Source organism: Enterococcus sp. 7E2_DIV0204 (assembly GCF_002140855.1).
In the GTDB taxonomy this organism is placed as follows: Bacteria; Bacillota; Bacilli; order Lactobacillales; family Enterococcaceae; genus Enterococcus_L; species Enterococcus_L lemimoniae.
Genome location: NZ_NGKY01000001.1, coordinates 2,523,918 through 2,639,260 on the forward strand (window position 1 = coordinate 2,523,918; position 115,343 = coordinate 2,639,260).

Annotated in this window: 107 protein-coding genes; 92 read left to right on the top strand and 15 right to left on the bottom strand. The window is 36.0% G+C overall.

Annotation, left to right across the window (positions count from 1 at the left end):
- Window positions 1-203: 203 nt before the first annotated feature.
- From A5819_RS11750 to A5819_RS19850, 17 genes are all read left to right on the top strand, one after another.
- Window positions 204-392, top strand: a complete 189-nt coding sequence (locus A5819_RS11750) for a hypothetical protein (RefSeq protein WP_139843299.1) — start codon at window positions 204-206, stop codon at window positions 390-392.
- Window positions 393-607: 215 nt separating this feature from the next.
- A complete protein-coding gene (locus tag A5819_RS11755) occupies window positions 608-1,126 on the top strand; it encodes an aromatic acid exporter family protein (protein WP_086278968.1) in 519 nt (172 codons plus the stop codon).
- A 199-nt stretch (window positions 1,127-1,325) separates the two neighbouring features.
- Window positions 1,326-1,868 carry a helix-turn-helix domain-containing protein gene (locus A5819_RS11760; RefSeq protein ID WP_086278969.1) on the top strand — a complete coding sequence of 181 codons (543 nt, stop codon included), beginning with the start codon at window positions 1,326-1,328 and terminating at the stop codon, window positions 1,866-1,868.
- Between the two features lie 374 nt (window positions 1,869-2,242).
- Window positions 2,243-3,328, top strand: a complete 1,086-nt coding sequence (locus A5819_RS11765; RefSeq protein ID WP_086278970.1) for an ABC transporter ATP-binding protein — start codon at window positions 2,243-2,245, stop codon at window positions 3,326-3,328.
- A 12-nt stretch (window positions 3,329-3,340) separates the two neighbouring features.
- The gene (locus A5819_RS11770; RefSeq protein ID WP_086278971.1) at window positions 3,341-4,150 is read left to right on the top strand and encodes an ABC transporter permease; all 810 of its coding nucleotides are present in this window, start codon (window positions 3,341-3,343) and stop codon (window positions 4,148-4,150) included.
- Entirely contained in the window at window positions 4,147-4,983 is an 837-nt protein-coding gene (locus A5819_RS11775) for an ABC transporter permease (RefSeq protein WP_086278972.1), read from the top strand. Before A5819_RS11770 ends, A5819_RS11775 begins: the two co-directional genes overlap by 4 nt.
- Window positions 4,980-6,053, top strand: coding sequence for an ABC transporter substrate-binding protein (locus A5819_RS11780; RefSeq protein WP_086278973.1), 1,074 nt, complete (start codon window positions 4,980-4,982; stop codon window positions 6,051-6,053). Before A5819_RS11775 ends, A5819_RS11780 begins: the two co-directional genes overlap by 4 nt.
- Before the next feature lie 357 nt (window positions 6,054-6,410).
- The gene (locus tag A5819_RS11785) at window positions 6,411-6,596 is read left to right on the top strand and encodes a hypothetical protein (protein WP_086278974.1); all 186 of its coding nucleotides are present in this window, start codon (window positions 6,411-6,413) and stop codon (window positions 6,594-6,596) included.
- 1 nt (window position 6,597) lies between these two features.
- Window positions 6,598-6,792 (top strand): hypothetical protein, encoded by a 195-nt coding sequence (locus tag A5819_RS19510; RefSeq protein WP_086278975.1) that lies wholly within the window; start codon window positions 6,598-6,600, stop codon window positions 6,790-6,792.
- Window positions 6,793-7,079: 287 nt separating this feature from the next.
- Window positions 7,080-7,622 carry a helix-turn-helix domain-containing protein gene (locus A5819_RS11795; protein ID WP_086278976.1) on the top strand — a complete coding sequence of 181 codons (543 nt, stop codon included), beginning with the start codon at window positions 7,080-7,082 and terminating at the stop codon, window positions 7,620-7,622.
- 630 nt (window positions 7,623-8,252) lie between these two features.
- The gene (locus A5819_RS11805; RefSeq protein ID WP_086278978.1) at window positions 8,253-8,567 is read left to right on the top strand and encodes a hypothetical protein; all 315 of its coding nucleotides are present in this window, start codon (window positions 8,253-8,255) and stop codon (window positions 8,565-8,567) included.
- A 455-nt stretch (window positions 8,568-9,022) separates the two neighbouring features.
- Window positions 9,023-10,261, top strand: a complete 1,239-nt coding sequence (locus A5819_RS11810) for a protein kinase family protein (protein ID WP_086278979.1) — start codon at window positions 9,023-9,025, stop codon at window positions 10,259-10,261.
- A gap of 174 nt (window positions 10,262-10,435) precedes the next feature.
- Window positions 10,436-10,588 (top strand): hypothetical protein, encoded by a 153-nt coding sequence (locus A5819_RS19295; RefSeq protein WP_176271418.1) that lies wholly within the window; start codon window positions 10,436-10,438, stop codon window positions 10,586-10,588.
- 333 nt (window positions 10,589-10,921) lie between these two features.
- Entirely contained in the window at window positions 10,922-11,071 is a 150-nt protein-coding gene (locus A5819_RS11815; RefSeq protein ID WP_086278980.1) for a DUF3789 domain-containing protein, read from the top strand.
- A 34-nt stretch (window positions 11,072-11,105) separates the two neighbouring features.
- Window positions 11,106-11,288, top strand: a complete 183-nt coding sequence (locus A5819_RS11820; protein WP_254907264.1) for a DUF3173 family protein — start codon at window positions 11,106-11,108, stop codon at window positions 11,286-11,288.
- A 48-nt stretch (window positions 11,289-11,336) separates the two neighbouring features.
- The gene (locus A5819_RS19845) at window positions 11,337-11,861 is read left to right on the top strand and encodes an Arm DNA-binding domain-containing protein (RefSeq protein WP_254907265.1); all 525 of its coding nucleotides are present in this window, start codon (window positions 11,337-11,339) and stop codon (window positions 11,859-11,861) included.
- A gap of 71 nt (window positions 11,862-11,932) precedes the next feature.
- Complete coding sequence (locus A5819_RS19850) at window positions 11,933-12,487, top strand: site-specific integrase (RefSeq protein WP_254907311.1); 555 nt, start codon at window positions 11,933-11,935, stop codon at window positions 12,485-12,487.
- 228 nt (window positions 12,488-12,715) lie between these two features.
- Here the strand turns inward: A5819_RS19850 and A5819_RS11830 are convergent, their stop codons facing one another.
- Entirely contained in the window at window positions 12,716-13,876 is a 1,161-nt protein-coding gene (locus A5819_RS11830) for a hydroxymethylglutaryl-CoA synthase (RefSeq protein WP_086278982.1), read from the bottom strand.
- Between the two features lie 185 nt (window positions 13,877-14,061).
- Between A5819_RS11830 and A5819_RS11835 the strand changes: the two genes are divergently transcribed.
- Together A5819_RS11835 and A5819_RS11840 are read left to right on the top strand one after the other, a co-directional pair.
- Complete coding sequence (locus tag A5819_RS11835; protein ID WP_086278983.1) at window positions 14,062-16,503, top strand: hydroxymethylglutaryl-CoA reductase, degradative; 2,442 nt, start codon at window positions 14,062-14,064, stop codon at window positions 16,501-16,503.
- A 422-nt stretch (window positions 16,504-16,925) separates the two neighbouring features.
- A complete protein-coding gene (locus A5819_RS11840) occupies window positions 16,926-18,254 on the top strand; it encodes a glucosaminidase domain-containing protein (protein ID WP_086278984.1) in 1,329 nt (442 codons plus the stop codon).
- 374 nt (window positions 18,255-18,628) lie between these two features.
- On the opposite strand, the gene A5819_RS11850 is transcribed toward A5819_RS11840, so the two are convergent.
- The 4 genes from A5819_RS11850 to A5819_RS11865 form a co-directional block, all read right to left on the bottom strand.
- Window positions 18,629-20,344 carry an ABC transporter permease/substrate binding protein gene (locus A5819_RS11850; RefSeq protein WP_086278986.1) on the bottom strand — a complete coding sequence of 572 codons (1,716 nt, stop codon included), beginning with the start codon at window positions 20,342-20,344 and terminating at the stop codon, window positions 18,629-18,631.
- Complete coding sequence (locus tag A5819_RS11855; protein ID WP_176271419.1) at window positions 20,337-21,527, bottom strand: glycine betaine/L-proline ABC transporter ATP-binding protein; 1,191 nt, start codon at window positions 21,525-21,527, stop codon at window positions 20,337-20,339. The genes A5819_RS11850 and A5819_RS11855 overlap by 8 nt, the downstream gene beginning before the upstream one ends.
- Before the next feature lie 330 nt (window positions 21,528-21,857).
- On the bottom strand, window positions 21,858-22,493 hold the full coding sequence (locus A5819_RS11860) for a TrkA C-terminal domain-containing protein (RefSeq protein WP_086278988.1): 636 nt from the start codon (window positions 22,491-22,493) through the stop codon (window positions 21,858-21,860).
- Window positions 22,494-22,509: 16 nt separating this feature from the next.
- Window positions 22,510-24,453, bottom strand: a complete 1,944-nt coding sequence (locus A5819_RS11865; RefSeq protein ID WP_086278989.1) for an ABC-F family ATP-binding cassette domain-containing protein — start codon at window positions 24,451-24,453, stop codon at window positions 22,510-22,512.
- 216 nt (window positions 24,454-24,669) lie between these two features.
- Here A5819_RS11865 and A5819_RS11870 point away from each other — a divergent pair, with 216 nt between their 5' ends.
- Window positions 24,670-25,335 (top strand): redox-sensing transcriptional repressor Rex, encoded by a 666-nt coding sequence (locus A5819_RS11870; RefSeq protein WP_086278990.1) that lies wholly within the window; start codon window positions 24,670-24,672, stop codon window positions 25,333-25,335.
- Between the two features lie 67 nt (window positions 25,336-25,402).
- Here the strand turns inward: A5819_RS11870 and A5819_RS11875 are convergent, their stop codons facing one another.
- Both A5819_RS11875 and A5819_RS11880 read right to left on the bottom strand, forming a co-directional pair.
- On the bottom strand, window positions 25,403-26,071 hold the full coding sequence (locus tag A5819_RS11875; RefSeq protein WP_176271466.1) for a CPBP family intramembrane glutamic endopeptidase: 669 nt from the start codon (window positions 26,069-26,071) through the stop codon (window positions 25,403-25,405).
- A gap of 75 nt (window positions 26,072-26,146) precedes the next feature.
- Window positions 26,147-26,329: a hypothetical protein gene (locus A5819_RS11880; RefSeq protein ID WP_086279683.1), complete on the bottom strand. Its 183-nt coding sequence runs from the start codon at window positions 26,327-26,329 to the stop codon at window positions 26,147-26,149.
- 249 nt (window positions 26,330-26,578) lie between these two features.
- On the opposite strand from A5819_RS11880, the gene groES reads away from it, so the two are divergent.
- A complete protein-coding gene (gene groES / locus A5819_RS11885; protein WP_086278992.1) occupies window positions 26,579-26,863 on the top strand; it encodes a co-chaperone GroES in 285 nt (94 codons plus the stop codon).
- 61 nt (window positions 26,864-26,924) lie between these two features.
- A complete protein-coding gene (groL, locus tag A5819_RS11890) occupies window positions 26,925-28,553 on the top strand; it encodes a chaperonin GroEL (protein ID WP_086278993.1) in 1,629 nt (542 codons plus the stop codon).
- A 63-nt stretch (window positions 28,554-28,616) separates the two neighbouring features.
- Here the strand turns inward: groL and A5819_RS11895 are convergent, their stop codons facing one another.
- Entirely contained in the window at window positions 28,617-29,360 is a 744-nt protein-coding gene (locus tag A5819_RS11895; protein WP_086278994.1) for a TraX family protein, read from the bottom strand.
- 711 nt (window positions 29,361-30,071) lie between these two features.
- On the opposite strand from A5819_RS11895, the gene A5819_RS11900 reads away from it, so the two are divergent.
- The 19 genes from A5819_RS11900 to A5819_RS11990 all read left to right on the top strand — a co-directional run bounded on the left by A5819_RS11900 (window position 30,072) and on the right by A5819_RS11990 (window position 52,962).
- A complete protein-coding gene (locus A5819_RS11900; protein ID WP_254907266.1) occupies window positions 30,072-31,136 on the top strand; it encodes a site-specific integrase in 1,065 nt (354 codons plus the stop codon).
- A 408-nt stretch (window positions 31,137-31,544) separates the two neighbouring features.
- Window positions 31,545-32,267, top strand: a complete 723-nt coding sequence (locus tag A5819_RS11905) for a winged helix-turn-helix domain-containing protein (protein WP_086278996.1) — start codon at window positions 31,545-31,547, stop codon at window positions 32,265-32,267.
- A 242-nt stretch (window positions 32,268-32,509) separates the two neighbouring features.
- Entirely contained in the window at window positions 32,510-33,841 is a 1,332-nt protein-coding gene (locus A5819_RS11910; protein ID WP_086278997.1) for a pectate lyase-like adhesive domain-containing protein, read from the top strand.
- A 138-nt stretch (window positions 33,842-33,979) separates the two neighbouring features.
- Window positions 33,980-37,051 (top strand): hypothetical protein, encoded by a 3,072-nt coding sequence (locus A5819_RS11915; RefSeq protein ID WP_086278998.1) that lies wholly within the window; start codon window positions 33,980-33,982, stop codon window positions 37,049-37,051.
- A gap of 19 nt (window positions 37,052-37,070) precedes the next feature.
- Window positions 37,071-37,415: an LPXTG cell wall anchor domain-containing protein gene (locus A5819_RS11920; protein ID WP_086278999.1), complete on the top strand. Its 345-nt coding sequence runs from the start codon at window positions 37,071-37,073 to the stop codon at window positions 37,413-37,415.
- A 4-nt stretch (window positions 37,416-37,419) separates the two neighbouring features.
- Window positions 37,420-38,223, top strand: a complete 804-nt coding sequence (locus A5819_RS11925; protein WP_086279000.1) for a WxL domain-containing protein — start codon at window positions 37,420-37,422, stop codon at window positions 38,221-38,223.
- Between the two features lie 30 nt (window positions 38,224-38,253).
- Window positions 38,254-39,066 (top strand): WxL domain-containing protein, encoded by an 813-nt coding sequence (locus A5819_RS11930; protein ID WP_086279001.1) that lies wholly within the window; start codon window positions 38,254-38,256, stop codon window positions 39,064-39,066.
- Between the two features lie 100 nt (window positions 39,067-39,166).
- Window positions 39,167-40,219 (top strand): DUF916 and DUF3324 domain-containing protein, encoded by a 1,053-nt coding sequence (locus A5819_RS11935; protein ID WP_086279002.1) that lies wholly within the window; start codon window positions 39,167-39,169, stop codon window positions 40,217-40,219.
- Window positions 40,220-40,240: 21 nt separating this feature from the next.
- Window positions 40,241-40,909, top strand: a complete 669-nt coding sequence (locus A5819_RS11940) for a hypothetical protein (RefSeq protein WP_086279003.1) — start codon at window positions 40,241-40,243, stop codon at window positions 40,907-40,909.
- A gap of 26 nt (window positions 40,910-40,935) precedes the next feature.
- Window positions 40,936-41,676 carry a signal peptidase I gene (gene lepB / locus A5819_RS11945; RefSeq protein ID WP_086279004.1) on the top strand — a complete coding sequence of 247 codons (741 nt, stop codon included), beginning with the start codon at window positions 40,936-40,938 and terminating at the stop codon, window positions 41,674-41,676.
- A gap of 22 nt (window positions 41,677-41,698) precedes the next feature.
- Window positions 41,699-42,373, top strand: coding sequence for a signal peptidase I (lepB, locus tag A5819_RS11950; RefSeq protein ID WP_086279005.1), 675 nt, complete (start codon window positions 41,699-41,701; stop codon window positions 42,371-42,373).
- 73 nt (window positions 42,374-42,446) lie between these two features.
- Window positions 42,447-45,041: a YfhO family protein gene (locus A5819_RS11955; RefSeq protein ID WP_086279006.1), complete on the top strand. Its 2,595-nt coding sequence runs from the start codon at window positions 42,447-42,449 to the stop codon at window positions 45,039-45,041.
- The gene (locus tag A5819_RS11960) at window positions 45,038-46,009 is read left to right on the top strand and encodes a DUF5067 domain-containing protein (RefSeq protein ID WP_086279007.1); all 972 of its coding nucleotides are present in this window, start codon (window positions 45,038-45,040) and stop codon (window positions 46,007-46,009) included. The genes A5819_RS11955 and A5819_RS11960 overlap by 4 nt, the downstream gene beginning before the upstream one ends.
- Complete coding sequence (locus tag A5819_RS11965) at window positions 46,009-46,746, top strand: hypothetical protein (protein ID WP_086279008.1); 738 nt, start codon at window positions 46,009-46,011, stop codon at window positions 46,744-46,746. Before A5819_RS11960 ends, A5819_RS11965 begins: the two co-directional genes overlap by 1 nt.
- Before the next feature lie 22 nt (window positions 46,747-46,768).
- Window positions 46,769-48,448: a hypothetical protein gene (locus A5819_RS11970; RefSeq protein ID WP_086279009.1), complete on the top strand. Its 1,680-nt coding sequence runs from the start codon at window positions 46,769-46,771 to the stop codon at window positions 48,446-48,448.
- Window positions 48,449-48,472: 24 nt separating this feature from the next.
- A complete protein-coding gene (locus A5819_RS11975) occupies window positions 48,473-49,504 on the top strand; it encodes a glycosyltransferase family 2 protein (RefSeq protein ID WP_086279010.1) in 1,032 nt (343 codons plus the stop codon).
- Window positions 49,504-50,574, top strand: a complete 1,071-nt coding sequence (locus A5819_RS11980; protein WP_086279011.1) for an acyltransferase — start codon at window positions 49,504-49,506, stop codon at window positions 50,572-50,574. Before A5819_RS11975 ends, A5819_RS11980 begins: the two co-directional genes overlap by 1 nt.
- Window positions 50,575-50,792: 218 nt before the next feature.
- Window positions 50,793-51,644 carry an HAD family hydrolase gene (locus tag A5819_RS11985; protein ID WP_086279012.1) on the top strand — a complete coding sequence of 284 codons (852 nt, stop codon included), beginning with the start codon at window positions 50,793-50,795 and terminating at the stop codon, window positions 51,642-51,644.
- Window positions 51,645-51,753: 109 nt separating this feature from the next.
- Window positions 51,754-52,962, top strand: coding sequence for a hypothetical protein (locus A5819_RS11990; RefSeq protein ID WP_086279013.1), 1,209 nt, complete (start codon window positions 51,754-51,756; stop codon window positions 52,960-52,962).
- Window positions 52,963-53,092: 130 nt separating this feature from the next.
- On the opposite strand, the gene A5819_RS11995 is transcribed toward A5819_RS11990, so the two are convergent.
- Entirely contained in the window at window positions 53,093-53,851 is a 759-nt protein-coding gene (locus A5819_RS11995) for a MerR family transcriptional regulator (protein ID WP_086279014.1), read from the bottom strand.
- 156 nt (window positions 53,852-54,007) lie between these two features.
- On the opposite strand from A5819_RS11995, the gene A5819_RS12000 reads away from it, so the two are divergent.
- The 26 genes from A5819_RS12000 to A5819_RS12125 all read left to right on the top strand — a co-directional run bounded on the left by A5819_RS12000 (window position 54,008) and on the right by A5819_RS12125 (window position 79,664).
- A complete protein-coding gene (locus A5819_RS12000) occupies window positions 54,008-54,364 on the top strand; it encodes a DUF1827 family protein (protein ID WP_086279015.1) in 357 nt (118 codons plus the stop codon).
- A gap of 222 nt (window positions 54,365-54,586) precedes the next feature.
- Entirely contained in the window at window positions 54,587-54,997 is a 411-nt protein-coding gene (locus A5819_RS12005; protein WP_086279016.1) for a GtrA family protein, read from the top strand.
- Between the two features lie 82 nt (window positions 54,998-55,079).
- The gene (locus A5819_RS12010; protein WP_086279017.1) at window positions 55,080-56,552 is read left to right on the top strand and encodes a nicotinate phosphoribosyltransferase; all 1,473 of its coding nucleotides are present in this window, start codon (window positions 55,080-55,082) and stop codon (window positions 56,550-56,552) included.
- A gap of 141 nt (window positions 56,553-56,693) precedes the next feature.
- Window positions 56,694-57,521 carry an ammonia-dependent NAD(+) synthetase gene (gene nadE / locus A5819_RS12015; protein ID WP_086279018.1) on the top strand — a complete coding sequence of 276 codons (828 nt, stop codon included), beginning with the start codon at window positions 56,694-56,696 and terminating at the stop codon, window positions 57,519-57,521.
- Window positions 57,522-58,010: 489 nt separating this feature from the next.
- Window positions 58,011-60,479, top strand: coding sequence for an HAD-IC family P-type ATPase (locus tag A5819_RS12020; RefSeq protein ID WP_086279019.1), 2,469 nt, complete (start codon window positions 58,011-58,013; stop codon window positions 60,477-60,479).
- Between the two features lie 178 nt (window positions 60,480-60,657).
- Window positions 60,658-62,448, top strand: coding sequence for a heavy metal translocating P-type ATPase (locus A5819_RS12025; protein WP_086279020.1), 1,791 nt, complete (start codon window positions 60,658-60,660; stop codon window positions 62,446-62,448).
- A gap of 156 nt (window positions 62,449-62,604) precedes the next feature.
- The gene (locus A5819_RS12030) at window positions 62,605-62,877 is read left to right on the top strand and encodes a (4Fe-4S)-binding protein (protein ID WP_086279021.1); all 273 of its coding nucleotides are present in this window, start codon (window positions 62,605-62,607) and stop codon (window positions 62,875-62,877) included.
- A gap of 2 nt (window positions 62,878-62,879) precedes the next feature.
- The gene (locus tag A5819_RS12035; protein ID WP_086279022.1) at window positions 62,880-63,155 is read left to right on the top strand and encodes a GNAT family N-acetyltransferase; all 276 of its coding nucleotides are present in this window, start codon (window positions 62,880-62,882) and stop codon (window positions 63,153-63,155) included.
- 131 nt (window positions 63,156-63,286) lie between these two features.
- Window positions 63,287-63,523: a preprotein translocase subunit SecG gene (secG, locus tag A5819_RS12040; RefSeq protein ID WP_010765524.1), complete on the top strand. Its 237-nt coding sequence runs from the start codon at window positions 63,287-63,289 to the stop codon at window positions 63,521-63,523.
- Window positions 63,524-63,668: 145 nt separating this feature from the next.
- Window positions 63,669-64,433 (top strand): carboxylesterase, encoded by a 765-nt coding sequence (locus A5819_RS12045; RefSeq protein ID WP_086279023.1) that lies wholly within the window; start codon window positions 63,669-63,671, stop codon window positions 64,431-64,433.
- A complete protein-coding gene (gene rnr, locus A5819_RS12050; protein WP_086279024.1) occupies window positions 64,430-66,778 on the top strand; it encodes a ribonuclease R in 2,349 nt (782 codons plus the stop codon). Before A5819_RS12045 ends, rnr begins: the two co-directional genes overlap by 4 nt.
- Before the next feature lie 17 nt (window positions 66,779-66,795).
- On the top strand, window positions 66,796-67,260 hold the full coding sequence (gene smpB / locus A5819_RS12055; protein WP_086279025.1) for an SsrA-binding protein SmpB: 465 nt from the start codon (window positions 66,796-66,798) through the stop codon (window positions 67,258-67,260).
- 339 nt (window positions 67,261-67,599) lie between these two features.
- The gene (gene atpB / locus A5819_RS12060) at window positions 67,600-68,316 is read left to right on the top strand and encodes a F0F1 ATP synthase subunit A (protein WP_086279026.1); all 717 of its coding nucleotides are present in this window, start codon (window positions 67,600-67,602) and stop codon (window positions 68,314-68,316) included.
- 41 nt (window positions 68,317-68,357) lie between these two features.
- Window positions 68,358-68,579, top strand: a complete 222-nt coding sequence (gene atpE, locus A5819_RS12065) for a F0F1 ATP synthase subunit C (RefSeq protein ID WP_069654656.1) — start codon at window positions 68,358-68,360, stop codon at window positions 68,577-68,579.
- Between the two features lie 322 nt (window positions 68,580-68,901).
- The gene (gene atpF / locus A5819_RS12070) at window positions 68,902-69,429 is read left to right on the top strand and encodes a F0F1 ATP synthase subunit B (RefSeq protein WP_086279027.1); all 528 of its coding nucleotides are present in this window, start codon (window positions 68,902-68,904) and stop codon (window positions 69,427-69,429) included.
- Window positions 69,416-69,958, top strand: coding sequence for an ATP synthase F1 subunit delta (gene atpH / locus A5819_RS12075; protein WP_086279028.1), 543 nt, complete (start codon window positions 69,416-69,418; stop codon window positions 69,956-69,958). The genes atpF and atpH overlap by 14 nt, the downstream gene beginning before the upstream one ends.
- Window positions 69,959-69,986: 28 nt before the next feature.
- Window positions 69,987-71,543 carry a F0F1 ATP synthase subunit alpha gene (atpA, locus tag A5819_RS12080; RefSeq protein ID WP_086279029.1) on the top strand — a complete coding sequence of 519 codons (1,557 nt, stop codon included), beginning with the start codon at window positions 69,987-69,989 and terminating at the stop codon, window positions 71,541-71,543.
- Window positions 71,544-71,558: 15 nt separating this feature from the next.
- Complete coding sequence (locus tag A5819_RS12085; RefSeq protein WP_086279030.1) at window positions 71,559-72,479, top strand: F0F1 ATP synthase subunit gamma; 921 nt, start codon at window positions 71,559-71,561, stop codon at window positions 72,477-72,479.
- 374 nt (window positions 72,480-72,853) lie between these two features.
- On the top strand, window positions 72,854-74,260 hold the full coding sequence (atpD, locus tag A5819_RS12090; protein WP_086279031.1) for a F0F1 ATP synthase subunit beta: 1,407 nt from the start codon (window positions 72,854-72,856) through the stop codon (window positions 74,258-74,260).
- Window positions 74,261-74,277: 17 nt separating this feature from the next.
- On the top strand, window positions 74,278-74,697 hold the full coding sequence (locus A5819_RS12095; RefSeq protein WP_010772960.1) for a F0F1 ATP synthase subunit epsilon: 420 nt from the start codon (window positions 74,278-74,280) through the stop codon (window positions 74,695-74,697).
- A 397-nt stretch (window positions 74,698-75,094) separates the two neighbouring features.
- Entirely contained in the window at window positions 75,095-75,331 is a 237-nt protein-coding gene (locus A5819_RS12100) for a DUF1146 family protein (protein WP_086279032.1), read from the top strand.
- Between the two features lie 106 nt (window positions 75,332-75,437).
- Entirely contained in the window at window positions 75,438-76,736 is a 1,299-nt protein-coding gene (gene murA / locus A5819_RS12105; RefSeq protein WP_086279033.1) for a UDP-N-acetylglucosamine 1-carboxyvinyltransferase, read from the top strand.
- 14 nt (window positions 76,737-76,750) lie between these two features.
- A complete protein-coding gene (locus tag A5819_RS12110) occupies window positions 76,751-76,927 on the top strand; it encodes a DNA-directed RNA polymerase subunit beta (RefSeq protein WP_086279034.1) in 177 nt (58 codons plus the stop codon).
- Between the two features lie 395 nt (window positions 76,928-77,322).
- Window positions 77,323-77,973: a 3D domain-containing protein gene (locus A5819_RS12115; protein ID WP_086279035.1), complete on the top strand. Its 651-nt coding sequence runs from the start codon at window positions 77,323-77,325 to the stop codon at window positions 77,971-77,973.
- A gap of 157 nt (window positions 77,974-78,130) precedes the next feature.
- Window positions 78,131-78,493, top strand: coding sequence for a PTS glucitol/sorbitol transporter subunit IIA (locus A5819_RS12120; protein WP_086279036.1), 363 nt, complete (start codon window positions 78,131-78,133; stop codon window positions 78,491-78,493).
- A gap of 4 nt (window positions 78,494-78,497) precedes the next feature.
- Complete coding sequence (locus A5819_RS12125) at window positions 78,498-79,664, top strand: AI-2E family transporter (RefSeq protein ID WP_086279037.1); 1,167 nt, start codon at window positions 78,498-78,500, stop codon at window positions 79,662-79,664.
- Between the two features lie 46 nt (window positions 79,665-79,710).
- Here the strand turns inward: A5819_RS12125 and A5819_RS12130 are convergent, their stop codons facing one another.
- Window positions 79,711-80,331: an FMN-dependent NADH-azoreductase gene (locus A5819_RS12130; RefSeq protein WP_086279038.1), complete on the bottom strand. Its 621-nt coding sequence runs from the start codon at window positions 80,329-80,331 to the stop codon at window positions 79,711-79,713.
- A 199-nt stretch (window positions 80,332-80,530) separates the two neighbouring features.
- The gene (locus A5819_RS12135) at window positions 80,531-80,824 is read right to left on the bottom strand and encodes a rhodanese-like domain-containing protein (RefSeq protein WP_086279039.1); all 294 of its coding nucleotides are present in this window, start codon (window positions 80,822-80,824) and stop codon (window positions 80,531-80,533) included.
- A 235-nt stretch (window positions 80,825-81,059) separates the two neighbouring features.
- On the opposite strand from A5819_RS12135, the gene licT reads away from it, so the two are divergent.
- The 3 genes from licT to A5819_RS12150 all read left to right on the top strand — a co-directional run bounded on the left by licT (window position 81,060) and on the right by A5819_RS12150 (window position 85,516).
- Entirely contained in the window at window positions 81,060-81,902 is an 843-nt protein-coding gene (gene licT / locus A5819_RS12140; protein WP_086279040.1) for a BglG family transcription antiterminator LicT, read from the top strand.
- Window positions 81,903-82,086: 184 nt separating this feature from the next.
- On the top strand, window positions 82,087-83,976 hold the full coding sequence (locus A5819_RS12145) for a beta-glucoside-specific PTS transporter subunit IIABC (protein WP_086279041.1): 1,890 nt from the start codon (window positions 82,087-82,089) through the stop codon (window positions 83,974-83,976).
- A gap of 91 nt (window positions 83,977-84,067) precedes the next feature.
- Window positions 84,068-85,516, top strand: coding sequence for a glycoside hydrolase family 1 protein (locus A5819_RS12150; protein ID WP_086279042.1), 1,449 nt, complete (start codon window positions 84,068-84,070; stop codon window positions 85,514-85,516).
- Window positions 85,517-85,578: 62 nt separating this feature from the next.
- Here A5819_RS12150 and A5819_RS12155 read toward each other — a convergent pair whose 3' ends face one another.
- The gene (locus A5819_RS12155) at window positions 85,579-86,487 is read right to left on the bottom strand and encodes a helix-turn-helix domain-containing protein (RefSeq protein WP_086279043.1); all 909 of its coding nucleotides are present in this window, start codon (window positions 86,485-86,487) and stop codon (window positions 85,579-85,581) included.
- Window positions 86,488-87,174: 687 nt separating this feature from the next.
- Between A5819_RS12155 and A5819_RS12160 the strand changes: the two genes are divergently transcribed.
- The 8 genes from A5819_RS12160 to manA all read left to right on the top strand — a co-directional run bounded on the left by A5819_RS12160 (window position 87,175) and on the right by manA (window position 95,152).
- Window positions 87,175-87,762: a guanylate kinase gene (locus A5819_RS12160; protein ID WP_086279044.1), complete on the top strand. Its 588-nt coding sequence runs from the start codon at window positions 87,175-87,177 to the stop codon at window positions 87,760-87,762.
- A 157-nt stretch (window positions 87,763-87,919) separates the two neighbouring features.
- Window positions 87,920-88,567 carry a TetR/AcrR family transcriptional regulator gene (locus A5819_RS12165; RefSeq protein ID WP_086279045.1) on the top strand — a complete coding sequence of 216 codons (648 nt, stop codon included), beginning with the start codon at window positions 87,920-87,922 and terminating at the stop codon, window positions 88,565-88,567.
- A gap of 241 nt (window positions 88,568-88,808) precedes the next feature.
- Window positions 88,809-89,969, top strand: coding sequence for an efflux RND transporter periplasmic adaptor subunit (locus A5819_RS12170; protein ID WP_086279046.1), 1,161 nt, complete (start codon window positions 88,809-88,811; stop codon window positions 89,967-89,969).
- 11 nt (window positions 89,970-89,980) lie between these two features.
- Window positions 89,981-90,691 (top strand): ABC transporter ATP-binding protein, encoded by a 711-nt coding sequence (locus A5819_RS12175; RefSeq protein ID WP_086279047.1) that lies wholly within the window; start codon window positions 89,981-89,983, stop codon window positions 90,689-90,691.
- On the top strand, window positions 90,688-91,923 hold the full coding sequence (locus A5819_RS12180) for an ABC transporter permease (RefSeq protein WP_086279048.1): 1,236 nt from the start codon (window positions 90,688-90,690) through the stop codon (window positions 91,921-91,923). The genes A5819_RS12175 and A5819_RS12180 overlap by 4 nt, the downstream gene beginning before the upstream one ends.
- Before the next feature lie 299 nt (window positions 91,924-92,222).
- The gene (locus A5819_RS12185) at window positions 92,223-93,059 is read left to right on the top strand and encodes a VOC family protein (RefSeq protein ID WP_086279049.1); all 837 of its coding nucleotides are present in this window, start codon (window positions 92,223-92,225) and stop codon (window positions 93,057-93,059) included.
- A 38-nt stretch (window positions 93,060-93,097) separates the two neighbouring features.
- Complete coding sequence (locus A5819_RS12190; RefSeq protein ID WP_086279684.1) at window positions 93,098-94,135, top strand: serine hydrolase; 1,038 nt, start codon at window positions 93,098-93,100, stop codon at window positions 94,133-94,135.
- Window positions 94,136-94,177: 42 nt separating this feature from the next.
- Window positions 94,178-95,152, top strand: a complete 975-nt coding sequence (gene manA / locus A5819_RS12195; RefSeq protein WP_086279050.1) for a mannose-6-phosphate isomerase, class I — start codon at window positions 94,178-94,180, stop codon at window positions 95,150-95,152.
- 48 nt (window positions 95,153-95,200) lie between these two features.
- Here manA and A5819_RS12200 read toward each other — a convergent pair whose 3' ends face one another.
- The 3 genes from A5819_RS12200 to A5819_RS12210 all read right to left on the bottom strand — a co-directional run bounded on the left by A5819_RS12200 (window position 95,201) and on the right by A5819_RS12210 (window position 98,126).
- Window positions 95,201-95,896 carry a type 1 glutamine amidotransferase gene (locus A5819_RS12200; RefSeq protein ID WP_086279051.1) on the bottom strand — a complete coding sequence of 232 codons (696 nt, stop codon included), beginning with the start codon at window positions 95,894-95,896 and terminating at the stop codon, window positions 95,201-95,203.
- A 71-nt stretch (window positions 95,897-95,967) separates the two neighbouring features.
- A complete protein-coding gene (locus tag A5819_RS12205; RefSeq protein WP_086279052.1) occupies window positions 95,968-97,302 on the bottom strand; it encodes a Mur ligase family protein in 1,335 nt (444 codons plus the stop codon).
- A gap of 185 nt (window positions 97,303-97,487) precedes the next feature.
- Window positions 97,488-98,126, bottom strand: coding sequence for a transcriptional regulator (locus A5819_RS12210; protein ID WP_086279053.1), 639 nt, complete (start codon window positions 98,124-98,126; stop codon window positions 97,488-97,490).
- A gap of 435 nt (window positions 98,127-98,561) precedes the next feature.
- Between A5819_RS12210 and ssnA the strand changes: the two genes are divergently transcribed.
- The 14 genes from ssnA (at window position 98,562) to A5819_RS12280 (ending at window position 115,328) form a co-directional block, all read left to right on the top strand.
- Window positions 98,562-99,896: a putative aminohydrolase SsnA gene (ssnA, locus tag A5819_RS12215; protein ID WP_086279054.1), complete on the top strand. Its 1,335-nt coding sequence runs from the start codon at window positions 98,562-98,564 to the stop codon at window positions 99,894-99,896.
- Window positions 99,897-99,934: 38 nt separating this feature from the next.
- The gene (ygfK, locus tag A5819_RS12220) at window positions 99,935-102,940 is read left to right on the top strand and encodes a putative selenate reductase subunit YgfK (RefSeq protein ID WP_086279055.1); all 3,006 of its coding nucleotides are present in this window, start codon (window positions 99,935-99,937) and stop codon (window positions 102,938-102,940) included.
- Window positions 102,941-102,989: 49 nt separating this feature from the next.
- Window positions 102,990-104,372 (top strand): dihydropyrimidinase, encoded by a 1,383-nt coding sequence (hydA, locus tag A5819_RS12225; protein ID WP_086279056.1) that lies wholly within the window; start codon window positions 102,990-102,992, stop codon window positions 104,370-104,372.
- Window positions 104,373-104,425: 53 nt separating this feature from the next.
- On the top strand, window positions 104,426-105,619 hold the full coding sequence (gene dpaL / locus A5819_RS12230) for a diaminopropionate ammonia-lyase (RefSeq protein ID WP_086279057.1): 1,194 nt from the start codon (window positions 104,426-104,428) through the stop codon (window positions 105,617-105,619).
- Between the two features lie 5 nt (window positions 105,620-105,624).
- Entirely contained in the window at window positions 105,625-106,941 is a 1,317-nt protein-coding gene (locus A5819_RS12235) for a YgeY family selenium metabolism-linked hydrolase (RefSeq protein WP_086279058.1), read from the top strand.
- 117 nt (window positions 106,942-107,058) lie between these two features.
- A complete protein-coding gene (ygeW, locus tag A5819_RS12240; RefSeq protein WP_086279059.1) occupies window positions 107,059-108,252 on the top strand; it encodes a knotted carbamoyltransferase YgeW in 1,194 nt (397 codons plus the stop codon).
- A 317-nt stretch (window positions 108,253-108,569) separates the two neighbouring features.
- A complete protein-coding gene (arcC, locus tag A5819_RS12245; RefSeq protein ID WP_086279060.1) occupies window positions 108,570-109,508 on the top strand; it encodes a carbamate kinase in 939 nt (312 codons plus the stop codon).
- A gap of 34 nt (window positions 109,509-109,542) precedes the next feature.
- Window positions 109,543-109,923: a RidA family protein gene (locus tag A5819_RS12250; protein WP_086279061.1), complete on the top strand. Its 381-nt coding sequence runs from the start codon at window positions 109,543-109,545 to the stop codon at window positions 109,921-109,923.
- Between the two features lie 100 nt (window positions 109,924-110,023).
- Window positions 110,024-111,343: a nucleobase:cation symporter-2 family protein gene (locus tag A5819_RS12255; RefSeq protein ID WP_086279062.1), complete on the top strand. Its 1,320-nt coding sequence runs from the start codon at window positions 110,024-110,026 to the stop codon at window positions 111,341-111,343.
- Window positions 111,344-111,450: 107 nt separating this feature from the next.
- Window positions 111,451-112,038, top strand: coding sequence for a nucleoside-triphosphatase (locus A5819_RS12260; RefSeq protein ID WP_086279063.1), 588 nt, complete (start codon window positions 111,451-111,453; stop codon window positions 112,036-112,038).
- Window positions 112,039-112,089: 51 nt separating this feature from the next.
- Entirely contained in the window at window positions 112,090-112,476 is a 387-nt protein-coding gene (locus tag A5819_RS12265) for a winged helix-turn-helix domain-containing protein (RefSeq protein ID WP_086279064.1), read from the top strand.
- Window positions 112,473-113,492 carry a xanthine dehydrogenase accessory protein XdhC gene (gene xdhC / locus A5819_RS12270; protein ID WP_086279065.1) on the top strand — a complete coding sequence of 340 codons (1,020 nt, stop codon included), beginning with the start codon at window positions 112,473-112,475 and terminating at the stop codon, window positions 113,490-113,492. Before A5819_RS12265 ends, xdhC begins: the two co-directional genes overlap by 4 nt.
- Before the next feature lie 24 nt (window positions 113,493-113,516).
- Window positions 113,517-114,548, top strand: coding sequence for an iron ABC transporter permease (locus A5819_RS12275; RefSeq protein WP_086279066.1), 1,032 nt, complete (start codon window positions 113,517-113,519; stop codon window positions 114,546-114,548).
- A gap of 12 nt (window positions 114,549-114,560) precedes the next feature.
- The gene (locus A5819_RS12280; RefSeq protein WP_086279067.1) at window positions 114,561-115,328 is read left to right on the top strand and encodes an ABC transporter ATP-binding protein; all 768 of its coding nucleotides are present in this window, start codon (window positions 114,561-114,563) and stop codon (window positions 115,326-115,328) included.
- Window positions 115,329-115,343: the final 15 nt, after the last annotated feature.

Below are 115,343 nucleotides of genomic sequence, written 5' to 3' on the forward strand. Positions count from 1 at the left end.
TCTTGATTGAACCAGATATTAAAAAGAATTTTCCAAAACTAACTATTACGCGAAAAGAATATTTATATTATAAGACAAAAGGCTACAATCAAAAGAAAATTGCAGCTCTTTTTAGTACATCGCCAACAACGTTAAGAATGTGGCGGAAAATGAACGACTTGTAAAACCAACTAATAGGAGAGTTATGATATGGAAAAAAATATTTGTACAGAATGCGGAATGGTTTTATGGGGACTAGCTCTGAAAAACTGACAAAACAAGAAGTCGAAGAGTCTGAAGCCTTGTTTTTAGGTGTTTTTAATACGTCTGAGGAACAAGAACAGGTGATTAATACGTTTATTGCTACACATCCGGGTATACCTGTTATGAATAAGGTTGATTACACTAAATAAAAAATGATTCCTAGTAGAACTTGTTTATCTGATCGTAATGATTTAAACAGATAGTTCATAAAATAATGTGAGAACTCTTTTGGATTTTAGGATGATACTTAAGCCGAAATAGGGTAAAATGAGAAAGAATAGTCTTTACTTAGTTGAATTGGTCAACTAAAGTAAGGCATTGAGAGCCCTCATTCTATGATCAAGTTTGAAAGGAATTTAGTTTGTTGAAATTTAAGATCGGTATGCGAACATTTAAAACAGGGTTAAGTGTCTTTTGTTGTATTTTAGTCAGTATTTTGTTAAAACGAGAAACCTATGTAGTTGCTGCAATCACAACCGTCTTCACTTTGAGAGAAGATATGGAAAATACCTTGAGATACGGCAAGCATCGTATTATTGGGAATGTAATGGGTGCAATCATGTCTATCGCAGTGATTGCAATATTTAATTGGCTGGGGAGGACAGAATTAGTACAGCTGATTTTTATTCCAGTAATTATTACACTGATGATTGCATTACTGGCTAGCTTAGGGTATCACGAAGGAACAGTTGGAGCGTGTGCAACACTGTTGACGATCGTTTTTATGATCCCAGCTAATCAATCATATGGTTATGCATTTGCAAGAGTTGTTGATAGCTTCATCGGTATGGGGATTGCGTTGTTGGTGAATTACGTAATTCCATGCAAAGTTGGTAAAAAAAGATTTATAAGAACTAGTAAGAGTGAAGAAGTGTCTGATTAACAGACACTTTTTTATTTTGTTAAAATAATCCAATCAGTGTTAACATAAAAGAATAAGATGATGCTAAAAAATGAAATTTTTTTATTAAAATTAGTTGCTATTTTTTGAAAAATTCGTATACTAGAAAAAGTAAAATTAAACTTGTAGTTTAGTATTAGCAAACTTATAGAGAGTTAAAAAATAGAAAAGGGGTGGGACAATGGAGATTGGTGAGAAGCTCCGTAATTTACGAGTGCAGAAAAACTTAACACAAGAAGAATTAGGTGAGCGAACTGATTTAACGAAAGGCTATATTTCTCAGTTAGAACGTGATTTAAGTTCGCCCTCGATGGAAACGTTCTTTAATATTCTCGAAGTTTTAGGGATCACACCAGAACAATTTTTTAGTGAACGAACCTTGGCACAAAAAATTGTTTATAGAAATGAAGATAGTACACTTTATTACGATGAAGAAAATGGTTATGAATTGAAGTGGCTGATTCCCGAATCGAATGAAAAAGAAATGGAGCCAGTTTTATTGACTTTTGATAAGAATGGTGAATATAAAACATTTGAACCTTCTTTATCTGAGACATTTATCTATGTGATCGACGGTTCTGTTTCTTTGATCTTAGGTGAAACGACTTATTCTGCTAAAAAAGGGGAAGCCATGTATTATCAAGCGACAGAACCACATCAGTTAATCAATCATTCAAAAGGAAAAAGTCGCGTATTGATTGTGGCTACGGAATCTTATTTATAGTATCTGGCTTTAAGGGCTAGCTTTTCGGGAAAAAGATAAAATCTGATTGTGGCATAAAGTGCACCCTCCCATTTTCCTATTTTTCTGTCGGAGCTAAACATTTTTACCATGCATTATCTAGCTTCAAGAGCTAGCCTTTCGGGAAAAAGATAAAAAATAAATGAGGTAAAAAGCACCTCAGTTATTTTTTCCTATTTTCCTGTCAAGGCTAAACGAGCTCTTTTAGCTTTTAAATTTATCTAGCTACGCGGACTACTCTCTCGGAAAAAAGATAAATTATAAATGAGGCAAAGAACACCTCAGTTATAATTTCCTGTTTTTCAGTCGAGACTAAATGAGCCCGCTTCACTTTTATTAATAGGAGGCATTAACGAGTGAAAAAAAATATTATTACGTTTGAAAATGTTGTGAAAGAATATGATGATGAAAAAGTATTAAAAAATGTTAGTTTTGAGATTGAACAAGGGAAATTTTATACTCTTTTAGGGCCTTCTGGTTGTGGGAAAACCACGATTTTACGTATTTTAGCAGGTTTTGTCGATGCTACTGAGGGGGATATTTATTTTGATGGGCAACGAATCAATGATATTCCAGCAAATAAACGTCAGGTCAATACGGTTTTTCAAGATTATGCTTTGTTTCCCCATATGAATGTCTTTGATAATGTAGCATTCGGTTTGAAAATCAAAAAGATACCCAAGAAAGAAATTGAAAAAAAAGTCAAAGATGCGTTACGGATGGTGCAATTGCCTGGTTATGAGGTCCGTGAAATCAGTGAAATGTCAGGTGGTCAGCGTCAACGCGTAGCCATCGCACGTGCCATTGTCAATGAGCCAAAGGTTTTATTATTAGATGAACCATTGTCGGCTTTAGATTTAAAATTACGGACAGATATGCAATATGAACTTCGTGATTTACAACAACGTTTAGGTATTACCTTTATTTTTGTGACTCACGATCAAGAAGAAGCTTTGGCTATGAGTGATGAGATCTTTGTGATGAACAAAGGGCATATTGTGCAAAGTGGAACGCCTGTCGATATTTATGATGAGCCGATCAATCATTTTGTGGCTGATTTTGTAGGAGAAAGTAATATTGTTAACGGTACGATGATTGAAGATAATCTCGTTGAATTTGTCGGCAAACGCTTTGAATGTGTAGATGGCGGTATGCGTCAAAATGAAGCTGTTGAAATCGTATTACGTCCAGAAGACTTAACGATTACTACAGCGGATAAAGGTAAACTAGTTGTGACAGTTGATACACAGTTGTTTCGTGGCGTTCATTATGAGATTATTTGTCACGATGAAGACCATAATGAGTGGATGGTTCATTCAACTAGGAAAGCCACAGAAGGTGCCAAGGTTGGACTCTTTTTTGAACCAGAAGATATTCACGTAATGCGCTTCAATGAATCTGAGGAAGAATTTGATGCTCGTTTAGAAAGCTACGAAGAATAGGGGGGAAGAATAATGAAAACAATGCGTCGGATTTATTCAATTCCTTATATGATGTGGCTATTATTATTTGTGATTGCTCCGGTTTTGATGATCATTTACCAATCTTTTTTTGATATGAATGGACACTTCACTTTGGGAAATTATCAAACTTACTTTACTTCTGGAACCTACTTGAGTATGACACTAAATTCTGTTTGGTATGCTTTTTTGATTACATTATTTACGTTGTTGATCAGCTATCCTACAGCCTATTTTTTGACTAAGTTAAAACATAAACAATTATGGTTGATGTTAGTAATTTTACCAACTTGGGTCAATTTGTTACTAAAAGCCTATGCGTTTATCGGGATTTTTAGCATTCATGGGAATATTAATCAGTTTCTAAGCTTTATTGGAATTGGAGCGCATCAGATTTTATTTACCGATTTTAGTTTTTTGTTTGTCGCGACATATATTGAAATACCCTTTATGATTTTGCCGATTTTCAATGCTTTGGAAGAGCTGAATCCTTCCTTGATCAGTGCTAGTCGTGATTTAGGAGCGAATAGTATTGAGACGTTTCAGCGGGTGATTTTTCCTCTATCTTTGAATGGCGTGAAAAGTGGGGTTCAAGCTGTTTTTATTCCGTCACTTTCATTATTCATGCTAACTCGTTTGATTGGCGGAAATCGAGTGATCACACTTGGAACAGCGATTGAAGAGCACTTTATGGTCACACAAAATTGGGGCATGGGCTCAACAATTGGTGTGATTTTGATCGTAGCTATGTTCGTCGTAATGCTATTAACGGGTGAGAAGAAGAAAAAGGGGCGAGTGAAATGACAAAGAAAAAATTTAAATGGTCCTATCTTTATCTGATCATCGTTTTTGCTTTATTATATGCACCAATTTTTTACCTGATTTTCTATTCATTCAATGATACAGATACGATGAATACCTTTACTGGATTTACACTTGATAACTATACAGCCGTTTTTGAAGATACTCGTTTGTTGATCATTGTGCTGAATACATTCTTATTGGCCTTCTTATCAGCTCTGCTAGCAACGATGATCGGTACGTTCGGTGCAATGGCTATCTATTATACGAAGAAAAGAAAAACGAGAACAACACTAATGAGCTTTAATAATATTTTACTTGTTTCACCAGATGTTATTATTGGTGCTAGTTTTTTGATTTTTTTCACAGCAGTTGGATTTATTAGCTTAGGCTTTACTAGTGTTTTATTATCTCATATCGCTTTTAGTATCCCAATCGTTGTGTTGATGGTTTTGCCGAAACTTCAAGAGATGAACGATTCTATGGTCGATGCAGCTCGCGATTTAGGTGCAAATAACTTTCAGGTGATCAAAAATATTATCTTACCATTTTTAGCGCCAGGTATCATCGCTGGCTATTTTATGGCGTTTACCTACTCACTTGATGATTTTGCCGTGACCTTTTTCGTTACAGGAAATGGCTTCTCCACATTATCAGTTGAAATTTATTCTAGAGCAAGACAAGGAATTAGTTTGGAAATCAATGCTTTGAGTGCATTGGTATTTATCTTCTCGATGATTTTAGTGATTGGTTACTATTTTATCAGCCAAGATAATACATCAAAACGAATCAAAAAACTGCGTCGAGAACAAAGTGAGGTGGCAAACCTTAAATGAAAAAACTACAATCTTTGTTTATTGGTATTTTAGTGATTATATTGATTTTATTTTTAGGTGTACAGCAACTTGAAAAAGCAAGTGGCATGGCTGGTGCTGATACATTGACGATTTATAATTGGGGCGATTATATTGATCCTGATTTGTTGCGTAAATTTGAAAAAGAGTCAGGATACAAGGTCAATTATGAAACATTCGATTCAAATGAAGCCATGTTCACCAAGATCCAGCAAGGTGGGACCGCTTATGATATTACGATTCCTTCAGAATATATGATTCAAAAAATGATGAAAGAAAAAATGTTATTACCAATTGATCATAAGAAGCTGGAAGGCTTAGAAAATATCGACGAACGCTTTTTGAATTTAGATTTTGATCCGCAAAATAAATACTCGATTCCTTATTTCTGGGGGACGTTAGGCATCATCTATAATGACAAATTCATTGGTAAAGATGAGATCAAGCACTGGGATGATTTATGGAAACCAGAATTAAAAGATAATGTGATGCTGATTGATGGTGCACGAGAAGTATTAGGATTATCATTGAATAGCTTGGGCTATTCTTTGAACAGCAAGAACAATCAAGAGTTAAGAGCTGCAACGGATAAACTAAATAAATTGACCACAAATGTAAAAGCGATCGTAGCGGATGAAATCAAAATGTATATGATCAATGAAGAAAGCGCAGTAGCTGTGACGTTTTCAGGTGAAGCTGCTGAAATGCTTGCGAGCAATGAACATCTGCATTATGTCATTCCAGCAGAAGGATCAAATTTGTGGTTTGACAATATTGTGATTCCTAAAACTGCTAAAAACATTAAAGGCTCATATGATTTTATCAACTTTATGCTACGACCTGAAAATGCAGCTCAAAATGCTGAGTACATTGGTTATTCTACACCTAATAAAATAGCTGAAAAACTATTGCCAGAAGAAATCTCTAGCGATGAACAATTTTATCCTAATGATGAAGTTATCAAACATCTGGAGGTTTATGAGGACCTAGGGGCAAAATATTTGGGGATTTATAATGACTTGTTTTTGGAGTTTAAGATGTATCGCAAATAGTGGCAAAACTCAGTAAAAACGACGAAAAATAAACGGTTTAGGGGCATTGATGACGGTCGTTTTTACTGTCAGTTTTCCAATTTTCTACCAAAAACGTATTTTCCTTCCATTTTTTAGTGTTATTTAATTTTTTCTACCAGAGTTTTCTACTAGAGAATTCGTTATTTTGATTTGAACTTAATATCTTGAAAATGATTTATACTGTAGGTGTACTATTAGTAGATTGATCCATTTTGGTGTTATTTATTATGTTCGCTTACTATTCAAATTTGGTAATATGAGAAGAAAATGATTCTGAAAACAAGAAGCCCTCCCATTTTAAAGAACAATTAGTTAATAAAACTTAGGGAAAGAAAAATGAATAAAACACTGCAAACCGCAGCTACAATCTTTAGTCTTACGACAATTGTAGCTACTTTTTTAATGACCCCAGTCACGGCACTTGCTGCAACAATGACAGATGAACCAGGGACGAATTATACGACAACTTGGAATTCGCGACTTTTTAATGGCTTACATTGGACGGAAAAATATATGATTTAAGATGGGGACTCAAAAAAATGGGATTCGTGATCAGAGTGAAGACCTAAACGAAGAGATTCATTTTGAAGAACTATCACGTCAATTAGAATCATTAATAGAACAAGTAAAAGATTTTGAAGATAAGATAGTAATAGATAATTTAAAGAACCTATTAGCTACTAAAAGAATAAATGGTTATTTCGGAAACTATTTGTAAAAATCTTTTTCTAAGTAATACCTAATATTTTTAATCAGCAAATTAATCCGCTCAAGCAAGCAACAGCTGACGCTGTACGAAGTGAAAAGCGGCGAGCTGGAAGCTTGCTTTTGTGGCGCTCTTGCGCGCCACAAAAAAAGAAACCCCCAATATCTAACTAGGGGGTAGTAAATAACAGTTTATAAGTAAATAATTCCTGAAAAGCTTGATTTATCAAGTTTTATCTTAGAAATGAAAGTGTGAAGTAGCGCATCAATACTTCACACTTTTTTATTTTGGAGGATGATGTGCGATTTGAAGAGCTATTGAGAGAAAAAAGACTTGGCTATGGAATTTCTCAATGCGAACTGTCTCTTGTTAGTGGCTATTCAAGAGAATACATCAGCAAAATTGAACATGGGAAGGACCAGCCTTCTGAAAAAGCTATTGAGAAACTACTCAATACACTTGAACAACTAAATCCAAATAAAGAGCTTGAACTTATTTTTGATTATGTTCGTCTTCGTTTTGATACTCACGATGTCAAACATGTGATTGAAGATATTCTAAAAATAAAAATGAAGTACAGGCTTTACGAAGATTTCGCGTTTTACGGCTACATTGCAAAATACGTATTCAGCAATATTCAAATAATGATCTCTACAGAAGAAGATGAAAAAGGAACACTCATCGAACTAAAAGGTCAGGGCTGTAGAGAATTTGAAAGCTTACTGATTGCTCAAGGGCGAAGTTGGTTCGATTTCTTTATGCAGTGCGAAAAAGAGAAAGTTATCTATAAGCGAATCGATTTAGCAATAAACGATAAAATTGGAATCTTATCAATACCCTAGGGGATATATTTGATAATTATGATAACTATCTTAAGTTTCATTCACCAGACGATGATAAATGAGAGAACAAAATACTATCAAAAATCTGACAAAGTAAGACATGAAAGAAATGGTATTAAGTTCATTTACGATGAAAACCTACTACAAGGTTTGGGTTATTCAGAAGATGAAAAACAGATGATTTTCTACAAATTAACAACTACGAAGCATTGGAAAAAAACAAGATTACGAAAATTTAGAAGAATACATTGATGATGAAGATTTAGCTGTAGCTATAAAAAAACTTATTTAAATAAAATGTCTATGATAGTCAATCAGATTTTCTAGAAATAATAACGCTTTTCGGTAATTTTGCGACCTTTCAATCTAGTTGAAATAATCCTTGACATTGAGTATAGTCCAGCATTTATACTCACAAATAGAACCAAAAGAGTTGCCAAATTGGGGTGAAGAGAAACTACTACTTTCTATCGATTAATTTGGGTGGCTTTTTTGTCGGCGTTGTAAGCTTGTTGCTATTGCTAGTAGGGATATTGTCAGTAGTCTATGCTGTTTATGAACTTCCTTTGAAATATTGAGACAATCGGTTAGATGAGAATATGGATAAAAAAGATGGAAAGAGGGGATATCATGAGTATAGCATCATTTTCTTTATTTTTAACAGGAACATTCTTTTTAGTAGCCGGCATTCAATTTATAAGAGGTAAATGGTTATTCCTTTTGGCTGGAAATAATTTTGGGCAAGCGACTAATAAAGAAGCCACACGCGCAGGAAGAATTGTGGGATTAATATTTTTACTAACGTTTCTTTTGTGTATCACTATAATGTTTTCAATTATCTATGATTTTCGCTTAACGTTTCTTCCTGTTATTATGGGCATTGTATTGCTCTATTCTTATGTTGTGATAATTCGATATATAGTACATTGGATAAAAAATGGTTAGAATACAGCTTATCGATAAATTTAGGTAGCTTTTTACCAGCTTTGTAAGCTTGTTGTTACTGCTAGTAGGGATATTGTTAGTAGTGTATGCAATTTACGCATCTGTTTATAAAATTCCTTTGAAATATTAAGTGAAACCATACAGTATTGGATAAGTTTTTGAGTCATAGAGCGAAGATTCTATGACTTTTCTATTTTGAAGATTACTTGATGGTATCAGTAATTAGTGTGAGTCAGTTGGTCAGAATACTAAAGAGTTAGCAAAATCTTTCAGCTTTTATATGGTTTATATTTTTCGTGAGTCTTTTTTTAAGACATTCATTAAATTTCTAAACTTCCACATATTTTCAATATAGATAACCGCTCTCTTTTTTTTCTGTTAAAATATTATGAGAGGTTCATCAAATATGAAGATGATAAATCTGGTTAATAAATATTGAAGGATGTGTACTTAGAATGGAAATAATTCAGACTGATTTTAGTAATATGACACAATTGGATGAAAAACTGAAAGAAATTGTTCCAACTTACCTATTAGAATCCAAAGATGACTATAGAGAATATAAATCATATAAGCATTTTGCTCCCGAATCATTGGGGATGCTCTTAGCTGATTTACATCATCGATTCAACAATTACTTTAACAATCTAAATCAGAAAGTTTCTCCATCAAAAAAAAAGAATCCTGGAACTATACTTATAAAGAAAAAAGTAGTTCAAAAGATACTTACCTTAAGCAACGATCTTAACATGTTGGAAAGGATTCTAAAAAAATATGGAATATCTATTCAGGTAGACTCAGGTTACTTGAGTAGACTTCAAATAATCATAAAGGGATTTAAAAATCCTCAAACGAATAATATGATGTCAAAAGACTATACTAAAATGGATATTCGATTCGATTGTATCTTTAATCTATACAAAAATAAAACTCAAATGGAAATTGAAATTAAAGGGAACAGAAGGAAAATAGAAAAGCCCAAAGTAATTGGAAGAGGTTCATATGCAACCATCCTCAAATATAAAGATATTGATTACCAACACTTTTTCGTGATAAAACAGGCAAATAAAAATTTAACAGATTCAGAAATGGAAAGATTTAAAAAAGAGTACGAATGTATGAAAAGTCTAAACTCTCCACATATTGGAGAAGTTTATGATTTTGATAATGAAAAAAATCAGTATGTAATGGAGTATATTGACAAAACATTATACGACTATATCATTAAGAATAATGATTCGATGAAAAAAGAGGAAAGATACGAACTTGTCAGACAACTATTTTGTGCTTTTGAATACATCCATTCAAAAGCTTTGTTTCATAGAGATATTTCATATTCTAATATCATGGTAAAACTATTTGACGATAAATCAGTTTTACTAAAAGTAACTGATTTCGGCTATGTAAAAGAAAAAAATAGTAATCTAACAAGGAGGAGCACAAATTTTATAGGTAGTCTAAACGATAGCGACCTATTGGTTTATGGTTACGATAATTATAATGTACAGCATGAGATTTTTGCATTGACACGAGTAATACATTTTATAATGACTGGCAAACAAAATACCACCTATCGAAAAAGTGATGAGATTCAGAAATTTATCAGTTTAGGTATGGACTCAGATAAGAAAAATATTCGTGCTAAAAGTTTGGAGGAATTAAAAGAATCATTTTATGAAATGGAATGGTTTTAAATAATTTGCAACCTTGAAAATATCAAATGTGAAGTAAGTTCAATATAGCATAAGAGAGGTCATTCATGAGAATGTTCCTCTTTTTTTGACTGCTCTTGTAGAACTAACTAGAGAAGTTAGGCAATTTAAATTAAGCAATTGGTCATCAAAAAATAATAGTTGGAGTGACTTTCAATGAACTTGATTTTAAAATATGAACAAGGCTACATATCCTTTTCCGAATTGGAGAGTGTTTTATGGGATTTTGGTCAAAACGCAACTATACCAATAAACAATCCTCTTGCTGCCGAAACGACATCAATTTTTTTCCTCAATGTTAATAATTAGGTTTCATTTTTTTCCCCCGATGGATGGTTATTTAGTGTAAAGGTAAAAAAAGACTTTAAGGAAAAACTTTAGAGCAGCGTTCTTTGAAAATTGAATATAAACTGCTAAGTACGTTTAATTTCAAGTAGAGCCAAGTAAGTCTTTCGCCAAGAAGTTTTTTGAAACTAAGAGATAAATAAGATGTGATAAGATGTGTTGCTAACATGTTTGCTATGACTCTTGAAATGATAATGATACTTCTGTAAAGCTCGGCATAAAAAGCGGGGAGGTGGAAATCCTATGATCTCAAAAAGCATGAGATGCTTAGCAGTAAAATGAATCAGGAGGAATAAAATGAATATTTTAAGTGGACTACTATTGTTTTTTCTAGGTGGATTTATTGGAGTTGCTACCATGTGCATTGTGCAAGTCGGCAATAAAAAAGATTATATGGTGCCTGATCAAGAGGAACAAATTAACGAAAAAAAAGTAAACCATTTTTAATCAGGAAAAAAATATAGAAAAAAATTTCGAAGTGATGATTAGTTCAGATGATTTGGTTAAGTTGGGCTTTAAACCATATCAAGCTAAAAAAATAATAAAAGAAAGCAAAGAACATTTAGCTAATATCGACGGGATAGAATTGTACTATAATCGGCAGATAAAAATTGTACCAGCTAGAATTGTGGAACAATTATTTGGCATACAAGTTTTAAAGTAGATGGTATAATGAGTATATCATCATCTCCTAAACTTGATAGGTGATAATATGGTTAAAATCAAAAATATTTATCAAGATAAACAAACCAAAAAATGGTATTTTCGTGCGCATTTAGGTACGGATGAGGATGGTAGAAAAATTCAAAAAACAAAGAGAGGGTTTGAATCTCAACGAGAGGCAAAAAAAGTTTATGACAAATATTTGCTTACTCATGGGTTTAATGAATCTCTGTCAAATCAAATAAGTTCTGCAAATCAAATGACCTTTGAAGAGTTTTATCGTGTTTGGTTTGTTAGCTGGTACGAGAAACAAGTCAAGCCTCAAACCTATGAAAATGCTCAATTTATTTTCGAGAAGAAGATGAGGTACTTTTATCATATGAAAATCAAAGATATAAGTAGTCAAGATATCGAAGATTGGATGTATGAGTTAAGTCAAACTGCTACTCGTAGTTCGAAAAAACAAGAAAAAATTACAACTCTTTCAAAAAATTATATTAATCGGATATTAGGTCATCTAAAAATTATTTTGGCTAGGGCGGTTAATGAAGGGCTTATTGAGAGAAATCCTTAGATGATGTAGCTTCCTTACCCAAAGAGAATACAAAAGTAGATTTTTGGGAAATCGATGAATTTCAGAAAGTGATGGAAGTTATACCAGAAACTTCTTTGGAAAATCATCATAGAAAAATAGTTTTTGAAATGCTCTTTTATACGGGTCTGCGTATTGGTGAACTGGAAGCATTAACTTGGAAACATGTTGATTTAAAAAAGAATCAGATAACGATTGAAAAAACTTTGATTTATAAAACAAAAAATGATTGGTACCTTTCAACACCTAAGACAAAGACAGCGTATCGAACTATTGGTATTGGAAAGAAGTTATCTGAGAAGTTGAATAAATGGAAAGAATTACAAGGTAGAATAGGTAATTTTGAATTTGTTTGTCAGTTAGATGAGACTTTCACATCACCCTATTGTTTTTCTAATTGGCTAAAGGGGTATGCTGAAAAAGCTGGAGTCAGAAAGATCAAACTTCACTCTTTAAGACACTCTCATGTCGCTATGTTAGTTGAGCAAAATATTCAGCCACTTGTTATTAAAGAAAGGCTAGGACATTCAAATATCCAAATTACTATAGGAACTTACGGACATTTATATGCAAAATCGGATGAGCAGATAGTAAATGTTTTAAATTAGTTAGTTTCTTGATGTGTTATTTAAGAGAAAAAGCTTGATTTGTTAACGCTGCGAGTTTTCCAAAGTTCTTCCGATCAATTTAAGAATATTGTTAAATCAACGTTTATTACCCTTTATTTCCAATTTAAGATGTATCGGAAATAGCAAACCAAATGGAAATATAATAAAACTATTTTAGACCAAACTAAATAACTGAGCCGTAACTTATATAGCTACGGCTCAGTTATTTTATTTATCTGTACGATAATAACGAATATGATTCTCCGCTTTTTCAATCGAATAAGGGACAGAATCTGCAAAAGAGACAGATTGGCCGTCATTCGGTAAACTTACGCTAAAGACGTTTTCATAGTCTTCTATAGAAAGCTGCTTGCGATTATCAAGAAGCTCTTGATGTTCTACGCTGTGTAACTGATTTTGATACCCTTCTACTAAATAACCAGAGAAAAATTCACTGACAGCACCAGATCCATAACTGAATAAACCAATTTTTGAACCTGCTTCTAAGGAAGAACTATTTTCTAATAAAGAAATCAACCCTAAATATAATGAACCAGTATATAAGTTACCAACTCGTCGACTATAAGTAATACTTTCTTCATATTGAGCCATAAGTCGTTCGAGTGTTTTTTCATCAGTTTCTTCAGCAATGCTCAATAGAGCTTTTTTTCCTATTTTTGTATAAGGAATATGGAAGCAAAGAGCAGCATAATCTTCTAAAGCCAACCCAGTTTGCTGTTTATGCTGCGCCCAAACGGTAGCAAAAGATTGAAGATAGGTTTCATTAGATAAAGGACCATCTACCAAAGGAAACTCTTCATAAACAGGTCGCCAGAAATCATAAATATCATTTGTAAAAAATACACTATCATCTTCTAAGACTAACACACGAGGATCTTTACTGATTAAAAGTGCAACAGCACCAGCTCCTTGTGTTGGTTCACCATCTGAATGTAAACCATAGCGAGATAAATCAGAGGCAACCACTAAAACTTTACGCTCTGGATGACTTCGTATATAATCTGTTGCCATTTTTATTGCTGCTGTAGCCCCGTAGCAAGCTTCTTTTATCTCAAATGAGCGAGCAAAAGGCTGGATATCTAATAAATGGTGAATGATTACAGCCGCAGCTTTTGAAGAATCATAACCAGATTCTGTTCCAACAATCACCATGTCGATTTGTTCTTTATCAGCTTGGCTTAAAATTGCGGCCGCTGCATTTGCTCCAAAGGTAATAATATCTTGACTAACAGGATTAACCGCCATTTGGTCTTGCCCAATACCAACATGAAACTTCATAGGATCTGTGTCTCTGGCATTTGCAAGGTCAGTCATATCAAGATATAAATTCGGAACATAAAAAGATAACTTATCAATACCAATATTCATAAAAATCTACTTCCCTTCAAATTTAAAAAAGCTCCAATTATAAGGTACCATATTTCCGCAGAAAAGTAGTCAAAAAAAAGCCATAGTTTAAGAATGGTTAAAGAATTTTTAATTTTCTACTATTTAATAAAAGTAATTGCTTTTGATAGAATAAAAATGCTATATTCTCATGAGGGGGTGCTTTTTTGAAAGAAGTTGTTATTATTGACGCTGCACGTACACCGATTGGAAAGTATAAAGGCAGTTTAAGTTCTGTTTCGGCAGTAGAGTTAGGCAAAACAGTAGTCAAACAAATTATAGATAGAAATGAAATCAATACCAAAGATATTAAACAAGTTATTTTTGGAAATGTACTGCAAGCAGGTTTAGGACAAAATCCAGCTAGGCAAATCGCTTTAGGTGCAGGATTATCAGAAACAATACCAGCCATGACAATCAATGAAGTGTGTGGTTCAGGTATGAAAGCCGTTATTTTAGCGGAACAATTGATCCAATTAGGAAAAGCTGAGGTTGTTGTTGCAGGCGGAGTAGAAAGTATGACGCAAGCACCAAAAATAAAAAAATATCTTGCTGAAACAAATACATATGACACATCAACTTCTAGTATGTGGAACGATGGTCTTAAGGATGCATTTACACAAGAACCAATGGGTGCTACCGCTGAAAAGGTCGCAAAACAATTTAAGATTAGTCGAGTGGTGCAAGATGAATTTGCATTGAAATCACATCTTAAAGCAGCAAAAGCTCAAAAAGAAGGTTTATTCGCTCAAGAAATACTACCTATAAGATTGGAATCAGGTGAGGTCATTGATGAGGACGAAGGAATTTCTTCAGAGATAACATTGGATCATTTAGAGAAATTAAAACCAGCATTTGAAGAAAATGGTACGGTAACCGCAGGTAATTCTTCAACAATCAACGATGGTGCAGCTGTCTTGATTTTAGCTTCAAAAAGCTATGCTATTGAGCAGGGCTTGCCTTATTTAGCGACGATCAAAGATTGCACCGAGATTGGGATTGACCCGTCTATCATGGGTGTTTCTCCAGTAAAAGCGGTTGGTCAATTATTAGAGAATAATCAATTGAAGGTCAGTGATATTGATCTATTCGAAATCAATGAGGCTTTTGCAGCTACATCGATCGCTGTGACCAACGAGCTAGGGTTACCAGAGGATAAAGTCAATACTAAAGGTGGGGGGATCGCTTTGGGGCATCCTATCGGCGCTTCTGGTGCACGGGTCATTACGACACTAGCTCATAGTTTAAAAGCTGAAGGCAAGCAATATGGGATCGCTTCACTTTGTGTAGGTGGAGGGCTTGGCTTAGCCCTATTGATTGAATGTCAAACAGAGACAGATACACAGCGGAAATTTTATCAGTTATCTCGTGAGGAAAGACTACAAAAACTAGAAGATGGTGGAACAATTGATCGAGAGAGCAAAAATGAGCTATTATATGATGTTTCGCTACCAGCGGATATCGCTAATAACTTGATTGAAAATCAAATTAGCGAAATCAGTATACCGCTTGGAGTAGCTCAAAACTTCGTGGTCAATGATGCTGAATTCGTTATTCCGATGGCAACTGAAGAACCTTCTGTGATTGCAGCGGCTAGCAATGGCGCGAGGATAGTAAAAATGGCAGGTGGTTTTAGAGCATCGGTCAGCCAACGTTTAATGCGAGGACAGATCGTTTTTTATGATGTTGAGGATGAAAATGAGTTGCGTCGGCTGATTGAAAGCAGAGAATCTGAGATTTTTGAAGCGGCACGTCAAAGTTATCCTTCAATCATTAAGCGAGGAGGAGGCTTGGAAAAAATGTCGATCCGCTGCTTACCAGCCTCTCAATTCCTATCACTTGATTTATTCATTGATGTCAAGGATGCTATGGGGGCCAATATTGTCAATACGATTCTAGAAGCGGTGGCGAATCGTTTGCAACAAGCGCTTCCTAACGAGAAAGTTTTATTCAGTATTTTAAGTAACTATTCAACAGAGTCATTGGTAACGGCAACTTGTGAGATTCCTTTTTCTCTTTTGAACAAAGGCGAAATCAGCGGGAAATTAGTAGCAGAGAAAATCGTTCAGGCTTCTGAACTAGCAAAAGTCGATCCTTATCGAGCTGCAACGCACAATAAGGGCATTATGAATGGTATTGATGCAGTTGTTTTAGCAACAGGAAACGATACTAGAGCAATTGCAGCTGCTTGTCATGCGTATGCGGTGAAAGAGGGCCAATATCGTGGATTGAGCTGTTGGAGCATGAAAGAAGAGACGCTGGTTGGGACTCTGACTGTTCCGTTAGCCATTGCAACGGTGGGTGGGGCAACGAATGTGTTGCCTAAAGCTAAAATTGCTTTAGAAATATTGAAAGTTGATTCGGCAATTTTGTTAATGGAAGTTATAGCCGCCTTGGGGCTTGCCCAAAATTTAGCTGCTCTCAAAGCATTAGTAACAGAAGGGATTCAAAAAGGACATATGTCAATGCAAAGCCGTTCACTTGCTTTAACTGTTGGAGCTATTGGGGATGAAGTAGGGAAAGTAACAGCTTTATTAGAAAATCAAAAGCCGTTAAATCAGGAAATAGCTAGAGCGATTTTAAAAAAAGTTAGATTGGCTGAAAAGTAATAAAATAAGCGTTATGTTACTATTGCTACTTATTTTTAACAAAATCGCTCTCTTTTTGACTGAAACGTGAATTTTTTTCGAAACTTTCCAATCTTTTGAGTCAAGTGCAAGATTTTCCAACATACTTATGGTAAAATAAACTCAACTTATAGAAGGTTAAATGCGGTTTTTAGAGGAAAAGGGTAGGTGAAGCTATGGAGAAACATCATAAGAAGTGCAAGAACAATCGGAAGTTCATGATATTCTCACACTCAGAATGCTTTACTATCTTAAAAAGCTACAGTTAGATTTAGCACTTTAAAATCACGACAAGGTCGCCTGACTGCTTTAAAATCAGGCAGTTCTATGGCGAAAACCTAAAAAATGAGTGATGGATTCTAAAATAATTGAATCTTTAATACATGTGAGAGGAACTAAAATGAATGAAAAGAAAACTATTATCACTCCAGATGATTTGTGTATTGCTCAGTGTTAATTTAATCCCTGTGATTAGCCATGCAGATGAATTAACTCAGTCGGAATCGGAGTCAAACGTTATTGAAGAAAGTCCAACCGAAACAACTGATACTTCTTCAACAGAAGTAACGCCGCCCACAACCGATTCATCAACTTCAGAAACGGAAACTGGGACGACTGAAACAACAACGGATACGACAACAGAATCTTCAGAAACGATCCAACCTCCTGCAAACAGTCATGATGAAGTACCTGTAACACCGCAGCCAGGTGTACCGGTTGGAACAGCACCTGCAGAAACGGCACCGGTAGAAGTACCACAACCAGCGCCTGTTTATGATGCAGCTGCACAATTGAATCAAGACATCAAAGTCTTGAAAAACGAACCAACTGAAACATTTATTCGCCGTATCGGTGAAAAAGCGCGTGCTGTTGGACAAAAAAATGATCTCTACGCATCTGTCATGATTGCCCAAGCTATTTTGGAGACAGGTTCTGGTAACAGTGATTTAAGTCAACAACCATATCATAATCTTTTCGGAATCAAAGGGGAGTACAAAGGAGAAAAAGTTGTCTTTTCTACACAGGAAGATGACGGATCTGGTAATTGGTACTCAATCGATGCATCTTTTAAAAAATACCCTAGCTATAAAGAGTCTTTTGAAGACTATGCTAAGTTGATGAAAGAAGGCATTGATTCAAATAAAGAAATCTATTCAGGAACATGGAAAGCCAATGCAGTTAGTTATCGTGAAGCAACGAAATCTTTAACAGGTGTTTATGCTACTGATACTAGCTACGATCAAAAGTTGAATGCCTTTATCGAAGAATATGATTTGACTGAATACGATAAGGAAAAACCATCTACATCAACTAGTGGTATTATCGTAACGGATAGTCATCCAGATAGTGATTTTAAAGAATACACTGGAGAAACTTATTCTGGTTCAGAAGCGTATGCAGCAGGTAATTGTACGCAATATGTTTATAATCGTATCATTCAATTAGATGGTTATGTTGAAACAACTATGGGTAATGGGATGGACTGGGGTGCAACAGGAAAAGCCAATGGTTATGAAGTAACAAACAAACCAAAAGCTGGTACCGCAGTTAGCTTCCAACCTACAGTTGCTGGAGCAGATGGAACATATGGACATGTGGCATTTGTAGAGCATGTCTATGAAGATGGTTCAATCCTAATTTCAGAAATGAATGTAGCTGGTTTAGGAATGGTTTCATTTAGAGTGATTGACAAAGACACTGCCAATACACTAGCATATGTAACACCTAAATAAAAAATAGACCAATGATCCTGCCGAACGTAATACGTTTGATAGGATCATTGGTTTTTCTTATAAGAAAATAGTTTTTAGGTTTTCTTAAGTATTCTATAGAAAACCTAAATGATTTAGACATAGTTTCTTCAAATCTTCTGGTTATTATAGATACATACCCAATAACAAACCCAAACAAAACACTTTTTCATTTTTACTCCTCAAGTAAAAAAGAACTCCTTTCCGCTCGGTCACCCAGCCGAGCGGTATTTGCTGTGAATCACTACGACAGGCTTCGCCAGAGTAGATGATGAACAGTACTTGTCGACCAAAGGGAGAGAAGTTCCCAAAATAAAAAAAGAACTGACCACAATTATCATGGTCAGTTCTTTTTTTTATTTTTTCCACTCAGCTACTTCTTTTGCATGACTGTCGATCCAGTCTCTGGCAGCTTGAGTTGGTTCAGTTCCGTTATTGATTTCCAACATGACAGATTCCATATCTTCTTTTGTCCAGTGGAAATTTTTCAATACATTATAAGCTTCAGGATTTTCTTTCTCTAATCCTTTTCGGGCCATTGTGTGAATGGCTTCTTCTTTACCCATAGTCCCTTTTGGATCCTCTAAATATTTAAGGTCATATTTAGCAAACATCCAATGAGGAGACCAACCAGTGATGACAATTTCTTCTTTATTTTTGATTGCTTGACCAAGAGCAACTGTCATCGCACCAGAAGAAGAGGTTTCAACTGACCAATCAGATAAGTTACTATAAGCTTTTTGTGTTTTTTCAGCGGCAGCAACAACACCTGCACCAGGTTCGATCCCAGTTATTTTTTTACCTGCTTGATCTTTTAGGTCTTCGATCGAATTAACATCCATATATTGTGGAACAACGATACCAAGCTTCGCACCTTTTAGATTTTCACCTAAGTCATCCACTTTATCTTTATACTGCTTGTATTGCTCACCATGTGTGCCAGGAAGCCATGCGGCAACCATCGCATCTGTTTCACCTTTTGAAATTGATTCCCACATAATTGCATTGTCTAGCGGTGTTAAAGACACGTTATAGCCAATATCTTTTAACACTTCACCAACCACATGCGTGGAGGCAACTTCTGTATCCCATTCAACATAAGAAAGGGATATATTTTTTTCTTCGTTTTTAGCAGAAGAGAAAAGAGTTGAGCCGCCAATCAAAGCGATAACGGCTACAGCAGCAATCGCAACGCCACTGATTTTTTGTTTTTTAGAAAGTTTTGATTTTGTTGGAGCTGATTTTTTCTTATTTAAATTTTGTGTAAAACGATCAATGATGATGGCTAGAATAACTAAGGCAACACCATTCACAAAACCATTACCGACTTGAGCACGTTGTAAGGCTGATAAAACGCCACGACCAAGACCAGGGGCCCCGATCATTGATGCGATAACTACCATGGAAAGAGCTAGCATGGTGGTTTGATTGACACCGGCCATGATGGTATTTTTAGCTAGAGGTAATTCAAGCTTGAATAATTTTTGCCAACCAGTACTCCCAAATGAATCAGAAGCTTCTACTAACTCTTTTGGCACTTGGCGAATACCGAGATTAGTAAAACGAACGGTAGGTGGTAAAGCAAAAATCACTGAGGCAAATACCCCAGGAACCATACCGATTCCGAAAAAGGCTACGGCAGGGATCAAATAAACAAATCCAGGCATCGTCTGCATAAAATCTAAAATAGGGGTAATAATGCTTTGTGCTTTATTACTTTTGGCCATTAAAATTCCTAATGGCACGCCGATAACGATTGAAACCACGCTAGATAGTAAAACTAATGTCACGGTACTCATTAAATCATTCCACAAATTTTGGTTATAAATGAAAAGTAACCCAATCAATGTAAATAGACTTAACCCAATTTTTTTATTTGAAATAAAGAATGCAATAGCAGTCAAAATAATGATAAATAGTAATGGTGGAATCGCGACTAATAGGGATGTGATACCATCCATTAGGCTTTGACCCGTTGTTTGGAAGAAACTGAAAACACCAGAAAAAGTATTCGTCATCCATTCTGTGATCGTTTCGACCCAATCTGCTACTGGTAATTGATAATTATTCATTAATGTTCACCTCTGTTTCTGCTAGTGCTTCAAGAACACTGCCTCGAATGACAACACCAAGCAATTTATTGTTGTCTGTAACGGCAACTGGCGTAGGTGAATCATAGATAATCGGGAAAATATCGTTGACAAGCATATCTTTATCAATAGAAGTGATATCTGTATCCACATAGTCCGTTAGTGGTTTACCGGCTTTGCGAGCTTCTAAAGCGTGCTCTGCACGAACAACTCCTTTTAACTGACGTTTCTTATCAACAGCTAAAAGCATACTGACTTCTTCTTGTCGCATACGAGTCAATGCAACCGTTGGACCGTCGATTTCAATATTTGTTGTTAATGCTGGAACCATAATATTTTGTGCGGTTAAGACTTTCGAACGATCCACATCTTCAACGAAGGTACGAACGTAATCATTGGCAGGATTAGTTAGGATTTCTTCACCAGTTCCAATTTGCATGATTTGACCGTCTTTCATTAGAGCAATTCGATCACCAATACGCAAAGCTTCATTTAGATCGTGTGTGATAAAGATAATGGTCTTCTTCACGTTTTCTTGTAGATCAACTAATTCGTCTTGCATTTCTCGACGAATCAACGGATCAAGGGCAGAAAAGGCCTCGTCCATTAGCAGGATCTCAGGATCGTTGGCTAAAGCTCTAGCTAAACCAACCCGTTGTTGCATACCACCAGATAATTGATTTGGGAATTGATCTTTAAAGGCTAATAGACTTGAGTTTTCTAACGCTTGCTCAGCTTTAGCAGTTCGTTCCTCTTTAGGGACACCACGAACTTCTAATCCATATTCGGTGTTTTCTAAAATCGTACGATGAGGAAAAAGACCAAAGTTTTGGAATACCATACTCATTTTATTACGACGAACTTCTCGTAAGCCTTCTTTATCCAATTTTGAGATATCTTGATTATCAATAAAAATATTCCCAGAAGTTGGCTCTATCAGACGGTTCAAAAGACGAATCAACGTAGACTTCCCACTACCTGAAAGTCCCATGATTACGAAGATTTCCCCTTCTTCTACTTCAAAATTTACATCGTAAACCCCGACAGTAGCACCAGTCTTCTTCAAGATCTCGGTCTTATCCTTGTTTTCTTTGATCATATCCAGTGCTTGCTTTGATCTTTTACCGAATATTTTTGTTAAATGCGATACTTTTACTTTGGGCAAAACAAAATTCCTCCTTATTTTAAAAGCTGAGCAGGCTCGTCCAGCTCTGACAGGAAAATAGGAAAATCAGAATGTGGCGTTATTTGCTACAATCGGATTTTATCTTTTTCCCGAAGAGCTAGCCTGCGAAGCTAGATAACACTAAAAGTGCAATACACTCTTGCTTTTTGCTTTTACAGAATAATGTAAAGAAAATCAATTTCTTTTCTGTAAAAAAGTGACCATTCTAGATTAACATCGGCTAGTCACTTTGTCAAATTGCTTGTTTTAGAAATAAGAAGAAAGAAAAAAGAGCTATCAATCCACAAATGGGGTTGATAACTCTTTAAATTATGAATTTGGATAGAAAAAATTCTGCACCCGTTGCAACGTTGATTCATGACCGACAAAATAAATTGTATCACCAGAAGTAAGCTTGGCATAGGGGCCAGGGGAGACTAGCAGTTCGTCTCCGTGCTTGATTGCAATCAGAGTAGCAGAGGTACTTTGCCATAAATTCAATTCGCTGATCGTCATTTCAAGATGCACTGCATCATCCGTTAGTGTAAAGGTGACTGGATTCAACGGGTTGAATGAGTCAAAACGTTTCGTTTGACCAACAAGTTTATCCAATATTTCTGAAAAGTAGCTTAATTCTTCTTTTTGTTTTTTGACACTGCTGATCAGGTCTTCTTTTAAGTCATGGATCGATTGGACATCCTGGTATTGATCGACGAAAAGCTTGGCTTTTTCAATTGAATGAACATAAAAGCCGCTGCCATGCTTGGCTTGGACAATTTCTAAATCAACCAACACACTGATTGCCTTTCGTGCTGTTTCAGGAGACACGCTATATTTATTTGCTAAAGTAGAGCGTGCATGGATTTTATCACCAACTGAAAAAGTTTGATCTGCAATTTTTGAGGCTACATCAACAGCAATTTGTTGATACTTAGGTTGTGTTACATTCATACGTTTTGACGTCATGATTGTCCACCTTTCGTCAATTATTTTCTTCTAACTCTTCAAGCTCTAAACTAAGATTTTCCCACTCCGTCAACAATTGTTCTTGTTGAGTGCGCTGGGCTTCTAATGACTCGTTTAAAGCCATAAGTTGCATGTGGTCATCGACGAGCTTTGGATCACTCATCGTTTGTTCGATTTCTGCAATCGTCGTATCCAAAGTAGCTAAATTTTCTTCGATTTGCGTGATTTTGCGACTTAAATTACGTACTATTTTTTGTTGTTCTTTATTTTGATAGAAATCATTTTTTGGTTTTACGATTTCAGTTTGTTTTACGGAAGATTGTTCAGCTAGTATGGCAGCCAATTCTTCTTCTTCCTTTTTCTTTTCTAAATAGTAATCGTAATCACCTAAATAAAGCTTACTGCCAGTTTCAGAAAGTTCAATTACTTTGGTGGCAATTCGATTAATAAAATAGCGGTCATGGGAGACAAATAAAAGCGTGCCTTCATAATCAATCAAGGCATTTTCTAAGACTTCTTTATTATCAATGTCTAAATGGTTGGTTGGTTCATCAAGAATTAAAAAGTTTTCTTTATCCATCGAAAGTTTAGCTAATGCAACACGGGCTTTTTCACCGCCGCTTAGCAGAGGAATTGTTTTTTCAACATCATTTCCACTAAATAAAAAGCTACCTAAAATATTACGAATGTCTTTCTCTGGAGTAGTAGGATGTTCATCCCACAGCTCTGCTAAAACTGTTTTAGTGCCATGCAAGTTGGCTTGTTCTTGGTCATAATAGCCAATTTGTACATTGGTTCCAAGCATTGCGTTACCTTTAATGAAGGGAATTTTTCCGATTATCGATTTAAGCAATGTTGATTTTCCAATTCCGTTAGGACCGACCAGAGCAATGGCTTCTTGTCGCCGGATATCTAATGAAACAGGTTCAGATAAGATACGAGCGTCATACCCAATAGCAGCATCTTCTACTTGTAAAACGACATTTCCAGAAACTTTCTCAATTCCAAAAAGAAAATTTGCTGATTTTTCATCTCCTTGAGGGCGGTCTAGGCGTTCCATTTTCTCTAGCGTCTTGCGACGGCTTTGTGCTCGTTTGGTCGTGGAAGCTCTAACTAAATTACGGGCGACAAAATCCTCGAGCTTATTGATTTCAGTTTGTTGTTTTTCGTATGCTTTCCATTCACTGGTCAGCTGCTCAGCTTTTAATTCTAAATATTTTGAATAATTTCCTTTGTAATAACGCATTTTATGGCGACTGATCTCATAGACCTCGTTAACAACTTTATCCAAAAAGTAGCGGTCATGTGAAACAATCAAAAGAGCACCAGAATAATTCGGTAAATAGTTCTCCAACCAAGAAAGAGTGTCGATATCTAAATGGTTGGTTGGTTCATCGAGGATCAAGATATCAGGTTTTTGCAATAACATTCGAGCTAAAGCCAAACGAGTTTTTTGTCCCCCAGATAACGTACTGATATTTTTTGAATAAAATTCTTCTTTAAAGCCAAAGCCATGCAAGACCGAACGAATCTCGTTCTCATAACCATAGCCATTTTTTTCTGAAAACTCGTGCTGTAAGCGATCATATTCTTTCATAACCGATTCATAATTTGATGCATCCGGTAACAGTTCACTAATGATCAATTCAAGTTCACGCATTCGTTTTTCCATTGTGATGACTTCAGCAAAAGCTTCAAGCATTTCATCCCACACGGTTTTATTAGAATCAAGTCCTGTATCTTGGGCCAAATAGCCTAAACTAGCTGTTTTATTTTTAGCAATCGTGCCGGCATCAGGTGCATCGATTCCAGCGATGATTTTTAAAAGAGTAGATTTACCAGCACCATTGCGGCCAACTAAGGCAATCCGGCTGTTTGTACTGATCTCCATTTGTATGTTATCAAACAAAGTATCCGCACCGAAATAACGGGCGATTTGATTTGCTTGGAGTAAAATCATAGGGTAACCTCATTTCTATTTCAATGCCTTTAGTGTAGCATAAATTGATTCAAAATAGCACCCATCCAACAGCTTGAGAAAAAAATTATCAGAACAATTTTAAGAAAGTTTGAAAAATGTTTCTTTTTCTGAGCTGTAAGATTGCTTTTTATCTGGAACAACTGCTATTATGAGAGGTGGATATTTGTCTATATTTAGAGTATTGGAGGTACGATTGTGAAAGACCAAATTATTCCAAAAGCAACGGCAAGACGCCTTCCCCTATATTATCGTTATTTGAGAATTCTGCATGATGCAGGAAAAAATAAAGTATCATCTACTGAGTTAAGCGAAGCGGTTCAAGTAGATAGCGCAACGATTCGACGTGATTTTTCTTATTTCGGCGAATTAGGTAAGCGCGGCTATGGTTATGATGTAGAAAATTTGATGAATTTCTTTGCAAAGACACTGAATGATGATGAATTAACGAATGTCGCTTTGATTGGTGTAGGTAACTTAGGTAGTGCCTTACTAAAATATAAATTCCATCAAAGCAACAGTATTCGTGTAAGTTGTGCCTTTGATGTCAACGATGAGATTGTAGGAAGAATTGTTGATGGTATTCCGGTTTATCCAATGACGGATATGATGGAACAAATTCGAGTACAGCAAATCGAAGTGGCTATTTTAACTTTACCTGCTAGAAAAGCGCAAGAAGTTGTTAGCCAATTAGCAGATGCTGGAGTAAAAGGGATCTTGAATTTTACGGCAGCTCGATTAGTAGCACCTCCAGACGTGTTGATCCAAAATGTGGATTTGACGAATGAATTACAAACGTTGATTTATTTCTTGCATCACGACAGTGAATTAGTCGACACAGAAATCGAAAACGAAAAAGAGTAATAAAAATCCCATATGATTGCACTTCTTAAAATGCAATCATATGGGATTTATTTGTTTAGACTATTCTCTATTTTGGTAATTCGATATTGGCATAGTGCATCACTAGTTGGGCAATCACAACGAGTGTGTTCATTCCACAATGCGCAATGATCGAGGTCCAAATTTTTCCGGTCATTTTATAAAGTAGTGCGAAAAAGAAGCCCATGAAAAAATAAACAAAAAAATGACCGTCTTGATGAATCACTGAAAATAATGAGGAGCTTATAATAGCTGAAATCCAAAAACCGGTATAACTTTCTGTCAAACCAATCAAAGAACGGCGGAAAACAAATTCTTCCATAATCGGTCCGCCAATCGTAGTTGCTAAGATAAATAGTGGATTAGCTAAAATAACAGCAATGATATTTTGGGTATTTTGGGAGCTAGGTTGAACGCCAGTAATTGCTGTTTCAATACCAAAAACAATGGCTTGAATGATCATAGCCATAAAGATTCCACTAAAGCCAAGCAACAGAACAAAAACAGGTGATGTGAGTTTAGCATTTTGCTCAACTTGAGTGATAGCAGTTTTTTTATTGTTGAAATAAAGCCAGATCATCAAAACAGCACCGAGGATATAAGTAAATGTTGTGCCTCCAATGACAATGTCAGGTGAAAATGGTCTAAAAATAAATGGAGAGAAAAAGACAAGTCCATAGAGTAGGATTGTTGTAATGCTTAATTTTTTTATAGACATAGTTGTTGACATAAAAGCAGAGAACTCCTTTCAAAATTGTTAGCATAAAGAAAAGTATAATACAAACAGTTTGGGTTACTTCTTATGCTTATTACGATAGCCTAATAATAGAAAGATAAATACGAAGAAGAATGCTGCTTCCCACAAAGTCGTTGTCCAATCAAATCGTCTGGTCACACCAAAAAAGAAATTGCCGACATTTGCAATGATCAAATAAAGTCCTGTAGCTATCAAAGCACCTGTGATTCGTTGTTTCATTTCCATCGCCTCTCTTTCTATAAGTATTTTACCATGAAATGATTCAGAGGAAAGAAATAATCGAACCCAAATGGAAAAATACTTTGTCGTCTATTAAATTTAGAAATAGAAATAAGGAAAGAATTATTTTATAAAATTAGTCAAAAGACTTGCAAAGTGAAGGGGAAATGAGTATTATAAATAGTGTGAGTTAGCACTCGATAACTAAGAGTGCTAACATAGAAAAAATTTTTTATGGAGGGATTTATTGTGTTAAAACCATTAAGCGATCGCGTCGTTATTGAAGTCGCGAAAGAAGAAGAAAAAACAGTAGGCGGTATCGTACTAGCATCAGCAGCTCAAGAAAAGCCGCAAACAGGAAAAGTTATCGCAGTAGGTGAAGGCCGTGTACTAGAAAACGGAACAAAAGTTCCTGCTGCTGTTGAAGAAGGCGACACAGTAATGTTTGAAAAATACTCTGGTACAGAAGTTAAATATGAAGGTAATGAATACTTGATCGTTTCTGGAAAAGATATTATTGCGATCGTTGAATAGATCGTTTAAAACAGAGACAAAACCATTTAAATAAAAAATACTATTTTGAGGTGAAGGAATTATGGCAAAAGAAATTAAATTCGCAGAAGATGCACGCGCAGCAATGCTTCGTGGTGTAGATATTTTAGCTGATACAGTAAAAGTAACATTAGGCCCTAAAGGCCGCAACGTTGTTTTAGAAAAATCTTTTGGTTCACCACTGATTACAAATGATGGTGTGACAATTGCCAAAGAAATCGAATTAGAAGATCACTTTGAAAACATGGGTGCTAAACTAGTTTCTGAAGTTGCTTCTAAAACCAATGATATCGCTGGAGATGGAACAACAACGGCTACTGTTTTGACACAAGCAATTGTACGAGAAGGCTTGAAAAACGTTACTGCAGGGGCTAATCCATTAGGCATTCGCCGTGGGATCGAATTAGCAACAAAAACTGCGGTTGAAGAATTACACAATATTTCAACTGTTGTTGATTCAAAAGAGGCTATCGCTCAAGTAGCGGCTGTTTCTTCTGGTGATGAACGTGTTGGCCAATTGATTGCGGATGCAATGGAAAAAGTTGGCAATGACGGTGTGATTACGATCGAAGAATCAAAAGGGATCGAAACTGAATTAGACGTAGTTGAAGGAATGCAATTTGACCGTGGTTACTTATCGCAATATATGGTAACAGATAATGATAAAATGGAAGCAGTTTTAGAAAATCCATATATCTTGATTACGGACAAAAAAATCTCGAATATTCAAGATATTTTACCTTTGTTAGAACAAATTTTACAACAAAGCCGTCCATTATTGATCATCGCTGATGACGTAGATGGTGAAGCATTACCAACATTAGTGTTAAACAAAATCCGTGGAACATTTAATGTTGTAGCTGTAAAAGCTCCTGGATTTGGAGATCGTCGTAAAGCAATGCTTGAAGATATTGCAATGTTAACAGGTGCTACAGTTATCACAGACGATTTAGGTCTTGAATTAAAAGACACAACTATTGATAACCTTGGGAATGCAAGCAAAGTGGTTGTAGATAAAGACAATACAACAATCGTTGAAGGTGCTGGCGAAAAAGCTGGTATTGATGCTCGTATCCAATTAATCAAAAACCAAATTGCAGAAACAACTTCTGATTTTGACCGTGAAAAACTACAAGAACGTTTAGCTAAATTAGCAGGCGGTGTAGCAGTAGTCAAAGTTGGTGCTGCAACAGAAACAGAATTAAAAGAATTGAAATTACGAATTGAAGATGCGTTGAATGCAACACGTGCAGCCGTTGAAGAAGGTATGGTTTCCGGTGGTGGAACAGCCTTAGTCAATGTTATTGGTAAAGTAACTGCATTAGATGTTGAAGGCGATGTAGCAACTGGTGTGAAAATCGTAGTTCGTGCACTAGAGGAACCAATTCGTCAAATCGCTGAAAATGCTGGCTATGAAGGCTCAGTAATTGTTGATAAATTGAAAAATATCGATTTAGGTATTGGCTTCAATGCTGCAACAGGCGAGTGGGTAAACATGGTAGAAGCAGGAATCGTTGACCCAACCAAAGTAACTCGTTCAGCATTGCAAAACGCTGCATCTGTTTCAGCTTTACTGTTAACTACAGAAGCGGTAGTTGCAGATAAACCTGAACCAGCAGGGGCAAGCATGCCTCCAATGGATCCATCAATGGGTATGGGCGGCATGATGTAATACGAATAAAAAAACAAGCTGACATTTTTAGATGTCGGCTTGTTTTTTTACAATGATTTTCTGTTAAATCAGGTAAGGTATGACCAAAAATTGTTGAATTGCAAAAAGAACGAGTAAATGAACGGGATAAAACCAATAAAAAAAATATTTCCATTGTTTACCACGTTGCCCATTGTAAAAATAAATTGGTATAAAAGCAAACAACCCAAACCAACTATTTTGTAAAAGAACCAATCCGCCTAAAATACACTTCAACAATGAAGAACGCCTAAATAGATACAAAATAGTGATGAGTAAAATACCGATCCAGCCACCATAATCCGTTTGTAACCATTCTGCTAAAAAAATTCCACTGGTGATAATTATCAGAGAGAAAAAACTATTTTTGACGGAAGTGAAAGAAAACTTGTCTAAACCCATGATCACCACTAAACCAATCACCAATGTAAAAAACACATTTTGGCTTTCCAAATTAACAAACTGATGCGAAAAAGCTAAGTCATAAGGAATCTCTGAAATCACTGCAAAAAGAAACAAGCGCATCAAGTAGTTTTTAGGATTTGAGGTATGAACAAATCCTTCAATTAATAAAAAGCAAAACAGTGGAAAAGCAAGTCGTCCAATCAAGATGAATAGCGGGAAAATAGTTTGACTCATTGCAAACAGTTGGTTCGATTCAGTCATATAGGGAAGTGCTCCGTTTATAAGGGGCTGAAAACGAATGATTTTTGCGGTATGATCAAGAAACATGGCAATGATCGCAATCCACTTTAACTGACTCCCTGAAAAAAACAGTTTTGGATTCAATAACTCACTCCTCTTAAATAGAATAGTTGATTCCATTATTTTACCATAGATAGCCTCGCTCTATTAGAAAAAATTAGTTCTACTGTTATTTATAATAGATGAATTTATGTGGGATAAGATTTTTTTGTTGTAAAAGAAGACGCTAGAATACCCACAATAATAGCCATAAAATCTTCATTTTATGCTTTTGAACAAATAGACCATACAAAAAACAGTTAAGACAGATTGTCCTTAATCTATCTCAACTGTTTTTATTCGAATATATATAAATTTGATATAAAAAAAAGTTTATTTTGATAAAAAGGTGAAATATAGAAGATATATTGTTATAATGAGATTGTGTTCTGGAAGTTGAATTTCTTTCTTGAATGTAACAGGTATAAGAAAATAATGAATCTAATTAATAGACAAATGTATTTCAATTTCAACTACTAATTCATTCTATCTCAAAAGTGAAGAGCAATAAAAAAATGAGAATTGTTATTTTTTGTTTTTGGTTACAAATAGAAAATAAATGAATTTGCTATTGAATTTTCATATTAATATTGTTTTCTGTTCAGTCAATACTAGTTGTTTGTACATTAAAAAATAGATTTATATTTTTAAGCCGTCAAATAAGCCGTCAATTTTTTTGTGAAAGGGTGTCAAGTTTTGAGTAGAAAAGGTGAGAATATTTATAAAAGAAAGGATGGTCGCTGGGAAGGGCGTTATATGAAGGCAAGAAATGAACATGGCAAAATCATTTATGGCTACATTTACGGAAAACGCTATGCGCATGTGAAAAAAAAGCTCGCCGAATTGAAAGTTCAATACTCTTTTTCGCATAATAATCTTAACTTATATCAAGGAACGGTTCAAGAGTGGTTGAATTATTGGTTGGATGGATTAATGCGAAAAAAGATCAAACTTTCTACATATTCCAGCTATCGCTTACGTATTGATAAATACATTAATCCATTTTTAGGCAGAAAACAGCTGATTCAAGTAAAAAGCCGAGAAATAGAGGAATTTGTCAATTATCTGACAAATTTGAATTTATCCTCTGCCACAGTGCATTCTATTGTAACTGTACTTAAAAGTGCAATGAATAAAGCATTTTTAGAAAATTATATTCTTTCAAATCCATGTAATAACTTATCGCTATCAACAGTGGCAATGTCTGAAATATCAGCACTTAGTTTAAAAGATCAAGAAAAAATCGAACAGATTGCACTAAACGAAAAAGCCTGTTCTGCGGTTATTTTAGCACTGTATACTGGGTTAAGAATTGGTGAAATCAGTGGATTGAAGTGGTCTGATATTGATTTCGAAAAAGATATTATTCATATCAAAAGAACACTCTATAGAATATCTAATACCGTGAATAATAGAAAAACAGAAATCATTATGGCAGAGCCAAAAACAAAAAGTTCTAAACGGTCGATTCCCTTGGCAAAAAATTTAAAAAACTATTTGTTAGATAAACGAAAAATCGATACTTCTGAATATGTGATTTCTTGTAAAGGAAGTTATGCAGAACCGCGAGTAATCAGTTATAGATTTAAAAAAAGCATGAAACAAGCAGGGATTCGCTCTATTCATTTTCATGTGTTACGTCATACCTTCGCTACTCGATGTGTAGAGCAGGGGATTGATATTGCTACACTGAGTAAATTATTGGGGCATGCTTCAATAAAATTAACTTTAGACACCTACACAGATTCACTGTGGGAAAATAGAAAAGCAGCAGTTTCTGTCATAGATCATAAACTTGGCAGTAGAATAATCGTCTCCTAAAAAAGAGGTTGGGTTAGAAGCGTTTACTCGGACAAAATAGCCTGAGATATAACTTTTCAAGTTATATCTCAGGCTATTTTTTTATTTTAAAATGGCGCGGAAATTTTATCCAATTGATTTTTAAAGCCGTCAAAAAATGGTCAACCTCACTAGCAAACGCCGTTATACAGAGGAAAAATGACCTTTTTCTTATACCTGTTACATTCAAGAAAAAGCCAAATAAATTATCTTTCTTCAAAGATAAACCGTAATCGGCTATTCATTAAGCTCATAATAAATAGCCATGTAACCATTATAAGGGCAAAACCATAATTTCTAAACTCTAAAGCACTGAAATGAGTGAAAGCTTAGACTAACCAAACAAAATAAACCAAACTCTTAGAAAATGATGATAAGGAGGGCATCAATATGTATCGGATCGGTTGCATCTCACACAACAGTGAAATTAGCAAAGAATGTAATGAAATGTTCAAATCACTTCAATGTACTATTCAAATGATCAAGAAAGAAAAAGTAGAACATTTACTTGAAAGTGACAATAACACGTTGAATTTAATGGACACTTTAATTATTGACGACTCTGAGACGAGTAATATTAACTGGACGTGTGAATTAATCATGAATGTACGAGAACAAACAACCTTACCACTTTGGATTTTATCCTCCTCAGAAACCAACAATAGAACAAATCGAATTGTTTATTTACAATTGGGGGCCGATGGAATCATTGAACAAAATCAAGGACTAGATGAATCTATATTAATGATGAGAAATTTACTGAAACGTGTCAAACAACGAGAGCACCAATTAGAAGTACCTAAAATAGGAGTACAGGAACAAAACGTTGACTTTAAGTTAATACCACAAAATCTAAGTGTTTGCTTAGAAGAAGGGAAAGAAGTCAATTTAACAAAATTAGAGTTTCTTACAATAGAATATTTACTTAAACACGCACGTAAAACGATGACATATGAAGAAATCTATAAAAACGTCTGGAACGATACTTATAGAAATCGAAAATATCGGGTTTCTAACTTAGTTTTTCATTTGAGAAAAAAAATTGAGTTGGACATTGAAAAACCACAGTATATTAAGACGATTCGCTCAAAAGGCTACATGCTAAATATCTAATAACGAAAGAGAGAAAAGACTGAGAATCGGCTGATGGAAAACATGCTCAGTAAAAATAAAAACCACTTAATTTTTAAAAAATGGGAGGAAAAGACATGCTTGAACATTTGATTTCAGTCAAAAAGATAATTTGCGAAACTGGTTAGAAATAACGAGTGAAGAAAATAATTGCTCGTTTTTCTGGAAAGGAGGGGGAGTAAAAAAAGTTTCGACAATAACACACATTTTAGGAGGGAAAAGAATTGAAAAAAACACAAATGTTAAAAAGAAGTATGCTAACACTAGCTGCAACTGTTGCACTAGGAGCAGTAGTATTGTCAGCACCAACACCATTTACAGGAGAATCAGTTGTTGCTTATGCAGCGGAAGAAACAGCTGAAGTATCAACGATCGAAGAATTTGATGCAGCGTTGAAAAATCCAGTAATTACTGTAATCAATGTTAATCAAAGTATCCAATTCAAGAAAAACATTACAAACATTCCAAACCGTGATTTAACGATCAATGGTAATGCAGATAAAGGTGTAGTGATCAACTCAGCACACAACTCTATCTATGGTAAACAAAATACTAAAGGTAAAAATACGATTTCAATCAAAAATGTCAATATCGTAGGTGCTGATGGCGATGGACGTTTCTTCACTGGTGGTTCTGGTAATGGCCCTTCAAGTTATGGTTGGGATGTCTTTGCAGAGAATGTAACATATCAAGGTGCACGTTTTGTACATTTAAGTGAAGGTAAATTAACATTTGCTGGCACAAATAACATCAATACTCGTGCTGAAAATGCTTGGGTGCATGATTTAGAATTTATGCCTGGAACAGTTTATAACGGAATTGCAGCAAATAAAGATCATGGTCAATTCTCAGCATTTTACTTTAATGGTGCCTTGATCAAAGGGAAAGCAACTGGTGAAGCAATTATCGGTGATAATGCAAAAATCAATGTAAAAATTGGCCCACAAAGTGATGTTAACTATTACTATCCAGTATTTTACGATAAAGTACAAAAAGTTGATGTAGGTGAAAATGCTTCACTTGATGTTGACGCAGCAGGAGTTGCTTTCCAATTTATCCCACGTGCGGATTATGTAAATAAAGTACCGACATTTAATCTGGCAACTGGCAGCTCAGTTCATTTGAACGGCCGCGGTGGCGGTAACTATGCAACTATGAAACTTCAATATTATGGATCAGAAATAAATGTTGCAAACGATGCTGAGTTAGTTGTCACTGGTAACAGTACAAAAGCTGTTGTTGAAAGTGAATATAAAGGCGCTGTAATTAATTTGGATGCACCACGTAATTTTGAACTTACAAACAAAAAACCAAATTCAAAATTATTCTATGCTACCAATACAACGATTAATGCTACTGATGTAAGTGAAATTTCAACATGGTCTCAAACTGGCGGTAACTATGAGCATGCCCCTATCTATTTAGATGGTGGAAACTTCTCAGTCAACTTCGGTAAAATCTGTAACAGCAAAACATTATCAACAACTGGAGATATTTCACCGAATTTCAAACTTGAAAATTATGGAAAACTTTCTCTAGTAGGAGGAATTTTATAATCAATTGTAATTACGTTGTTATAAAATAAACACTTTGAATGGTTTGAGTTTCAGAATGAATTTCTGGAACTCAAACTAAAAATGATGAATTTGATGATGAACTGAGTCAGTAATCTTTTATATAAGGGAGGTGAAACAATGAAAAAAATTAGATTATCCATATTTATGTCTATATTGTTCTGCGTTGGTTATTTCATATTTTATGGTCATCAAAACAAGATCCAAGCGGCACCTCCTTCAGGTTACTCAGATATTCTGACAGCACCAGGGGTAAATATTGTTCCAGGGGCAAATTCAGCTATTTCTGAAATCGATGGAGATTATGGTTCGATGTTTAAATTAACACAATATACATCTTATGAACCATTCGGAGAGGCTGAAACAATCGAATATGATTCTCATCTATCGAAGTCTTATCGCTTTCATAATGATACTGTGGCAAGCGAAAAGGGAGTTTGGATCAGAAATGCTGGGATGTACAATGGGCGAAGCGTAGATTTGAAATTAGTTATTGATCAGATGGATTTTGCAGATAAGGGTAGCGGGAATAGTCCATACTTCAATTTTGTTGCGGTTGACTTTTCTGATATTAACTCCACAGTAAATACGATCATTCCAAACACTAAAACTTGGGGTGAGGCATTTTTATTCTTAGGAAGTACTACAAGAAGTGCATCGAAAATCAATGATACGTATACGTTTGAGGACAATGCTTCCTATCACTACGAGTTTTATGATAGTGAAACAAAAAAACAGCTGAATTATAAAGGAACATGGAATTTTAACAATATCAATATAGCTAAGGCCGTAACCACGCCTTTCAATAATGATTTTGATAAAATGTTTGTTTTGGATTCTACATGGATCGGTTATAAGGATGCTAGCAAACCAAATTATCTTGAACTTTTTGGTAACGGAACTACAGTTAATGCACCAGCCAGTAGATTAACGCAACTTTTTGAAAGCCAGTCTTTTGCTACATCCATGGAGAAAAGATACAGTAACGGAAATGGTGGTACTGCTCTAGGTGCGATGGGGATTATGTATAGTACAGAGTCTCTTGCCAGAATAGCACCAGCTAAACCAATTATTTTTGCTGAAAAAAATAGTGCTGTTCATACAGAAGCTGACTATGGCAGAATCAAATATTCAATTTTACAAACGGTTGCTGATAACAAGCTTGAAAATAGAAATACGACTTTTTCAATCGAAACAATGGTTCCAAGTCAATATGATATTGATTTAAGTAAAGTAAGAGTGTATGAGTTTGGAACGGGAGAAACTGTCGAAAAGACAGGTCAATTTACTATCGCCATAGATCCAATGAATTCCAGCAGAGTTATTCTGACTGCAAAAGATCCGACAACGAATGAATTTAACGGCTCTGTTTTAGAGATAAAAGTAGAAGCCAAACAGAACGCTACATTCAAATTTAATAAAGTTGATCACAATTACCAGGTTGGCGGAAAAGATGATGCTCATATGATTTATGAGTTGGGTGGAACGACAACGACCACTCATTATACTTATCTGAATCGTTTTTCTGGTGATCTAAATGCTGAAGTCGTTGTACAAGATGATCAAACGAAGGCAAAAGTTCTCTACGAAGGTGTTCCTTATGGCGTTGCCAAAACGGATGTGAAAATCCCGATGGGGGGAAGTATTGCTACAGCATATCCAAATGCTAAAGACTTACTTACTTCATATGATGTTGATACAGGAAACGAAATCGATCGTCCGGTTACAGTTTCATACGTTGGAACGCCACCAGATATTAGTGCTAAACAACCTGGGGATATTGTAGATGTACCATTGATCATGACTTCTGCCAAAGGTGTTGAAACACCAATTACAGTAAAGATTGAGATAACTCAAACTATATTTGATTTAGACATCGAACATTTAGATGCAGAAACAGGCGCGGTAATCGCAACAACGAGTCCGTTGCCAAGTGGTGAAGCAGATGAGGAATATCTGGCTACATCAAAAGCAATTTCAGGTTATATTCCTACGGCTGTATTAGTAGATGGAGTGGATAAGACACCAGCGCAGTTAACCGATCCGTTAACAGTGACGGCTAAATTCGTAACGAATAAAAAAGTCACATTTAAATATACCAAGCTAAGAACACCCGTGGTCAATGCAAAGTTTGCTGTTAATCCAACCACTGTCCCCTTAGGTGGACAAACTGAGTATACAGCAACGATTCAAAATACTGCTCAAGCACCTACGAAATGGCGTAACGTTTTTTATCAAGTTGACACACCTTTTCCTGATAAAATCGCACCTGATCCAACAAGTGTGACAGTTAATGGTATGCCAATAGCAGCAGATAAAGTTGAATTTAATCCTATAACAAGAGCGTTTAAAATCAATCTTGGTGATTTGGATCAAAATCAGGTAATCATCAAATATAAAGTTGAAATTGCTGCAGATGCAACTTTGCAAACGTTAAAACAAACCTATACAGTATCCGGAGATGAGGCAGCGAAAACATCAAATGAAACTTCGCTAGCTATTATCGCTGGTGAAAGCCAGTTAAATGTTCTTTATAGGAAAAAAGATGAAACTAATAATGATGTGAAAATGGATCCAGATCGTGATGCAATCACTACTCAAAAAGATGGTACAGCATTTGATATCACACCTGAAACGTTTGATGGGTATGTCTTAGATAAAATCATTGTTGATGGTCAAGCATTACCAGAACCATTACCAACATCTGTCAAAGGGAAATACGGAGAAATTTCAACGATTGAATTCCATTACAAGGGAACATTATTAATCACATCGGCACCGTCTTTACTTGATTTTGAGATGAATGAAGCCAGTGCAAAAGAACTTCGAGTTGAAAGTGCCAAAACCGATAAGGATTTAGTTGTTACAGATACACGCGCAACAAAACAAAGATGGTATTTATATGCCAAAGTAACGGAAGATTTTAAAACAACTGACGGCTCGAATAAAACACTCTCAGGAATTTTACGCTATAACGATGGTGGAACAACTGAAAAAAGTTTTCCAGTAGATCAGAATCAATTATTGACGTCACCTGATAACTATTCAGATACGAAATATAACATTAGCCAAACTTGGACAGCTAAAGGAAAAGGCTTCAAAGTTGAAGTTCCAGGAGACTATGTCAAACAGTTAGGCGAATATCGAGCAAAAATTGTTTATACATTAAGTGAAGTGCCAAATCTTCCTTAAAGCGAAGGAGAGAGTGTCAATGATAAAGAAAGCAAAAAATTTGTATATTGGCCTAATGTTACTCGCTTTAACGGGAGGAATCTTGGGTATATTCGCTACTTCTGTATACGGAGAAGAAGCTGCAGTGCAAACAAATGGTGAGATTGTTTTTTCTGCTGAAAGTAGTGATTCAAGTTCTAGCACAACTCCTTCAGAATCAACAATTTCTAGCAGTGAACTGATTAAAAAGCCAACTGGCAAATATCCTTCAACAGGCGAACTTGTTATGAAGAGTTTGACGATTAGTGGAATAGCTTTAGCTGCTTTAGTAGTCATCTTTTATCTTGTTAAAAGAAAAAAAGATGCGAGTGAAAAGGAGGGATAAGCAATTGAAGAAAAAAACATTTCTTGCCGTTATTCTTCTTGGATCCCTTCTGTTTACACTTAGCAATACGAAGACTTCTTATGCTAAAGACGCTTCATTATCTGGGGATGCAGAAGTTGAGCTAAAAGGGTATAAAGAAGAAAATTCAATTATCCGAGATCCAGAAAATCCAAAAGTAGAAGTTGATCCTGGTGAAACACCACAAACTGAAGGAGACTTAAGGATTGATTTTGCTCCAAAACTGAATTTTAGTACAGTAATGATATCAGATGAAAATACTGTTTTTCCTGTAAATGCACAACTATTTCATGGTGATACTTCTGCTCGTGGAAATTTTGTGCAAGTATCAGACTATCGAGACGATTCAGATGGCTGGACGTTGCAAGTCAGACAGGAGAATCAATTTAAGCATACCACTAAATTGGGGGCAGAATTGAAAGGTGCAGTGATATCATTTGATCAAACGTGGGTCAATTCTTCAAGAGAGCTGACCAAAGCACCGACTGTATCAAAAGAAGTTATTCGTATGAGCAATGTAGGTGAAACGTATAACCTAGCTGTTGCACAAGCGGGCAAAGGGGCAGGAACTTGGAGTATTGTGTTTGGAGCATCACAAGAAAATCATAATGAACGTCCAAATACATTGGAAATAAGAAAAGACGGTTCAGGTAAAGAAATAATAGATCCGATCTTTAAAAAACCTGTGTACACAAACCGAGCAGTTACGCTCTCTGTGCCAGGGGCGACTGAGAAAGAAGCAGGCGCTTATTCAACGGTGCTAACTTGGGTATTAGCTGAGTTACCATAAATAGAACAAAAAAATTAGGAGGAAACACAAATGAAATTAACACACAAATTATGTGGTGCAGCGTTATTAGCTGTACTAGGTGTAGCAATAGCAGCACCAGGCGCAACAAAAGCAGCACCAGATCATTCAAAAGCAGGCGAAGGTGAAATCCAATTCACTAAAGCTACTTATGGTTCATATGATTCTACAGGTGGGGTAGTACCACCAGATACAAGTTCTCAATCAACAACTGATACTGACCCTACTAAATTATTAGATGGTGAATTCGTTGTTCAAGGGATGTCAAAATTAGTCTTTAACGAACAACAAGCAACAACAGGTGCTATCAAGTCTTGGGCAAAACCAACAACTGCCAATAAAGTAGGAGCTGATGACCACGTTGCAAGACGAGCAAACTGGGTTCAATTTAAAGATGATCGTCTTGTAGATGATCGTACGTATGAATTGTCAGCTACACTTGTTGATTCAGATGGCAAAGGCGCATTTAAATTTGAAGATACTGCAAATAGCAAAACAAGAAGTATTAAGGGAGCAACAATTGACTACAAAAATACAAGATTAGAAGCTCATAAAGATAACCTTGCACTTGCACCAAGTACAAGTGGTCTACAACCAACACTTCATTTAGCTGAAAATACGAAAGCTAAATTGCTTACAGTTAACGAAAACAACACTGGTAAAGGTCGTGGAAAATACGCTGTTTACTTTGGTGATGTAATCAATCCAGCAAATTCTGATAAAGAATCAATCGAATTGAGCATTCCAGCGAACCAAGCTGATGATATCCGTGATGGTAAATACGTAGCAACAATTCTTTGGACACTTTCAGAAACACCAATGTAATACGAAGGCTACTATAATTTAACAAGTAGTAGATTAAAAGATTCACCGGTGGTTTGCCGGTGAATTCTTTCATGATGGAAGAGAGAGGACAACGAAGTACATGAAAAAACGAATTTTATTAAGTCTCTTTTTATGTTTATACATAGTTTCACTTTTTGGTTTTTCAAGAGATGCATATGCTGAATTGCAATTTGCATATGAAACTGTGCTACCTGAAAATCAAAAAGGGGAAGGGCGTTATTTTGACTTACGTATGACACCTGGGCAGGAACAAACGGTCCAAGTAATGTTAACGAATCGTGCAGATCAAGAACAAACGATTCAAGTTTCCTTAAATGGGGTAAAAACTAATTCAAATGGTGTTTTAGAATATGGACCAAGTGCATTGAAAAATGACCCATCTTTAAAACATGACTTTAAAGACATTGTTAAAGGGCCGTCAGAAGTAACCTTGGCTCCAAATGAAACAAAGCCCTTAGAGCTAACCATCACGATGCCAGCAACAAGCTATGATGGAAAAATCGTTGGTGGAATTTATTTGAAATCCAAACCAACAAAAGAAGAGGAAGAAGCAAATAAAAAAGCAAAAGGTGTAGTCAATGAGTATGCATTTTTAGTTGCAATGGTTTTGCAGGAAACAGATGAGAAAGTAACAAATGATTTAAAATTAAACAAAGTTTATGCAGGATTGTCAAACTATCGAAACAGTGTATTTGTCAATTTTTCAAATATAAAACCAGAATTTTTAAATAACATGACAGTAGAAATGGAAGTAATGGCAAAAGATTCAGATGCTGTTTTATATGATACAAAAAAAGCTGATATGAAGATGGCCCCAAATTCTATGATTGAATTTCCTTTAGAAATGAATGGAGATAAGATGGTCGCAGGGGATTATAAGGCCCATATATTGGTTACAAGTGGTGACCAAAAATGGGAATGGACAGAAAACTTTAAAATTACCAATGAAGAAGCTGATAAATATAATGCTCAAGATGTCTCTTTAATTCAGGAACCAGGAATTAATTGGAAACTAGTGGCTTTGATTGGTGCGGGTATTTTTCTGGCATTCTTAGCAATCTTCTTTATCGTTCGAGCGGTAAATAAGAATAAGAAGAAAAAGAAAGGAAATAAGAAGAGAAAGAAAAAATAAGCTTAAGGAGGTTATCGTAATATGAGTCTATTAGACTGGTTTTTCATTGGACAACTTTCCTTTGCGACGCTTAGTTTTTTGTTTATCTTTTTTTTCTTTTTCTATTCTTTATCGATTCGAAAAGAACTGAAGAAAGCAAAGTGGCAAAAACGACCTAAAAACAAAGCGAAACGAAAACGTTGGATAAAAGAGCGAAAGCAATTGGAAAAACGTCGGAAACAATTTGATCGAAATATTTTTATTTTTTTACTGTTCGTGATTATAGCGTCTGGAAGTGCTTTTTATTCTCGATATTATCAGATGACCCATTTAACAGCTGAAGATGCAAAAGGAGTTGTTCAAGGTTATTTTATGTCGGAAGATATCGAAAAAAAGTTGGAGACAATGAGAGATGGCGGAAGTATTGAAAAGGAATATCAAGCATATCTGGAAATTAGTTCTTTAATAGTAACCTATAGCAATCGATCTGTTTCTGACGGACTATCGGAAGAAGGAAAGCGATTATTGACCCGTTATAACGTGAGTATGAAAAACTTAGGGATGAATCTCCATAGTCTATCAGAACAACAATTAGAAAATAAAGAAACGATTGATGGCTATTTAAAAGATATTCAAAAAATGAAGCAGCAGCAAAAAGAAGTCTTCAAGTATTTTAGAGTGAATGAATCAGCATTAAAAAGAAAAGGGTAAGGGAACTGATTGCTGAGGGAAACAACATGAAACAGACAAAAAAAACTAAAGTTAGACGACAGTCGCTAAAAGCAACTCCTAACAGGGAATTAAGTCAACCAAAAAAAAGCAAAAAGAATGTAGTCGATCAAAAGAAAAGAAAAAGTAAAAAGTCGAATGAACCTACGAAGAAGTCTTCTTCTAGAAAGAAAAGACCCACAAAAAAATATATTGATCGTAAAAGAGAAGAGCAAAAGCAACTAGTAAAAGAATTAGTTGTGAGTTTATCCCTTTTATTAGGATTGATAGTTGTAGTACAGTCATTGCTTTTTTCTTTTCCATCGGTTGAGGGCTATGGAATGACCCCGTTGTTAAACGATGGTGAACGGGTGATTGTCAGAAAAACGAAGGAAATTAAACGGTTTGATTTAGTTTATATCAGGGAACCAGGAACCAAAAGAACGATGATCCGTAGAGTGATTGGTTTACCTGAAGAAGAAATAGCCTATCAAAACGATCAACTATTGGTTGATCAAAAGCCAATTGTAGAACGCTTTTTGAAGAAAGAACTAAATGAAGCAAAGGTGGAGCAACGATTATTGACGGATAACTTCAGTTTGAGAACTGTTACAGATGAAAGCCGTTTGCCCAAAGATAGCTACTTTGTTTTGGGAGATAATCGTCATTATGCTGCAGATAGCCGTAATTATGGCTGGGTTGAGAAGAAAGATATTTTAGGGGTTGTAAAAGTAAGAATATCACCGATGCATCAAATAACATCATTTTAAGGAAGAGATAGGAGGAATGGATATGGTAAAAGGACCTCATTTCTCAAAGAAAAGAAAACAACGGCAAACGACTTTAAGTCCAAATAAGCGAAGAGAACAACGACTAAATTTACCAAAAAAACAAAGTGAAAATAATACGCTGGAGCATAGAAGAAGTTGGCTAAAAGAAGGCTTTTGGTTTTTTGCACTTATACTAGTTATTGTTTTTTTAGTTGTATTTAAAACCCATCGTGTTTCAGGGAAATCAATGGCACCAACTTTTGAAAATAATGATCGAATTATTGTACAAAAGAACACATCCCCAAAAAGATATGAGATCGTGACATTTGATCCTGAGATTCCAAATGACCCAAGCTATGTCAAACGAATAATAGGACTTCCAGGGGACCAAATTTGGACAGAATCAAATGCGGTTTATATTCGTCCATCTAATGCTGCACCGTGGCAACAAGATGAAGTTCCCAAATTTATTATCAGCATGTTGCCGGATAGCACGCTTAAAGTATTGGTTCATGAGGAGGTAGCTTTAAAGCTAGCGGGGCTTTCCACAATCCCAAAAGGGAACTATTTTGTATTAGGAGACAATCGCGCTGAGTCCAAAGATAGTAGAGCCCTTGGATTAATTGAAGAAAAACAGATTGAAGGCGTAGTAGTATTTCGCTACTTTCCATTCAACAAAATGGGATTAGTGCACTGATAAAGTATGAAAAATAATAGCCACAAAGCGATACCGCACCACAGTTAATTTGTACATAGGAGGAAGAAATGGTATGAAACTAAAAATATGGCTTAAAAGAAAAGGTTGGGCATTTCTTTTAAGTGTACTCATTCCCATCGTAATAATGGCAGTAGTCTACTTAATGATGGGCATTTATCCTACTAGTCAAAGAACAGTCTTAGCGAGTGATGCGTTATCTCAAACATCTAATTTTTTTGCAAGTTTTAATAATACATTACATGGAAAACAAAGCTTTTTTTATACATGGTATGGTTCTTTAGGATTGAATTACTGGTCATTTATGGCTTATTACATAAACGGCATTTTTAGTTTTGTTGTTGCGTTTTTTGATAATCAACATATTCCTGATGCACTGTATTTGATTTTGTTACTCAAATTCGGAGCCATTGGCGGTACATTTTGGATCATGAGTGATCGTTTATTTAAATTGCCGCAAATTGCAAAAATAATGTTAAGTGTTAGTTTTGCTTTGTGCGGATTTAGTATTGCCTATTCGCCGCAACAAATGTGGTTGGATGGATTAATCTATTTACCTTTGGTTATTTTAGGGATTCATTATTTAATGGATGAACGAAAATCGGCGCTATTATTTATTAGTTACTTATTACTATTTTTATCCAACTTTTATATGGCATTTATGGTTGGCGTATTTTCATTTTTATATGTGTTTTGTCGATTTTTAACAGAACCTAAGCGATTTAAAGCAAGCTTGGTTCCTTACTTGATAACGTCGCTACTTGCAGGTGGTACATCGATGGTCACGATTTTGCCAACTTTATTAGACTTGAAAAATAATGGTGAGAGATTAACACCTATCTATAGCTTTCTAACAAGAGGGATGGATATCTGGGATATTCCAGCAAAAACCATGGTAGGGTCCTACGATACTAGTAAATATGGGAGTGCACCTTTTATTTATTTTGGGATGCTAGGGTTGATTTTTTGTCTTTTCTATTTTATAAGTCGAAAAATCGCGCTTAAAAATAAGCTGATCTATGGGAGTTTGTTTCTTCTATTGATTGCAAGTGTTTATATTGAGCCGATGAATCTTTTTTGGCATGGAATGCATTCTCCTTATATGTTTTTATTTCGTTTTAGTTTCTTGTTTTCTTTTTTAGGGCTTTTATTGGCCGGCTTTGGATTGGAACAGGTAACCAAGGATGACTTCAATCGTTTGGTTAATGTTGTGTTGGGCTTGATTTTTCTATATGTTTTGATCAGTTTTGTAGCAAATCGTAAAAGATATGAGTATTTGGATCAGAAAACGTTACTCGCTACATTGACTGTTGCCTTGCTCTATGTGCTATTAGGCGTTCTGATTCAAAAGTGGCCGAAACGTTTGGTATTGATCGGATGTCTATTTTCTTTTGTTTTTATTGGAGAACAGTTGATTAATGCACAAAGCATTGTAAAAGGAATTGCAGGAGAATGGAATTATCCAGATCGTAGAGCTTATGATGATCATTTTTCTGATATCAATACATTGATCGAGACAACCAAAAATGAGAACACTAGTCTATACCGGGTAGGAAATGTTGATGCAACATCTCGAAATGAAAGTTTTATTCATGGATATAGCGGTGTTACAATGTTTTCTTCTATTCGAAATCGTCACTCTTCTCAGTATCTAGATCAGTTAGGCTTTCGTTCAGCGGGAACTAATTTGACGATTCAATATGAAAATAATACGTTGATTATGGATGCCTTATTAGGAATAAAATACAATTTAGCAAAAGAAGATTTAAGAAAATATGGCTATAAAGCGATAAAAACAGCAGGAGATTATACCTTGTATGAAAATCAGTTTGCAATGCCTCTAGGTATATTAACAGACAAGGGGATTTATAAGAAAAATGCTGTAAAAAATCAAACAGAACTAATGCAATACCTATCTGGGGACGAATCAAATATTTTTTCTTTTGCTGAAGTTGAGACAGTGAAAGAAAACAATGTCAAAGTAGAAGAACAAGAAGGTGGCGTTTATTATTCAAGAACCGCGAATACCAATCGTGAGTTGACCTATTCAATTGATGTTCCGGCGCGTTCCCAAGCCTATTTAAGTCTATATGGTAAAGGAACAGAAGTGGATATTATTACGAAAGTGAATGGGATACAGCGTCATGGGAGTCTGGATTCCAGCGGTCAGTATTATGATTTAGGCTATTATAAAGAAGCCAAAACGGTTGAAGTACAGGTTGTATTCACTGGTGAAAATGTTGTACAACTGGTTAAACCCAAAGCGATGTTTTTAAATAGTGATCGTTTTGAGAATATGATGAAAACAATCAAAAAAAATGGTGTTTCGTTCGAAACTAGCGGTCGAACTTCAGAAGCAGAAGTAGAGTTGTCCAAAGATCAGGTGGTTTTGACAACTATTCCATTCGACAAAGGCTGGAGAGCTTATATTGATGGCAAAAGAGTTGAGATTCCCACATTTAAAGATGCTTTCTTAGCGCTGCCAGTTCCCAAAGGAAAACATACCGTAAAATTAGTATTTTTACCTGAAGGTTTTAGAATCGGTCTTTCATTATTTATTAGTTGTATTCTACTTTTTATAGTGTACAACTGGTGGCTAAGGAAGAAAATGAAACAACAGATCTATATACAGAAGGAGAAAGAGGAATGAAAAAAGCAATCAGGTATTTCCCAATTTTCGTTTTTAGTTTATTCATAATCAGTGGTTGTTCGGCAAAATTATCGGATAAAAAACAATACTTTGAAGCAGATGGAATTCAATATCAATTTCAATTGCCGAGTACTTGGGAAGTTACCAAAGATTATAAAGCAACTTATAATAAGTCCGCTGTTTTTGGAGCGAAGGATAAAAAGAGTAATTCTACTTTATTTGTTTTAGCTTCCCGTAAAGAGAATGTTGATTTAGCTGATTTTGGTGAACGAACGCGTAAAGAACTGGCAAAGCTATATAACTATAAAGCGAAAGATATATATATGAAAGAAACCAAAGTTGGCAAGTATAAAGCCTATAAATATACACTAAATACTACGTTTGACAAACGTTCTACTTGGTTACATCTCTATTATATTGAGACAGAACATGGCTTGGTTCATTTTGATTTTTATTCTGCTGATGATGGTCAACATGAGAAACGTGTTGATATCATTGATTCTTCCGCATACTCCATCAAAGAAAAAGAAGATCAAGGTCCTGTTGAAGATGAAGATGAAATTTTATTTGATTCAAGTGCATTAAACGTAAAAGTGACAGGTGTAATGGATTTATCTGGAGAGAATGATACTTTAGTTTATGCGATTCGTTATATGGTTACGAACAAAGGGAAACAAGATGATATCACACCAAAGAAATGGCAAGAGTTGATTAAAGTAACTCAAAATGATCAAGAGCTACAAGAAGGAACCGTTAAAAAAGATGATCAAGTAGTGGATATCACGAAGCTATTAGAACAACAAAATCAAACGATTCCCAGTGGGAAAAGTCTTGAGGCGGTTGTCATATATACGTTGAAAGACAAGACAAAGGATATAGTACTTACACCTTCTAAAGAGGTCTTTACAGATGCTGAACCTGTCCATTTAACGCTTGCAAATGTTAGTGGAAAGGAAGGCGGGAAATAATGCAAAAAAAGCGTACTTTATTTTTGTGTGCAACAATGATTTTATTACTTATAATAAGTGCCTGCTCAGCAAATAAAAAGACAACTTCGATAGAACATGAACAACTACTTTGGCACGATACTAGAGAAAAGCCTTTTGGTCGATTTGATTATCCCAACATCAGCAAAGAAGAAGGACTCTCTTTGTTGAAAGACAAGTTTAAAGTAAAAGTACCAGATATGATAGCCCAAGCAGAGGCATTGATGGAAAAAGAAGTGGCAACAGATGGAGTGAAACCTGGTGATTCCGAATATACTCTTTATGCTGAAGGGGATGAATTAAGAATTCAAGGCTATTATCCATTTTCTAAAGAGAGTCAGCTAGAAACAGTTGCTGCAGTAGAATTTACGTATTTGTTTAGGCGGGAAGAAAAAGATGTTCGACTAAGAACTCAGAGTTTTTCTATTGTGAATGTTGGAGAAAAAGAAGCATTTACCAAAGAAAAATTTCATACTCTGTTAGAAGAAACGGCTAAAATAATTGATTTGCCTAAAACGATATCAGATCGTTCAATTGAAAATTTTGGCAAAACATATCAAGAATTAGATAGTCGCCCAGCAGCACAACGAGTAAAAGTTTATAGTAATGATGAGGAAATGACAGAAAAAAAACGAATCACACAGTCTATAGTGGCTGAATTCAGTCAAAAGAAAGAATTGAAAGGACTTCAAGTTGCGATTGTGGATCGTACGGAATAAACGAATAAAAGGGAGAAACTAAATGGCGGTCATTGTATTATATTCAGTTATGATAGGGTTTATTGGAGTTGGAGCTGATTTTCTTCGGCGCGTATGGATACTAGGGGAACAAAATAAAAAGAACAAGCAGTTTGTACAAATGATTTTCTTTTTATTCGTTATAGGAGTAATTACCCGTTTTATTAATATCAATCAATTGCCTGGCCTCCAAATCGATGAAGCGATGTCAGGATATGATACCTGGGCTTTAGCCAATTATGGGACAGACAGTGCCTTGAATTCGTGGCCAATTTACTTGATGGGGTACGGGACAGGACCGTCTGCATTTTATACTTATTTATCTTTACCATTTGTAAAACTATTAGGATTATCTCTTGTTAGTACTCGTTTAGCAATGGCTTGTCTTTCTTCTTTTACGATTTTGACAGTATTATGGACCCTATTAAGACTGAAACTATCAGAAACGTTAACTGTATCGATTTTCTTTATGCTAATCATTAACCCATGGCATATGTTGATTAGTCGGTTTGGTTTGGATGCAAATGTAGCGCCACATTTGTTATTAATTGCTGTTTGTCTAGTTTTAGTTGGTATGAATGAAGTAGAAAACAAGCAGATGTTTTTTTATAGTCTAGGGATTTGGTTGATTGGTTTAACTTCATATGCCTATTTAGCAACGTGGTTTTTCTTACCTTTATTTTTACTTTTTCTTTTAGGCTATTTCCTAAAAAAAAATCTATTAAATAGACGGCAAGTGATGGTATTAATGACCATTTTAATCGTTACGATTATCCCTATTGGGATTTTTGCATATATCCAGTATGTGCGGCATGAAACTCTTACTATTTTCGGTATAACATTTGCAAAAATGATCGGTAGTCAGAGTGAAGGGCAGACCATTTTATTTCAAAAAGATATTTGGAGCGCATTTTTAGGTAATCTTCAACGAATTTTGGGTTTTCTTTTAAGTGGTAGAGATGGCTTGATCTTTAGTTCAATACATGGGTTTGGTTTTATGTACAACTTGGCGGGGTTACTGTTGGCTAGTTTAGGTTGGATCCACATGCGGCAGGAGAAAAGTCCGTTGAGTCAATTAACGATGGGCTGGTTTGTATGTAGCATTCCTTTATTGCTAATTATCGTTCCTGTTGTCCATCATTGGAATGTCATTATGTTTCCTTTAATTATTATGATGGGATATGGACTTGCCAGTTTAGGGGCATTAGAAAATAAGACAGTTTTCAAAAGTACATTTGTCTTTTTCTCAATATTATTTGTTGCCTATGTTTACACCTATAATGTTGTCTATAAAGAAGAACAGCAAGATAGCACGTATATGGCACCGATCACATTAGAAGAGATGCTTGTGGTTGGAAATGAAAAAAATTTAGAAAAAATATATATTGAGCGAACTAGCTTGAAACAGTTGCAAGACTTAACCTTTATCTTCATCCGTTTTTATGATCCTATCTCACCAGAGAGTTATCAGGCTAGCCGTGATACGCCATATGATAAAAATAGTAATCTGACCTATCGTTATTATGGAAAGTATATTTTTTTAGATGAAAATGAGGCTACAAAAAAGGATGAAACAAGCGTTGGTTATCTGTATCACAAAGAAACTGATTTATCGAAAAAAACATTTTTAAAGGATTTTTCAGTGAATGAAAATGCTGATTTCATCCTTTTTTATAAAGAATAGTTAACAAGTCAGGAGGAAATCTAAATGAAGCGAATTACTGTGATCATTCCATTTTTGAATGAAGAATCTGTTTTAGAAAAACTGTACGAACGACTCATTTTATTAGCGGATGATTGTTCTACGTATCGTTTTGATTTCCTCTTTGTAAATGATGGCAGTAATGATCAAAGCTTAGCAATTGTATTAGGGCTAAGAAAAAAGGATGACAGAGTCACCCTGCTTGATCTTTCAAGAAATTATGGGAAAGAAATTGCGATGTTGGCTGGTTTCGATCATGCTAAAGGAGACGCAGTGGTTGTAATTGATTCTGATTTACAGCAGCCACCAGAATTAATTAAAGAAATGATTATTTGGTGGGAAAAAGGCTACGAAGATGTATATGCGGTCAGAAAAGAACGAAAAGGGGAACATTTTTTTAAAAAATGGACTTCTGCTTGTTACTATAAAATTTTACAAAAAGCGAGTAAGACAAACATTTATCCGAATGCAGGTGATTTTCGTTTGCTAGATCGAAAAGCTGTAGAGGCGCTAAAAACGATTCGGGAACATGAACGCTATACTAAAGGGTTGTATGGCTGGATCGGATTTAAGAAAAAGGAACTCTATTATGATGCTGATGAACGAGCTGGAGGAACGACAAAATGGCGTTTTTCAGCTTTGTTTAATCTTGCGATGAATGGAGTCACCTCTTACACAACATTGCCATTGAAAATCACAACGGTTATCGGAGGGATCGTTTCATTCGCAGAATTTATATATATGCTGATCGTTTTAGTTCAAACACTTCTTTTAGGAGCAGATGTTTCAGGGTATCCTTCATTAATGATCGGTATTTTATTTCTTGGAGGACTTCAATTGATTTCGCTTGGCATTATTGGAGAATATTTAGGTCGAGTGTTTAATGAAACGAAAAAACGACCATTGTATTTTATTGACACGTATTATGATACCCAAAGTTCGGAGACATCTAAACTAAGTGAACAAAAACTAGAGGGAAACCCTATTTTTTCATTGATAGAAGAAAATAAGAGAATCAGAAAGGAGCATCGTCATTAGTGAAAAGGCATTTAGGCATTGAATTATTACGAATGGTATCTATGTTTATGATTTTGATTCTACATATTTTAGGAAATGGCGGAATTTTGAATAATGTACAGATTGGTAGTTTCAACTATTATCTTTTTTGGGCAGTAGAGATTATATGCTTTGTCGCTGTAAACTGTTTTGCTTTAGTAACGGGTTACTTTATGAGTAAAGGAAAGTGGCGAATTGGACGATTTATTCAGTTGTGGGTTGAAGTACTTTTTTATTCAGTTATGATAAGTCTCGTTACTTATTTTATTTTAGGCGAGATTGTTCCACTATCGATGTATACTGATTCATTATTTCCTTTATTCAAAAAAAACTATTGGTTTTTCTCGGCATATGCAGGTTTATTTTTGTTCATGCCGTTACTAAATAAAGCCATAAATAAACTTACAAAAAAAGAAATGCTTTACGGTGTATCCGTCATCGTGCTTTTTGGTTCAGCATCTATTCTATTTAAAGCGGATCCGTTTAATTTGGCTGAAGGGTATAGTATGATTTGGCTGATTTTTATGTATTTTATTGGTGCATTTATTCGTTTACATGTGGATATTGACTCTATTAACAAGAAGAAAATCCTTTACTATTACTTAGGCATAAATAGTGTATCGTTAGGGCTGATTGCGATTAAAACAATGGTAGGAAGTTTGGAAGAGTCCAGAGATACTGTTTGGTTTATCCATTACGTGTCGCCGCTTATTATAGCAAGTTCTATTTTATTCTTTATTTTATTTTTAAAAGCGCCAATCAAAAATAAACAACGTTCTTTTGTGATTGAAAAAGTCGTACCTTATTCTTTTGCTGTTTATCTTATTCACACGCATCCAATCATTTTTTATTTTATCTTAAAAGATCGTTTCATTTTTTTAGTAAATGAGCCGACTATTATGGCGATGATTCAAGTGTTGATATTCGCAAGTTTGATTTATTTGAGTTGTCTTTTGATTGATTTTATTCGATCGCTGTTATTTCAATTATTACGAGTTTCAAATTTAACAGATAAAATTGGAGAAAAGTTGCATCAGTTGATTGGTTTATAACTCTAGGAGTTATACTCCAATCATTTTTTGTTTATAGTTGGCAGATAAATTGAATAGGAGCAGTAACATCGAGAAGTTTATTATGCTATACTCAAATGTACGAATTGAATTTTTCCGATTACACCAATTCTTGAATAAAGGGCGAGTGAATAAGCGGAAATGAAGCGTTCAAAATAATAATAGAGTGGCATTAAAGCTAAAAAGGAGTTTAACAACCAATGAACATAGTATTTTGTGATATAGACGGAACATTTCAAGATCTTGGTGGCGAGGTACCTCAAGTCAATTATGATGCAATTTATGCCCTGCAAAAGCAAGGGGATCATTTTGTGTTTATCAGTGGACGAGGGTATGCACAGTTGACTGAATTGATGGATCAGTTAGATAGTGAATGTGATGTTATCTTTAGCAATGGCGGCGGCTACAAATTAGTTGGCGAACCAGTGCAGTATAATCACTGTTTATCAATGGCTGAGTGTGAAAGAGTGATAGCTACTTTAGAAGAGCGCAATATTTTTTATCATATTCACACGAACGAAGGAATCATTTTAAAAGCAGTTGAAAAATACGAGACAAATATTTTGGCTTTAAGAAAAAAACTTGAACCGATTGGCGCTATGGGAAAACAAATCATGGACTTCAAAGAAAGCTTTTTCAAAGAGCAGTGTCAGCACGTTGACGATCCATACCGTTATCTGACTGAACATCCTGAATTAAAAGTGATGAAAATTGAATTGATGGAAGCCAGTGATCAAGAACACGAACTTTTACGTGACGTGTTAAGTAGTGATAGCGCAGAAGTCTTCTCTTCATTTATTCAGTGTCTGGAAATCGTTGATCCAAAAAGTAGCAAAGGCAATGCAATCAATGAGTTTATGAAAAAATATCCAGGAGCTCGCAGTTATGGTATTGGCGATGGTGAAAATGATTTGGCTATGTTAGACGTTGTCGATGTTCCAGTTGCAGTGGGCAATGCAAAACCAATCGTCAAAGAAAAGTGTCAAAAAATTATTGGAGACTGTTTAGACGGCGGTGTTGGGCAATTTATATTTGAAGAAATTATTGAATAAGGTAGTTTCATATCAAAAAAATTCGATAGTTAGTAGAACTGTGGAATAGGCATACAAATACGTGGTTATTGACGTAAAAGAATTATTTTATCGTTTTGGGGGAGTATAAATGAAAGAAAATAAAGAAAACATCGAACACGATTTAGAGTATTATCAATCAGGTATCCGACAATTGTATCTAAAAACCTATCAAAAATATCTGTTGATTCTGCTGGCGGTCATGTTGGGAACCGCTATTGGAATTGGAGCCACTGAATCAATCGTTAGATGGTTGTTAATTGCAGTTTTTTTAATTGAAGCGGGGATTGTGGTCTATTTGTTCCGTTATTTGCGAGCTGAAACATTTGAAGCGTATTTCCAGCAAATAAAAGAACAGTTACCAAATGAGTTTCAGAAAATGACGTCGATTGAAATCCAAGAAGATGACCAAGCGTATTATTTTTCAGATGATCAAGCGTTATTTGTTAAATTGAAAAAGAAAAACACTCGAAATTTTCCGTCAAAGATCAGACAATATACCTTGTTGGTCGGTTTTACAGGCGAAATAAATAAAAATGGACTAGAACAGCCACTACAATTTTTTTACTATGATATCACTCAAATCAAACATTCGGCGAATTATAAAAAAGAAATACTAAAAAATACTAATTTTATTGCAAAGCGTAAAAAAAGAAGAATCAAGACTACTATTTTAACGCTTATTTTACTAGTTGTACTTGGTACGTTAGTTTATTTTGGTGCAAAAACATACTTACAAGACGTTGGTCGAACCTTATATGAAAAAAGGGTTAAGGGTGAAGATGAGGATAATATTGGTCAAGAGACGCAGGTAAGGATTAGTGAGCTTGCTATCACCAATGAAAATGAAACGTTGAAAATTCAGTTGCCAAAGCGTTTTCATGAAGAAAAAGGTGAATTGTCATCAGCAGATGAAGTAAAAGGACTGGCAAGTAAAGCCTTCAGTAGTCCCACACTCTATGTTTCAATCCTCATGAGTCAAGTATCAAATGCAACTAGCTTATCAGAATTTGTAGGTCAAGTGCTAGAAGACGACGGTAAAATAAACGATAAAAAAACTAACGAATCGTTACATCCTGATTTGTTCAAAAACGAATATATCATCACCACTAAAACTAGTAAAAATGGTCAGCCAGATTCTAGCAATTATACGACTTATTTCTTTGAAACAGGTCATAATTATGGCTGGATCATGTGTGAAATAACAGCAACTTCTCAAACGGATGACCTTGACTTAGCGCAACAAGTACAAGAAATCCTGGGTTCAATCGAACTTGATACAAAAGGGACAGTTATTTAAAAAAGAACCTTCTATTCAAAGATGTCGTAATCTTCGAAGTTAGACGATAATATCTAACTTCAAAAGGGTTCGTACATTTAGGTAGAAGGTTTTTTTTTAGTAGATAGTATTCAGTAATCTTAATGATTATCTAGTTAGCAAACTGTTGAATGATTTCATTTAAGGCTTGTGCAGCATTGGCGCCGGCCCGATTATTATAGTAAGCAGCAAATCGTTCATCGGCTACATACATCTGACCAAGGCCTCGGTGCATTTCAGCTGAATAGGTAGGTGAAGTATAGCTTAACCATTCTTTGTGTTTTGAAAAGACTGTTTCTGCTTCTTGCGAGTGATAGTCTTTGGTTTCCATCACAACTTTTAATGCGTCGATCAGTTCTTTTTCTGCAGTTTCCATTTGATTAAAATCTGCTTCACTTAGATTTAGCCACTTTTGATTGGATGCTTCCACTGTTTCCTCCCCATACTTTTCTCGAATTTCTTGTCCGTAGCTTGCTTCATTTTTCTGTAGTTTTTCTTGTTTAAAGCCAATAAATTTTTCTTTGTCGGTCATGATTAGCTCTCCCTTTTGATAACGTAATGTTTTTTCTACAGTCAGGATTAGATGATCCATTTGTCGCCGCTTTTCCAATAATTTTTGATAATGGTCCTGTAACGCGTGTTGGGGATCATAGTTTGGTGTGCCAAGTAACGTTTGGATGTCCTCTAATTTCATATCCAACGAACGATAAAAAAGGATTTGCTGCAGCTTATCGATTTCCTTTGTTCCATAGATACGATAACCAGAAGAATTAATACGTGCCGGTTTTAATAAGTTGATTTCATCATAATAACGCAACGTTCGCGTACTTATTCCAGATAATTCGGCAATTTTTTTGATTGTGTATTCCATCTCTTTCCCTCCTGTATGAATCTAGCATAAACCTTTACTTAACGTGAAGGTCAAGTTTTTTATAGCATAACATAACTATAAATTTTTGATTTACAAAAAGGAGCTGAAAGAGTAAAATTTTTATGTAAAGTTATTATGGAAAAAGGAGCTGAGTAAATGAAACTAATTGAAACCCCGATCAATAGAAATTTAGATTTAGAGTATTTTTATCCAAATATTACTAAATTCGTTTTTGGGACAAAGGCAATTAAATTTTTTAAATTATACGCATTGGATCGAACACAAATCGTGTATGCTGATGCCTTTGATAAAATTGATATCATCATGATCAATACCAAAAAGAAGATCAACAAAAAAGAAGTTGATTATGTGATCAAGAAACTTTTAAATACGACGAGAGAAGAAGTCACTGTGCATATTGGGATTAAAAATGAAATGCAGAAAAATGGTTATTCTTTTAGTGCTCCGAGAAAAGATATTATTGTGATTCAGAAAAATGTGGAGCCATCATAAAAAAGTAAAACTCTTGAGAAAGTGGAAATAGCGCTTTTTCTGGAGTTTTATTTTTTTGCAAATCCTGTTAAAATGATTCGATTTTGTCAGCATAGTGAACTGAATTTATCAAGTGTTTCATCTTCCCGCAAATAGGAGAAAAAATGAAAAATGTAGTAAAGCAGTATGATTTCTATGTTAACTTTGATAAAATGTTAAGTAGAGTGAAAGGATGCGTAGCTGTTGAAAGAATTGTTTCATAAATATAAAGAAGTAATCTCGTATTTAGTTTTTGGAGTAGCGACAACTATTGTGAATATCCTTGTCTTCTTTCTTTGCAAAGATGTTTTAGGGATCGATTATAAAATTAGTAATACGATTGGCTGGTTTTTATCTGTATTATTTGCATTTTTCACAAACAAATATTTTGTTTTTGCCAGTAATCATGAAGATTTTGGTTCTTTTGTGAAAGAAATACTACTGTTTTATTGGTATCGTATATTGTCTTTTGTAGTGGATATGTCATTGATGGTTTTGATGATCGAAGTCCTGCAGATCTCAGATTTTTGGGCAAAAATGGTGACCCAAGTAGCAGTTGTCGTATTGAACTACTTCTTCAGCAAGTTTCTCATTTTTAAGAAAAAAACACCTTAAAAGCAGATTTTAGTTAAAAAAAATGTTTTTTTGTTATAATGGAAGTTAAAATTCTAGAAAAAATAAAGGATGGCATAGTGAGATGAAGAAAGTTTACGATGATGATAGCTTAACCTTACATACGGATTTATATCAAATCAATATGATGCAGACTTATTGGAAATTAGGGAGAGCAGATTTACATTCGGTTTTTGAATGTTATTTTCGAGAAATGCCTTTTAACCATGGCTATGCAATTTTTGCCGGGTTGGAACGTTTAGTCGATTATTTAGAAAATTTGACGTTTACAGAAACGGATATTGCTTATCTTAGAGAAGTTGAAGATTATCCAGAAGATTTTTTGACCTATCTAAAAGAGTTCGAATTTAAATGTACTGTTCGTTCCGCGTTAGAAGGAGACCTAGTTTTCAATAACGAACCATTGATTCAGGTAGAAGGTCCATTAGCCCAATGTCAATTGATCGAGACGGCTCTTTTAAACATGGTCAATTTCCAAACGCTGATTGCAACAAAAGCTGCACGGATCAAATCCGTGATCGGTGAAGATCCATTAATGGAATTCGGCACACGTCGTGCACAAGAGTTAGATGCGGCTGTTTGGGGAACTCGTGCAGCTTACATTGGTGGAGCTGATGCGACGAGTAATGTTCGAGCTGGAAAGATTTTTGGCATACCAGTTAGTGGAACGCATGCTCATTCATTAGTACAATCTTATGGAAACGACTATGATGCTTTTATGGCTTATGCACAAACGCATCAAGACTGTGTCTTTTTAGTAGATACCTATGATACGTTGAAATCAGGTGTTCCAAGTGCGATTCGTGTAGCCAAGGAAATGGGCGATAAAATCAATTTCCTAGGCGTTCGTCTTGATAGCGGGGATATGGCCTATATTTCCAAACGCGTACGTGAACAATTGGATGAAGCAGGCTATACAGAAGCGAAAATCTTTGCTTCTAATGATTTAGATGAAAATACTATTTTAAGTTTAAAAATGCAAAAAGCGAAGATCGATGTTTGGGGTGTGGGTACAAAATTGATCACAGCTTATGATCAACCTGCTTTAGGTGCAGTATTCAAATTAGTTTCGATTGAAGATAAAGACGGTCAGATGAAAGATACGATCAAACTTTCTAGTAATGCAGAAAAAGTTACGACGCCAGGTAAAAAGCAAGTTTGGCGGATCACACGTAAATCAGATAAAAAATCTGAAGGTGATTATGTAACATTATGGGATGAAGATCCTCGTATGCAAGAAGAAATCTATATGTTCCATCCAGTGCATACCTTCATTAACAAAACCGTTAGAGATTTTGAAGCTCGAGCTGTTTTACAAGACATTTTTGTCGAAGGCAAACGAGTGTATACAATGCCGACCTTGGAAGAAATCAAAAGTTATGCGAAAGAAAATCTTGATTCTTTGTGGGAAGAGTACAAGCGTGATCTTAATCCACAAAAATACCCAGTCGATTTATCTACCGAATGTTGGAATCATAAAATGCGTTTACTGGAAAAAGTTCGTGTAGATGTAAAAGCATTAAGTGAAGGGAAATAACGATTATTTAACTATGCGTGCTAGTCTCTAGGAAAAAAGATGAAATCTGCCTGTGACAAAAAGCGTCACAAACATGTTTCCCTATTTTCCTGTCAGAGCTGAACGAGCTCGTTCAGCTCTTAAATTTAGGAGGAATTTTCTATGGAATCGTTACAAAAAGCCATTATCGAAGAATTAGGTGTCAAACCACAAATAGATCCAAAGGAAGAAATTCGTAAAAGTATTGAGTTTATGAAAAGCTATTTATATAAATATCCTTTTTTAAAAACGTTTGTTTTAGGAATTAGCGGTGGCCAAGATTCGACACTAGCAGGTCGACTTGCTCAATTAACGATGGAAGAGATGCGCAACGAAACCAAAGATGAAGACTATCGGTTTATTGCGGTTCGTTTGCCATATGGTGAACAGGCAGATGAAGCTGATGCTAAAAAAGCCTTAGATTTTATTCAACCTGATGTCTCATTATCAGTTAATATCAAACCAGCGATTTCAGCCTGTGTTCTGTCTCTTGAAGAGTCAGGTGTTCCAATCAATGATTTCAATAAAGGAAATATGAAAGCACGACAACGCATGATCGTCCAATATGCGATTGCAGGCGAAAAATCAGGGGCTGTGATTGGAACGGATCATGCTGCTGAGAATATTACTGGTTTTTACACAAAATTTGGTGATGGGGGAGCGGACATTTTACCATTATTCCGTTTAAATAAACGTCAAGGCAAGGCTTTATTAAAAGAGTTAGGTTCTCCTGCTGAGTTATATACGAAAATCCCGACTGCTGATTTAGAAGACGACAAACCTTTAGTAGCCGACGAGGTAGCACTTGGGGTAACCTATGATGATATCGATGATTATGTTGAAGGAAAAACAGTATCAGAGAAAGCCAAAGAAACAATTGAAGGTTGGTATAAAAAAACACAGCATAAACGTCACATGCCAATTTCTATTTTCGATGATTTCTGGAAATAAGAAATCACCAGCTCATTTTGGTGCGAACCCTAAGTGCCCATAAAATTACTGGGAGATTCGCACCAAAAAAAGTACAGATATAAGTGCTATTTAGAGCTTTTTATCATTTTATTTTAATGTTTAAATAGTTTTATGTGGAAATTTAGTGATTGTCACTGATTTTTCGTAGATAATCGCTTGTTTTCACAGTCTCACTCTGTTGTGAGTGAGTGGATTGAAATAACAATGGGTCGAGGAATCGATGAAAACATACGAGTCTCACTCTGTTATGAGTGAGACATTCATAATTTCAACCAACTCCCAGTAAAAATAGACTAAAAAAGAAAGACTAAAAATTTAGCCTTTCTTTTTTTCACGAATTTTTGATCAGAGTACCTTCATTTTGTGCAAATGGTTAAAAAAAGTGTAAACTTAAACTAGTTATCTGAAATAATCCATGAATTCCTCTACAATAGATTTAATTACAGCAAGAAAAAGGTGAATGAAAATATGAAAAAATGGTTTAGGAAAAAAAGAGATATAGATAGTGAAGCGTTTCTTTCATCTGAAAAAAACACGCAATCAGTCAACACTAATGATATTCGGATTCCAACCACTATTAAAGGGTTGTCCGATCAAGAAGTCGAACAGCTTTATACCGAAGGAAAATATAATAAGGAAGTCGAAGATCTATCTAGAACGACAAAACAAATTATTTTAGATAATTCATTGACGTTATTTAACTTTATCAACTTATTTTTGGCAGTAGCAGTTTTTGCTGTGGGATATCCTAAAAATGCTTTATTTTTCTGGATCATTATCATAAATACAGCAATTGGTGTGATTCAAGAAATCCATGCCAAAAAAACGATCGACAAATTATCGATCGTCAATAAAACAGAAGTTACAGCTTTAAGAGATAACCGATTACTAAAGATTTTTCAAGATGAAATTGTATTAGGGGATGTTTTAGTTCTATCCTTAGGAAACCAAGTCCCTTCAGACGGAATCGTCTTACACGCAGAGGGAATGGAAGTAGATGAATCCTTATTAACAGGAGAATCGGACAAAATCACAAAACAAAATGGCGATAAAATCATGAGTGGTAGTTTTATTACTGCTGGATTGGGCTTTGTTAAAATCAATGCCGTGGGAGAAGACAACTTTGTTTCCAAACTATCTAAAGAGGCTAAGACAGAAAAACCATCAACTTCTGAACTAATGAATTCGTTGAATCTTTTGATCAAAGGATTAACATTTGCCATTGTTCCTATTGGTTTATTGCTCTTTTGGTCACAGTATCAGTCGACACAGTCATTTCCTAAAACTGTTTTAGGGGTTTCAGGTGCGTTGATCAGTATGATTCCGGAAGGCTTGATGCTTTTAACGAGTGTTGCGTTTGCCGTCGGTGCTGCTAACTTAGCTAGAAAACAAACGTTGATCCAGCGACTATCATGTATAGAAACGCTTGCTCGTGTTGATACGATTTGCTTGGATAAGACCGGTACAATTACTGATGGGACGTTGACCTTTAAAGAACTGATTCCTCAAGCAGGCTTTCCAGCTAGTGAAATTGAACGTGCAATGAGTGAAATGATGGCTGGTTTATCCGATCAAAATGCTACGGCTAAAGTTCTGAGAACGAGATTTCCTTCAGCTAAAACTGAATGGCAAGTCAAAGAAGTGATTCCATTTTCTTCCGATCGAAAATGGAGTGGTGTGACGTTTAAAGAAAAAGGATCTTTTGTTATGGGGGCACCAGAATTTATTTATTCAGAAGTTCCGGCGGATTTAAGAGAAAAGTTAGCTCCTTATAATGAGCAAGGAGATCGTGTGTTGATCTTAGTTCATTTTTCTGAACAATTAACTAGACCGGAGTTACCACAAACAAAAGAGACTGTTGCGATTTTTATTATTGCGGATACGATTCGTGCGAATGCAGTGGATACTTTTTCTTATTTTGCCAAACAAGATGTTACCCTAAAAGTTATATCAGGAGATAACCCAATTACCGTAGCACAAATAGCGAAGCAAGCAGGAATCGCCGGTGCAGAAAATTTTGTCGATATGAGTACGATTTCCGATTCAGTAGATTTTAATGAATTGGTTGAAAATACAACTGTTTTTGGCCGGGTAACCCCTTATCAAAAAAGAGAGTTGATTCAAGCCTTAAAACAAAATGGACATACAACGTGTATGACGGGTGATGGCGTCAATGATATCCTGTCACTAAGAGAAGCGGATGTTAGTGTTGCAATGGCTAGTGGAAGTGATGCAGCTCGGACAGTATCCGATGTCGTGTTGTTGAATTCTGATTTTAGTTCAATGATTCAAGTCTTGAATGAAGGGCGCAGAGTAATCAATAACATCGAACGAGTGGCATCGATGTATATGGTTAAAACGATCTATTCAGCGATTCTGGCTGTAACATTTATCTTTTTATTCTTACCTTATCCATTTGCGCCGTTACAATTAACACCGATCAATACCTTAACAGTAGGGATTCCCTCCTTTATTTTGGCGTTAGAACCTAATTATCAACGGATTAAAGGACATTTTTTAACGAATATATTGCGAATCTCAGTTCCAGGCGCTTTAACAGTTGTTTTTAATATTTTAGTCTTGCAACTAGCTGGTATTTGGTTTGATTTATCCCATCAAGATGTTTCCACGATGTGCGTCTTGCTAACTGGCTGTGTTGGTTTTCAAGTGTTATTAAAAGCAGCTCGACCACTTGATTTGAAAAAACAAATCATGATTGGTTTGCTATTGGTTGCATTCATTGCTTGTTTCTTATTCTTTGGCGATTTCTTTATGTTGACCTCACTGTTCACAAGAAATGTACTCTTCTACTTGCCGTTGATTTTAGGTAGTCGATCAATTTTTAACTACATTTCTTTATTTATGACTAGAGCAGTACATGAATTTGAAAAAAGAAGTGAAAATAGAAAAATCAAAAAGAAGAAACGTGTGATTTAACCTATAAAAATAAAAAGTGTGCAACATTTCCAAGAAGAGGAAGTGTTGCACACTTTTTTTATGTTGACTTAGTAAGAATGACAATCATTTTCATTTAAGGCTTTTACCTTTGTTATTTGTTTAACTGAGCGTAATCTTAGTAATAGAGGCCGAGAAGAGTAAAAAAGGGGGTGTAAAAATGAAACATTTAACGAAATTGATCATAACAATCGTTACAGGTATTTTAGCGCTATTATTTGAACTTGTTTTTCACCAAGCTTCTTTAGCATTTGGCATCATTGTGATCACAGGTTCGATAATGGCTTTATCTATGTTGGTTGAAATGATTCAAACCTTAAAATCAGGGAGATATGGAGTAGATATATTAGCGATTACAGCGATTGTAGCGACACTAGCGGTAGGTGAGTATTGGGCAAGTTTGATGATCTTGATCATGCTGACTGGTGGTGATTCTTTAGAAGACTACGCTGCTAAACGAGCCAATAAAGAATTAAAGTCATTACTTGATAACTCACCTCAAAAGGCTCATCAGTTGGTTGACGGGACTCTACTGGATATCAGTGCTGAGAAAGTCAAAGTTGATGATGAGCTAGTCGTAAAGCCAGGAGAAATAGTTCCAGTAGATGGGGTTGTCATAAAAGGATCATCAACTGTTGATGAATCTTCATTAACTGGAGAATCTCGCCCAGAAAATAAAAATCAAGGGGATCCATTGATGTCTGGATCAATCAATGGGGATAGCTCTATTACAATGAAGGCGGAAAAAAGTGCAGCAGACAGCCAATATCAAACGATTGTTAGACTAGTCAGAGAATCTGAGTCACAACCAGCTCACTTTGTTAGGATGGCGGATCGTTACGCTATTCCATTTACGATTACTGCGTATATAATTGCAGGTGTTGCTTGGTTTGTATCAAAAGACCCAACTAGATTTGCTGAAGTGTTGGTTGTGGCATCACCATGTCCGTTGATTTTGGCAGCGCCAATCGCACTTGTTGCTGGAATGAGCCGTTCAAGTAGAAACGGAATCATTGTAAAAACAGGAACGACCTTGGAGAAAATGGCGGAAACACAATCAGTTGCCTTTGATAAGACTGGAACGATTACAAAAGGTGCCTTATCAGTAGCTGAAATTGTACCAGAATCCTGTATTTCCAAAGAAGAATTGTTGGCGTTAGCAGCAAGTGCTGAACAAGAGTCAAGCCATATCTTGGCGCGCTCACTCCTTGCCTATAAAGATACGCCAAAAAAATTAAAAGAAGTATCTGATTTAGCAGAAGTAACAGGTTCAGGGGTAAAAGCTATAATTGAAGGAAAAGAGATTCGTGTGGGAAAACCTGCATTTGTCTCACCTCAAAAAATAGAAAAAATTGTAGATCAGACGACGATTTACATTTCTCAGGATGAAGTATTTTTAGGATATATTACTTTTACAGATACTATTCGTCCAGAGGCGAAAAAAACAATGGAAGAACTTCGTAAACTCAACGTGAACCATTTGCTGATGGTGACAGGAGATCATCAAAAAGTTGCAGATACGATTGCTAAAGATGTTGGGATTACAGAAGTTTACGCAGAATGCTTACCCCAAGATAAAATTGATGTGATAAAGAAAATTCCAGCTTCCAACCGTCCAGTAATCATGATTGGAGATGGTGTAAATGATGCGCCTTCTTTGGCTATTGCAGATGTGGGCATTGCAATGGGGGCTCATGGTGCTACAGCTGCGAGTGAAACAGCAGATGCCGTTATTTTAAAAGATGACCTAGAAAAAGTAAGTACTGCTGTAAAGATTTCAAAAGATACAATGAAAATCGCCAAACAATCTGTCTTGATCGGGATCTTGATTTGTACAATCTTGATGTTGATTGCAAGTACGGGAATTATACCAGCGTTATTTGGTGCAGTTTTACAAGAAGTAGTGGATACTGTTTCTATTCTGTCCTCTCTGCGTGCCAAGAATGACTGAGTACAATAAAGAAAGTGAGTGTTGTCAGCGAGAAAAGATAGTTGCACCAAATGACTTAAGTTGTTAGAATCAGTATAAGAAATTGATAAAAAACAGACGTAATGTTATTGTTAGCTAAAGTTTATAGGTTAGCTTATACATTGGGAGGAAAACAAGATGGATGGAAGTAAAATAAACGATAAAGCAGTTGCAGAACAGATGCTTTTAGAGGAAGGGTTTCGTAAATATTCGGGTGAAGATCTGGACATTTTTTACAGCAAAGATATTTGTGCCCATATTGGAAACTGTGTTCGTGGAAATCCAGCTATTTTTGAAGTCGGCCGTCGTCCATGGATTATAGCTGATAATGGTGGTATCGAGGATGATATCCGTGTAATCAATACCTGCCCAAGTGGAGCTCTAAAATACATTCGAAAGGATGGCAAATAGCTATGGAAATTAAAGAAGAAGAAAATCGTTTTGTATTATTTAATGATGAAAATCAAGAAATTGGTGAGATGACTTGGTCGAATGCTGGTGATAAAATGATGATCATCGATCATACTTTTGTTGACCCTACATACAGAGGTCAAAAACTAGCGGAAAAATTGGTCTTAAATGGTGTAGAAAAAGCACGCCGTGAAGGAAAGAAAATCATTCCGCTTTGTCCTTTTGCTAAAAAAGAGTTTGATACAAAACCTGAATATGGGGACGTTTTAAGAAAATAGAAAAAAGATCTGTGTTGGATTAGACCAGCACAGATCTTTTTTAAACTAGTAACGAAAGTTGAACTGGTATTTGTCTGAAAAATATGCTAAAGTATAATAGATGTATTTTGTGAATAAGGGAGAATTAGACTATGTATAATTTTATTTTAACACTTGTAATCATCCTTTCAGTAGTGATGGTTATTGCCGTTATGATGCAACCAAGTAAACAAAACAGTGCAGCAAGTGCATTTACAGGTGGCGCAGATAAACTTTTCGGTAAGCAAAAAGCACGTGGATTTGAAGCTGTTATGCAACGTGCAACAGCAATTATTGGTGCAGTTTGGATGTTACTATTATTTATTTTAGTATTATTATCATCAAAGTAAGAACTTTGAAGTCCTTCATTTACTGAGGGGCTTTTTTTCTTTTAAAAAATTGAATAGGCACTTATGAAAAGTTACAGGAAAACCTTTCTTTTCATAAGGTTTTCAAAGGATAATGTGCTAAAATGAGGATGAGGTGAATTGAGAAGTGAAAACAATAAGTCTACCTAAACCATTATTTACGCAAAATGGTTCTCGTGCAGTATTACTCTTGCACGCTTATTCAGGAAGCAGCAACGATGTGCGTATGCTGAGTCGTTATTTAGAAAAAGAAAATTATACTGTTTATTCCCCCAATTTTTCGGGTCATGCAACCGTTGCGCCAGAAGATATTTTAGAAAAGACAACAAGTGATTGGCAGCGGGATACAATTGAGGCTGTTCAGTTTTTAAAAGAAAAAGGGTATCAGGAAATTGCCGTTTTTGGTCTTTCGATGGGTGGAATTTTTACAATGGAGGCATTGACAAGTCAGGTGGCAGGAATTATAGGTGGCGGTTTTTTCTGCTCACCGATTTTCCCAGTAAAAAACACAGTTCCGGAAAATTTTGTTTTATATGCAGATAAAGTGTTAAAAACGGCTGATGTGCCAAATGAAGAAAGAGCACAGCGGATGGTCAAAATCAAAGAAGCCTCTTTCGCGCAATTAAAAGATATTGAAAATTTTTCAGAACAGACGGCCAATAAACTTGATCAAATCAAGGTTCCTGTTTTTATGGGACAAGCAGGTAAGGATCAAATGATCGATCCGCTAGGTGTTTATAAAACGGCTGAAGCGCTGACCCAAACACGATTTACATTAAACTGGTATCCAGATAGTGGTCATGTACTAACGATTGGACCAGATCATAAACAATTAGAACAAGACGTAGTCACATTTTTGAATACATTGTCTTGGAATGAGGGGAAAGAATGACAAAACAAACAATCAAGGAGAAAATCCTGTTTTTCATGGAAAATCATCCGAAAAAAAGTGTCTCCATGGAAGAAATCGCAGAAGGGTTGCAACTACAAAAAAGCTCAGACTTTAAATTGTTAGTTCAAACCATTGCAACCATGGAACGTGAAAAATTAGTTGAATTTAACAAAAAAGGCAAGATCCGTTTGCCGCAAAAAAATGGTGACATCGAAGGAACTTTCCGTGCTAATGAACGAGGCTTTGGGTTTGTAACAATCGACCCTGAAGAAGCAGACGTTTATATTCCAAAAGAAGCAGTTAACTTTGCTATGGATGGCGATATTGTTGTAATTGATATCGTACAACCAGCAGATGCTTTTTCAGACCGAGGTGCTGAAGGTAAAGTTGTAGCAATTAAAACACGTGCAATTACTCAGGTAGTCGGTGAATTTATCGCCTATGATGAAAAAGAAGTCAACGAAACCGATTTATATGGCTATGCAGTTCCAAAAGACAAAAAAATGACTGGGCTGACGTTTAACATCGCAGCTCAAGGAATCAAACCAGTTGACGGTAGTATTGTGATCGCAGAAGTGACCCACTATCCAGAAAAAGAATATCCAAAAAGTTTAGAAGGAATCGTCAAAAAAGTAGTGGGGCATAAAAACGATCCTGGTATGGATATCTTGTCGATCGTTGTGGCTCACGGTATTCCAACTAGTTTTCCTGATGAAGTGATCGCTGAAGCGGACAAAGTGCCAGAGACTATTTCAGAGACCGATATACAAGGTCGTCGAGATTTACGGGATCAACTGATCGTCACGATCGATGGGGAAGATGCCAAAGATTTAGATGATGCAGTAACAGTACAAAAATTGACGAACGGCAACTATTTTTTAGGCGTGCACATTGCAGATGTCTCTTACTATGTAACAGAAGGCAGTGAGTTAGACCAAGAAGCTTATGAACGCGGGACTAGCGTGTACTTGACTGACCGAGTTGTGCCGATGATTCCGCAACGTTTATCTAATGGCATTTGTTCGTTGAATCCTAATGTGCCGAGACTTACAATGAGTTGCGAGATGGAAATAACACCAGAAGGTCATGTCGTGAAGCATGATATTTTCCAAAGTGTGATCCAAACGACTGAACGGATGACCTATACGGCAGTCAATGAAATTTTAGAAGAAGAAAAACCAGAAACGATGAAACGTTATAAAAAATTACTAACCATGTTTAAAGAAATGGGAGAACTTCACCATATTCTCGAACAAATGCGGGAAAACCGTGGCGCAATTTCATTTGAAGATCGTGAAGCAAAAGTTTTAGTGGATGCAGAAGGTCACCCACATGATATCTTACTTCGGACACGAGGCGTTGGTGAACGTTTGATCGAATCATTTATGCTTGCAGCCAATGAAACGGTAGCGAAGCATTTCAATGATTTGAAACTACCGTTTATTTATCGAATCCATGAACAACCCAAAGAAGAAAAAATGCAGCGATTCTTCGATTTTGCCGCTGTCTTAGGCATTTTAGTCAAAGGCACGAAGGCAGATATTACACCTAAAGATTTGCAAAGAGTTTTAGAACAAGTTGCAGATAAGCCAGAAGAAGCTGTGATCAATACAATGTTATTGCGTAGTATGCAACAAGCTCGTTATTCAGAAGATAACTATGGGCACTATGGCTTGGCTGCTGAGTACTATACTCACTTTACCTCACCGATCCGTCGTTACCCAGACTTGATCGTGCATCGATTGATTCGCAGTTATGCAGGGAATGTCTCCGAAAAGCTAAAAGAAAAATGGGAACAGGACTTACCTGATATTGCAGATCACAGCTCAAGAATGGAGCGTCGAGCGGTTGAGACAGAACGTGAAGTTGACTCAATGAAGAAAGCTGAATTTATGGCAGATAAAATTGGTGAAGAATATGATGGGATCATTAGCTCAGTTACTCGATTCGGATTATTTGTAGAACTTCCGAATACAATTGAAGGGTTGATCCATGTCAATAACTTGAAACAAGATTATTTCCATTTTATTGAGAATCATATGGCTCTTGTTGGTGAACGAACCGGAAAGACGTTGAAAATCGGTCAAAAAGTTAAGGTAAAAGTGGATAAAGCTGATCCTGAAACAAGAGAAATCGATTTTGAGTTTCTTGAAGCGGAAGAAGTAGAAAGAATCGAAGCACCGAAACAAAAGAAACGTCAGGATAATCGCCGAAAACGCAGTTCAGATCATAAAAATAGTGATAAAAAACCATTTACACAAAAGAAGAATAAGAAAAAAGGCAAAAAACCTTTCTATAAAGAAGTAGCGAAAAAGAAAAAAAGTAAGAAACAAAAGAATAAATAGAAACTGGAGGAATGGGTATGCCAAAAGGGGAAGGTAAGCTGATTGCCCAAAATCGTAAAGCACGCCATGACTATACTGTTGTTGATACAATGGAAGCAGGAATTGTTTTACAAGGAACAGAGATCAAATCAATTCGCAATGGACGAATCAATTTGAAAGACGGCTTTGCTAGAATCAGAAATGATGAAGCCTATCTGCTCAATGTTCACATCAGTCCCTATGAGCAAGGGAATATTTTTAATCATGATCCTTTAAGAACAAGAAAATTATTGTTACACAAAAAACAAATTGCAAAATTGATTGCTGAAACAAAAAATACGGGAATTACGATCATCCCGTTAAAAGTATATATCCGTAACGGCTATGCTAAAGTGTTGATTGGTCTTGCAAAAGGGAAGAAACAATATGACAAGCGTGAAGATTTAAAACGCAAAGAGATCAATCGAGAAATCAGTCGTACCCTAAAAGAAAGTTTGCGTTAATGGAATAGAATTCAAGTGTTTAAGAATAAAATGAACTCTTTTAATTAGGCTATTTTATTCTTTTTCGCATATTTGTTTTCTTTGCTTTATCTTATGTGAAAAATTTGGTAGAGTGTAAGGAAACTGATGAGTTTTCATCGTTTTTTCAGTAACCGACCTTCGTACTATCGAATACCAGTGGGACTCTATTCTTTTAATATTTTGTCACATTAAAAGAAGTGTCAAATTTTCATGAAATTCTTTTGAAATTATTCATCGTTGGTGGTATGATACGTGTGGTTAAGAAATAGAAGCCTTTTTAAGCTTCTCGCAAGTTTGTCGGAAAAGAGGTGAAATAATTTGGAAGAGAAGACACTACTCTTCAAGATTGGGCCAATTTGGTTTGACGGAACGATTTGCTTAATGGTTCTGCTAACATGTGTCATTGTCTTTGGGATAGTATATTTCTGCACAAGGAATATTCAAATAAAACCTAAAGGCAAACAAAATGTCATTGAGTATCTCATTGATTTTGTTCGAAGTATCATTACCGACAATATGCCGAGTAAAGAAGTAACAAATTTTCACCTGCTAGCATTCACGATGTTTATGTTCGTTTTAGTTGCTAACATTATTGGGTTAGTAACAAAAGTGGCTATCGGGGATTACACATATTGGAAGAGCCCAACAGCCGATCCAATGGTTACCTTAACACTAGCATTGATTATGATTGCTTTAACACATTTCTTCAGTGTTAGTCGTTTTGGCTTAAAAGGATATTTCAAAAACAGCTTTTTAAGTCCGGTATCTTTTTTAATGCCAATCAAGTTGATGGAAGAATTTACGAACTTGCTTACGTTGGCACTACGTTTGTACGGAAATATTTTTGCCGGTGAAGTATTACTTGGACTAATTGCCGGACTTGTATCCAGCGTTGGACTTTGGACAATTCCACTCGCAATACCGCTAGAAATGATTTGGTTAGCCTTCTCATTATTTATCGGCGGAATTCAAGCATTTATTTTTGTAACATTATCAATGGTTTACATGGCTCATAAAGTTGAAGTCGAAGAATAAACAATAAATGAAAACAACTATTTCTTAGGAGGAAAACAAAAATGGACGGATTAAATTATATAGCAGCAGCAATCGCAGTTTTCGGAGCAGCAGTCGGAGCAGCTTATGGTAACGGAAAAGTTATCTCAAAAACAATCGAATCAATGACACGCCAACCAGAAATGGCTGGACAACTAAGAACAACAATGTTTATCGGGGTTGCCTTGATCGAAGCGGTTCCTATTCTAGGTGTAGTTATTGCATTGTTATTAGTGCTTAAATAATTTCTTTAGAAGGCAGGACGCTGAGTTTTTAAAACGCCACGCGTTACTGCTTTCTTTGCTGCGAATCACTGCGACTGCCTCCGGCAGAGCAGATGATGAGCAGTACTTGGCGAACGAAGAGAGAGAAGTAACGGATTAAAAGAACCATCAAACTTCTCCAAAATAAAGTAGACCGTCAAAAACGCCAAGTACACTTCAAAAGTTCTAACCAAAGGCAGAGCAGATGATGAGCAGTCACTTATAAAAAAACATCAAGCTTATCCAAAAAAGTAATAAACCACAATCACCACAAAGTATTGCAGAGAAAGGAAGTTGAAACTTCATGCTAGATTATTTAGTAATCGGTGAAGCAGGACCCAGTACAACAATCGGTACAATGATTGTTGTAAGTGGCGCTTTTCTAATTTTGATGCTTCTAATCAAGAAATTCGCTTGGGAAGCTATCACTGATATGTTAAAAAAACGTGAAGATAAAATTGCCAACGATTTAGATTCTGCAGAACAATCTCGAATCGCAGCTGCTAAGTTGCAAGAAGAACGCCAACAAAAATTGCTTTCTTCTAAATCAGAAGCAGCAGAAATCCTTAAACATGCGAAAGAGAGCGGAGACCAAAACCGTCAAAAAATCTTATCAGAAACCAATGATGAAGTTTCACGTTTACGAGAAAAAGCACGTCTTGATATTTCTCAAGAGCATGAAGAAGCGTTGGCGTCTGTTAAAGATGAAGTGGCAACCTTGTCTTTACAAATTGCAGAGAAAATTTTAAATAAAGAATTGACCCCTGATGCACATGACTCGCTGATCAATTCTTATATCGAAGGCTTAGGTAAGTCAAATGAAGCTAGATAAATATACAGTCGGTAAACGCTATGGCAAAGCTTTGTTTGAGTTGGCGATTGAAAAGCAAGAAGCTGACAGCATTTATCAAGACTTATTAAAACTTAGAGAAATTTTTAATGAAGTGCCAGATTTAGGCGATATCTTAAGTGATGTTCGTCTTGAACCTTACGAAAAAGACGAGATTATGAAACAAATGTTAAATGGCTTTGAAGGCACGACAGAGAACTTTTTAAAAGTCGTTTATAACTATTCCCGTATGAATGATCTTCTATTGATGATCGATGAATACGAAAGACGTTATGATGAACACAAGAGCTTACTTTTAGGAACAGCTTTGACTGCCGTTCCATTAACGAAAGAACAGCATCAATTGATGGAAGAAAAAGCAGCCAAACTTTTAGGCTATGAACAAGCAAATTTAATCAATTTAATCGATCCAACCATTGTTGGCGGCGTAATCATCGAAGCCAATTACAAAGTGATTGATGGTAGTATCCACAAACAGTTAGAACGAATCCAAGAATTGTTATTAAAATAACGTTCAGCACAATAAAGAGGTGAATTGAATGGCTATCAAAGCAGAAGAAATCAGTGCCTTGATTAAGGAACAAATCAAAAATTATCAACAAGAATTGGCAGTCGAAGAGATTGGAACTGTCACATACGTTGGGGATGGAATTGCTCGTGCCCATGGTTTAGAAAATGCGATGAGTGGAGAATTACTTGAATTTTCTAATGGCTCATACGGAATGGCGCAAAACTTAGAAACCAATGATGTCGGTATTATCATCTTGGGTGATTTTGAAACCATTCGAGAAGGCGACAAAGTAAAACGGACTGGTAAAATCATGGAAGTTCCAGTTGGTGAAGCAATGATCGGACGTGTTGTTAATCCGTTAGGCCAACCAATCGACGGCTTAGGTGAAATCAAAACGGATAAGACTCGTCCTGTTGAAGCGGCAGCGCCAGGTGTTATGCAAAGAAAATCAGTTGACCAACCAATGCAAACAGGTCTCAAAGCGATCGACGCACTTGTACCAATCGGTCGTGGGCAACGTGAATTAGTGATCGGTGACCGTAAAACAGGTAAAACATCGATTGCCATTGATACAATCATCAACCAAAAAGGTCAAGATGTTATTTGTATCTATGTTGCAATCGGCCAAAAGGAATCAACGGTTCGTAACCAAGTTGAAACACTAAGAGCATATGGTGCCCTTGATTATACAATTATTGTAAATGCTGGAGCATCTCAACCAGCGCCATTACTTTATATTGCCCCTTATGCAGGAGCTGCGATGGGTGAAGAATTCATGTATAACGGCAAGCATGTTTTGATCATCTTTGATGACTTATCAAAACAAGCTGTTGCTTATCGTGAACTTTCATTATTACTACGCCGTCCTCCAGGTCGGGAAGCTTATCCAGGTGATGTTTTCTATCTGCATTCACGTCTATTAGAACGTGCAGCAAAATTAAGCGATGAATTAGGCGGTGGTTCAATGACTGCCTTGCCATTTGTTGAAACCCAAGCCGGAGATATTTCAGCTTATATCCCAACAAATGTTATTTCAATCACAGATGGACAAATCTTCCTAGAAAGCGACTTATTCTATGCAGGAACTCGTCCAGCCGTTGACGCCGGTCTTTCAGTATCGCGTGTTGGTGGTTCAGCACAAATCAAAGCAATGAAAAAAGTAGCAGGTACGCTTCGTTTAGATTTAGCTAGTTACCGTGAATTAGAAGCCTTCACTCAATTTGGTTCTGATTTAGATGCGGCAACACAAGCAAAATTAAATCGTGGTCGTCGTACTGTTGAAATTTTAAAACAAAAACTACATGCGCCATTAGCGGTAGAAAAACAAGTTGTGATCTTATATGCATTGACACATGGCTTCTTAGACAGTATCAGTGTTGCAAAAATTCTAGATTTTGAATCTGAATTATTTGACTTTTTAGATGGCAAACATCCTGAGTTATTTGAAACGATCCGCACAACGAAAGATTTACCAAAATCAGAAGATCTAGATGCAGCAATCAGCGAATTTAAAGAAATTTTCGGTGCAGCCAACTCAGAAGTTTCTACTGCAAAAGATACACTTGAATCAATTCAAAATGCGTAAGAGAGGTGACAAGAATTGGGTGCTTCATTAAATGAAATCAAACAACGCATTGCTTCAACTAAAAAAACCAGTCAAATCACCAACGCTATGCAGATGGTTTCAGGTGCTAAACTGACAAAATCAGAAGCGGCTTCTAGAAGTTTTCAAGAATATGCGTCAAAAATCCGTTCTATCGTTACTCATCTTGTGGCAGCACAATTAAGTGATCTGGAAGAATTGGATTCATATGACAATGAAGAAGCGTCAGAAAGTGGAAACTACCATATGATGCTAACATCTCGTCCTGTGAAAAAAACAGGTTATATCGTCATTACTTCTGATAAAGGATTAGTTGGTGGGTATAACAGTTCAATTTTGAAACAAACGATGAAAATGATGGCAGATGATCATAAATCTCAAGATGAATATGTCTTGATTGCTATTGGCGGAACGGGGGCAGATTTTTTCAAAGCTCGTGGAATAAATGTTGCTTATGAGCTTCGTGGCTTAAGTGATCAACCTAGTTTTGATGAAGTTAGGAAAATCGTTTCGACGGCTACTACGATGTATGAAAGTGAAGTCTTTGATGAGTTGTATGTTTGCTATAACCACCATATTAATTCATTGACTAGCCAATTTCGTGTAGAAAAAATGCTGCCGATTTCAGATTTAGATCCAGATGAAGCGACAACGTATGAGCAAGAATATATTTTAGAGCCTTCAGAAGAAGCCATCTTAGATAATTTATTACCGCAATATGCTGAAAGTTTGATTTATGGCGCTATTATCGATGCCAAAACAGCGGAACATGCTGCTGGAATGACAGCGATGAAAACAGCCACTGATAATGCGCAAAATATTATTAGTGATTTGACGATTTCTTATAACCGGGCTCGCCAAGGTGCAATCACACAAGAAATCACTGAAATTGTAGCAGGCGCTGCAGCGTTAGAATAAAAAAGTAGAATTTGAGTCAGATTGACTCAAACTTCGTATAAAGTAATAGAGAAGATAGGGTTTATCATGACCTCGTTAGGTGTAAATCTGTCGAGCCTTCGATATTTTTATAACCTCTTTAACGGTATAAAAATACCAAGAGCTCAGCAGTTTCACACAATCTGAATATCCAAAAAGCGGATAGTCAGATTGTGCTCCAACTGCTCGCTCTTGAACAATATTTTTATAACCTCTTCAACGGTATAAAAATACCAAGAGCTCAGCAGTTTCACACAGTCAAAATATCCAAAAAATGGACAGTCTGACTGTGCTCCAACTACTCGCTCTTGAACAATATTTTTATAACCTTTTTAAACGAAATGGAGGAAAGACACATGAGTTCAGGAAAGATTGTTGAAGTAATCGGTCCCGTTGTTGACGTGGAGTTTTCACTAGATCAATCCTTACCAGATATAAACAATGCATTAGTCGTTTATAAAAACGGCGAAGAAAAACAAAAAGTCGTGCTAGAAGTAGCTTTAGAACTAGGTGACGGTGTTATTCGTTCGATCGCCATGGAATCCACAGATGGATTACAACGTGGCATGGAAGTCATCGATACAGGTAAACCCATTTCTGTTCCTGTTGGAAAAGAAACCTTGGGTCGTGTCTTCAACGTTCTAGGCGATACGATCGACTTGGAAGAACCATTTCCAGAAGATGCTATCCGCAGTGGCATTCACAAAAAAGCCCCTGATTTTGCCGATTTAAGCACAAGTAATGAAATTTTAGAAACTGGGATCAAAGTAATCGATTTATTAGCACCTTACCTAAAAGGTGGTAAAGTTGGACTATTTGGTGGTGCCGGTGTTGGTAAAACCGTTTTGATTCAAGAACTAATTCATAATATTGCACAAGAACATGGCGGTATTTCCGTATTTACTGGTGTTGGTGAGCGGACACGTGAAGGGAATGACCTTTATTTTGAAATGAAGGACTCTGGCGTTATCGAAAAAACAGCCATGGTTTTCGGTCAAATGAATGAGCCTCCTGGTGCCCGTATGCGTGTGGCGTTAACGGGTTTGACGATTGCGGAATATTTCCGTGATGTTGAAGGTCAAGATGTACTCTTGTTCATCGATAATATTTTCCGTTTCACTCAAGCAGGTTCTGAAGTGTCTGCCCTCTTAGGTCGGATGCCGTCGGCCGTTGGGTACCAACCAACACTTGCGACTGAAATGGGACAATTGCAAGAACGCATTACTTCTACCAAAAAAGGCTCTATCACATCGATTCAAGCAATCTATGTACCAGCTGATGACTATACTGATCCGGCACCGGCAACAGCCTTTGCCCATTTAGATGCTACAACTAACTTAGAGCGTCGTTTAACTGAAATGGGTATCTACCCAGCAGTTGATCCGTTAGCTTCATCTTCAAGTGCTTTAGCACCAGAAGTCGTAGGTGACGAGCATTATGCTGTAGCAACAGAAGTACAACATGTATTGCAACGTTACCGTGAGTTACAAGATATCATTGCCATCTTAGGGATGGATGAATTATCAGATCAAGAAAAAATCTTGGTTGGCCGCGCTCGCCGTATCCAATTTTTCTTATCTCAAAACTTTAATGTAGCAGAACAATTTACCGGACAACCTGGTTCATATGTTCCAGTTGCTGATACTGTTCGTGGCTTTAGAGCGATTCTTGATGGAAAATACGATGACTTACCGGAAGAAGCTTTCCGTAGTGTCGGTAGAATCGAAGATGTTATAGAAAAAGCGAAGACGTTGAACTACTAAAAGGAGGAGACACAGATATGGATTGTTTAACTGTCAATGTGGTGACTCCTGATGGATTGGTTTATGATCATCGTGCAACGATTGTTGTTGCCAAAACAACAGATGGTGAAATTGGGATCTTACCTAAACATGCACCAATCATTGTTCCTTTAGCGATAGATGAAGTTCGTGTAAAAAGAACAGATTCTGATACACACGTGGATTGGATCGCTGTTAATGGCGGTATCATGGAAGTTCGTGATAACGTTGTTTCAATTATTGCCGATAGTGCAGAACGTGAAAGAGATATTGATGTAAGCCGTGCAGAGCGTGCAAAACAACGAGCTGAGCGTATGATTGAAAAAGCGAAGGAAAATGCAAATACGGATGAATTACGCCGTGCAACAGTTGCGCTTCATCGCGCAATCAATCGAATCAATGTGTCAAAACATACGTAAAAAAAGGAAGTGACTGAGATAAGTTAATTATCTCAGTTCACTTTTTAAAAAAAAGTGATATATACATAAATTCTTTTAGAAAAGTTAAGAATCTTTATTTTTTGTTTCAGCTTATTTGTGATAAACTGTTTCTATATTACTTAGTGAAGCTATGTAAGTTAGACATTTGGAAAAAGATAAAATATGATTGAGGCAAAAAGCGCCTAAGTCCTATTTCCCTATTTTGCAGTCGAGACTGAACGACCTCGTTCAGCTTTTAATGGTATCTAGCTTCGCAGGCTAGTCTTTCGGGAAAAAGATAAAAATGGAGTGAGACAAAAAGCGTCTCACTCAATTTTTCCTATTTTCCTGTCAAAACTGAACGAGCCTACTACGCTTTTAAATTAAGGAGAGTCCTATGCAATTTTTTGGTATTGATGCAGTGATTCGGATCATTTGTCATATGATGTTTATTTATGTTACTTTTTGGTCGATGCAATCGATCAGGATAGAGCAGTTTTTTAAAGCTCATCAAACCTCTCAGGTGCGGTTGTTGATCGTACTATTATCAATCGTTATTGGCTATACGGTAAGCTCATTTTTCTTAGAGTTTCTGGCATTATGCCGTAATTTATTTATTGTTTTTTTTCCATAAAGGTTGATGAATAAAAAGAAAAGATACTAATTGTTGGTAAATAGTGGTATAATAGAAAAGATTTTGGATCGAAGAGTCCAATTCTAACTTTTTTGGGGGGAACAAAATGGAACAGATCATTGTTCATGGTGGTAACCAATTAAAAGGAACTGTGAAAATCGAAGGGGCTAAAAATGCAGTATTGCCAATTTTAGCAGCAACCCTTTTAGCTGAAGAAGGAACAACAACTTTAAATAATGTACCGATTCTTTCTGATGTTTTTACAATGAACCAAGTTATCAAACACTTAAATGTCGATATTGATTTTAATGAAGAAGAAAACCAAGTCACAATAGATGCAACTAAGCCTTTGGGCATCGAAGCAAATTATGAGTATGTTAGTCAAATGAGAGCGTCAATCGTTGTTATGGGGCCTCTATTGGCTCGTAATGGTCATGCCAAGGTTGCAATGCCTGGTGGCTGTGCCATTGGTAAACGACCAATTGATTTGCATTTGAAAGGCTTCCAAGCTCTAGGTGCAAAAATCATTCAAAAAAATGGCTATATTGAAGCTATTGCGGATGAATTGATCGGTAATACGATTTATTTAGATTTCCCAAGTGTAGGTGCTACTCAAAATATTATGATGGCAGCTGTCAAAGCTAAAGGAATGACAGTCATCGAAAACGTTGCAAGAGAACCTGAAATCGTTGATTTAGCGAATGTTCTTAATAAAATGGGTGCTAAAATTGTCGGTGCTGGTACTGAAACGATGCGTATCGAGGGTGTGACTAAACTTCACGCTGTTGAACATTCCATCGTTCAAGATCGTATTGAAGCTGGAACATTCATGGTTGCAGCTGCGATGACTGAAGGCGATGTGTTGATTGAAGAAGCAATTCCTGAACATAATCGTCCACTTATTTCAAAATTAACTGAAATGGGTGCTGTTATTCGCGAAGAACGAGGCGGGTTACGTGTCATTGGACCTAAAGTGATTAAACCAACTGACATTAAAACATTGCCTCATCCGGGCTTCCCTACAGATATGCAAGCGCAAATGACTGCGATGCAAATGGTAGCAGAAGGATCAAGTGTTGTAACTGAAACTGTATTTGAAAATCGTTTCCAACATTTAGAAGAGATGCAACGTATGAATGCCGATGTTAAGATAGATGGAAATATTGCTATCATCAACGGCACTCAAGCATTACAAGGTGCGTCTGTAGAAGCAACTGATTTACGTGCAGCAGCAGCGTTGATCTTAGTTGGATTACGAGCTAGTGGGATTACACGCGTATCCCATTTAGAATATTTAGATCGTGGTTATTATAAATTCCATGAAAAACTTCAAAAATTAGGAGCAAAAGTGGAACGTATTAACTACGAAAAAGTTGTAGAAAAGAAAATGTCTACAGTTAATTAAAAGGGGAAAGAGATATGAGTTCGACACGCTATATTATAGTGACTTTGTTGAAAGTTTTAGTAGTGATTTCTTTAGTGATCATCTTATTTGTGGCTGGTACAATGATCGGCTATGGGGTGATCGGTGGAGGGAATCCAAAAGATGTGTTCAAAGAAGAAATTTGGGCTCATATTCTAGACTTTTTTAAATAGGTAATCATTTATGAGACAGCTCAAACTGCTTTGTCAGTTTAGGCTGTCTTTTTATTTTAGTTAAGTGAAATTACTTGTAATTTCACTGTAATATAAAGGGAGTTTCTATTGTTTTTGAACTGTTTACTAGCTTAATACCCTGTAAATATAACAATAGCTTAGGGTAGATGTTTTTTTTTGCTATTTTAATGAGAAACAAACAATGCTTGCTAAAAAAGGTTATTCTTCTGTGAACGTGCTTATTTATCCTGAAAAAAATGAAAATATTTCCAATGTAACAAGCAATAAAACGTTTTCTTTCATGCTGTAACGTAGCTTTAATGAAATGGTAACCATTAAGAGCTTGTCGCGTGTTATGATTGCTCCCGTACGAAATTTAGGGAGGAAACAATTTAATGAAGCGAAAATGGTTAGCGATTTTATTTATCATTACCTGCTTTATTACGGGATCAGTTATTCCTGTATACGCAGCTGAAAATAAGAGCAGTGACATCAAGAGTTTGACAGATTATACAATTGTACCAGAATATAAAACCAAAAAATTATCAAGCTCAATGATTTATTCAATAACGGATGGAAAAGCATTTCAATTAGTAAAGTCTGATATTTTAAATAAAGAAAAGATAGCAAAAGAACAAGCTGAGAAAGCCAAAGCGGAAGCTGACAAAAAAGAGCAACTTGCAAAACAAAAGGCTGAATCTGAACAAAAACAAGCCGAATTGGCAAAACAAACAGCCGAAAGTAGCAAACCCAGCGGTCAAAAGCTGATCATGGAAGCAACAGCCTATTCTTGTAATGAAGGGTTTATCGGTGGGGGCAATCTAACCGCAATGGGGCAAGACCTACGTGTAGACCCAATGGCAATTGCAGTAGATCCTAGCGTGATCCCTTTAGGTACAAAGCTACATGTTGAAGGTTATGGCGAAGCGATTGCTAGTGATACGGGTGGTGCTATCAAAGGGAATATTATTGACCTCCACTTTTCTGATGTAGCTCAATGTATCAATTGGGGCCGCAGACAAGTAGAAGTAACGATTTTATCGTAATAATTGAACGTGATAGGTATCGTGTATAAATAGACAAACAGGATGAGTGAAATCTTGTTTGTTTTTTTTATAAATTTATGAAGACCAAAATAACAAATAAGAAAAAAGGTTCTATGCTATAATGAAAGTGATTAATAGGATAAGGAGCGATAATTAGATGAAAGCTACAGTGACAGAAATCGGTGCTAGTGCATTAGATGAAAAAGAACCGATGATTATACTTTTTGGTGAAAGTGCTACAGAAGGCTTAAAAGAATATTCAGTAATTCAACAATTTCAAGAAATACCCTCATTGAACATGAAAAAAGGGGATTTATTGAAGATCGACAAACAAGACTATACAATTCAATATGTAGGACCGTTTGCTAACGATAACTTGAATAGCATTGCTCATGTAACGCTAGTTTTTGCTGATGTACCTGAAGAGGATGCGATTATGAATGGCTTATACCTTGATCCTAGCGCATTTCCAACAATCAAAGTTGGATCAATCATTGAGTATGCATCGCTTGGAGTGTGATTGAATGGGACAAGAGAAAGAAAAAGAAAGACGTTTTTCATGGTTTTGGCGTTGGTTTTTAAATAATCAAGTAGTGACTTCACTATTGATCGTATTACTCATTTTACTAATTTTACTTGTATTTACAAAGGTGTCCTATTTATTTAAGCCAGTGTGGCAATTTGTAGGAGTCGTGGGTTTACCATTGATCATGGCAGGTATTTTATATTATTTGATGAATCCAGTCGTTGATTATCTAGAAAAGAAACAAGTTCCACGAATTTGGAGTATCGTTGGGCTATTTATTATAGTGGTGGCATTGATTATTTGGGGATTGGTCGTGATTGTTCCCAAAATACAAGAGCAGACGATAAGTTTTGGCAACCATTTTCCACAATATATTGATACGATCGATCAAAAGATGCAAGAAATTTTAAGTGACCCGTTTTTTGCTCAATTTCGTAGTCAGTTAGAAGACATGGGCGACAAAATGATTAGTTCATTGGGAGATATTATTCGTAATATTTCTACGTTTACAGTTCAAGGTATAGGTAGCTTTTTTGGAGCAGTTGCAACGATCGTTGTTGCAATTATAACGATGCCATTTATTTTATTTTATCTTTTAAAAGATGGTAAACAATTAGCGCCATATCTGATGAAATTTTTACCCAATAAAATGCGTAAACCTACATTGAAGGTTCTGGGGGAAGTTAATTCTCAAGTTTCTTCTTATATTCGTGGTCAGCTGACTGTAGCATTTGCTGTAGCAGTAATGTTTATTCTAGGCTTTTCTTTTATTGGACTTGATTATGCAATCACGTTAGGCATTACGGCAGGTTTTCTTAATTTGATTCCTTATCTAGGATCATTTTTAGCAATGGTACCAGCTGTGTTTTTAGGAATCGTAGGCGGTCCTATTTTACTTGTAAAAGTGTTGGTTGTATTTGTTATCGAACAAACAATTGAAGGTCGTGTGATTTCACCATTGGTGTTGGGGAGTCAACTTGATATCCATCCAGTGACGATTTTAGTCGTGCTGCTGACTTCCGGGAAGCTATTCGGTGTAGTTGGCGTTATTTTAGGAATACCTATTTATGCGGCAGCTAAGGTCATTATAACGCATGTCTTTGAATGGTATAAAGATGTTTCCAGTTTGTATCATGAAGAAGAAGAATTAAAAAAATTAGAATAAAAGAAGACCGAAATAGACTAGCATGTCTGTTTCGGTCTTTTTATTTTTAGAATGTTTTACCTAAAGTTGTTGCTTGATCCATTGCCGCACCTAATAATTCCTCAGCTTTTTCAGGATGATGGTCGATTCCTTCAATAAATAATTGATCGACTTCAGCAATGCCGATGAAGTTTAAAATTCCTTTTACATATTGGGAAGCAAAATCTTGTCCCTCGTAGAAGCCACCATTTGATTGAATGTGTAGGGCCTTTTTACCGTTAGTTAAAGGTTTTGGTCCTTCTTCAGTGTATTTAAATGTTTTGCCAGCAACATTGATTGTATCAACCCAAGCTTTTAAACGAGTTGGAACATTTAAATTCCATAACGCATTGGCAATGACTACTTTATCAGCACCTAAGAACTGGTCTGTCAGCTCGTTGAAACGGGCAACTTTAGCTTGTTGGCTTTCATTTAAAGCTGTAAATTCAGTACCAGTGCGCAATGCACCCCAACCAGAAAGTAATTCTTCATCAATCTCTGGTACAAAATCAGCATAGACATCAAGAATGTCGATTTCATCTGTAGGATTTTGTGTTTGATAACTTTCTAAAAAGGTTTCTAACGCACGAACCGAACGAGATTCTTCTTTAGTGAGCGGGTGTGCTTTAACAACAAGTAATTTTGACATGTAAAATCTCCTTTGAATACCTCAGTATCATTTTTTATAGACAGAAACTATTTTACTAATAAAAAGTAAGAAAATCAATATATTTGCATAAATTATATAAAAAAAGGTTGGGACAGAAGCGTCTAATCCCTCCATTTATTCGGATTCTATGAGACTGGTCTGTAACTCACAGAGTTATAGACCAGTCTCGTTTTTAATGTTAAAATGCTTGTGAAAGGTGCTGTATTCCACCAATTACATGGACAGCATGGAAACCTTTAGAAGCCATAAATGAGGCAATGATTTCAGAACGCCGCCCACTATAACTAATGATATGATAGGTTTTCTCTTTATTCAGTTTTTTTAACATATTTGGCAAAAGAGTGGCAGGTAGTGATATTGAGTAGGCTAAGTGTCCTTTTAGATAATTACTGGTTTCACGGATGTCGATAACGTTAAGTTCAGTTTCAGTATAAAGTGTTTCAAAATCTGGAATAGAAATCGATTCAAACATACAACTCATCCTTACGAATATTTTTTTTAAAACTCTGACACTTCTTAAGAGATGTCTAAAAACTATTTACCAGTTGTTTTTTGAAAAGGGTTGCAAATAAACTGAAATCATGTTATGCTATGCATGTAATAAGGATTGTTACTGTTTGGCAGGCAAAACCTGAATCTTCCATAATTGTTTATTTGGGTGGATTCTAGGTTTTTTTCATTTGTATTTGTAAAAGGTGAGGTTCATCATGAATATTGAAAAAATTTTAAACAACAATGTCGTCATGACAAAAAATGAATCAGGTGAAGAAATTGTCTGTATGGGCCGCGGTCTTGCATTTCAGAAGAAGATTGGGGATGTAATTGATCCAGCTTTTATTGAAAAAGAATTTGTTCTTAAAGATTCCATCACTTCAGGACAGTTTCAGCAATTATTTGCAGACATTCCAGTAGAAGAAGTAGAGATCGTCAAAAAAATTGTCGATATAGCAGAAGAAGATTTAGGCATCGAGCTTTCATCTAATATATACTTAACGTTAACGGATCATGTGCATTATGCCATTATGAGAGCTAAAGAAGGTCTCGAAATGCCAAATCCACTAATGTTTGAAACAAAAAAGTTTTATCCGAAAGAGTTTGCTATTGCTAGAAAAGGCGTAGCGTTGATTAAGGAAAGACTGGACATAGATTTCTCAGAAAGCGAAGCTGGTTTTATTGCCTTTCACATTGTAAACAGTGAACAAGCCAATGGCAACATGGAAGTAACTATGTCGGCAACTGAAATGGTTCGAGATATCTTAACGATCATCAGTCGTTATTTCGGTAAACCATTTGATGAAGATTCACTGAATTACCAAAGAATCGTGACGCATTTACAATATTTTGCACAACGTTATTTGCAAAATGAAGCCCACGATGAAGAGGATGATTTTCTGTACGAATTGATTCAAAGTAAATATCCAAAGGCATTTCAATCAGTCCACAGAATCAATGATTATCTGGTTAAGAAGTATCAGAAACCAATTGATAAAGCGGAACAGATTTATTTGACCATTCACATCCAGCGAGTTGTTGGTGAGAAAAAAGCGTAATGTTTATCTATTGTTATTAAAAATTTAGCATTCAATCGAAGCGGATTGTTACTGTTTAGCAGGCAAAACCTAGATTGAAAAAACAAGTGATTCATCTATATTTAGTTTTTTTAGGTATAGTAGAGTATTGTTTTTTCAGTTTAGGTTTTTTTATATAAAAAATTAAGGAAAAGGGGCATATAAAATGAGTAAAAATCAAGAAATCGCTGAACGCGTCCTAACGTTAGTTGGCGGAGAAGAAAATGTGAACAGCGTAGTTCATTGCGCAACACGTCTACGTTTTAAATTGAAAGACGAAGGTAAAGCAGATACCGAAAAATTAAATCAAGATTCAGATGTGATTCAAGTCGTTCAAAGCGGCGGTCAGTATCAAGTCGTGATTGGTAGTCATGTTAGTGATGTTTATAAAGAGTTGATGGCTCATAGTAATTTAGGCGATGATGATTCAGAGAAAGATGAAGGTCCTAAAGGGAATATATTTAATCAATTAATTGATATTATTTCATCTATCTTTACACCATTCTTAGGAGCTATGGCTGGAGCTGGGGTTTTAAAAGGGTTTTTAACACTAGCCTTGACGCTAAATTGGTTGACTGTTGAATCAGGTGTTTACGTAGTTCTCTTTGCAATAGCAGATGGAATCTTCACATTCTTACCAATTCTTTTAGCATTTACAGCTGCGAAAAAATTCAAAACAAATCAGTTTTTAGCAGTCTGTTTAGCGATGGCATTGGTTCATCCAAGTATTAGTGCTTTAGCAGGTCAAACATTAAGCTTTGCGGGTATTCCAGTTATTATTGGTGCTAGTGCATATACGTCTTCTGTTATTCCAATTATTTTAGCAGTCTATGTTCAAAGTTATGTAGAACGTTTCTTTAAAAAAATCATTCCTTCGTTCTTACAAATTATCTGTGTTCCCTTGGCAGTATTCTTAGTAATGGCGCCAGTAACATTTATTGCAATTGGTCCAATCGGCACGATTTTGGGAGATTTATTAGGTAAAGGCTACAATGGAATCTATGGGCTTAGTCCAATTATTGCAGGAGCTGTGATGGGTGGTTTATGGCAAGTATTTGTTATGTTTGGTATGCATTGGGGCTTTGTACCAATCATGATGCTGAATCTTTCTCAAGCGGGTGGTGGCGTTGATACAATGGCACCAATGTTATTACCAGCTGTTTTAGCACAAGGTGGAGCAGCGCTAGCAGTCTTCTTTATGACAAAAAATGTAAAATTAAAAGGGTTAGCTCTTTCTTCTACAATGACTTCAGTATTTGGGATTACTGAGCCGACTGTTTATGGTGTCACATTACCACTTAAAAGACCATTTATTGCGGCTTGTATCGGTGGGGCTGTTGGTGGAGCATTTATCGGGTTCAGTCATGTTCAAAACTATGTATTTGGTTTGATTAGTTTACTGAGCTTGCCAGGCTTTATTCCACAAGATACAAAAGATACATCTGGTTTGATCGCAGCAGTTATTGGAACAGTAATTGCATTTGTGATTGCATTTGTCTTAACGTTTATTTTAAAATTTGAAGATAAACCGGAAGCAGGCAGTGAAACAGCTACAAAAGGCAACAGTTCTAATTCAGAAACGCAACATGGCAATAAAAATGATAAAATCGTCTTAAAAAGTCCAATTACTGGAACAATCGTTCCTTTAGACAAAGTAGAAGATCAAGTATTTTCATCTGGTGCATTAGGTAAAGGAATTGCAGTTGAACCAGCTTTGGGTGAACTTTATGCTCCTGCAAATGGAGAAATCACAACACTATTTCCAACAGGCCATGCAGTTGGAATCACAACTGAAGATGGTGCGGAAGTGTTGATGCACATCGGAATGGATACCGTTGAGATGGATGGTGACGGATTCGAGATTCTAGTGAAACAAGGTGATAAAGTCAAACAAGGGGAGCTCCTAGTTAAATTTGACATTGAAAAAATCAAAGCAGCAGGTCATCCCGTTGTAACACCTGTTGTAGTTACAAATAGTGGTGACTATCTAGATGTATTAGATATGGATCAAACAGATGTTTTACATGGTGAAGATTTCTTAGCGATTGTACGTTAATTTATAGTTAAGGTTTACCGCTTTAAATTTACTTAGCTAAGGGGGCTGAAAAAGTTAGCCCTCTATGGTTTTAGAATAAGGAGGAATAATAATGTCAAACAAAACAACAGCATTTCCAGAGGGATTTTTATGGGGTGGTGCAACTGCAGCGAATCAATTAGAAGGCGCTTATCGTTCAGACGGTAAAGGCTTATCAGTAGCAGATGCAATGCCTGGTGGTAAACAACGCTTTCAAATTTTAGGAAGTGATACATTTAATTGGGAAATTGATGAAGATAAATTTATTTACCCTAACCATCGTGGAATTGATCACTATCATCGTTTTAAAGAAGATATTGCACTGTTTGCAAAAATGGGCTTCAAATGTTATCGTTTCTCAATTGCTTGGGCAAGAATTTTCCCTAAAGGGGACGAAGCAACACCAAATGAAGCAGGATTGAAATTTTATGATCAAGTGATCGATGAATGTTTGAAACATGGAATTGAACCTGTTATTACAATTTCACACTATGAAATGCCTTTACAACTTGCAAAAGAATATGGTGGCTGGAAAAATCGTAAAATGATCGATTTTTTTGAAAAGTATGCAACGATCGTTTTAACACGCTACGGTAAAAAAGTAAACTATTGGATGACGTTTAACGAAATCAACTCAGCATTCCATTTCCCAGCATTAAGCCAAGGAATGGTCAAAGCAACTGGTGCTGGTGATTATCAAAATATTTTCCAAGCATGGCATAACCAATTTGTGGCAAGTGCTAAAGCAGTTAAAATCGGTCATGAGATCAATCCAGATATGCAAATCGGTTGTATGATCATCTACGCGACAACCTATAGTATTGATGCAAATCCAATCAACCAAATGGCTACACTAGCTCAAAATCAAGAATTCAATTTTTATTGTACAGATGCTCAAGTTCGTGGTGAGTATCCAGCTTACCAACAACGGATGTTTGATAAATATGGTGTATCTGACTTGGAAATTGGTGCGGATGATTTAGAATTAATGAAACAATATTCTGTTGATTATATTGGTTTTAGTTACTACATGTCTTCAGCAGTTAATGAAACAGCGGAAGAAGAAGATACGGTGATCGGCAATTTATTAGGCGGTGTGCGTAATCCATTTTTGGAAGCAAGTGAATGGGGCTGGCAGATCGATCCAGAGGGATTAAGAATTGCTCTAAACGAATTATACGATCGGTATCAAAAACCTTTGTTTATCGTCGAAAATGGTTTAGGTGCGATTGATAAAGTAGATGAAAACTTTTATGTAGAAGACGACTATCGCATTGATTATTTACGTCGTCACATTGAAGCGATGTCTGACGCGATCAATGACGGCGTTGATTTAATGGGCTATACACCATGGGGTTGTATTGATTTAGTTAGTGCTTCAACAGGTGAAATGAGTAAACGTTATGGCTTTATCTATGTTGATTTAGATGATAATGGTGAAGGTACAATGAATCGCTATGAGAAAAAATCATTTAATTGGTATAAACAAGTGATTGAAACAAATGGATCGGATTTAAACTAGCATGAAAAAGAGCCCTAACTCAGTGATAAACTCTGAGTTAGGGCTCTTTTGTTAAACAATTGTTAATATCTGAATAAGCCATTTGGAAAGCTTGTTTTATCCGTTACGGTGAAATTACTGTGAGTCAAATAGGTAACCTCTTTTTTCAAAGTTTCCGCTTGCTGAAGGTCACCAATATTTTCAATTAATTTGATAAAGTCATATAGATACTCCATGTAATGGTGCTCTCCCGTTACTAAATACTCTAGCAAGTTATTTAAATATTGGAGATTCATACGAAAATTATAATTTTTACCTTTTTTATCTTGTTTTTTTGCAATTGATAGATACTTCGCTGCACCTTCATAATCTCTTTCATGAATTCTAGAGGAAATAACATTTGTAAGCATATTATAAGCAAAATTCAAAGTTGTAGAATCTCTTAAATCTTCATCAGAAATTGGAATTGCTCTTGAAAGAACTAGGTCTTGTTGTTTGGTACTAAAAAATCTAATAGTATTTGATATAATTAGATAATCGAATTGTTGATAATAATCTTTTTTTAATAAGTATTTGACTATCTCTTGAATCTCTTTATCAGTAATAGGATCAATCTCACTCCAAAATTGAGAAAAGTAAACTTTGATAACAATATAATTTGAAAGTTCTTTTAAATTGTGTTGAAACTTTGCTAGTTTAAGATAGTAATCAACTAATTTTTGTTTCATAGATTGATTATCTAAATGTTCAGCACAATAGTAAAATAGTGCCTTAAATTTTTTTTGGTCTTCATCCAAAGAGATTCGTGCAAAAAATTCTTCAGGTGAGAGGGATAATTTTTTTAAAACTTCAGCTAAAGTATCAATTCTGATAATTTGTTTCCCGTGCTCGATACGGGAATAAGAGGAAGGATCTAAATGATTATCCAACATTTCTTTTTGTGTTAGATGTAATTTCTTTCTGAAAAATCTTAAAGTTTCGCCTATGTTCATATGATTCACTCCTAAAAATTGCACGTATGATAAGAAAACAAGTGTTTTTGTGTAAAAAACATATATTATAAAAAAAAAGCATTTATTTTAGTGTTTTATGCAATTTTATCTAATTGTTGTTTATTTAAGTCTTGTTGCTGTCTCTTATACACATCTAGATGTGTATAAGAGACAGACTGATAAGAAAACAAGTGTTTTTGTGTAAAAAACATATATTATAAAAAAAAAGCATTTATTTTAGTGTTTTATGCAATTTTATCTAATTGTTGTTTATTTAAGTCTTGTTGTTTGTTAAAATAATCTTATGAAAGATATTTTTATATAGAATAGCTTTTATAAATAATCATAGATTGGAGGGAGAAAAAATGACTTTAGGTGTTGCTGTTGTATTGTTTAGTTTATTTGCTTTCACTGTAGGAACTTAAATCTATAAGCATCTTCTAACATTTCAAAGCTTGGGGAAGTTTAGTGCTGTTAGAAGATGCATCGACAGTATTTTTAATAAAATACTATTTATGTAATTATAACATTGATACAAATAAATTGGTAGTTATTTTTTACTATTATGGAAGATTAATTTACAAAATAGAGATAGACAATCATGACTAAGAATTATGTTCATGTTTGTCTTTTTCTTTGAAGCAGTTTTCGAATTGTTGTATAGTAAATTTACAAGGAGGAGTGACTATGGGAGAAGCAAAATTAAAACATCCTTTTTTTGTTATTATTGGTCCAAGTGGTTCGGGTAAAACAAGAATAGCAGAAGCAGTTTTTCCTAAAGAGTACAAGGTGGTTTCTCATACAACACGTCCAATTAGAACTGGAGAGCAAGATGGTACGGATTATTATTTTGAAACAAAAGAGCGATTTGACTATTTGGTGAATACTAAGTCATTAGCTGAGTATGATACTTATCATGGCTATCATTATGGGGTAGGAATTGCGGAGTTAATGAACAAAACAAAGAATCATTCTGCTTATGATGTATTAACAATCAATGGTTTTCAGGAAATTCAAAATCAATTTGGAAGTATGGTTATTCCGATTTTTTTAGAAGTATCCAAAAAAAATGTTTTATCAAGGTTAAAAATTAGAGAAGTAAACGAAGAAGTCGTAAATGCACGTGGGGCACTTTATGATCAGGAATCTACAAATAAAAATACAGTGATGAACTATCCGCATCACTATATTATCGATGCAAACCAGCCATTCGAAGAAGTTGTTAAGGCTGTAAAGCAGGCAGTAACTGAAGTAATGCAACTTGAGCTAGGATGAAATGTGCTATTCATCTAGCTTTTTTGTGCTTAATTATTTATATAAAGAATGTTCCCATGAAAAACTCACACCTTTTCTATTGTTTTTTCATTTTAAGGTGCTATGATAACGTTGCGTTATGTGACATCGTGTCATGTTGTGGAGAGGGAGGAACAAAATGCCAAAAAGTACTTTTTTCCATTTATCAGAAGAAAAACAACGTAGATTGTTGGAGGCGGCTTCGATCGAATTTTCTAGAGTTGCACTGAAAGAAGCATCGATTGCTAATATTATAAAGCTAGCTGAGATACCCAGAGGCAGTTTTTATCAATATTTCGAAGATAAAGAAGATCTCTACTATTATTATTTTGATTTATTAAGTCAGGATAGAAAAAGTGAAATCACAAAATGTGTGCAAGAATCAGACGGAGATTTATTTGACGGAATGAGAAAATATTTCTCAAAAATAGTTTTAGAAGCATTAAGTGGGCCACATGCGGGCTTTTATAAACATTTTTATATGGATAGTGATTATCGCTCAATGGTGCGAATTTTGCCTGAATTGCAAACGATTAAAAAGAAGGGAGAAAAATCACAAAAAATGCGTCACGGGCATCAACTCTATACCTTGATTGATCGATCTAAACTAAAGATTGCGGATGAAAAAGAATTTAAAATGGTGATGCAAATACTGATGAATATTGTTTTTACTTCGATCGTAGAGGGGTATCAAAAAGGAGATAATCCTCTTGAAAAGGATTTAACCGGGATTATAAACGATTTTAAAATCAAACTAAATTGGGTGAAAAACGGACTCTCTAAATAAGTTGTGTAGCATCTAAATAAAAAGATTAGAATAGGATGAAGAATCCATTTATATTCTAGTCTTATTTAGTCTCAGCAAGAAAAGTAAAAATGAAAATAGAGAACCTTAACAAGTTTCAATATTCACAAAATTACAAAAATGTAACTTGTATGATAGAGCCAATAATGGTTAAATGAAAGAGTAGGATAACTAAAGTTGTCGAATAAGATAACTTGATTAAAAGGAGATGAGGAGAAGGGTTATGAAAAAGAAAAAAATAATGATTATTGTTGGAATAGTTGCTGTGGTACTTATCGGTCTATTTATACTTCCTAATTTATTCGGTGGCAAACCATCTGCTAGTTCAGATCAGAAAGCGGTTACGGAGGATTTAGGCATCGAATACTTTGAAGTTCCAGATATTGAACAAGTCTACATCAATGGTGTAGTACAACCGGAACAGGCAGAAGCTTTTTCAAAAGATGCAAAAATGACAAGTACACCAGAAATCAAAGTAAATAATGGGGACGTTGTCGAACCTGAGACAATATTATTTACCTATGAAGACAAGGAAATCACAAAAGAAATCGAAGCGCAAAATAATACCCTAAGTAAACTAGCGACAAAAAAACAGAATATTTATAAGAAATGGAATCGAGCAATCGATACTTATAATAAAACAAAAGAAGAAGAGCGAACAACAAACGGAGCCGCGATTGATGAACAACATCAAGCTGAGGTCGATGGTGTTGATGAAGAAATTTTGTTTTCAAATGAAACGGTAGCTGACCTGTCTACCAAGCAATTTATCTCAACCAAAGCAAAATTTAAAGGACGCGTTTCTATCCCAGAAGTTAAGGATGAAAATGCTCCTGTTCTTCGTTTAACATCAGATGGTCTATACGTTGCTGGAAAAGTAAATGAAAAAGATTTAATGAAGATTGCTGTTGATCAAAAAGCAAATCTTTCTGTTGTTTCAAGTGGTACTACCGTGACTGGAAAAATTTCGTATATTGATGACAATCCGCCAGAAGTCAAAGCAACTCAAGGTGAAAGCAGTAATGCTGAAGGATCGATGTCCAATTATAATGTAAAATTATCGCTTGATAGTTTAGAAGGAATAAAAAATGGCTATCATATGCAAGCGACGATCAATTTAGGAGATAGTAAACCAATCGAGGTCCCTAAAAAGGCAGTTCATGATCAAGATGGTAAAAAATATGTATTGGTCAATGACTTTGGTTCTGTAATTCGCCGTGATGTACAAATTGGTGAAGAAAAAGGAGATAATACTGTTATAAATTCAGGATTAGAATCTGCAGATCGAATCATTGTTTCTTCTAAGAAAGAAGTCAAAGAAGGCGATTTAATTGGAGAAGGCACGGATGAATCGGGAGAAGCAGCGCCAGCAGCAAAAGAATAGGAGGAGCAGACATGATACAACAAGAGCAAAGCCCGCGACCTCTTATTCAGATGCAAGCAATCAATAAGTATTTTCCTGTTGGGAAAGAAAAATTGCAGGTTTTAAAATCATTGGATTTGACGATCAATGAAGGTGAATTTATTATGATCATGGGAAAATCTGGAAGTGGGAAAACCACCTTGATGAATATCATTGGATTTTTAGATCGAGTGTCTGATGGAAATTATCTTTTCAAAGGAGAAGATGTTTCAACTCTTTCAGAAAACAAGAAATCAGAATTCCGTAATGAATATTTGGGTTTTATTTTCCAACAGTTCTTTTTGATCAATTCACTGAATGTTAGTCAGAATGTGCAGTTACCTTGTGTTTATGAAGGTAAAAAAAGCAATGATGAAAAGCGCAAGATTGCTGAAAAATATCTAGAGTTGGTTGGTTTAGGAGCAAAAACAAAAGCTAAAGTGAATGAATTATCTGGTGGACAACAACAACGTGTAGCGATTGCGCGTTCTTTAGTCAATGATCCACTTTTGATCATGGCTGATGAACCTACAGGAGCATTAGATAGTGAGACGGGAACAGAAATCATGGAGTTGTTGACTGAGCTGAATCGTCAAGGAAAGACGATTGTAATGGTTACTCATGATTCAGATATGAAGAAATATGCCACTCGAGTGATTCATATGAAAGATGGCCGCTTTCTTAAAGAAGAGGTGATTCGATGATTTCAAACTTATTGATTAGTACACTTTTAAGTTTACGTGCGCATAAATTACGAGTGTTTCTAACGATGATCGGTATTATCATTGGAATTGCTTCCGTTGTGACCATTTCTACTCTTGGTGAAGGGATGAAAAAACAAGTAATGTCGGCAACGAGTGCAATGAACACGGATGTCGTTAAGCTCCATTATACCATGCAAGATGAAAGTGCTTCGGGAATGATGAGCTTTGAAGAACCTGATTATAGTTTTTCAAGAGTTGATATGAAAAAAGTCAGAGATATCGATGGTATCGAAACGATTTATCCTCAATATGGCGATGGTGTGATGGGGGATAATTTAACGACTCAGTTGGATTATTTTGGTGCCAAGGCAAATTTGATGGTCACTTCAAACAGGGGTAACAACAAACTAAAATATGGTCGTGATTTCGATGATCGAGATATCAATAAAGATGTGATCATCTTAAATCATGATACGTTTGATCTGAGTTTAAAAATGGATGATCCAAGTGAATTGATTGGTAAAGCAGTTGCAATCAATGGTTATATGTACAAAGTAATCGGTATTTTGGAACCATTTGATTATGATTCATTAGATAATACTGAGGCAATGTCTTTGGATTGGAATACTGTTTCAAGCAGTTTTGTTTCAAGAAGTTCTTATAATAAATTGGCTAGCTCAAAGTCAATTAGTGGAATTAATTTTAAATTAAAAGAAGGTACTGATAAACAAACTGTGATTGCTCAAGCGGTTACGATTTTAAGTGAAAATCATCCAGATGTTAAAGGTGTGTTCAAAGAAAATGATCTAGAACAAAAGAATCAAAAACAAATGGAAGACGCTATCGGAGGAATGACGATGTTTCTGATGGCTGTGACAGCAATTTCTCTATTAGTTGGAGGAATTGGTGTAATGAATATCATGTATGTCTCTGTAACGGAAAGGAAACGAGAAATCGGGATTCGTAGAGCAATCGGAGCAAAACCGCGAATGATTTTAATGCAATTTTTATTGGAAGCGGCATTTATTACGTTGTTAGGTGGATTGATCGGTGTGGGAATAGGTTACCTGCTTTCTACGCTCGTCGGTGGATTTGTAGATATCATACCTGTCATGACCCCAGCAATATTTGCGATTTCCACAGTAGTTTCGATTTTTACAGGCGTTATTTTTGGGATTATCCCTGCGATTAGTGCGTCGAGAATGGATCCAATCAAGGCCATTTATAATTAAGTAACTTAGTTAATAGCTAAAAAGAAAGATGTTTGAATAGCAGATTCAGCATCTTTTTTTATTTACAAATATTATTTAAACAATAATGTGAATATTATATTCATTTTATCCGATAATTGGTATAGAATAAGTGGTAATCAAGTTATTGTATTTTACTTCTCAATTGGTCTAGGTAAATAGAATTTACTTCTATTCAGTTTCATCTATAAGAGTGATGAACGAAAAAAGTACATTTGCTTGCTGAAATCAGTCGAGATGTTTAGAATAAATATAGGGAGACATTCGGAGGGGGAAGACGAATGGAAAAGTTTCAATTATCGGAAGATGTATATGTAAGAACGGTTGCGTTGCGTGTGAAAGATGTAGAAAAAATGGTTCGTTTCTACAAAAATGTGTTGGGGTTTATTTTGAAATTGGAAGAAAATAATTTGTCTATCTTTGGTTCACAAGAAAAGGATAGCAGATTGCTGATATTAGAGGAAGCAGATCTAGCTGAAGAGCAGTTAATCTCTTTGAACAAAGCTGTTTGTTTATCATTACGAATTCCGACTAAGGAAGAATTTGGTAGTCTTTTGAGGAGAATTACAGCACATAATTATCCTATCGGTAAATTAGTACAGCAAGGAAATCGAAAAAGTGTCTTCTTAGAAGATCCCGAGGGGAATGAGCTGGAAATTAATTATCAAAAATCAGTTAACCAAGCTGTAGAGACAGCTGAATCACTAGATATTCAAACATTAATACAAGAAAGCAATGTATTATATTCAAGCCTTTCAGCAGACGTGGTATTTGATCGGATCAAACTGCATGTAGAAAACAAGTCAGAGCATTTAGCTTTTTATCAAGATGTTTTAGGAATGCTTTCTGAAGATGTTTCAATGGGGAAGCTGTCGATGAAAAATGGTAATTTTGAGATTTACTTGGCAGATTCTGTCACACAAAATGAGAACAAACTAGAGAGTGAAGAATGTTTGGGAGTAGATTTTTTCGTTTTAGGATTAGAAACTGAAACTGAAATGAAATTACTTAAGCAGCATTTAGAAAATAAGCAGCAAAAATTTTTTGTTGATAAAAAATTAACCATTTTAACCATTTATGATCCAAGTGACATTGAATGGTGGTTTGTACGAAACTAGTTGAGAAATAAGAATAAAAGCAATGAGGAAAATGAATGATGTATAAAGAAACAAGCAAAAAAATCAAGACTTTGATGAATGAGGGGGTTTTTCCTGGTGTTAGTTTTTCATTTATGACTGACACAGCATCCGAAGATCATACCTGGGGAAATGCTCAACTTATACCTACAGTCGAAGAGCTAAAGCCTTCGCTGCTTTTTGATGTTGCTTCTTTGACAAAAGTTATTTGTACAACAACAGTGGTCTTACAATTGATGGAAGAGAAAATTATCGAAATTGATGCACCTTTCAAAAATTATTATCCAGTATTTGAAGATGAAAAAATAACGATTCGACATCTATTGACTCATACATCTGATATTCAAAGTTATATTGAAAATCGAGATGCTTTATCGAAAAGTGAATTGCAGCAGGCATATAATCTGGTTCGCTCAGGGGAATCTTTAGGAAAAAAAGTAGCATATACAGATACTGGGACGATTTTGTTGGGCTTTATGTTAGAAGAATTGCTAGAGAAAGACGTCATTGAAATTTTTAAGGAACGTGTTTTAGCCCCCTTGGATATGACAGATAGTTGCTTTTTACCATCAGATCCATCTAAAACCGTACCAACAGAAAACCATCCCGTAAGAGGTGTGATTCGCGGACAAACTCATGATCCAAAAGCGTTTGTTTTAGCTGAACATGCTGGCAATGCTGGTTTATTCACTAACTTAGCTGATCTTAAAAAATTCACCTCAATGTATTTGAATGAAGGCCTGTATCAGAAAACGAGAGTATTAAGAAAGCAGACAGTTTGTTTGTTGTTGGCGGATCAAACACCAGATAAGTGCGGACATCGTTCTTTAGGATGGGATTTGAAAGCTGATTTAACAGGAAGGCCGTGTTTATTTCATACTGGGTATACAGGAACTTTTTTGCTAATTGATCTAAAAGAAAAAGAAGCGTTTATTTTTCTATCTAATCGAGTTCATCCCGTAGATGAGAGAGCAACGTACATTGAAAAAAGAGATGAATTGATTGACATTTATTTGAAAGAAAAAATAGCAAACAAAGATGAATCGCTTTCTTTTTAGTGGTATAATTGACGAGTATAAATGGAAGGGAGTCTCTAAACTATGCAGCAACCTTTATTTCTAAAGCCAGTATTCCAAGAAAAAATTTGGGGTGGCGATCGTTTACACACTGTATTCGGTTTTGACTTACCAAGTAATAAAATCGGAGAAGACTGGGCGATCAGTGCGCATCCTCATGGTGTTAGCACTGTGGAGAATGGTGAATTTGCTGGGCAAAAGCTCGACGAACTTTGGGCAAATCACCGTGAACTGTTTGGTCATGCCAAGGGCGATGTTTTTCCTTTATTAACAAAAATTTTGGACGCGGAAGATGATTTATCTGTGCAAGTGCATCCAGATGATACTTATGGATTGGCTCATGAAGGCGAACTTGGAAAAACCGAGTGTTGGTATATTATTGATGCTGAACCAGGATCTACGATTATTTATGGACATAATGCCAAGAGCCGTGAAGAACTAGAAGCAATGATCAAAGAAGCACGTTGGGATGATTTACTGAAAAAAGTTCCAGTTAAAAAAGGTGACTTTTTCTATGTGCCAAGTGGAACGATCCATGCAATCGGTAAAGGGATCATGATTTTAGAAACACAACAAAGTAGTGATACAACGTATCGTGTATATGACTACGATAGAAAAGATGATCAAGGCCAAACGAGAGAACTGCACATTCAACAATCTGTGGATGTTACGACAGTTCCAGCTAAAGAGGCACAATTATCGATCCAGCAACAAAACCAAGGGCAATCAAGTATTATTACCTACTTGAAAACACCTTTTTTCAATGTATATGAATGGCAAGTCAAAGGTGTATTGAATCTTAAAAAAAATGCGCCGTATACATTAGCAACAGTCATTGATGGTGTCGGTCAGTTGATCATTGAAGAGGTTGAGACGGTTAAAACTGAAAGCTATGAATTGAGTAAAGGAACAAGCTTTATTTTACCGAATGATATCGCAAAATGGCGTGTCGAAGGAGACTTGACGATTATTGCTTCAGAGCCTGGTGTAGATGCCTAAAAATAAACAAGAAAAGTGTTAGGATTTTTTTCCTAACACTTTTCTTGTTTATTTAACAGTCAATACCTCTTGTGGGACCTCAAAGGGTTCACTGTATTTTTTTTCTAAGGCAGTTTTGATCAAGCGAACGCCTAGGTTCTCATTACGAGCAAGAATCGGTCCGTGGAAATAAGAACCAAAAACATTCTTGTAGATTACACCTTCAGAACCGTCTTCACTATTATTGCCTTTTCCCTTGATTACATTCCCTAAAGGACGCTCACCTTTTCCGAGAAAAGTTCGGCCATTATGATTTTCAAAACCGTAATACGTTTCATTGAATTCTTCATTATGAATGACAATATCGCCAATGTAGCGGTTATTATCTTGGCTTAACGTATAGTGATCCAAAGCACCGATTCCATGGATTTTTTCACCTTTAGCCCCCATGTAATAGTGACCTAACAATTGAAATCCACCACAAATTGCCAACATTACGCCATCATTTTCAATATATTCGGTCAGTTCTTCTTTTTTAGTTTGGATATCTTCAGAAATGATCAGTTGCTCAAAATCTTGACCACCACCAACGAAAACTAAATCATATTTATTCGGGTCAAAAGGTTCATAAATACTGATGATCTCAGAACGAAAGGTGACATTCATTTTTTCAGCAAGGTATTTTAACATTAGTAAATTACCATTGTCACCATAAGTATTTAGTAGATTTCCATATAAATGGCATACAACTAATTCTTTAGTCATTGTTTTTACCTCATTCGTATTTTATTTTTTCAGAAGATCATAAGACAAAAGTGTTTCACACCGATACACAACTATTTAATATAACCTTGAGCAGTTAGTTGTTTTCGTAACTGTAAAACTGCCGTGTACGTAGCTAAAATATAAACACGTTCTGTCGGCAATTTTTTGATTGCCGTGATTACATCCTCAAGATTAGGGATTTCTTTTAAATTATCTTCAGGAATTCCAGCAACTTTTAGTCGTAAAGCCATATCTGTATGGCGGTCACCACCAGCAATCACTTCGGAAATGTCCATTTGGGCAAACGCCTCATGGTCACCGTCCCAGATCCAGCTAACATCGATACCGTCTGCATAATTCGCATTTAATAATGAGACAAGTGAGAAAGAATAAGGAGCAAGGCCCATCATGTCGATCACTTGATTTAAACCAACTGGGTTTTTAACTAAAATCAACGTGCATAATTTACCATCAATATTGATGGTTTCTTGACGACCAAATACTTTTTCATCATAGCTTAGTCCTGCTTTGATTTTTTCCGGCGCAACACCGTAATGCTCTGCAACAGCCGTAGCAGCCAAGGCATTGTAGACATTGTACATTCCCCCAACAGCAATGCTATATTCAGAACCATCAATGACAAAATCAGCAGAAGTATTATCCATTGCAACCATCTCGGTAAGTTGAACATCTAGTTCAGGACGATGAAAACCACAGTTTGGACAATAATATTTTCCAAGATTAGCATAAGTGATCATTTTATAATGTAAAATATGGTGACATTTTGGGCAAAGTAGTCCATCTGTATTGTAATGAGCCATTTGCTCTTTATCTGGCTCATGATTGAACCCATAGTATTTTCTCGGATTGATCGTTTCAACTGAGTTGAAGATCGGTGAATCACCGTTACATAGGATTGGAGCATTAGGAGCAGCCGCTGCACCATCTACAATCAATTTGTAAGTAGTGTAAATTTCACCGTAGCGGTCCATTTGATCTCGAAAAATATTTGTAAATAAGAATAGTTTTGGTTCGATATATTTTGTAACACGACTTAAACTAGCCTCGTCGATTTCTAAAATGGCAAATTTCTTTTTTGCTTTTTTATTTTTGGCAGATAAGAACGTTGAAACGATTCCTTGTTCCATATTCGCACCTGTTGGATTCGTCAGTACGTGATCAAATTCTTGTCTTAAAATATTTACCGTTAAAGCAGTAGTCAATGTTTTTCCATTCGTACCAGTAACAACGACGATTTCATAATCTTTTGCCAAGGTATCCAAAATTTTTGGATCGATTTTTAGTGCTAGTTTTCCAGGATAGCTGCTGCCGCCTTTGAAAAAAGTTTGTAAAACCCATTGAGAAGTTTTTCCAGCGGCTATCGCTACATGACTTCTAATTCCCATAAAGTAGTGCCCTCCAATTTATATCAACAATCAAAAATTAAATTCAATAATAAACTCAATCTATAATACCACAATTAAAAAAAAAAATTAATTGCTTTTACTCTTTCTTACTATATTAGGGAAAATAAAAATTAGGCAGTTAGGTTCAAAAAGAACACAACTGCCTAATAATAAATCCCGAATAGTTACTTAGCATCGATATAGCTATATAATGTATATTTTGAAATATTGAAAAATCCAGCTACTTTGTCGCCTGATTTTGTTACCAAAAAGGCTCCTTTGCTATTTAAAAACTGGATGCATTTGATTTTATCATCTTTTGTCATCAATGGAACAGGTTTGCCAACTAATTTCACTGATTCATCAATCAAATCATCTAAAAGTTCGTTGATATCTTGAGGAATATAATCAGGTTCTTTCTCATCCTCTTGTTCATCGATGGAAACAAGTGATTTTAACGTTGATTCGGCCGCAATCAAAGCGGTGATGTCATAATTGATGGCAAAAATTCCATCTAAGCTACCAGATTTATCTTTGAAATAAACGGTGCTTGATTTTAAAATACGACCATCATGTGTTCGCGTCAAATAATTGACGTGATCGATCAAATCAGCTGGATCTTTTTTTAATGCCTCTAAAACAACTTGAGAAGGTCCATCCCCAAGCTGACGTGAAGAAACATGGCCATTTTCAATAGAAACGATGGTATTGTTAACATTGTTTTCATTGATTTTATGAATAACGATTTCACAATTTTCACCAAACTGACCAGCCAAAGCTTTAGCAACTTGAGTCAGAAAATTTAATTTTTCATCGGAAAGCATAATTTCACTCCTTTCTATCTTACAGAGTTTATTTTTAAGTAAATTAAATGATACTTTAGGTTTGATTTCGCTTGTTTTTACAATTTTAAGAAAATAATAGATATATATAAAGACATTTTTAGAGAAAATGGTTATCTATAATTCGCTTCGTGTGTAATAATATCATGCAGTAAATCATAATACAAGACAATGGGCGTTTTGCACTAAAAAATATTTTTTAGGCAGCATTGTTTTTTTTTAGGTATGGTGGTATAATTTAATCGAGTTAGAGGAAATAGTTCATCATGAGTATGATTGCAAGCGCTTTTTTAGTGTAAGATTAGAATATATAAATTGTTATTCAGATAACGATTCATTCGTGAATGTTTGAACTATCCTTTATGAAAGCGATTTCTATTTTCGGCAAAAAAATAAAAGAAATATAGGAGGGCAATGATGTTATTAATAGGAAATGGACGACTGATCACAAGAGACAAGGAAGGGACATTTTTTGAGAACGGTTGTGTGGCAATTGAGGGTCAGAAAATCAAAGCAGTAGGAGCAACAACGGGTTTACGCAAAGAGTTTCCCAAAGCTGAATTTATTGATGCCAAAGGCGGCGTGATTATGCCAGGATTTATCAATATGCACAATCATATCTATAGTACATTCGCGAGAGGATTAAGTATCAATAACTATCATCCTAAAAATTTTATGGATATTTTAGAGGGACAATGGTGGCGTATCGATCGAACATTGAATTTAGAAGACTCTTATCATAGCGCTAAAATTGCCTACTTGGACAGTATTAAAAATGGAGTGACGACAGTTTTCGATCATCACGCTAGTTATGGTGCGATTGAAGGTAGTTTGACCCAGCTTTCTAATGCAGCAAATGAACTGGGGGTTCGTACTTGTTTATGTTATGAAGTATCCGATCGAGATGGTGAAGCGAAAATGAAAGCAGCAGTTAAAGAAAATGTTGACTTTATCAAGATAAGCGGTGAACGCAGTGATGATATGCAAAAAGCGATGATGGGAATGCATGCAGCCTTTACGTTATCCGACAAATCGTTAGAACATTGCGCTGCTTATACGCCAGAAGGGGTTGGTTATCATATCCATATTGCAGAAGACATCGCTGATGTATATGATTCACTTGCAAAATATGGAAAGCCAATCGTAAATCGTTTATATGACTTGGGTATTTTAGGGAAGCAAACAATGGCAGGCCACTGTATTCATATCAATCCCCATGAAATGGAACTATTACGAGATACTAATACAATGGTTGTAACAAATCCAGAATCTAATATGGGAAATGCTGTAGGCTGTCCGCCAGCAATGCGGATGCTTAATGAGTATGGCATTTTAATGGGACTGGGAACAGATGGTTACACGAATGATCTTACAGAATCATACAAGGTGGGAAATATCATTCACAAACATCATTTAGCAGATCCAAATGCTGCTTGGGCAGAAATCCCACAGATGTTATTCAATAATAATCCACAAATGGCAAATCGTTATTTTGAAAAAAAACTTGGCGTTTTAGAAGCAGATGCAGCAGCAGATGTGATTGTGTTGGATTATAAAGGACCAACACCAATGACAAAAGACAATTATAATTCTCATATTTTATTTGGCATGAATGGTGGCGCTGTTACCGATACAATTATCAATGGTGAGATTCGTATGAAAAATAGAGAAGTACAAGGCGTTGATGAAGAAAAAATTTGGCATGATGCTAAAGTACAAGCACAATCGCTTTGGACAAGAATCAATAGCTAGTATTACTAGCTTAGAAAAATAAAAAAGGAGTGACAAACATGAGTGACATCATGCACCCGATTTCGATCGATGGGTTATTGAACTGGATCTTAAATGAATATAAAAATGAATCAACAATTTTTGGTGTAAGAAAGTTTTATAAAGCGGATCCCAGTAAAACAATGCCTTTATTTGGTGAAAAAATGGAGACACCTTGTGGCCCTGCTGCAGGACCACATACCCAGTTATCTCAAAATATTATTGCCTCTTATTTGACCGGTTCACGTTTTTTTGAAGTTAAAACAGTTCAAGTCATTGATGGAGAAGATTTACCTGTAAGTAAGCCGTGTATTACAGCAGCTGATGAATGCTACAACGTAGAATGGTCAACTGAATTGCGTGTTCCCCAAGCTTATGAAGAATATGTCAAAGGGTGGTTTGTTTTAAAACTACTTAGTAAAGAACTTGGTTTAGGAGACCCAGATGGTTTTATTTTCAATATGAGTGTTGGGTATGACTTAGCTGGTATTCAGTCGCCAAAAGTTGATAAATATATTACAGATATGCAAGATGCTGAAAATACACCTATTTGGCAAGAATGTAAAGCAGCTGCCTATAAATACTTACCACAATTCAACTTTATCGACAAAGAATTTATCGAAGGAATCAGTCCAAATGTGTGCCGTTCAATCACACTTTCTACACTACATGGCTGTCCATCAGACGAAATCGAGCGAATCACAACTTATTTATTAGAAGAAAAAGGGTTGAATTCATTTATTAAGTGTAATCCAACTATGCTTGGTTATGAGTACACACGTCAAACAATGGATGAACTAGGTTTTGATTATATGGTTTTTGATGATCATCATTTTGTAGCAGATTTACAATTTGAAGATGCGGTTCCGATGCTAAAACGACTACAGACTTTAGCAGACAAGAAAGGGTTAAACTTTGGCGTGAAAATCACGAATACTTTTCCTGTTGGGATTGCTGAAGATGAATTACCTGGGGATGAAATGTATATGTCAGGACGTTCATTGTTTCCATTGAGTATTTCCTTAGCTAAAAAATTGTCGGATGCATTCGATGGAAAACTGCAAATTTCTTATTCTGGCGGTGCAGATATTTTCAATATTAAAGATATTTTTGATGCGGGGATTTGGCCGATTACGATGGCTACAACATTATTGAAACCAGGTGGCTATCAACGCATGAACCAAGTAGCGAATCTGTTAAGTGAATCAGAGTATCCAACACAAGTACGTGTTGATCTAGATAAACTGACAGCAATCGTTGAAAAAGCAAAAACACAAGGTCGCTACAAAAAATCAATCAAATTACCTGAAAGTCCTAAACTACGTACAACCGTTCCATTAACTAATTGTTACACAGCTCCTTGTCGTAGTGAAGGTGGTTGTCCAATCGATCAAGATATTCCAGCTTATCTTCGTTACGTTAGCGAAGGCAACTATTTAGAGGCCTTAAAAGCGATCGTGGATAAAAATCCGTTGCCTTTCATAACGGGAACAATTTGTGCGCATCCTTGTATGACAAAATGTACCCGTCAGTTCTATGAAGGATCGATCAAAATTCGTGAGGCAAAACTGGAAGCGGCTGAACATGCTTATGACGAATTAATGGCGACCATGGAAAAACCAGTTCGAAAAGAAAATGCGCCTAAAACGGCGGTTGTAGGTGGTGGACCAGCTGGAATCTCTGCTGGATTCTTACTTGCTCGTGAAGGAATGCCAGTCACTGTATTTGAAAAAGCAGATACGATCGGCGGAGTTTGTAGCCAAATCGTACCAGAATTTAGAATTTCAATGAAATCTGTTCAAAACGATGTTGAAATGGCTAAATTTATGGGAGCGGAATTTAAGACTGGGAAAGCTGCACCGAGTATTGAAGCATTACGTGAACAAGGCTATACCAATGTTATTTATGCAATCGGTGCATGGAAACATGGGAAGTTAAGATTAGAAGCAGGTGAAACGTTAAACTCGCTAGAATTTTTAAAAGCCAATCGCGAAAAGCCTCAAGTCAATCCATATGGTGAACAAATCGTAGTGGTTGGCGGTGGAAATACTGCAATGGATTGTGCTAGAGCTGCAACTACTTTACCGGGAGTGAAGAAGGTTTCTGTTGTTTACCGTCGAGACAAACGTAACATGCCAGCTGATGAGGAAGAGTTGTACTTCGCGTTAGAAGATGGTGTGGAATTCTTAGAGCTATTGTCACCAATTAAATTGGACAATGGGTTACTAACTTGCGAAAAGATGCGCTTAGGTGAACGTGACGGCTCTGGTCGTCGTAAGCCTGTTGCAACAGGCGAATATACGGAAGTTCCAGCTGATACAGTTGTAGCTGCTGTTGGTGAAAAAGTTGATTCTGACTTCTACCAATCAATTGGAATTTCGACTGATCAATATGGAAAAGTCATGTCAAATCAAGCAACGTTAGAAACAAACCTAAAAGATGTTTATGTGATTGGGGATGCTAATCTAGGACCGGCAACCATTGTGGAAGCCATTGCTGACGCAACGAAAGCTGCAGGAAATATTTGTCAAATCCATAATCATCATTATGAACAAACAAATTTAAACGATGATTCTGCAGCTGTGCGTAATAAACGAGGCTTACTAGAAACAAATGAAGCATTGTGCGGCCAAGCAAGCAATTGTTTAGAATGTTCAACGATCTGCGAATCTTGTATGGATGTTTGTCCAAATAGAGCCAATATTGTCGTAACAGTCAAAGGGCAACCACAAATTGTTCATGTTGATCGTATGTGTAATGAATGCGGCAACTGTGAAACGTTTTGTCCTTATGCAAGTGCACCATACAAAGATAAATTTACGCTATTCAATACGGAATCTGATTTTCAAAATAGTACGAATTCAGGTTTTTACGTTATTGACCCAAGAGAAAAAATTTGCCTGGTTCGTTTATGGGGCAATACATCAACCGTCCACTTAACGGCACAAGGAGTTGATATTCCAGCAGATATCATCGAATTGATGGATACGATGATCGAAGAATACGAATACTGTATGCAAATGTAAAAAGACATGAGTTGCGCAAAAACAACTTCTGAAAAATGGAGGTTAAAAAATGTCTATTCTTTTAAAGGGCGGAATCGTAGTTTCCGCTAATGGTCGCCGTCAATTAGATGTAAGAATCGATGGTGAAAAAATCGTTGAAATGGGTACTCATTTAAAAACAGAAAATTCTACAGTCGAAGACGTGACAGAATGTTTTTTACTGCCGGGATTTATCGACGCCCATACTCATTTAGAATTAAACAATGGGAAAGGCTCAATGGGTACTGCAGATAATTTTTATACGGGAAGCAAGGCAGCTGTTGCTAAAGGAACCACTGCAGTGATTGATATGGCGACACCAAGCAAAGGCAGTTCATTAAAAGACTGCCTAGCTGCTTGGGATCAGTTGGCACAAGGGAATAGTTCTTGTGATTATACCTATCATATGTCAATCATTGAGTGGAATCCCGCTATCAAGGCAGAAGTTAAAGCAATGATCGATGCTGGGATTACTTCATTTAAAATGTATATGGCCTATGACAATTTAAGGACAACAGATGCTGAAATATTTGAAGCAATGAATGAGATTCATAAGTACCAAGGAATGCTCGGTATTCATTGTGAAAATGGTGATATGGTCAATGAAATGATTGCTCAATTTGTAGCGGAAGGAAAATTATCACCTCATTATCACCCTTTAACAAGACCAGATTCAGTTGAAGCAGAAGCTGTAGAACGATACTTAATGATTGCAGATTTAGCTGGTTTACCCGTTAATATTGTTCATTTAAGCACAAAACGATCTTTAGAAGCTGTGAAACGAGCGAGAGCACGAAATCAAAAAGTCTTCGTGGAAACATGTCCGCAATATTTAGTATTGGACGAACATTTATATGATGGTCCTGACTTTGAAGGAGCGAAGTATGTGTGTTCACCACCGTTACGTAGTATTGGTGATCAGCAGGCTTTATGGGATGGTGTTATCGATGGTCAAGTCAATACGATTTCAACGGATCATTGCAGTTTTAATTTTGAGGGACAAAAGACGATTGGCAAAGAAGATTTTAGTAAAATTCCTAACGGGATGCCGGGTGTCGAAACTCGTCCTGAGTTGATCTATACCTATGGCGTAACGACTGGAAAAATCAGTTTAGAGCGGATGGTTGGTCTGATTTCAGAAGACATTGCCAAACAGTTTGCCTTATATCCACAAAAAGGCATTATCCAAGCTGGCAGCGATGCAGATATCGTCATTTGGGATCCCCAAACTACAGGCGTCATTTCAGCAAAAACTCAGCTGCAAAATGTAGATTACACTCCTTATGACGGGATGCAAACAAAAGGCAGCGCGCGAGCCGTTTATCTAAGAGGGCAAAAAGTGGCTGAAAATGGTCAAGTGATCGCAGAAAAACAAGGAAAATTTATTTTCCGGAACATCACCAAAAATGACTAAGGGAATCAATCAACTTGTGTTGATTTAAATAAATAGATGGAGGGGAAAATTTTTTGGAAAAAATAAAATGGACGGCAAATGAAATGCCCAAAACAGATGATCAGTATTTATCACTGATGTCAAAGGAAGCAATCGAAAAAGCCTTAGCTTTTCATCGTAGTTTCCCTCAATACAATCAGACGCCATTGGCTGAATTAAAACAGATGGCTCAACATTTAGGATTAAAGGATTTTTTTGTTAAGGATGAATCCTATCGTTTCGGATTAAATGCCTTCAAAGTGCTCGGCGGCTCGTTCGCTATGGCAAACTATATTGCAGAAAAACTGGGGAAAGACGTAGCAGATTTGACGTATGATGTTTTAACGTCCAATAAACTAAGGGAAGAATTTGGGCAAGCAACTTTCTTCACTGCGACTGATGGAAATCATGGACGCGGCGTTGCTTGGGCGGCAAATAAATTGGCACAGAAATCAGTTGTTTTGATGCCTAAAGGCTCAACGCAAACCCGAAAAGAAAATATTGAAAAAGAAGGCGCTAAGGTGACCATTGAAGAAGTCAATTACGACGAATGTGTGCGGATGGCTAACAAGATGGCAGAAGAAACTGAAAACGGTATCATGGTACAAGATACTGCTTGGGATGGTTATGAAAAAATTCCAACTTGGATCATGCAAGGATATGGCACGATGGCATTAGAAGCTTCTAAGCAATTAGCAGAAGCTGGAAACAAGCGGCCAACACATGTGTTTGTACAAGCGGGTGTGGGTAGTTTAGCCGGAGCAGTTGTTGGCTATTTTGCTAATCTTTATCCTGATAATCCACCTAAAATGATCGTAGTCGAAGCGCAAGTAGCAGATTGTTTATATAAATCAGCAATCGAAAAAGACGGCAAGATTCATTTTGTTGAGGGCGATTTGCAAACCATCATGGCAGGACTTGCTTGTGGTGAACCAAATACGATTTCATTCGATATTTTAGAAAATCATACATCAGTCTTTGTTTCAGCGCCTGACTGGGTTTCAGAAAAAGGTATGAGAATGCTTGGAGCGCCATTAAAAGGTGATCCTCAAGTTATTTCAGGAGAATCAGGTGCTGTCGCAATGGGCTTAGTAGCAACCGCGATGCAAGATCCCGAATATAAAGAATTACGTGATACGTTAGAACTAGACGAAAATTCAAGTGTTCTAATGTTCTCAACAGAAGGCGACACAGATCCAGATAACTATAAAAAAATCTTATGGAGGTAATATAAATGGATTTCAATGAAATTAACAAAGCAGCAGAAGGTTACAGAAAGGACATGATCAAGTTTTTACGTGATTTAGTTAAAATTCCAGGAGAAAGTGCTGAAGAAGGCGCTAAAATGGATCGTGCGAAAGCCGAAATGACAAATTTAGGTTTTGATAAAATCGAAGTAGATCCTCAAGGTAATTTACTAGGTTATATGGGAACAGGGAAAAAATTGATCGCATTTGACGGTCATATGGATACTGTTGGTATCGGTGAAATGAGTAACTGGAAATTTAATCCATATGATGGGTATGAAACAGATACTGAAATTGGCGGACGTGGTACTTCTGACCAAGAAGGCGGAATTGTTTCAGCTATTTATGGTGCCAAAATTATGAAAGATTTGGGACTATTAACCGAAAAATATACAGCATTAGTAACAGTTACTGTTCAAGAAGAAGATTGTGATGGGTTATGCTGGCAATACATCATCAAAGAAGACGGCATCCGTCCTGAATTCGTTGTGTCAACTGAACCAACAGATGGCGGAATTTATCGTGGTCAACGTGGCCGGATGGAAATCAAAGTAGAAGTCAAAGGTGTTTCATGTCACGGATCAGCTCCAGAACGTGGCGATAATGCGATTTACAAAATGGCCGACATTTTACAAGATGTTCGTGCCTTAAACAATAATGGTGATACCGAAAGTACTGTTATTAGAGGCTTAGTACGTATGCTTGATGAAAAATACAATCCTGAATGGAAAGAAGCACGTTTCTTAGGCAAAGGAACTGTTACAGCTTCACAAATCTTCCATTCATCACCAAGTCGTTGTGCGGTAGCGGATGGTTGTACAGTGTCATTAGACCGCCGAATGACAGCTGGCGAAACTTGGGAAAGCTGTTTAGAAGAAATCCGTCAATTACCTGCTGTTAAAAAATATGGCGAAGATGTAGTTGTTTCAATGTATGATTATGATCGTCCTTCATACACTGGATTGACTTATCCAATCGAATGTTATTTCCCAACTTGGGTAATTCCAGAAGAACATGGCGTAACAAAAGCCTTGATGGAAACACACAGAAATCTTTATGGTGAAGAACGTAAGGGATCAAAAGAAACGATCGACATGCGTAAAGCTCGTCCGTTGTTAGACAAATGGACATTCTCAACAAACGGAGTATCGATCATGGGTCGCAACGGCATTCCTTGTATTGGCTTTGGACCAGGTGCTGAAGCACAAGCACATGCACCAAATGAAAAAACTTGGAAAGATGATTTAGTTCGCTGTGCAGCTGTTTATGCCGCATTACCAACTGTCTATTGCGAAAATAACTAATCATTATTTTGACTAGTTATAGTGAATGATCAAAGGGAAAAACGAACCGCGATGCGAATGAGTAAAGGTCATTTGCATCGTAGGTATCGTATTAATAAACTTTAAGGGAGAAATGACATGGAAACTTTTAACGATTATATTGCAAAATTGGACAAATTAGAATTTGATAAAATGTATGAAAACGACTTTTTCTTAACATGGGAAAAAACCCGTGATGAATTAGAAGCTGTTTTTATAGTAGCTGATACTTTACGTTATTTACGTGAAAATAATATTTCAACAAAAATCTTCGATAGTGGTTTAGGTATTTCATTATTCCGTGATAATTCAACAAGAACTCGTTTTAGTTTTGCTTCAGCTTGTAACCTTTTAGGGCTAGAAGTTCAAGATTTAGATGAAGGAAAAAGCCAAATTTCACACGGGGAAACGGTTCGTGAAACAGCGAACATGATTTCATTTATGGCTGATATTATCGGGATTCGTGATGATATGTATATCGGTAAAGGAAATACGTACATGCGTGAGGTTTCTGAATCTGTACAAGAAGGGCACAAAGATGGCGTATTAGAACAACGTCCAACATTAGTCAACTTGCAATGCGATATCGATCATCCAACTCAAGCGATGGCAGATGCTTTGCATTTGATCCATGAATTCGGCGGTGTCGAAAACTTGAAAGGTAAGAAAGTTGCGATGACTTGGGCTTATTCGCCTTCATATGGTAAACCATTATCTGTTCCTCAAGGAATCGTAGGTTTGATGACACGTCTTGGTATGGATGTTGTTTTAGCTCATCCAGAAGGCTATGAAATCATGCCAGAAGTTGAAGAAGTTGCGAAGAAAAATGCAGCGGAAGCTGGCGGTTCATTTACTAAAACAAACAGTATGGCAGAAGCATTTAAAGATGCCGATGTTGTGTATCCTAAGAGCTGGGCTCCCTTTGCTGCTATGGAAAAACGGACACAATTATATGGTGAAGGTGATCAAGCTGGTATCGATAAATTAGAAAAAGAACTACTTGCTCAAAACACCAATCATAAAGATTGGGAATGTACAGAAGAACTAATGAAGACAACAAAAGATGGTAAAGCATTATACATGCACTGCTTACCTGCCGATATCACTGGTGTCAGCTGCGAGGAAGGTGAAGTTGAGGCTTCTGTCTTTGATCGTTATCGTGTGGAACTGTACAAAGAAGCAAGCTACAAACCATATATAATTGCGGCTATGATTTTCTTAAGCAAAGTAAAAAGCCCGCAAGCAACATTAAAAGAACTTGAGAAAAAAGCAACTCCAAGAGAAGTCAAATAACGCTTTATTGAACTAGGCATGAAGTGAGATGCTTTCTTTATTGATGATGATAGTCGTAAGTAAAATAATTTGTTCTCTTTTCAAAAAAAAACAAATGAACTGATTTTAAGACCTTTCCAAGTCCATTTATGAATACTATCAGTTAAGGATAAAACTGTCTTAAAACGAATCTGCTGTCCACAGATTCTGACCACTTCATGCAAAATTCAGTTTTTACTTAACAATCATTGATGTGATTTATTGGAAGAAAGCATCTTACTTTTAAAATAATCAATTAAACGAATCATTATAAAACAGAACACGAGGTGAATGGCTGAATGGTAAAAAGAGTTGTGGTTGCACTTGGCGGAAACGCATTAGGTGATAACTTAACAGAACAAATGACAGCAGTACAAGAAACATCTAAAGCCATTGCAGATTTGATCGAGGCAGGATACGAAGTGATTTTGTCTCATGGTAATGGTCCTCAAGTTGGGATGATCCAGTTAGCGATGGAAGAACTTTCATTAAGTGAGCCAAGCAAATATCCGACGATTCCACTATCCGTTTGTGTGGCGATGAGTCAAAGCTATATCGGCTATGATTTACAAAATGCTTTACGGGAAGAATTATTGAGCCGTAACTTAGAGCAACCGGTTGGAACTGTGATCACACAAGTAGCTGTCGATCCGAAAGATCCAGCATTTGCTCATCCTGCTAAACCGATTGGTCGCTTTATGTCAAAAGAAGAAGCAGATACGCTTGTGAAAGAAAAACAAGTGACAGTCGTTGAAGATTCAAGGCGAGGCTATCGTCAAGTTGTGGCATCACCAAAACCAAAAGAAATCGTTGAAATCAAAACGATCACGTCTCTGATTGATTCAGGTCAAACCGTGATTGCTTGTGGTGGCGGTGGTATTCCTGTTGTGAAGTCCGGCAATCATTTAAGCGGAGCTGCAGCTGTAATCGATAAAGATTTCTGTAGCGAACTATTAGCTGAAATGGTAGATGCTGATCTACTGATCATTTTGACAGCCGTAGAAAGAGTCTGTATCGATTTTGGAAAACCAACGCAAAAGGAATTGAGTCAAGTATCTACAAGCGAAATGAAAAAACATGCAGCAGACGGGCAGTTTGCACCAGGTTCAATGTTGCCAAAAGTGGAAGCGGCAATTCAATTTGCTGAATCAAAACCGGGTCGTAAAACATTGATTACCTTATTAGAAAAAGCCAAAGACGGAATCGTTGGGAAAACGGGCACGATCATTGAGCAGTAAATGAAGCAAAATACGTAGGAGAAGGAGTGAGTTGATGACAAACAAAATGGTAAATTCAACAAATGCACCAGCAGCTGTAGGACCTTATTCCCACTCAGTTTTAGCGGGCCAGACACAGTATATTTCTGGTCAATTGGGATTAGATCCTATAAGTGGTGAGATGAAAGAAACTGTTGAACAGCAAGCAGAACAAGCATTGATCAATTTAGGTGCCATCTTAAAAGAAACAGATATGACTTATGACAATGTTGTAAAGACAACTGTATTTCTAAAAAACATGTCAGATTTTGCAAAAATCAATGACATTTATGGTAAATATTTCTCGAAGACACTTCCTGCCCGTTCTTGTGTAGAAGTATGTGAATTACCAAAGAATGGACTTTTTGAAGTTGAAGCAATTGCAATTAAAAATTAATTTCTGAGAAGTTTCTGATTCAAGAAAAAGGGTTGCGGATTTCAATACTCGGATAAGTGCAGTCCTTTTTAAAATAAAAAGTAAAGAAGGAAACATGCCTATGAGTGAAAAAGAAGAAAAGGCATTGTTTGATTATGATGCCAAGTTATCAATCAAAGAAGCTGTTCCAATGGGCTTACAGCACGTAGTAGCAGCAGTAGTTGGGATCGTTACACCTGGAATTATGATTGCTAAAGTCTGCAATCTAAGTTCTGGAGATACGACGATCATGATTCAAACGTCACTGATTTTCTCTGCCGTAGCAACTCTGATTCAGCTTTTTCCGATTTTTGGAAAAGTCGGCTCTAGGTTACCTGTTATGATGGGTGCGAGTTTTGCTTATGTACCGATTTTAATGGCCATTGGCGGAGACTTTGGGATTGCCGCAATTTTTGGTGCTCAGTTGGTTGGCAGTATTTTAGTTATTTTAGTTGGACTCTCTATCAAAAAAATGCGAATATTATTTCCGCCGCTCGTTACTGGTACGGTCATCTTAAGTATTGGATTATCGCTATTTCCTGTCGCAATCAAATACATGGCTGGGGGAGCTGGCAGCCCAGATTTTGGCTCAGCTCAAAATTGGCTAGTAGCATTACTAACTTTTGCAGTGGTTTTTTATTTTAACTATTTTTCAAAAGGATTTCTGAAGCTATCCTCTATTCTAAATGGGATGATTATTGGGTATGTTGTTTCATTGATTTTAGGAATGGTCAATTTTGCTCCAGTCAAGGAAGCTTCTGTTTTTCAAATGATCACACCGCTATACTTTGGTTTAGATTTTCAAATCGTACCGATTTTAACTTTAGTGGTGATGTTTATTGTTGATGCAGTTCAAGCAATCGGGCAGTTCACTGCCACAACAGTTGGAGCAATGGATCGGGAACCAACAGATCAGGAGCTTTCTGGCGGGATTATAGGAAGCGGTTTCTCCAATTTTATTGGCAGCTTTTTTGGTTCTGTGCCTGTTGCAACATTTGGTCAAAACGTAGGATTAGTTACGGTGACTAGAGTAATTAATAAATATGTAATGGTTTTTGCCTCTGTTATTCTACTGGTGGCAGGCTTTGTTCCAAAAGTCGCATCGATTTTGACGACAATTCCTTATGCTGTGATTGGTGGTGCAACGGTATCTGTGTTTGCGTCAATTTCAATGACTGGCGTTCGGATGATCGCAACGCAAGAATTAACTCCTAGAAATACGGGGGTTGTGGGAATTGCGTTAGCTTTTGGTATCGGAGTAACGTTATCAGTTGGTTGTTTAAGTGGATTTCCACCTTGGGTAACGACTATTTTTGGTAACTCAGAAGTTATTTTGACAACGATCGTTGCAGTTGTTTTAAATGTTTTACTTAAAGAGGAGAAGCAACTAGCGATCGAATAACTATGAAGATTTTCTCCTTAAAAAAGATGCAAAAGATAAATGAATAAGCTGATTTGTCTTTTGCATTGTTTTTATGAAGACAGCGATTTAGTAAAGGAAAATGCAGAATGAAGAATTTTTTTCTAGAAGGAGACAAATTCGTCGGAAAGTCCACATTATTACAAGAGGTAATCAGAGCTACTGGGAAATCTATCAGTGGTTTTTATGTGAAACGCAGAATTGGTGAACAAGGTCAGATTGTTGGTTTTGAACTGAGAGCTGCAAAAGAATTACTTCAAAAAGAAGCCAATTTAGAGCCGATTGACGAACATTGTTTTATTCAAACTGAAAACGGCAAACGAACGAGAAACCTGCAAGTGTTTGAAACATGGGGCAAGTTTTTATTAGAAGAAGCGAAAACCTATTCAGCTGATCTTATTTTATTAGATGAAATCGGTGGGATCGAATTACTATCACAAAGCTTCACAAACGAGCTTTTAACAATGATTCAACAACCGCAAAAAATAGTTGGGGTGTTTAAGTCAGATGTAAATTATCAAAGACAAAAGAAGCATACAATTGAAAAGTTAGAGATAGGAAGACAACGAGCACAGCTAAAACAAACTATTCTCAAAAATGAAGGACAGATTTTAGCATTAAATGAACATAATTTTGCTGAAATCAAAATGCAACTGTCTGAATTTTTAAAGAGATAATTTTTTTGATGGTCGTTATCTTTTTAGAGTATAACGAAAGGAGGTTTTGTAATGAAGGAGCAAGAAGCCTTTAATTATACGCTCAATTTGAAATTGCGGACAAATCGCATTTTTTTTGGACCTGGCGTTGTTGAACTACTCCAACGGATTTCTCAAACAGGCTCACTAAATACTGCTGCTAAACAGATGCGCATGTCTTATAACAAAGCTTGGCGGATGATCCAAAAAGCTGAGGAAGAACTAGGTTATCCTCTAGTCAATAAAAGTGTAGGTGGGAATAATGGCGGTGGTTCCACCGTAACAAGCCAAGGAAAAAAATTAACAGCAAAGTTTTTGCTTTTTCAAAAGAAAACGTATCAAATCACCAATCAGTATTTTGCAGAGATTTTTAGTGATGAATTAGATTTAGAATCAGTAGAGTTGGAGGAAAGAGAATGAAAGAACTTTTTCTACGAATAAATGAAGCAATCAAACAAAGAGAAGATACGGTTTTAGTTACGGTTACTGAAAGTTCAGGATCGACACCTAGAGCTGCTGGTGCTCGTATGCTAGTTGATAAATCTGGTCGGATAAATGGCACGATTGGTGGTGGCGCAGTAGAGTTTCGCGCAGAAAAAATTGCGAAAGAGGTTCTGAAAGCACAACGATCTCGAGCAGAGACCTTTATTTTAGCACCCAATGATGTTGTAGATCTGGGTATGATTTGTGGGGGGAATGTGGCGCTGTTTTTTCAATATCTTAGTTGGCAAGAAGCTTCTGTTCAAGCCATTTGCGAAGAGGTTATCCAGCATTTTAACCGTAATCAGCAATGTTGGCTGATCACTGAAATCAATGCTGAAAGAGAAAATGGTTTTGGGGTGTATAGCGTAGAAACAGGATTAATCGGAAATATACCAGCTAAATTAAAAGAGGAGAAGTTTAAAGCTGGTTTATCAGAAGTAAAAGTGGATGAACGGATTTATTCCGTAGAAGCATTGCTACAACTTGGAAAAGTTTACGTTTTTGGTGCTGGTCATGTTGCTCAGGCGTTAGTTCCTATTTTAAAAACAGTAGAATTTTATTGTGTTGTTTTAGATGATCGGGAACAATTTTTAACCGAAGCAGTTTTTCCAGATGCCGATCAGAGAATGGTCGTTGATTTGGGTAATCTTGCTGCATCGATTCAAATTACAGAGGCAGATTATGCCATCGTGATGACACGAGGCCATCAATTTGATTTTCTAATAGCTAAGCAGTTATTAGAAACACCAGCACATTACATCGGTGTCATGGGCAGTAAGCAAAAAATTGCTGTCCAAGTCAAAAAATTAAAAGAAAGCGGATTTTCAATGAAAGACATTGAACGAATCAATATGCCGATCGGCCTAAAAATAAAATCAGAAACACCAGCTGAACTGGCAATTAGTGTTGCCGGTGAGTTGATTGAAAAAAGGGCGGAAAGACCAAAGGGATAGCGGTCAACAATAGGGGTGAATTTAGTGGAAAACAAACAGTCGACAACGAAACAGAAAAAAATCATTCTTTTAGCTTCCGTCTTGCTTTTTCTACTCGTCTTTATAATTTCCTTTTTTTTAGGGAAGTTTCCGATTGCGATGGACGATTTTTTTAAGGTTGTTTTGAATAAAATAATCCCTTTAGAGCAAACCTGGAGCAGTCAAGTTGAGACGATTTTGTTTAAGATTCGTTTTCCTAGAATTATTATGGCAGTGGTGATCGGTGGCGGTATTTCTGTAGCTGGGGCAACTTATCAAGCTTTGTTTCAAAATCCAATGATCTCACAAGATATTTTAGGTGCTTCACAAGGTGCTGCTTTTGGTGCGGCTATGGGATTGTTTTTTTCATTGACCTATGAACAGGTGATTTCGTTGTCTTTTATTTTTGGATTATTAGCCGTAGGTGCGGTTCTTTTAATGAGTCGTTTTTTGCGCACTGATTCGGTTTTAAACATGGTTTTGATTGGCATGATGATTGGCTCACTTTTTTCTTCAGCTGTTTCTTTTTTGAAATTGGTAGGGGATCCGACAAATACTTTGCCGGCAATCACCTATTGGTTAATGGGCAGCTTATCTTCGATCAATAAGCAAAATGTTGTATTTGCGGCCCCTTTGATTTTAGTAGGGATGATGCCCATTTTTTTATTACGTTGGCGCTTAAATGTGATTTCTCTAGGAGAAGAAGAAGCGTTGAGTTTAGGAGTAAACAGTCGTGTTTTACGCGTGATTTTGATTCTGGCTGCGACCTTGATTACAGCAAGTGCAGTATCGGTTAGCGGACTGATTGGTTGGGTAGGGTTGGTTGTACCGCATTTTTCAAGGATGTTAGTTGGCAATGATTATCGCTATAGTATTCCGATGACTGCTATATTAGGCGGTACTTTTCTGTTATTTGTAGATGATTTTTCACGCTTGATTACAACTAGTGAGATACCGATCGGGATTTTAACTTCATTTATCGGTGCACCGATTTTTCTTTTATTGATTGCTAAAAATAATCGTTCAGTTAGACAGTGAGGAGGAATTTCAATGCTTGAAGTTATTGATTTAGCATTTGCCTATAAACAGCAAAAAATATTGAACGACATTTCATTTACATTAGATTATGGACAATCGGTTTGTTTATTAGGAAAAAATGGTGTGGGGAAAAGTACGTTGTTTAAATGTTTGCTAAGAGTGTTGGAGCCAAGTTTGGGAAGTGTTAAAATCAATGATCGTTCGATTCAACAGTGCTCAAGAAACGAGCTTTCTCAGTTGATTTCATATATTCCGCAAAAACAACGAGGTATTTTTCATTTTACTGTGTTTGAAATGGTCTTAATGGGCACAACTGCTAGATTAAAAAATTATCAGCAACCTGGAACAGTTGAAAATGAGTTGGCGGAAGCGGCCTTAGTCGCACTCAATATCACGCATTTAAAGAATCGTATTTTTTCAGAAATAAGTGGAGGAGAGCAACAACTTGTGATCATTGCTCGTTCAGTGGCTCAGCAGAGTAAAATCATTATTATGGATGAGCCTTGTGCTAATCTTGATTACGGCAATCAGATAATGGTCTTAGAAATGATTCAAACACTAGCAGCGCAAGGTTATTTGATTATTCAATCGACCCATGATCCCAATCACGCACTTCAATATGCTGACTATGTCTTAGTTTTACAAGAAGGTCAACTATTACAAGGAATACCCAAAACGATTTTAACGAGCCAACAGTTAGAGGCCATTTATCGTGTACCGATTACTGTACATACAATAGCTTCAACTGAAAAAAGAATCTGTTTGCCAACAAAAAAATAAATCAATTGAAATAGA

What these genes read in the sequence shown, in the direction of transcription:
- A5819_RS11760 (WP_086278969.1), top strand. Translation starts at nt 1,326, where the DNA reads ATGGAGATTGGTGAGAAGCTCCGTAATTTACGAGTGCAGAAAAACTTA.
- A5819_RS11770 (WP_086278971.1), top strand. Translation starts at nt 3,341, where the DNA reads ATGAAAACAATGCGTCGGATTTATTCAATTCCTTATATGATGTGGCTA.
- A5819_RS11775 (WP_086278972.1), top strand. Translation starts at nt 4,147, where the DNA reads ATGACAAAGAAAAAATTTAAATGGTCCTATCTTTATCTGATCATCGTT.
- A5819_RS11780 (WP_086278973.1), top strand. Translation starts at nt 4,980, where the DNA reads ATGAAAAAACTACAATCTTTGTTTATTGGTATTTTAGTGATTATATTG.
- A5819_RS11785 (WP_086278974.1), top strand. Translation starts at nt 6,411, where the DNA reads ATGAATAAAACACTGCAAACCGCAGCTACAATCTTTAGTCTTACGACA.
- A5819_RS19510 (WP_086278975.1), top strand. Translation starts at nt 6,598, where the DNA reads ATGGGGACTCAAAAAAATGGGATTCGTGATCAGAGTGAAGACCTAAAC.
- A5819_RS11805 (WP_086278978.1), top strand. Translation starts at nt 8,253, where the DNA reads ATGAGTATAGCATCATTTTCTTTATTTTTAACAGGAACATTCTTTTTA.
- A5819_RS11810 (WP_086278979.1), top strand. Translation starts at nt 9,023, where the DNA reads ATGGAAATAATTCAGACTGATTTTAGTAATATGACACAATTGGATGAA.
- A5819_RS19295 (WP_176271418.1), top strand. Translation starts at nt 10,436, where the DNA reads ATGAACTTGATTTTAAAATATGAACAAGGCTACATATCCTTTTCCGAA.
- A5819_RS11815 (WP_086278980.1), top strand. Translation starts at nt 10,922, where the DNA reads ATGAATATTTTAAGTGGACTACTATTGTTTTTTCTAGGTGGATTTATT.
- A5819_RS11820 (WP_254907264.1), top strand. Translation starts at nt 11,106, where the DNA reads ATGATTAGTTCAGATGATTTGGTTAAGTTGGGCTTTAAACCATATCAA.
- A5819_RS19845 (WP_254907265.1), top strand. Translation starts at nt 11,337, where the DNA reads ATGGTTAAAATCAAAAATATTTATCAAGATAAACAAACCAAAAAATGG.
- A5819_RS19850 (WP_254907311.1), top strand. Translation starts at nt 11,933, where the DNA reads ATGGAAGTTATACCAGAAACTTCTTTGGAAAATCATCATAGAAAAATA.
- A5819_RS11830 (WP_086278982.1), bottom strand. Translation starts at nt 13,876, where the DNA reads ATGAATATTGGTATTGATAAGTTATCTTTTTATGTTCCGAATTTATAT.
- A5819_RS11840 (WP_086278984.1), top strand. Translation starts at nt 16,926, where the DNA reads ATGAAAAGAAAACTATTATCACTCCAGATGATTTGTGTATTGCTCAGT.
- A5819_RS11850 (WP_086278986.1), bottom strand. Translation starts at nt 20,344, where the DNA reads ATGAATAATTATCAATTACCAGTAGCAGATTGGGTCGAAACGATCACA.
- A5819_RS11860 (WP_086278988.1), bottom strand. Translation starts at nt 22,493, where the DNA reads ATGACGTCAAAACGTATGAATGTAACACAACCTAAGTATCAACAAATT.
- A5819_RS11865 (WP_086278989.1), bottom strand. Translation starts at nt 24,453, where the DNA reads ATGATTTTACTCCAAGCAAATCAAATCGCCCGTTATTTCGGTGCGGAT.
- A5819_RS11875 (WP_176271466.1), bottom strand. Translation starts at nt 26,071, where the DNA reads ATGTCTATAAAAAAATTAAGCATTACAACAATCCTACTCTATGGACTT.
- A5819_RS11880 (WP_086279683.1), bottom strand. Translation starts at nt 26,329, where the DNA reads ATGAAACAACGAATCACAGGTGCTTTGATAGCTACAGGACTTTATTTG.
- groL (WP_086278993.1), top strand. Translation starts at nt 26,925, where the DNA reads ATGGCAAAAGAAATTAAATTCGCAGAAGATGCACGCGCAGCAATGCTT.
- A5819_RS11900 (WP_254907266.1), top strand. Translation starts at nt 30,072, where the DNA reads ATGAAGGCAAGAAATGAACATGGCAAAATCATTTATGGCTACATTTAC.
- A5819_RS11905 (WP_086278996.1), top strand. Translation starts at nt 31,545, where the DNA reads ATGTATCGGATCGGTTGCATCTCACACAACAGTGAAATTAGCAAAGAA.
- A5819_RS11915 (WP_086278998.1), top strand. Translation starts at nt 33,980, where the DNA reads ATGAAAAAAATTAGATTATCCATATTTATGTCTATATTGTTCTGCGTT.
- A5819_RS11920 (WP_086278999.1), top strand. Translation starts at nt 37,071, where the DNA reads ATGATAAAGAAAGCAAAAAATTTGTATATTGGCCTAATGTTACTCGCT.
- A5819_RS11930 (WP_086279001.1), top strand. Translation starts at nt 38,254, where the DNA reads ATGAAATTAACACACAAATTATGTGGTGCAGCGTTATTAGCTGTACTA.
- A5819_RS11935 (WP_086279002.1), top strand. Translation starts at nt 39,167, where the DNA reads ATGAAAAAACGAATTTTATTAAGTCTCTTTTTATGTTTATACATAGTT.
- A5819_RS11940 (WP_086279003.1), top strand. Translation starts at nt 40,241, where the DNA reads ATGAGTCTATTAGACTGGTTTTTCATTGGACAACTTTCCTTTGCGACG.
- lepB (WP_086279004.1), top strand. Translation starts at nt 40,936, where the DNA reads ATGAAACAGACAAAAAAAACTAAAGTTAGACGACAGTCGCTAAAAGCA.
- lepB (WP_086279005.1), top strand. Translation starts at nt 41,699, where the DNA reads ATGGTAAAAGGACCTCATTTCTCAAAGAAAAGAAAACAACGGCAAACG.
- A5819_RS11955 (WP_086279006.1), top strand. Translation starts at nt 42,447, where the DNA reads ATGAAACTAAAAATATGGCTTAAAAGAAAAGGTTGGGCATTTCTTTTA.
- A5819_RS11960 (WP_086279007.1), top strand. Translation starts at nt 45,038, where the DNA reads ATGAAAAAAGCAATCAGGTATTTCCCAATTTTCGTTTTTAGTTTATTC.
- A5819_RS11965 (WP_086279008.1), top strand. Translation starts at nt 46,009, where the DNA reads ATGCAAAAAAAGCGTACTTTATTTTTGTGTGCAACAATGATTTTATTA.
- A5819_RS11970 (WP_086279009.1), top strand. Translation starts at nt 46,769, where the DNA reads ATGGCGGTCATTGTATTATATTCAGTTATGATAGGGTTTATTGGAGTT.
- A5819_RS11975 (WP_086279010.1), top strand. Translation starts at nt 48,473, where the DNA reads ATGAAGCGAATTACTGTGATCATTCCATTTTTGAATGAAGAATCTGTT.
- A5819_RS11985 (WP_086279012.1), top strand. Translation starts at nt 50,793, where the DNA reads ATGAACATAGTATTTTGTGATATAGACGGAACATTTCAAGATCTTGGT.
- A5819_RS11990 (WP_086279013.1), top strand. Translation starts at nt 51,754, where the DNA reads ATGAAAGAAAATAAAGAAAACATCGAACACGATTTAGAGTATTATCAA.
- A5819_RS11995 (WP_086279014.1), bottom strand. Translation starts at nt 53,851, where the DNA reads ATGGAATACACAATCAAAAAAATTGCCGAATTATCTGGAATAAGTACG.
- A5819_RS12000 (WP_086279015.1), top strand. Translation starts at nt 54,008, where the DNA reads ATGAAACTAATTGAAACCCCGATCAATAGAAATTTAGATTTAGAGTAT.
- A5819_RS12010 (WP_086279017.1), top strand. Translation starts at nt 55,080, where the DNA reads ATGAAGAAAGTTTACGATGATGATAGCTTAACCTTACATACGGATTTA.
- nadE (WP_086279018.1), top strand. Translation starts at nt 56,694, where the DNA reads ATGGAATCGTTACAAAAAGCCATTATCGAAGAATTAGGTGTCAAACCA.
- A5819_RS12020 (WP_086279019.1), top strand. Translation starts at nt 58,011, where the DNA reads ATGAAAAAATGGTTTAGGAAAAAAAGAGATATAGATAGTGAAGCGTTT.
- A5819_RS12025 (WP_086279020.1), top strand. Translation starts at nt 60,658, where the DNA reads ATGAAACATTTAACGAAATTGATCATAACAATCGTTACAGGTATTTTA.
- A5819_RS12030 (WP_086279021.1), top strand. Translation starts at nt 62,605, where the DNA reads ATGGATGGAAGTAAAATAAACGATAAAGCAGTTGCAGAACAGATGCTT.
- A5819_RS12035 (WP_086279022.1), top strand. Translation starts at nt 62,880, where the DNA reads ATGGAAATTAAAGAAGAAGAAAATCGTTTTGTATTATTTAATGATGAA.
- secG (WP_010765524.1), top strand. Translation starts at nt 63,287, where the DNA reads ATGTATAATTTTATTTTAACACTTGTAATCATCCTTTCAGTAGTGATG.
- rnr (WP_086279024.1), top strand. Translation starts at nt 64,430, where the DNA reads ATGACAAAACAAACAATCAAGGAGAAAATCCTGTTTTTCATGGAAAAT.
- smpB (WP_086279025.1), top strand. Translation starts at nt 66,796, where the DNA reads ATGCCAAAAGGGGAAGGTAAGCTGATTGCCCAAAATCGTAAAGCACGC.
- atpE (WP_069654656.1), top strand. Translation starts at nt 68,358, where the DNA reads ATGGACGGATTAAATTATATAGCAGCAGCAATCGCAGTTTTCGGAGCA.
- atpF (WP_086279027.1), top strand. Translation starts at nt 68,902, where the DNA reads ATGCTAGATTATTTAGTAATCGGTGAAGCAGGACCCAGTACAACAATC.
- atpH (WP_086279028.1), top strand. Translation starts at nt 69,416, where the DNA reads ATGAAGCTAGATAAATATACAGTCGGTAAACGCTATGGCAAAGCTTTG.
- atpA (WP_086279029.1), top strand. Translation starts at nt 69,987, where the DNA reads ATGGCTATCAAAGCAGAAGAAATCAGTGCCTTGATTAAGGAACAAATC.
- atpD (WP_086279031.1), top strand. Translation starts at nt 72,854, where the DNA reads ATGAGTTCAGGAAAGATTGTTGAAGTAATCGGTCCCGTTGTTGACGTG.
- A5819_RS12095 (WP_010772960.1), top strand. Translation starts at nt 74,278, where the DNA reads ATGGATTGTTTAACTGTCAATGTGGTGACTCCTGATGGATTGGTTTAT.
- A5819_RS12100 (WP_086279032.1), top strand. Translation starts at nt 75,095, where the DNA reads ATGCAATTTTTTGGTATTGATGCAGTGATTCGGATCATTTGTCATATG.
- murA (WP_086279033.1), top strand. Translation starts at nt 75,438, where the DNA reads ATGGAACAGATCATTGTTCATGGTGGTAACCAATTAAAAGGAACTGTG.
- A5819_RS12110 (WP_086279034.1), top strand. Translation starts at nt 76,751, where the DNA reads ATGAGTTCGACACGCTATATTATAGTGACTTTGTTGAAAGTTTTAGTA.
- A5819_RS12115 (WP_086279035.1), top strand. Translation starts at nt 77,323, where the DNA reads ATGAAGCGAAAATGGTTAGCGATTTTATTTATCATTACCTGCTTTATT.
- A5819_RS12120 (WP_086279036.1), top strand. Translation starts at nt 78,131, where the DNA reads ATGAAAGCTACAGTGACAGAAATCGGTGCTAGTGCATTAGATGAAAAA.
- A5819_RS12125 (WP_086279037.1), top strand. Translation starts at nt 78,498, where the DNA reads ATGGGACAAGAGAAAGAAAAAGAAAGACGTTTTTCATGGTTTTGGCGT.
- A5819_RS12130 (WP_086279038.1), bottom strand. Translation starts at nt 80,331, where the DNA reads ATGTCAAAATTACTTGTTGTTAAAGCACACCCGCTCACTAAAGAAGAA.
- A5819_RS12135 (WP_086279039.1), bottom strand. Translation starts at nt 80,824, where the DNA reads ATGTTTGAATCGATTTCTATTCCAGATTTTGAAACACTTTATACTGAA.
- licT (WP_086279040.1), top strand. Translation starts at nt 81,060, where the DNA reads ATGAATATTGAAAAAATTTTAAACAACAATGTCGTCATGACAAAAAAT.
- A5819_RS12145 (WP_086279041.1), top strand. Translation starts at nt 82,087, where the DNA reads ATGAGTAAAAATCAAGAAATCGCTGAACGCGTCCTAACGTTAGTTGGC.
- A5819_RS12150 (WP_086279042.1), top strand. Translation starts at nt 84,068, where the DNA reads ATGTCAAACAAAACAACAGCATTTCCAGAGGGATTTTTATGGGGTGGT.
- A5819_RS12155 (WP_086279043.1), bottom strand. Translation starts at nt 86,487, where the DNA reads ATGAACATAGGCGAAACTTTAAGATTTTTCAGAAAGAAATTACATCTA.
- A5819_RS12160 (WP_086279044.1), top strand. Translation starts at nt 87,175, where the DNA reads ATGGGAGAAGCAAAATTAAAACATCCTTTTTTTGTTATTATTGGTCCA.
- A5819_RS12165 (WP_086279045.1), top strand. Translation starts at nt 87,920, where the DNA reads ATGCCAAAAAGTACTTTTTTCCATTTATCAGAAGAAAAACAACGTAGA.
- A5819_RS12170 (WP_086279046.1), top strand. Translation starts at nt 88,809, where the DNA reads ATGAAAAAGAAAAAAATAATGATTATTGTTGGAATAGTTGCTGTGGTA.
- A5819_RS12175 (WP_086279047.1), top strand. Translation starts at nt 89,981, where the DNA reads ATGATACAACAAGAGCAAAGCCCGCGACCTCTTATTCAGATGCAAGCA.
- A5819_RS12180 (WP_086279048.1), top strand. Translation starts at nt 90,688, where the DNA reads ATGATTTCAAACTTATTGATTAGTACACTTTTAAGTTTACGTGCGCAT.
- A5819_RS12185 (WP_086279049.1), top strand. Translation starts at nt 92,223, where the DNA reads ATGGAAAAGTTTCAATTATCGGAAGATGTATATGTAAGAACGGTTGCG.
- A5819_RS12190 (WP_086279684.1), top strand. Translation starts at nt 93,098, where the DNA reads ATGTATAAAGAAACAAGCAAAAAAATCAAGACTTTGATGAATGAGGGG.
- manA (WP_086279050.1), top strand. Translation starts at nt 94,178, where the DNA reads ATGCAGCAACCTTTATTTCTAAAGCCAGTATTCCAAGAAAAAATTTGG.
- A5819_RS12200 (WP_086279051.1), bottom strand. Translation starts at nt 95,896, where the DNA reads ATGACTAAAGAATTAGTTGTATGCCATTTATATGGAAATCTACTAAAT.
- A5819_RS12205 (WP_086279052.1), bottom strand. Translation starts at nt 97,302, where the DNA reads ATGGGAATTAGAAGTCATGTAGCGATAGCCGCTGGAAAAACTTCTCAA.
- A5819_RS12210 (WP_086279053.1), bottom strand. Translation starts at nt 98,126, where the DNA reads ATGCTTTCCGATGAAAAATTAAATTTTCTGACTCAAGTTGCTAAAGCT.
- ssnA (WP_086279054.1), top strand. Translation starts at nt 98,562, where the DNA reads ATGTTATTAATAGGAAATGGACGACTGATCACAAGAGACAAGGAAGGG.
- ygfK (WP_086279055.1), top strand. Translation starts at nt 99,935, where the DNA reads ATGAGTGACATCATGCACCCGATTTCGATCGATGGGTTATTGAACTGG.
- hydA (WP_086279056.1), top strand. Translation starts at nt 102,990, where the DNA reads ATGTCTATTCTTTTAAAGGGCGGAATCGTAGTTTCCGCTAATGGTCGC.
- A5819_RS12235 (WP_086279058.1), top strand. Translation starts at nt 105,625, where the DNA reads ATGGATTTCAATGAAATTAACAAAGCAGCAGAAGGTTACAGAAAGGAC.
- ygeW (WP_086279059.1), top strand. Translation starts at nt 107,059, where the DNA reads ATGGAAACTTTTAACGATTATATTGCAAAATTGGACAAATTAGAATTT.
- arcC (WP_086279060.1), top strand. Translation starts at nt 108,570, where the DNA reads ATGGTAAAAAGAGTTGTGGTTGCACTTGGCGGAAACGCATTAGGTGAT.
- A5819_RS12250 (WP_086279061.1), top strand. Translation starts at nt 109,543, where the DNA reads ATGACAAACAAAATGGTAAATTCAACAAATGCACCAGCAGCTGTAGGA.
- A5819_RS12255 (WP_086279062.1), top strand. Translation starts at nt 110,024, where the DNA reads ATGAGTGAAAAAGAAGAAAAGGCATTGTTTGATTATGATGCCAAGTTA.
- A5819_RS12260 (WP_086279063.1), top strand. Translation starts at nt 111,451, where the DNA reads ATGAAGAATTTTTTTCTAGAAGGAGACAAATTCGTCGGAAAGTCCACA.
- A5819_RS12265 (WP_086279064.1), top strand. Translation starts at nt 112,090, where the DNA reads ATGAAGGAGCAAGAAGCCTTTAATTATACGCTCAATTTGAAATTGCGG.
- xdhC (WP_086279065.1), top strand. Translation starts at nt 112,473, where the DNA reads ATGAAAGAACTTTTTCTACGAATAAATGAAGCAATCAAACAAAGAGAA.
- A5819_RS12280 (WP_086279067.1), top strand. Translation starts at nt 114,561, where the DNA reads ATGCTTGAAGTTATTGATTTAGCATTTGCCTATAAACAGCAAAAAATA.